The sequence below is a fragment of the Pseudomonas sp. R15(2017) genome (assembly GCF_002112685.1).
Taxonomy (GTDB): domain Bacteria; phylum Pseudomonadota; class Gammaproteobacteria; order Pseudomonadales; family Pseudomonadaceae; genus Aquipseudomonas; species Aquipseudomonas glycinae.
Window position 1 is genome coordinate 53091 of record NZ_NEII01000003.1, and the last position, 113523, is coordinate 166613.

The window sequence follows — 113523 nt, forward strand, 5'->3', positions numbered from 1 at the left end:
TCAGCAGATCGGGCCCATACGCTTTGACATGATCAAGGATGCGCTGCTCCACATCAGCGGCCCATTCCACTTCGGTGGTCACCTCGATCCGCCTGCCGCGCAGATTGACCGCCCGGGCTTCCAGCGTCTGCCGGTGTTCCTCAAGAAATGCTTCGCGTGCCTGTGACCGGTTGCCTGTTTCCAGCAGCGACAAACCGTCGAGCGAGGGAATCAGCGCCAATATGTGCAAGCGCGCGCCACTGGCCTTGGCCAGCGCCGCGGCATGGTTGATCGCAGCGGACTCGCGCAGGAGCGGATTGATGATCAGCAACAACCGTTGATACTGGCTCATAGAGACCTCTCGTCAGATCCAGGACTTTGCACTTCGGTTCGAACGACCGGCCCCACCGCCAGGATGCTGCCGGGTACCGAATACAGCGCCCGCTCGGTATTGCTACCCATCAACCGGTCAATACCTGCGCGGTGCATCGTGCCCATCACGACCACATCCGCCAGGTATTGCTCGACAAACTCGCTGATGACCGGCACTGGCAGCCCCATCACAAAATGGCGTCGCTCGGGCGGGATCCCGTAGCGATCGGCGAGGTTGATGAAAGCCTGGTGCAGGGACTGCCGCAGCTCCTCGACAAAATCCACTCCCCATCCGGTACCGACCAGCGGCGCGTCGCCATTGAAGGCCGGTGACAGGTCATAGGCGTAGAGCAGGTGCATGGGCGCGTCACATTGCGTGGCCAGCGCGTTGGCGGTCTGAATGATGGTGTCATTCAGACCGCTGATCTGGGTCTCGGGATCGAACGGATCCACGGCCGCCACGATCCGATGCGGCAGGCTGTAACGGACCTCGTTGACCAGATGCACGGGCACCGGACATTCGCGCAGCAAATGGCAATCCAGCGGCGTTATGAAAACCCGCTTCAGGAGGGGTTCGAGCGTCACATCCTTGATCAGCAAATCAGGTTTGAGGTCTGCGACAGCCCGCAGGATATCCAGCAGCGCGTGGGTGGTGAACACCACCTCCACCGTGACCTTTAGTCCCTGTTCCGAGAGTTGCTCAAGCTGATCGGCTACCCAGCGACGGTGGTGGCGCAGATAGCGCTGATAGCCGACCTCGTCGATTTTGTCCTCCCACAGGCGAACCACGGGTGCCGGTTCAGCGAAGACCCGAACGTCCAGCGCCGCCCCGCTCGCCTTGGCCAGCGCCACCGCGCGCAGCATGGCGGGCGTCTGATGCAGGGTCTGGTCGGCGACCAGCAGCAAACGTTGATATTGCCCCATCACACACCTCCGCAAGACAACCGCAGGCTTTGAGACTGAGCCTGCGTCACTGGCACGCAGTTGATTTACATCAACTTCGGACCATTCAACATCGCCGGTCTCTGACCCAGATCAGATTCCTGCCCATTGAGCAGCGTAGAAAGAAAGCGACTGCAGGGCGCTGTGTCCCGCACCTGTCTTTAAAACCGCAAGGAGGGTCTCCTCATGCTCACCGTCAAAGACCACAACGAACGAGCCGCCAATGCCTATGCCTCGATCGCCGGGCAACACTGGATCGAAGCACTCAGGGACGGTCGCCATGTGCTGATCCGGCCCCTTTCGGAAAAGGATCGGGAACGCGAGTATGCGTTCATCCAACGCTTGTCTCCCGAGTCGCGACACATGCGTTTTCTGGCGCAGATCAACGAACCGTCGGGCACGATGCTGGATCAATTGATGGATACCGATAATCGCCTGCGCCTGGCCTACGTGGCGCTGGTGCACGACAACGGCCAATTGATCGAGATCGGCGTAAGCCGCTATGCCGCCACGGGTGAACACGAGTGCGAATGCGCCGTTACCGTTGCCGATGAATGGACGCATCTGGGGCTGGGGACCTTGTTGATGGAGCACTTGATCACGGCGGCGCGCAAGAATGGAATGCATCGGATGTATTCGGTCGATGCCGCCAGCAATGCTTCCATGCGCGATCTGGCGCGGGCGCTGGGATTCGAACGGCACAATGACCCCGACGATCCCCGCCAGGTCATTCACAGCCTGTACTTGTAGCCTCTGTCGCCGGCGAACGTCCGTACGGGCGATCGCCGGTGCTCCGACGCTAGAGCCCCCTGCCCGGCTTGATCGCCAACACACTGCAGGGTGCCCGGTGCAAGAGCTGTTCGGCCGTGGTGCCCAAGAGTTTGTTCATCCCTTTGTTCTGCACCGTCCCCGCCACGATCACGTCGACGTTTTGCTCTTCGACAAATCGGCAAATGGCCGGCACCGGCACACCTTCGATGAAATGACGACACTCCTTCGACACGCCATGACGCTCGGCCATCGCGGCAAACGCCTCATGCTGTGCTGTGCCCAGTGCCTCGTAGATACCGGTGGCCAGCGGCAACACACCAAACCCGAAGTCCTGCGCATAGGCGGCGGTCCAATCGTAGACGTGCAATAACTGCAGCCGCGCATTGCACACCCTGGCCAGCTTCGATGCGGCGTCGATAATCTGGTCGTTGAACACCAGATCCTGATCTTCGCTGCGAAGCACGTCGATGATCGCCAGAACATGACGGGGGCGTGGGTTCAAGGCGTTGGTCACGAGGTGTACCGGGATCGGGCAATCGCGCAGCAGTTGCCAGTCCAGCGGGGTAAAAAACACTCGTTTCAGGACCGACTCTTCGTGGGCATCCCTGATGATCATCACCAGCGGCATTTCATTGATGAACTGCAGAATCTCCGCGTAAGGGTCCTGAACCCAGACCACTTCGCTCGTGACAACGATCCCGTGTCCACGCATCCGTGTTGCCTGTTCTTCAAGCCAGTGGCGATGCTTCTCCAGGTAGGCGTCACGGGCCACGGCCACCTGTTCGGGGGCAAACAGCCCGACCACGGCCAGCGCCTGTAAATAATCGAATGCCACGATATGCAGCGGTCTTTGCAGCGCCTGCGCCAATGCCAAGGCACGATCGAATGCCGGCGTGTGGTGCATGGAGGGCGGAGCGATCAGCAGCAGGCGGGGTTCCTGTGACATGGTGCACCTCGACATTGAGCGATGGCAGGGAATGAGTCTCAGGCTGTCCCTTTTACCGACGAGCACTTTGATTTTTGTCAGTGTCCGGTCAAATCGTCGCTCGATCCACCAGCAGACCGGCCCACATGGCAGCGGTCAACAGAATTTGACCGGGTATGACATACGCGGCGAAACGGCGTCCGCCACTGATCCAGGCCACCAGGCATTTGCTCAATGCGTTACTGCTGACCGCCAGCAGCACGGGCGGCGCAATGGCGGCGTAATCCAACAGTCCACCCTTGGCGAGGGTGGCAATCGACGCCGTGGAAGAATGAGCATCGGCGAATCCGCTGAGTACGGCAGTCAGCATCACGCCCGCCTCGCCAAAGTGATCGAGCATCAGCGAAGACAAAAACGTCACGCCGGCCATGGTCAACGTGACCGCCAGCGCGAGCTTGAGATTGAATGCCCCGCCGACCTTGATCGGCTGGTTCGCAGCAACCGCAGGCCTGGGGAACAGCAGGCCCAGGCTGAACAGCAGCGTTACGCCGAATCCGGCCAGCAATGGCCCCCACAGGTGCGGCAACAGCGCGGTGTCGACCGCGCCGAGGATCAGCGCGACCTGCGCAGCGGTGGCCAGGTTCGACAGCAGGGCCGCCGCACTCAATACCTTGAGGTGCTCCGGGTCTTTGCGGGCGATATGCCCCATCGCCGCAATCGTCATGGTGCTGGAGGCGAAACCGGACGCGATGGCGCTGACCGCGTAGCCGTAGCGCACACCCAGCGTGCGCACGGCGATATGCCCAATGGCGTCGACGGCCATCAGCAACACGGTCAATGTACAAAGAGTGCGCAGGTTGAGTGCCGAGTAGGGACCGATGAACCGGTCAGGCGTCAGCGGCAACACCACCAATGCTGAGATCAGCAGCACCAACCCATCGCGCATCTCCGCTTCGCTCAACTGGCTGCGGGCGAAGTGATGGAGTTTCTGCCGGTAAGCCAGCAGCCCCGCCATGACCACGCCAATGGCGATTGCCAGTTCCGGCGCTGTGCCGCATAGCGCACCCAGTACCAGCACCGTGAGCAAGGCCACTTCGCTGGTCAGCCCCGGATCAGTGCTCAGGCTGCGCCAATAAGCCACGCCGATCAGCACCGCCAGACAGCCGCCCACCATGCCCAACAGCAGTGCGCCGCCCACTTGCATCGCGACGTAACCCAGCAGCGCCGTGATCGCGAACGTGCGCAATCCGGCACAGGCACGGCTGTCGCCGCGCCCTTTGTGCCGCTCGCGCTCCAGACCGACCAGCATGCCGATGCCCAACGCCGCGGCGGCCCCCGCCAGACCCAGTGCGTCACTCATAAAGGGATCGGACCATCGGCATACGTGATCCCGGGACGCTTATTGACCGGCGCCTTTTCGGCAATCGCTGGCCACACATGGGCCGCATCGATCCGTGACTTGAGTTGATCGATAACATCATTGAAATACCTCCTCCGGCCGCAACCACCGTTGTTTCTCATCCAGTGCAAACTCGGCAGTACCCCGCATTCACTCGCAGGGCTGCGGCGGTTTGACGATCATCAGACTGCAGGGAGCCTGGTTCAACACGCTTTCGACGGTACTGCCGATGAATCGGTGTGTACCGTCGGGATACAGCATGCCCAGCACCACCATGTCGAAAGCGTGCTGCCGGGCAAACAGGCCGATGACCTTTTGCGGGATGCCGGTCAGCAAGTGTCTGCATGAACTCTGGATGCCATAGCGTTCAGCGAGTGCTTCGAAAGCTTCTTGCTGGGCGTCCTCGATGGCGTCTTTCAGACTGCCATCCAGGCTGCCTGTCGGCACGCTGATGGCCCCGTCGTCGATGACCGCCCAGCAACCGACATTGAGCAGATGCAGCGCCGCGCCGCAACCGGCCGCCAGCGTGCAGGCAAGGTCAAGTATCCGGTCGTTCAAACCTTGCGTCAGTTCTTCCAGATGCGACAGATCGACCGCCGCAAGAATTTTCATTGGCCTGGCATGCCCGGCGCTTGTCACCAGATGCAGGTGTGCCGGACATTCGCGCAGCAAGCGCCAGTCCAGCGGGCGATGGAAAGCCCGGTCGAGTGCAGGGACGTAATGGGTATCCTTGATGACCAGGTCCGGATGAAAGTCTTTCACGTACTCAAGCACGTGCGCCAGGTTCGATCTGGCCCAGACCACTTCAGTGGTCACGTTCAGGCCGATGCATCGTTTGAAGCGGGCCTGCTGCTCCAGCCAGTGCCGATGCACTTGCAGATACCCTTCCCGCGCCTGGGCCATTGCCTCGGGTGCAAACAGCCCGGCCGCTGCCAGCACCGGGACATAATCGAACGCGACGATATGCAACAGTGCTCCGTTTGCAAGAGCCAGCGCACAGGCGCGTTCAAAAGCCGGGGTCTGGGTCATTTCGCCAGGGGCTATCAATAGAATGCGTTTGAGTTTGAGCACCACGTGCCTCTCCCTGAAACGTTTACCTGGATGATTGAAAAGCTGATTTCCTGAAGAGCGACATGAGCGGGGATTTTCCTCTCAGCCTGATCACGATCAGGAATTCTGCTGCTCAAGTATCGGCAGGCATTCTTCTGGCTCACTGATTTTTATCAACTTGATCGCAGTGATGTGCCCCCAGTCACTCACAACTTGTTTCTGATGCGCGAGGACGTTTTGACTGACTCGGATCCATTCGTCGTTTAACGGCGGTCGACAAGGTTTTTTCCGTGTCAATGGCGACCCGAGAACTATGATCAACAATTCATGGTGAGGGCTTTGCGGTGGCAGAAACTCGCTCGTATCGCGATCAATACCTCAAAACGGCGTGCTCCCGGTGCAGCGTGCTGGAGCTGTGTCTACCGCTCGGCTTGAACGGTGGAGAAATCGAGCGTCTGGACACGCTGATCGCCCAGCGACTGAAGGTCAAAAAAGGCGCGGCACTCTACCGTGCCGGTGATCCTTTGCGTTCCCTCTATGCCGTGCGGCTGGGGTCATTCAAGACCAGCGTGCTGTCGATCGATGGTCGCGAGCAAGTCACCGGGTTCCAGATTGCCGGTGAAATGCTCGGTCTGGATGCCATCAGTTCGGATCTGCACACCTGCGACGCGGTCGCGCTGGAGGACAGCGAAGTCTGCCCCATCCCTTTTGGCCAGCTGGAAAAACTGGCCCGGGAGCTGCCGTCACTGCAGCACAACCTGAACAGGATCCTCAGCCGGGAGATCGTTCGCGATCACGACATGCTGATGATGCTGGGCAACATGAGCTCGGATGAACGCCTGGCAGCGTTTCTGTTGAACCTGTCGCAACGCTTGAACGCTCGTGGTTATTCGTCGCGCAGCTTTGTGTTGAAGATGCGTCGGGAGGAAATCGGCTCCTACCTCGGCCTGCGCCTCGAAACCATCTGTCGCGGCATCGCCCACCTGCGCGACCAGGGACTGGTGCAGATTACCGGCCGCGACGTCACCATTGAGAACATGGACGGGCTCAAGCAGTTGATCGTCGGCTGCCATCGTCACCCGCAGTGAGCGTGCCGACGGGCCGGACGCGCCTTCACGGGGTAATCGCCACTTTCATCACACCGTCACGCTGGTGTGCAAACAAATCGTAGGCTGCTTCAATGTCATCCAGTTTGAACCGGTGGGTCACCAACGGTGACAGATCCACCATGCCGCTCTGCACGACCGCCATCAAACGCCGCATACGCTCTTTCCCGCCGGGGCACAGGGTGGTGACGATGCTGTAATCGCCCAACCCGGCCGCAAAGGCGTCGAGCGGAATGTGCAGATTGCTCGAGTAAACGCCCAGGCTCGACAAGCGGCCGCCCGGACGCAGCACGCGCAACGCCGATTCAAAGGTGCCTTGCGTGCCCAGTGCCTCGATCGCGACATCGACACCGCGCCCATCGGTGAGGGCCATGATCTGCTCGACCACATCGCCGTCCCGGAAATTGACAACATGGGTTGCCCCCAGTCGATGTGCCACTGTCATGCGCTCGGCCACCGCATCGACACCGATGATCGTGCTGGCGCCTTTGAGCCGGGCACCGGCGACTGCACACAGACCAATGGGGCCGAGGGCGAATACAGCGACGCTGTCGCCGATGCTCACCTCGCCCCGTTCGGCACCGGAGAAACCGGTGGACATGATGTCCGGACACATCAGCACCTGTTCATCACTGAGGCCATCGGGAATCGGACAAAGATTGGCCAAGGCATCGGGCACCAGTACGTATTCGGCCTGGCAGCCATCGATGGTGTTGCCGAACTTCCACCCGCCGATGGCCCGGAAACCATGACGAGTATCCGGCCCGTCCTGGGAACCACAGCCACACAGGCAAGCATAACTTTGCCCGCTGGGGGTGATGGCGCCGGCAATCACGCGCTGCCCTTCAATGAACCCGCGCACCTGCGACCCCAGACGTTCGATGATCCCCACCGGTTCGTGACCGACCGTCAAACCCTTCGCCACCGGGTACTCACCGCGCAGGATGTGCACATCCGTACCGCATATAGTCGTGGTGGTTATTCGAATCAAAGCGTCCTGCGGGCCGACTTCGGGGATCGGCTTGTCGTCGAGCACGATGCGATTTTTTTCGACGAAAATCGCGGCTTTCATGGTGGCCATGAGCATTCTCCTAGAGGATTCGACTCGTAGTCAGCCTGCGCCGCACTGCCAGACCGGCACTTGATAATGATCAACAATCGACGACATCCGCGACGATTGACCACCCGTCTGACGGCGCTCTGGCGACCACCGGTTGTTTGACAAAGATCAAACGTCCACCGCACGCCGGGCGCAGCCTGTAACCATCGGTTCAACGTTTCTTCCCCAAGGAGAGTCGTCATGTCAGAACAACCGCGTTACATGCTGGTCGCCTCACCCCTGATGGAAAACAACCCTGCCTTCGACCGTGCGGCGGCACTGGCCAAGGCGGCGGGCGCGGCCCTGCACATCGTGGCTTTCGATTACTTGGAAGGTCTGGCGACCGCCAGCATGGTCAACGAGCAAGCACTGGAACAGATGCGAATCGGCTATATCGAGCGTCATCGTCAGTGGCTCGAAGAACGGGCGCATTCGATGCGCAAGCTCGGGGTCACCGTCACCACGGAAGTGGTGTGGGTGGAACGACCCTTACAGGAAATCCTCATTCACCTCAAAGAACAGCCCATGGCGGCGCTGATCAAGGCGCTGGAGCCGGAATCGTTCCTGTCACGCTTGATGTTCACCCCGCTGGATATTCACCTGCTGCGCGAATGCCCGGTGCCGCTGCATTTCGTCAGCCATGTCGGGCATGCCCTGCCGCGCAAGATCCTGGCCGCCGTGGACCCGTTCCACCGTGACGGGCAGTACGCCGGCTTCAACGACCGGATCCTGCGCGAGGCCGCCCGACTGGCCAGCCTGTGCAATGCCGAACTCGATGTGCTGTATGCCCATGATCTGTCATCGATCAGCGCTAATGAATTCGGCTTCGACAATGCCTCGGCGTTCTTCTCCTCCAGCGCCGCCAAGTCCCTGTTCGATGCCCAGGCTGCGGCCTTTCGCGAACTGGCCGAGCGCAACGGGATTGCGGACGAACGTCAGCACATGGTCATGGGCAACCCGGCCAAGGTGCTCTGCAGCTACGCGAGCGGGTATGACATCGACATGATCGTCATGGGCCGCGTCGGCCATCGTGGCGCAGGCCGGCTGGTCGGCAGTACGGTAGAGCACCTGCTGTACAAGATTCCGTGCAGCGTATGGGTGGTGTCGCCGGAACAGCTGGCTGACTGAGCAGGCCTGGTCCTCAGGAGCGATTGCGCCCGCCCAGCATCCGGTCAAGGGTGTCGTCGCCGACCCAGTAATGATGGAACAGTCCGGCAGCGGCGTGCAGGCCGATCAGCCAGTAACCGGCATTGCCGATCAGCTCGTGCCAGTACTTGATCTGCTTGGCCAGGTCCGGATCGACCGCCACCGGCGCTGGCACATGAAAGCCGAAATACGGAAAAGGTTTGTCTCCGGCCGCGAGCATCAGCCAGGCCAGCACCGGGGTGGCGATCATCAGCCCATACAGGGCCAGGTGCATCAGGTGCGCGATTGCCGTCTGCCAGGCTGGCGGTTTCGGGGTGATCGGCGGACGCGGTGTCAGTCGGCCAAACAGGCGCACCCACACCAGGACGAAAATGCTCGCGCCGAACATCCCGTGCAATCCCATTAACAGGCCCCGCGCTTCGCTGCCTCGGGGCATGAAGCCTTTGATTTCAACGCAGGCATACACGCCGACGAACAGCGCCAGCATCAGCCAGTGCAAGGTGATCGACAGTTTTCCATAACGGGGTGCGGCCATGTCGCGGGTCATAGTTGCCTCGTGATTGTTGTGAGCGACGGCCGACTCGTTCGGCTGTCTCGATCCGGTTGCCGGGCGAACCGACGGCGTCACACTGCCGTGACAGTCTTAAGACAATCTGAAGATCCGTCGTTCGTTAACCTTTTTTCACCTTCAGACTTCGTTAAGAAATGGTCCGGATACTCCACTCAAACCTATTGAGGGAGGCGTTCAGCCCATGCCCGATTCTGACTGGAATATTCCCCTGCCCCTGCATTTTGGCCAAGGCGAAACACCGCAGATGCAACTGTCGAGCGCCAAACAGGGCGATGCTCAACGAGCGGCGTTCGAAGCGTTCATTCAACAACGCTTTCGCAAGGCCCACGGCGCCGATATCCGCCATTTCATGCCTGAACTGTTTGGTGTGCACAACGACTCCGGCGACTTGTGCGCAGTGGCCGGGGTACGTCGTGCGCACCTTGAACCGTTGTTCCTTGAACGCTACCTGGACGAGCCGATCGAGCCGTTGATCAGCGCAGCCGCCGAGCGTCCGGTGGAGCGCAGCGCGATTGTCGAAGTCGGCAACCTTGCGGCCAACGACACCGGCAGCGCACGCCTGAGCATCATTGCCATCACTTACCTGTTGGCCATGGGCGGTCTGGAATGGGTGACCTTCACCGGCAATATCGGACTGGTCAACAGCTTCCATCGCCTGGGTCTGAAACCCGTGACGCTGTGCGCCGCCGACCCCGAACGTCTGGGCGATGACCGTCACCACTGGGGCAGTTACTACGAAAGCAAACCCTGGGTGCACGTGGGCAATATCCGCGCCGGTTTCATCCATCTGCGCAACATCGGTCTGTTCAGCCGGCTGGGTTTGCCGACGTCTATCGAAGGAGCCTGCCATGTCGCTTGAACGGCAACGATTCCAGGAAACCCTGCGCAGCCATGCAGGGCGCAATGACAACGCTTTGGCATTGTGGGGCGACACCCTGAAAGTCAGTTACACGACGCTGTACGCCGAGGTGATGTACCGCCAGCAACGCTTGCGCGATGAAAACGTGAAGGTCATTGCCCTGGCACTGGATAACGGTGTCGAGGCCATACTCTGGGATCTGGCGGCGTTGTTTGAAGGCTTGACGTGCGTGACCCTGCCGCCGTTCTTCAGTCCGGCACAACGTGCCCATTGCCTGGAACAAAGCCAGGCCGAACGGGTGATCGCTGAACCGGAGTTGGAGAGCGAACTGCTCGCCGCCGGTTATGAACAACGCGGTGAATTCTGGTGCCGCACCTTTGAAGGCCCGAACCGCCTGCCCGCCGGTACCGCCAAACTGACGTTTACCTCCGGCACCACCGGTACACCGAAGGGCGTGTGCCTGAGCGCCGACAGTCTGCTGCGGGTCGCTCGGGAGCTGGAAGAGGCCAGCAAACCCACCGCTCCCCAGCATCACGTGGCTTTGCTGCCACTGGCGATCCTGCTGGAAAACCTTGGCTGTTACGCGGCGCTGTATGCCGGTGCGACGCTGAGCGTGCCGAGCCAGAGAACCCTGGGCATCCAGGGCGCCAGCGGCGTCGACCTGCCGCGCTTGCTCGGCTGTCTGGCCAGCCGGGCACCCGAGAGCCTGATCCTGGTGCCGCAATTGCTGCTGTTACTGGTCAGCGCTGCCGAACAGAAAGCCTTCGATCCGCAATCGCTGCGTTTTGCCGCCGTTGGTGGCGCACGGGTTTCCGAGGATCTGCTGCACCGCGCGCAACGGGTCGGCCTGCCGGTCTACGAAGGCTACGGCCTGTCCGAGTGCGCCTCGGTGGTTTGTCTCAACCGGCCCGGGGCTCGGCGTCCGGGGAGCGTCGGGCGGCCCCTGCCCCACGTCGACGTGCGCCTGGCCGAGGACGGAGAGGTACTGATCAAGGGATCGACGCTGCTCGGCTACCTTGGCGAACCAGCGTACAGCGATGAGTGGTGGCCCAGCGGCGATCTGGGGGAGTTCGACCCGGAAGGTTTTCTCTACCTCAAGGGCCGCAAGAAGCATCAGTTCGTCACCAGTTTCGGCCGCAACGTCAACCCGGAATGGGTCGAATCCGAACTGACCCAGCGTCAACACATCGCCCAGGCCTTTGTGTATGGCGAGGCCTTGCCGCATAACCACGCGCTGCTCTGGCCGCACCGTCCGGACTGCACCGATGCTCAGTTGGCGGCCGCCGTCGCCGCTGCCAACGAGGCCTTGCCCGATTACGCCCAGGTGCATCACTGGACACGTCTCAAACAACCTTTCACGGCCGCCAACGGCCTGCTCACCGCCAACGGTCGCCCGCGCCGCGAGGCAATCGTCGCGCAATACCGCGCCGTGCTTACCGAATCCGCCCTTTCCGAGGAATCCGCACCATGAGTTTTTTCGACGCCCTGCAAGAAGCCACCCACCAGGAACGCCACGAGCTGTTCAATCTGCCGATCATCCTCGATGCGCTGCAAGGCAAGGTCAGCCTTGAAAGCTATCGCGCGTTTCTCGCCCAGGCCTACTACCACGTGCGTCACACCGTCCCCTTGATGATGGCTTGCGGCGCGCGCCTGCCGACGCACCTTGAATGGCTGCGCAAAGCCGTGTGCGAATACATCGAAGACGAATACGGCCACGAGCAATGGGTGCTCAACGACATCGAGGCCTGTGGCGGTGACCGTAACGCGGTGCGTGATGGCCAGCCGTCGCTGCCGATCGAGCTGATGGTCAGTTTTCTTTACGACCTGATCGCCCGGGGCAATCCGGTGGGTCTGTTTGGCATGGTCAACGTGCTCGAGGGCACCAGCATCGCCCTGGCCACCCATGCGGCGGGCAGCATCCGCGAGCGTCTGGCCCTGCCGGAAACGGCGTTCAGCTACCTCAGTTCCCACGGTTCGCTGGACATCGAGCACATGCAAACCTATCGCCGGCTGATGAATCAGCTGGAAGATCCGGCCGACCAGGCGGCGGTGATCCATGCCTCGAAAGTCGTCTATCGGCTCTACACCGACATGTTCCGCGGCCTGCCCCGTGACGCGGAGGCTCAACATGCAGCTGCATGAAGCCCGTGTGGTGCTGACCGGTGCCAGCGGCGGCATCGGGATAGCGATCACGCGTGCCTTGTGCGCTGCCGGTGCGCAGGTCCTGGCGGTCGCGCGGCATCAGGAATCGCTGCGCCCGTTGCTTGACCTTTACCCGCAGAACCTGTGCTGGGTCGCCGCCGATCTGACGTTCCTCAGCGACCGGCGCAAGGTGTTGGCCGCCGCCGAGGCCATCGGCGGCATCAACCTGCTGATCAACGCCGCCGGGGTCAATCACTTCGCAATGCTGGAACAGCTCGACGACAGCGACATCAACGCCATGCTGGCGGTGAACATCAGTGCGCCAATCTGCCTGACCAAACTGTTGCTGCCGCTGCTCAAGCAGGCCGACAGTGCCATGGTGGTCAACGTTGGCTCGACCTACGGGTCGATTGGCTATCCCGGTTATGCCAGTTATTGCGCCACCAAGTTTGCCTTGCGCGGATTTTCCGAGGCCTTGCGCCGAGAGTTGGCGGATACCCGGGTCGGCGTGCTGTATGTCGCACCGCGGGCCACCCGCACCAGCATGAACAGCCCCGCAGCCCAGGCATTGAACGATGCACTTAAATCCAGCGTCGACGACCCGCAAGCCGTCGCCGCCGCCGTGATCCATGCGATTGCCGGCGATCGCCGCGACCTCTATCTGGGCTGGCCGGAGCGCTTTTTCGTACGCCTCAACAGCCTGCTGCCCAATCTGGTGGATCGCGGTCTGCGCAAGCAATTGCCGTTGATCCGTCGCCTGAGTGAAAAACCTGAAAACGAGACGCCGAAACCATGAAAAAACTTCTCGCCTGTGTGCTGCTGGGCGCCCTCAGTCAAAGTGTCTGGGCGCTGGACGCTGCCGATCAACAACGCCTCAACAGCATCCAGCAGAGCTGGGCGCACATCCAATACGAGACCCCGGAAAAACAGCGGGCCGCTGCGTTTGAACAGTTGGCCGCCCAGGCAACGCACTTCGCCACGGAACGTCCGGCCGTCGCCGAGGCCTGGATCTGGAAAGGCATCGTCACCAGCAGTTGGGCCGGTGCCGAGGGCGGGCTCGGGGCCCTGGGCAAAGCCAAGGACGCCAAAGCCGATCTGGAAAAATCCCTGACCCTCGACCCCAAGGCATTGCAGGGTTCGGCCTACACCAGCCTTGCCGCGCTGTACGACCGGGTACCGGGCTGGCCGATCGGGTTCGGCGACAGCGACAAGGCTGAACAACTGCTCAAACAAGCCCTGCAACTCAACCCCGAGGGAATCGACAGTCTGTACTTCTGGGGCGATCACCTTTACCGTCAAAAACGCTACGCTGAAGCCAAAGCAGCACTGCTCAAGGCCCTGCAAGCCGCTCCTCGCCCAGGCCGGGAAAGTGCCGATGCCGGACGCCGCAAAGAGATCGCAGCGTTGCTGGTGGACGTGAACAAGAAACTCGACTGACGGAGTCCGTGTGCGTTTATTACTGATCGAGGATGACGTGGCCCTCGGCGAGGGCATTCATCAGGCGCTGGGGCGCGAGGGCTACACCGTCGACTGGCTCAAGGACGGCAGCAGCGCCCTGCACGCCCTGCTCAGCGAAACCTTTGATCTGGCGGTGCTCGATCTCGGCCTGCCGCGCATGGATGGGCTCGAAGTCCTGCGTCGTCTGCGTGGCAGCGGTTCGAACCTGCCGGTGCTGATCCTCACCGCCCGCGATGCCACCGAAGACCGCATCGCGGGACTGGACGCCGGCGCCGACGACTACCTGATCAAGCCCTTCGACCTGGCCGAGCTCAAGGCCCGCCTGCGCGCCCTGCTGCGACGCAGTGCCGGTCGCGCGCAGATGCTGATCGAACATGCCGGCATCAGCCTCAACCCCGGCACCCAGCAAGTCAGCTATCTGGGCCAACCGGTGGTGCTCACGCCCAAGGAATATCAGTTGCTGCACGAACTGCTCTCCCCGCCGGGTCGGGTCATGACACGCGACCACCTGACACAACTGCTTTACGGCTGGAACGAAGAAGCCGAAAGCAACACGCTGGAAGTGCACATTCATCACCTGCGCAAGAAATTCTCCACTGACCTGATCCGCACCATTCGCGGCGTGGGTTATCTGGTGGAGGAGCGCCGATGACCTCGATCCGGCGCCGCACCCTGACCCTGATCATCGGCCTGATGCTCGCCGGTCTGACCGTGCTCAGCCTGTTCAATCTGCACGACAGCAACCACGAAATCGCCGAAGTCTACGACGCGCAACTGGCGCAGAACGCACGGTTGCTGCAAGGCGTGATGCGCATGCCGTTGCCGGGGCAGGAACACGCGGATCTTTATCGGGCGTTCAACTCGGCCCTGGCCGAAGCCGTGCCCAAAGGTGACGGCCATCCCTACGAAAGAAAACTCGCCTTTCAGGTCTGGAATGCCAAGGGCGAAATCCTGGTGCATACCGCCAGCGCGCCCTCCTTCAGCACACCGCCAATCCAGCCAGGCTTCAGCGATGTGGTGGATCTGAACAAGCGCCACTGGCGGGCTTTTGTCCTGGAAGACAAACAGAACGGTTTGCGCATCTGGGTGGGTGAACGCGGTGACGTGCGAGCGGACCTGGTTGACCGGATTGTCCGCCATACCCTGTGGCCGAACGTGATCGGCAGCCTGATCCTGGCGGCGATGATCTGGCTGGCCATTGGCTGGGGGCTCAAGCCCCTGGCCAACATGGCGGCGACCCTGCGCGCCCGCCACAGCGGCTCCCTCGAACCGCTGCAACTGACGCCGCTGCCCAGCGAACTGGAACCAATGCAGGCAGCGCTCAACCGCATGCTTGCGCAGATCCAGGAAGTGCTCGGTCGCGAGCGCCGGTTCATCGCCGACGCCGCCCACGAAATGCGCACACCACTGGCGGTACTGCGGGTGCATGCGCAAAACCTGCTGGAGGCCGGCACCGAACAGGAGCGTCGCGAGTCACTCGAATTTCTGATCGCCGGCGTGGATCGCACCAGCCGGCTGGTCAATCAGCTATTGACCATGGCCCGCCTCGAACCCAAGGCCAACGCGCCTGCCAAACAACGCATCGACCTTGGCGAAACCGTGCGCAACAGTCTGGTGCAACTCACGCCATGGTTGCTGAGCAAGCATCTGGAACTGGCCTTCGACGTCAACGACCAACCGTTCCCTGTGCTCGCCGATGCCGCCACCATCGACATTGCCCTGAACAACCTCATCACCAACGCCGCCAACTTCTCCCCGGAGCAAGGCGTGATCAGCGTGCAATTGACCAGGGCCGACGGGTTTTACCATTTGAGCGTTGAAGATCAGGGGCCGGGGATCGATGAAGCGGATCGGGCTCGACTGTTCGAGCGGTTCTACAGCCGGGGCAATCCCCAGGGTGCCGGGCTGGGACTGACCATCGTCAATACCATCGCTACGCGTCTGGGTGGGCGGATCACACTGGAAAACCGGGTCGAGGGCGGCTTGCGGGCGACGTTGTCGATTCCCGCCGGTTGAACAGGTCTTGCGAGCGTTGAGTCATGGCGCAACCATCGGCGGCGCCTTGCCTTGCAGGGCGATCGAGTCGGCATCGGAGCGCTGCACCGTCTCCGGCACTGCCAACCAGAGCAGCACCAGCGCCGCCATTGCCACCGCCGCCAGGGTCAGGAACGCAGCGCTGTAACCGGCCTCCTGAACCACAATCCCCGCCAGGCTGTTGCTCAATGCCGCACCCAGACCGAACACCGTTGAAATCGCCCCGAGGCTGACATTGAAATGTCCGGTGCCCAGCGTCAGGTCTTTCACCACCACCGGAAACAGCGCGCCGAAAATCCCCGCGCCGATGCCATCGAGCAACTGCACCGAAACCAGCCACCACGGATCATTCGACAGCACATACAACACGCCACGCAATGGCAGGATCAGAAACCCCGCCAGCAGCAACGGCTTGCGCCCCCACAGATCGGCCTTCGCACCCACCAGCAGCGCGACCGGCACCATCACCAGTTGTGCCGCGACGATGCAGGCGGACGTGAGTGGCGTGGCCATTTGCAGATTGGCCTGCGCCAGCTTCTGACTCACCAGCGGCAACATCGCCGCGTTCGCCAGATGAAACAGCGCACAACAAATCGCGAACATCAGCAACGGTCGGTTGGTGAGCAATACGGAAAAGCCCGAAGGCTGCTTGCCCTGCCCCGTTTCGCTGGGATTCAGGCCTCGGGCGAGATCGTGGTCAATCGCATCTGCCGACACAAAGGAGACGGCAATCACGCTGGCTAGCGCCATGACCGCCATCAGATAAAACACGGCGACCGGGCCAAACAGGTACGCTGACAAACCGGCCAACAACGCGGCGCAGGCGTTGCCGGCGTGATTGAAAGTTTCGTTGCGCCCGGTTCTTGGCGTGAAGGCACGAGGCCCGGTAATCCCGAGGGTGATCGCGCAAATGGCCGGCGCGAAAATCGAAGCGGCGACGGCACTGATGGCTTGCGTCACCGCCACCAGGCTGAACGACGTCACAAACGGCAGCAGCAGGCAGCTTGCGGTGACCACCAGCGCGGCAATCGCAATCAGCGACCGTTTGAAGCGCGTGCTGTCGACCAGCGCACCTGCCGGGGTCTGGGTGATGAGCGCGGCGATCCCGGCAAGGGTCATGACCAGACCAATACTCGCCGGCTCCCAGTGGTGAACCGCCAGCAGGTAAATCGCCAGATAAGGACCGAGCCCGTCACGCACATCGGCGAGGAAGAAATTCAGGCTGTCAAGGGACAGGTTGTTGCGGCGATCGAGGTGAGTGGCCACGGGTAACGTCTTCGTTGTCGAGGTTCTGCGAGATGACTCAACCTCCGCAAATCGAATGACCTTTTGCCAAGCGTTTTAGTTGCATGAAACAGCCGTCTTTACTGGCCCATCAACAACTCGCGCTCGCCTTCGCACAGCCCCACCACGTAATCCCAGACCACCCGCAACCGCACCGATTTGTGCAACTCGCGCCGCGTGCTGATCCAGTAGCTGCGCTCGATGCTCTCATCGGGCAACAGCGGCACCAGATCCGGGTCCGACGCCGCCATGTAACAAGGCAACACCGCAATCCCCAGCCCCGAGCGCGCGGCTTGTTGCTGGGCAATCACGCTGGTGCTGTGAAACACCACCCGAGGGTTGCGACAGAAGCTGTTGAGGAACATCAGCTCCTGACTGAACAGCAGATCATCGACATAGCCGATCCACGCATGCCGGCCGAGATCTTCGCGACTGCGCAGCGGCGGTGCGTTGTCGAGATAGGCGCGGCTGGCATAAAGCGCGAGTCGGTAGTCGGTGAGTTTGCGGGTGACCAGCATGTCCGCCGCCGGTCGTTCAAGGTGAATGCTGATTTCCGCCTCGCGGTTGAGGATGCTGACGAAGCGCGGCACCGCCACCAGTTCCACTTCCAGTCCCGGGTAGCGTTCGAACAACCCGATCATGCGGCTGGCGAGAAACATGATGCCCAGGCCTTCGGTGACCCCGACGCGGATCTTGCCCAGCGGCGCCGTCGATTGGGTGATTTCTTCCTGAGCCAGCAGCGCGACGTTTTCCATGGCTTCGGCGTGTTTGAGCAGCGCCTCCCCCGCCGGAGTCATTTCGTAGCCTTGGGCGTGCTGGACGAACAGCGCGGTGCCGAGGCTTTTTTCGATGGCCTCGATGTGCCGGGCCACGGTGGCGTGAGTGGTGTTCAGGCGGCGGGCGGCAGTGAGCAAGCGCCCGCTGCGTTGCAACTCGAGAAAGAACCGCAGGTCGTTCCAGTCGAACATGGCTTGTCCTTGTCGGCTATCGTCAGGAAGCGCTGTTTGAAAACGCACAGCGGCTGCGCAAAAACTAACATTCTTTTGACGAAAGCTAACAACTAGGATGACCGACAACAAAAACAATAAGCGAGGTCAGGGAATGCAGACTTCCCTCGATGAATTCGACTACATCGTGGTCGGCGCCGGGCCGGCCGGGTGTTTGCTGGCCAATCGGCTGTCGGCCGATCCACAGCAGCGCGTGCTGTTGCTGGAAGCCGGCGGGCGCGACAACTACCCGTGGATTCACATCCCCGTGGGTTACCTGTTCTGCATCGGCAACCCGCGCACCGACTGGTGCTTCAAGACCGAAGAACAACCGGGTCTCAACGGCCGCGCGCTGAGTTATCCGCGCGGCAAGGTGCTGGGCGGCTGTTCGTCGATCAACGGCATGATCTACATGCGTGGCCAGGCCAACGACTATGACGGCTGGGCTGCCGAGGGCAATCCGGGCTGGGCCTGGAATGACGTGCTGCCGCTGTTCAAGCAGAGCGAAAACCACTTTGCCGGCGCGGCGGACTTTCATGGCGACAAGGGTGAGTGGCGAGTCGAACGCCAGCGCCTGTCGTGGCCGATTCTCGATGCCTTCCGCAGTGCTGCCGAGCAGAGCGGCATCGCCAGCATCGATGACTTCAACCAGGGCGACAACGAGGGTTGCGGCTACTTTCAGGTCAATCAGAAGGCCGGGGTGCGCTGGAATGCGGCGAAGGCGTTTCTGAAGCCGATTCGCGATCGGGCCAATCTCACGGTGTTGACCGACATCGAGGTGGATCGAGTGCTGTTCGAGGACGGTCGCGCCTCGAAAGTCAGTGCCCGGTGGCAGGGTCAGCAAAAGAGCTTCAAGGCGCGCAAGGAGATCGTGTTGTGCGCCGGCTCCGTGGGCTCGCCAAGCATTCTGCAACGCTCCGGAATCGGCCCGCGCCTGCTACTGGAAAAGCTCGGCATCGGCGTGGTGCATGAGCTGCCGGGCGTCGGCGGCAATCTGCAGGATCACCTGCAACTGCGCCTGATCTACAAGCTGGAAAACGCCCGCACCCTCAACCAGATCGCCGGCAGTGTGTGGGGCAAGATGGGCATGGGCCTGCGTTATCTGTATGACCGCAGCGGGCCGTTGTCGATGGCGCCGAGTCAGTTGGGCGCGTTTGCCCGCTCGGGGCCGGAACAGACCTCCGCCAATCTCGAATATCACGTTCAGCCGCTGTCGCTGGAGCGCTTTGGCGAACCGTTGCACAGCTTCCCGGCGTTCACCGCATCGGTGTGTGATTTACGGCCGCAGAGCCGGGGCCGGGTCGAGATCCGTTCCGCCGATCCGCAAGCAGCGCCGCTGATCCAGCCCAATTACCTCAGCCATCCCGAAGACCTGCGCGTGGCCGCCGATGCGATTCGCCTGACCCGGCGCATCGTCAGCGCCCCGGCCCTGCAAGCTTTCAACCCGGTGGAGTACCTGCCAGGCGCCAGCCTGCAGACCGAAGAACAATTGCACGAAGCGGCGGCGAAGATCGGCACAACGATTTTCCATCCGGTCGGCACCTGCCGCATGGGCAACGATGCGGACGCGGTGGTCGACGCACAGTTGCGCGTGCACGGCGTACCGGGGCTGCGGATTGCCGATGCGTCGATCATGCCGCGCATTACCTCGGGCAACACCTGTTCGCCTACGCTGATGATTGCCGAGAAAGCGGCACAGCTGATTCTCAACCCAGCAACTGTAAACACAACCCCTGTGGGAGCTGGCTTGCCAGCGATGACGGAGTGACATTCAACAATCATGTCGGCTGATTAACCGCCATTGCCAGCAGGCTGGCTCCCACAAGGGGCATATTTGATTCAAGGACATCGCGCATCACCCGGACACGCAACACCAGTGGAAACAACAAAAACAATCACTGTGAGGGATACCGATATGTCAGAACACGTTCAGCCACTGGATGCCGTGCGCAGCACGGACGCCAGCCCCGATACCCGAAAGGTCATCTTCGCCTCGTCCCTGGGGACGGTGTTCGAGTGGTATGACTTCTTTCTCTACGGCGCCCTGGCGGCGGTCATCAGCAAGCAGTTCTTCGCCGGGGTCAACGACACCACCGCGTTCATCTTCGCGCTGATGGCATTTGCCGCAGGCTTCATCGTGCGGCCGTTCGGGGCGCTGGTGTTTGGTCGGTTGGGGGACATGATCGGGCGCAAATACACGTTCCTGGCGACCATCATCCTGATGGGTGTAGCGACGTTCGCCGTGGGCCTGCTGCCGACCTACGCCAGCATCGGCATCGCCGCGCCGATCATTCTGGTGATACTGCGCATGCTGCAGGGTCTGGCCCTCGGCGGCGAATACGGCGGCGCCGCGACTTACGTGGCGGAACACGCGCCCATCGGCAAACGTGGTTTCCATACGAGCTGGATTCAATCCACCGCAACCCTCGGTCTGCTGCTGTCATTGCTGGTGGTGCTGGGTTGCCGCTACTTCACCGGCGATCAATTCGAAGTCTGGGGCTGGCGCATTCCGTTCCTGCTGTCGATCGTGCTGCTGGGCATCTCCACCTGGATTCGCCTGAGCCTGCACGAGTCGCCGGCCTATCTGAAGATGAAAGAGGAAGGCAAGGCCAGCAAGGCGCCGATCCGCGAATCCTTCGGCAAATGGGAAAACCTCAAGGTCGTGCTGATCGCCCTGTTCAGTATCAACGCCGGGCAAGCGGTGACCTTCTACGCCGCGCAGTTCTACGTGCTGTTCTTCCTCACCCAGTTCCTGAAAATGGACCCGGCGGTGGCCAACAGTCTGCTGATCATCAGCGTGGTGATCGGCGCGCCGTTCTTCATCATTTTCGGCTGGCTGTCGGACAAGGTAGGGCGCAAACCGGTACTGATGCTCGGCCTGTTGCTGGCCACGGCGCTGTACTTCCCGATCTTCAAATCCCTGGCCCACTACGCCAACCCGGCCATCGACCACGCCAGCCGTCAGGCACCGATCACCGTGGTGGCTGACCCGGCGACCTGCACCTTCCAGTTCGATCCGGTGGGCAAGGCCAAATTCGACAGCCCGTGCGACAAGGTCAAGACCTTCCTGGTCAAGCAAGGCCTGCCCTACTCCAGCGTCGCCGCCCCAGCGGGCAGCACGGTGCAAGTGAGCGTCGGCGATGTGAAACTCGACGGCTTCGACGAAGCAGCCTTACGCGGCGCCATCACCCTCGCCGGTTATCCGCAACAGGCTGACCTGCAGCAGATCAACAAACCGATGATCGTGGCCCTGATCGTCGGCCTGATCATCATCTCGGCCATGTGCTACGGCCCGCTCGCGGCGCTGATGGTCGAACTGTTCCCGACCCGCATCCGCTACACCTCGATGTCCCTGCCGTACCACATCGGCAACGGCTGGTTCGGTGGTTTCCTGCCGACCGTGTCCTTTGCGCTGGTGGTGTACACCGGGGATATCTTCTACGGGCTGTGGTACCCGGTGCTGATTACCGGGGTGAGCCTGGTGGTGGGGATGATCTGTCTGCGTGAGACAAAGAATATCGATCTGGACAAGAACTGATTGATAGACGTGTGGCGGGGGCGCAATGCCCTCGCCACCCTGCGAAATCTCAGACCTCCGCTTCCAGCAACTCAAACTTCACCTGATCGGGATAAAACGCCACATAGTCCTTGATCTGGCTCACCGAAATCTTCGGATTTTCGTACGTCCACACCGCATTCGCCCCTTCATGCCCCGGCACTTGCAGACTGAAATAGTTGGCATCGCCCTTGTACGGGCAGTAAGTGGTGTGATCGGTGCGGGCGAAGTATTTTTCGTCGATATCCTCGCGCGGGATGTAGTAGACCGGCGGGTAATTGGCTTCGAGCAGCACCAGCGCTCGGGCCGAGGCGGCGACCTGTATGCCGTGGAATTTCACAAGCAGGCAGCCTGGTTGCTCGGCGATGGTGATAACGGGACTGGGACCGGACGTTTTCATCGGTTTCTCCTGACGGCGGCGAAGGCACCGGTTCAGGTATAACCCATGCGGGGGACACTCGTCGGGTTCGCAGCCGAACGGTTTTTCTTCGACCAGATATGACCGCCGCTTGCGGAGGCGGCGGTTTCTGGTTTCATATCACGCGCAAAACGGCCAAAACGCTCACCGACAGGAGTCATCATGCGTAAGGATTACCTGGCTTTCTTCATCTCGCTGTTCCTGTCGCGGCTGGCGGATCAGATCCTGTTGTTCATCGTGCCGCTGGTGGTGTTCCAGACCACCAACAGCGCGTCCTGGGCGGGGCTCGCATTTTTCGTCGAGTCGCTGCCGCGTTTTCTCGCGTTTCCACTGTGTGGGGCCCTGTGCGACAAGTTCTCGCCCATCAGGATTCTGCACATCAGTCAGGTCTACCGGGCGCTGCTCTGCGTGTTGGCGGTTGGGCTTTATGCCGTCTTCGGCGGTATCGCGTGGCTTGTGGTGCTGTCTGCGCTGTGCGGCGTGCTGACTACTCAGGGCATCATGGCCCGCGAAGTGCTGATGCCGCATATTTTCCAGCACTACAGCTACACCAAAACCCTTTCCTACTCGCAGATAGCCGACCAGACCGGACTGGTTCTGGGACCCTTGGTGGCGGCATTGCTGCTGGAGGTTTCGGCCTGGCACTGGGTGGTGCTGTGGGTGGCCGGGCTGTTCCTGCTGGCCGACCTGAGCATGCTGGTGTGGCAACGTTTCAGTCGTATCACCCTCGAGGTGTTTGAGCAGCATCAGGACATCTGGCTGCAGCCTCTGCGCATCGCGTTCAGGCATATACGCGAACTGGCGGAGCTGAAAAAGATCATCACCCTGGCGATCGGGGTCAACCTGATTGTCGGGGTCACCCTGGCCACTTCGGCGGCCATGGTGCTCGGTCAATACAGCGCCGGCAAGGACGACTACGCCGTGCTGCAAGCGGCTGGCGCGGTGACCACCATCGTGATTCTGTTTTTCCTCGCCCGGGTGGTATTGCCGTTGCGCGTATTGGGTGGCGTTGCCTGTTCGATGCTCGCCGCCGGCGCCTTCATCAGCGCCCTGAGCCCGAACCTGGCGGGTTATGTGCTGGGTTTCCTGTTGATCGTCGGCTTCGACAAGATGTTCAACGTTTACATGCGCAGCATTCGCCAGCGAGTCATTCCCCCTCAGGACTTCGGCAAGACCGTGGGCGTGATCACCCTGCTCAACAACTTGTCACAACCGCTCGCGGGACTGCTTGTTGCGCTGCTCGCCGCGCCTTTGGGGGCACAACGTGTGATCCTGATCCTGGCTGTGCTGGCGACGCTGCTGGGCGTTGCAGCTCTCTGGTGGTTTGCCAGAGTACGTAATACATCCGCCGCTTCGATCCTCGAAACCGAGCAGTAACCGATTTCAATGTCGTAGAGCGATGTCCGAAAACAAAAAAACCGCAGCCTGCGAAGGACTGCGGTTTTTTCGTTTCAGATTTTCCGTTTTCAGATCAGGCGACGATATCGGTCGCCACAGCCTGCCCCACCACACCCACGGCGAAATCCACCGAACCCTGGCCTGTCAGGTCGATCATCAGGCTGGTCTGGTTGGTCTGTTCGAAGTAAGTGAGGATCGCATCGCCCGCGTGGCCGGTGAAGCCGCTGACGAAGTTCAGCGTGGCTACGCCGGTGGCGAACCCGGCGATGCCCGACAGGTCGATCTTGTCCAGGCCACTGGTGAAATCCATGATCCAGTCCGGCGCAGTCATGGTCGAGTCGCTGGCCGCACCGAACACGAAGGTGTCCGCGCCCTCACCGCCCCACAACGAATCACCGCCGCCACCGCCGTAAATGATGTCGTTGCCGGCACCGCCGATCAGGTCGTTGGCCGCCGCGTTGCCGATCAGCAGGTCATTGCCCGAACCGCCAATGGCGTTTTCCACGGTCACGCCGTGGGCGATGGACACGTTGCCCACCAGACCGCCGACGTCGGAGAACGAACCTTCGTTGAGGTTGATCTTCTGGTTCTGGCTGAAGCCGGAGAAATCCAGGGTGTCGTTACCACCGCCATCCCACACCGAGAACACCACTTTCGAGGTGTTCGAGGTTGCGCTGTAGAAATCGCGATCGGCGTTGGAGTTGAAGCCGTACACGGTGTTGTCGGCACGGGTTTCGAAGTTGGCGCCGTAGAGTTTCTGCACCGCGACGATGTCGTCCATCAACGGTGCCGAGGCGTAGGCACCGCTGCCGTCCTTGCTGAAGTTCTGGTCGGTGTTGGCTTCACTCCAGTAGCTCATCAGGCTGTAGCCACGGGTGTCTTCGGCGTACTTGGCGTCACCGTAGGTCGGGTTGCCATTGCCGGCGTTGTAGGCGCCCGGGTGCGACAGGCCGAGGGTGTGGCCGATTTCGTGGGTCAGGGTCTGACGCCCGTAGTTGTTGGTGTCCGGGGTCTTGTTGACCTGGTACTGATCGTTGATCAGGTACCACGATTGGCCGTCGTAGCTGCTGCCCTGCGGCAGGTAGGCGAACGCCGCGCCGCCGGTGCTGACGTCGTAGTTGCCGAAGGTCATGTGGCCGTCACCGCCCTTGCCTTCGGTGAAAGTCACGTTGGCTACGTCCGACCACGATTGCATCGCCAGCACGGCCTGGGCTTTCTGCTGGGCGCTGAACTCGCTGAAGTTGCCGAGTTTCGGGTTGTAATTCGACGGTTTGTCGGTCAGGAACGTGTAGGTCAGATCAATCTTGCCGTCGGCATTCTTGTCCTGCCACGACATGCCCTTGCGCAGGATTTCGTCGGCGGCCTGGTCGGCGGTGAACGACGGCTTGCCGTTGACTGTCCCGGTGCCACGGTCATACAGGTGGCTGAAGGTGTCGACGGCGGTGAAGGCGCTGCTGGCCTGGGAGGAAGGTTGAGACATGGTGTACGTCCTTGTTTCTGAAGAGTCAGTGTCAGACAGAAAAACGGCGATCTTCTGGCGAGATCGTCCTGTCACTCGCCTTGTCAGGCAGATTGAACCTGCCACAGCCGCCAACGGGGGCGCTAATCAATTTCTCGATAGCGTCCCGGATTGCCCCGACGTGGCTGTCATGACCGGCAATCTTTTTATCTGTATATCCATACAGATAAAAGTTGCCCGAATGCCCGAGTCAGGCCATCCTGTGCGCCTCTTCGGGCAATAATCGACGACGGTGGTTATGCGGCTGTACCTCTGTGAAAAACCCTCCCAGGCCAAAGACATTGCGGCCGTGCTCGGCGCAAAGCGTCGGGGCGACGGCTGCTGGCTGGGAACGGACGTCACGGTGACCTGGTGCATCGGCCACTTGCTGGAAACCGCGCCGCCGGATGCCTACGACGCCAAATACAAGCGCTGGGTACTGGCCGATCTGCCGATCATCCCGGACAAATGGAAGATGACCGTCAAGCCGCGGACCGCCAGCCAGTACAAGGCAGTCAAGCGCCTGCTCGGCGAGGCCAGCGAGTTGATCATCGCCACCGACGCCGACCGTGAGGGCGAGATGATCGCCCGGGAGCTGGTCGAGCACTGTCGCTATCGCGGGCCGATCCGCCGCTTGTGGCTCTCGGCGCTGGACGAGGCGTCGATTCGCAAGGCGTTGGCAGCACTCAAACCGGGCGCCGAAACCTTCAGCCTGTACCACTCGGCATTGGGGCGCTCGCGGGCAGACTGGCTGATCGGGATGAACATGAGTCGTCTGTTCACCCTCCTCGGCCGGCAATCAGGCTATCAAGGCGTGCTGCCGGTGGGCCGGGTGCAGACGCCGACCTTGCGACTGGTGGTGGATCGCGACCGCAGCATCGCCGATTTCGTGCCGGTCGCGTACTGGGCCATCGATGTGCAACTGCTGCAGAACGGCACGCCGTTCACGGCGCAATGGCGTGCGCCAAACGATGCCTGTGACGATCAGGACCGCTGCCTCAATCAGGCCCTCGCCCAGCAAGCGGCCGCCGCAATCAGCAGCGCTGCCAGCGCCCGGGTGATCAAGCTGCGCACCGAACGCATGCGCGAAATGGCGCCCCTGCCCTTCGATCTGGGCACCTTGCAGGAAGTCTGCTCGAAGAAGCTCGGCCTCGGTGCCCAGGAAACCCTCGACATCGCCCAGGCCCTCTACGAAACCTACAAAGTCATCACCTACCCGCGCAGCGATTGCGGCTACCTGCCCCTGAGCCAGCACAGCGAGGCACCGGGAATTCTTGCGGCGCTGCGTCAGGCCGACCCGAGCCTGGAAGCGCTGCGCGAACATCTGGAGCCGCAGCGTCGCTCCCGCGCCTGGAACGACGCCAAGGTCAGCGCTCACCACGGCATCATTCCGACCGCTGCCGCGAAAAATCTGGAGCGCCTGACCGGCAAGCACCGCGCGGTCTACACGCTGATTCGCGCGCGGTATCTGGCGCAGTTCCTGCCCAATCACGAATACGACCGCACCCAGGCCGATTTCGATTGCGCCGGGGAAGCCTTGCGCGCTGTCGGCAAACAGATCATCGAGCTGGGCTGGAAACGCGCGTTGCCCGAAGCGCTGGCCCCGGCCAAGGGCCGTGAAGCCCCCGCGCCACAGACTTTGCCCACGCTGACCCAAGGCGCCGAATGCGCCGTGGCGGACGTGAAGCTCAAGGATCTGTGGACGCAACCGCCCAAACCCTACACCGAAGGTGATCTGATCAAGGCGATGAAGAACGTCGCCAAACTGGTGGAGGATCCGCTGCTCAAGCAGAAACTCAAGGACACCACCGGCATCGGCACCGAAGCTACCCGCGCGTCGATCATTCAAGGGTTGCTGGATCGCGGCTATCTGGTGAAAAACGGCAAGGCGCTGTCCGCCACGCCCGCCGCGTTCAGCCTGATCGACGCCGTTCCGCGCGCGATTGCCGACCCCGGCACCACAGCGATCTGGGAGCAGGCGCTGGACATGGTGCAGAGCGGCGAGATGAGTCTTGAAGAGTTCGTTACCAAACAGGCCGCGTGGATGAGTAAGCAAGTCACCCGATGCGCCGGGCTGAGTCTGACCATCAGCGGCCCGCCACCTGCCGGCAAGGCCGCTGCGCCATGGAAGAACAAACGCAAGTCCACTCGGCGCAAAACCACCGGTACCAGTAAACGCTCAGCGAAACCAGCGGCCAAATAGCCCGTTGCACGCTACTGTTTCAGCAGTGATGGTCAGGAGGCAGCGGCATGTCTGTCATCGAACTGCGTGTCGCACGGCGCGACGAACTGGACACCCTCGAAAACCTGATGCAGTTCTACACCTATGATTTCAGCGAGTGGCTGCCGCTGAAGCTGGGCGGGCATGGGTTCTTCCCGATCCAGTTGAAAGACGATTACTGGCGACAGCCAGCGACCCGGCCATTCCTGATCCACGTCGACGGCGAACTGGCGGGGTTCGTGACCGTGGATGACCACCGCCTCATTGAAGGCGCCGACTACAACATCGGCTATTTCTTCGTCAGCCGGCGCTGGCGTGGCCAAGGCGTCGCGCAGTTTGTCGCCTCTGCCCTCTTGAGCCACCTGCCCGGTCGATGGCAGATTTTCCATGTCGATGCCAACCTGCCTGCACAGCGGTTCTGGGCCCGGCTCATCCCCGAGCTGAGCGGCGGCGACTTTACCCGCCAGACCAGAACCGTGGACGGCTATCCCTGCACGTTCTACTGCCTGCGCAGCCTTTCTCCCGCTGCCTGAAGACCTCTTTTTTCATTCCAGAATGACTTTGTCCGACAATATGTAGTGAGCAAAAATAATCACTACAAAACCGTTGACGGCGTCGTTTGGCTTTTGCATGATGCAGACGTCTCCCCGATCGGGAGCACTGGCAACACGCTTGAGCAAGCTCGTCTGACCGCCGAGCTGTTTTTTCCGGATACACGCTGCCCACAAGGCAGATTGAAGAAGCTGACCTGGCCTGAACGTCCAGTACAAGGACGAGAAGCGCTGGCGAAAATTCTCAAGACGCTTGTGGTCGACCCTGAAAACGTCGTCAAGGAGCCTCCCGGTTTTCGCTGCTTCTCCTCGTTGTGACGCTATTGCGTAGCAGTTATTCAACACGACTACATGCAACAGACGCATGTCCCCGTACTTCACACGGGCGACCGCTGACGTCCTGGTTTCGGTGCCAGGGATCAACTAACCGATGGGCTACCTGTATTAGCGAATCAACTTTGAAAGATCACCAGACTGGTCAAGGGGCAATATCATGAATCTGAACAATCAACCTACTATCGAAGAACTGGCTCGTATGTTCGCTGCGCAAAAAGACAGCCACGACAGCCATATTCTGTGGATCAGCAAGTCGGGTCAGGTCCATATCGACTGCCTGTCGCCCCATGCTGGTGAAGAAGAGTTCGACCGGAACAACCAGAACCTGCTGGCCCGCCTGAAGATGTACCGCCGCGGCCACGGCTATGTCGGCAAGAAAGCCGCGGCCGACAAGGACTTCATCGGTAATGTTCTGCAGACGCTGAAACAGGCGTGGGACTCGATGCAGAACAACAACGAAGTTCGGGTGATTGATCGGTTCTGCTAAGTTAAAACTTCAATAAAAAAAGGGCCTGCTTTGAAAACGAAGCAGGCCCTTTTTATTGCTCGCAAAAAACTCATGAACGAGTTTCCAGCACCAGCTTCATGAACGCTTCAGCCGCCGCACTATGATAGTTGTTCTTGCGCCGCAACAACGCCGCTCCCCGCTGCGGCGCCTCGCTCTCGACACGCAACCGACGCAGTGCCCGGTTCTCGGTCGCAATCGCCTCCGGCAACATGGTCGCAATCGGCGCATGTCGGATCACTTCCAGCAACGTACTCACCGAGTTCACCTCGATCTGCACCTTGGGCGTGATGCCGTGCTGGCGGAAGTACTCATCAATCGACAAGCGCGTGAAGAAGTCTGGCGCCAGCAAGGCGAAATCCAGCTGCGCGATGTCATCCGGGGTCAACACCGATGAGCTGTCGTACAGCGGATGCTCGCGCCCGACCATCACCCCCAACGTCTCGACAAATGCCGGAATGCATTCAATGTCCGGATTGCGCACCGGCGTGAAGGCAATCGCGATATCCAGCGAGTCATCCGCCAGCCCGGCCTCGATGTCGTCCATCGACAACTCGAAAATCTCCAGGTGAATCCCCGGATACCGCGCCACGTAATCGCGCACCAGCGGCCCGACCAGATACGCCATGAACGTCGGGGTCATGGCCAGGCGCAGTGAGCCTCGGGACAGATCCTTCACGTCATGCAACGCACGCTTGCCCGCCTCCAGCTCCACCAGCACCCGTCGCGCGCATTCGATATAGGCCTGGCCGGCATCAGTCGGTTTCACCGAGCGCGAGGTGCGGTCGAACAGATCCACCCCGAGGCTTTCTTCCAGTTGGCGGATCTGTTGCGACAGGGTCGGCTGGGACACGTGCAGCGCCTCGGCCGCCCGGGTGAAGCCCCCGTGATCGGCCACGGCCAGCAGGTATCGCAAATGTCGCAGCAGCATGAGACGCTCCATCTATAGGCAGTGCTTATGCCTGGCATTGTATATCGGTCTTGGACGCTATGGATCAATCGGCAGAAGATGAATCCCACACAGCAAGCCAACCCCGAAAGGAGAAGCACCATGCAATCCCAAGCCTACAACGACAGCCGCATCGCCCTGACCACCCGCACCCTGGATGCCAAGGCACAGAAGAACCTGTCGTGGCAGGATCTGGCCGACGGCACCGGCCTGAGCCTGGCCTACGTCACCGCCGCCCTCCTCGGCCAGCATCCACTGCCGAAAGCCGCGGCCGAAGTGGTCGGCGACAAGCTTGAGCTGAGCGCCGAAGACGTCGCCGCCCTGCAAATAATCCCGCTGCGCGGCAGCCTCGACGGTGTGCCGACCGACCCGACCATCTACCGCTTCCACGAGATGATCCAGATCTACGGCACCACCCTGAAGGCGCTGGTTCACGAGCAGTTCGGCGACGGCATCATCAGCGCGATCAACTTCAAGCTCGACATCAAGAAAGTCGAAGACCCTGAAGGCGGCTCCCGCGCCGTGGTCACCCTCGACGGCAAGTTCCTTCCGCTGCGTCCGTTCTGAACCCTCCGGGCCCGTACACCGCGTACGGGCCCATCCAAACCTGAATTGCCCTGTCGTCACCACACCTGTCTGGAGGCTGCCCCATGCAAAAAATTCTGTTGACCCTGGCCCTGCTCGCCGGTCTGGCCGCCCAGGCCCAGGCTGATGAAGAGGCCGTCGCCTACCGCTACGGCATGTCTTTGGATATCGCTGAAGTCGTGAGCATCACCCCGGTCGCCGACGTCTGCGGCGTAGTACCGGTCGAGATGACTTACCTCGACAGCCACGGCGCAAAACACATTCTTCAATACAGCGAATTCGGCACCGGCTGTTCGAACTGAGAGAACTACACCATGAAAAACCTGATCGAAGGCTTCCTGAAGTTCCAGAACGAGGCGTTTCCGCAACGCACCGAGCTGTTCAAACACCTGGCGACGACTCAAACCCCGGGCACCTTGTTCATCACCTGCTCCGACAGTCGCGTCGTCCCGGAACTGCTGACCCAGCAGGAGCCCGGTGAGCTATTCGTGATCCGCAACGCCGGCAATATCGTGCCGTCCTACAGCCCGCATCCGGGCGGGGTTTCGGCAACGGTGGAATACGCGGTAGCCGTGCTCGGCGTGACCGACATCGTGATCTGCGGGCACTCCGATTGCGGCGCCATGACCGCCATCGCCCAGTGCAAATGCATGGATCACCTGCCCGCCGTCAGCGGCTGGCTGCAACACGCCGAGTCGGCGAAAGTGGTCAACGAATCGCGGCCGCACGCCAATGACGCCGCCAAACTGAGTTCGATGGTGCGGGAAAACGTGATCGCGCAATTGGCGAACATCCAGACTCACCCAAGTGTGCGCCTGGCCCAGGAGAAAGGCCTGCTGAATCTGCACGGCTGGGTCTACGACATCGAGACCGGCTCGATCGACGCGCTGAGTGCCGACCGCCGTACCTTCGTCTCGCTGGCCGAGCAACCGTCGACGTGCGCGGTGTACGGTCAGGCAGTCGATGCGGCTTGAAAACACAACGCCGCGCCCGTCATTGCGACGGGCACGGCGTTGTTCTGTTCAGCGTTTTACGCCCAGATCGATTTGCGTCATACGGCTGCGGACGGTGAACACACCGTCGCCGGAGAGGATCGCGCTGCGGGCAAACAACCGGCCACTTTCCCAGTTCGAAAGCCCCAGTTCCGGCTTGTTCAGCGCGTACTGGCCATCGACCCAACGGGTGATCCCGTTGCCCACAAACGGCGCGTTGACTGCGCTGTAGAAACGCTCCTGAACCGCCGCGTCTTCGCTGATCAGCGACACGGTGAACTGCGGGCTGTAGCGATTGAACAACGCGATGGCCTGATCCAGATCGTCGACGATCATCAGGCTGGTTTCCGGGGTTTCTTCCCATTCCCACTCGCGGCCCAGTTGCGCTTCCGGCAGCGGCTCGGCCAACGCTTCGGTCTGGTAACCCTCGGCGCGATAGACCTCGACCGTCGCGTTCTGCCAGTCGCTCGGCAGATAGCTTTCGCTGCCTTCGACGATGTGCAATTTGCAGCCCTGACCGCGCGCGGTGCCGGCCTGCTGCAAGGCGTCGAGGAACAACGGCACCAGCTCGGCGGCGCGTTCGCGCTGGATCAGGCAGACATTCAAGGTGTTGCAGACTTTGCGGTCCAGCGAGTTGCGTACCACCGCGGCGAAGCGCTTGGCGTCGGCATCGCGATCAGCAATCAGCCACGCGCCACCGGTGCCGTGCAGGCTGACGGCGGTGCCGGCCTGCTGGGCGATGCTGCCCAACTGGCTGACCGCACGGCCCGAACCACGGGCCACCGCCAGCGACAGACGTCGGTCGGCGAACATCGCCCAACCGGCGGCGTGGTTGACGCTCTCCACCAGCGACACCGCACCTGCCGGCAGACCGGCATCGGCCAGCGCCGGGTTCAGGGCGTGAGTGACGATGGCTTGCGCGGTGCCCAGCGCATCGCTGCCAATGCGCAGTACGGCGGTGTTGCCGGTGCGCAGTACACCAGCAGCGTCGGCAAAGACGTTTGGCCGGCCTTCGAACACGAATGCGACGATGCCCAGCGGCGACACCACCTGCTCAACCTTCCAGCCATCATGTTCGACGCTGCTGATGACTTTGCCGCGGGTGGCCGGCGCATCACGCCAGGCGCGCAGGCCGGCGATCATGTCGCGGCGCATGCGCTCGTCGGCGAGCAAACGGGTAGTGGAACGACCGCGCGCCTTGGCCCGCTCGATGTCGGCAAGGTTGGCGGTTTCGATCAGTGCCCAGGCGTCCGGGTTTTCCAGGCGTTGGGCAAACAGATCGAAGAAGCGGCTGATGGCCTCATCCGGCACAGCGGACAACGCCGTAAACGCCGCCGCTGCACGCTCGATCGCTACCGATGCAGCCTGCTGATCCACCACCGGAATCAGCAGCAGCTCGCCGCTCACCTGCTCCACCAACAGGTGGTCGCCGGGTCGGAAACGCTCGGCCAGTTCGGGGCTGACCACGGTGACGCGGTTACCGGCGAAAGGAATAGGCGTGCCAGCGACGAGACGTTCGAGCGCGAGAGACATGGAGCGGATTCACCATATTGAGGGCGGCCGGAAAATGTATAGGTTGGCCTCCCTCAAAGCAACACGGGCTCAGAACACCGACCAGCCAATCCGCGAACTGAGCATTTCCAGCGCCGCCATCCCCGCCAGCGAGTTGCCCGCCGTGTTCAGCTCCGGCGACCACACGCACACCGTGAACTGCCCCGGCACCACTGCAACGATGCCGCCACCGACGCCGCTCTTGCCCGGCAGGCCGACGCGATAGGCGAAGTTGCCGGCCTCATCGTAGAGACCGCTGGTGGCCATGATCGAGTTGACTTGCTGGGTCTGGCGTCGGCTGAGGATCTGCTCGCCGCTGTGTTTGCAGAAACCGTCGTTGGCCAGGAAGCAGAAGGCCCGGGCCAGGTCGATGCAGCTCATGCGCAACGCGCAGTGGCTGAAATAGCTGCGCAACACCGCCTCAACGTCATTGTGGAAATTGCCGAAGGATTGCATCAGGTACGCCATCGCCGCGTTGCGCGCGCGGTGCTGGTATTCGGAGTCAGCGACCTTGCCGTCGACCATCACCTGCGGGTTGCCCGACAGCCGCCGCACGAAGTCGCGCATCGACAAGGCCGGTGCGGCAAAGCGCGACTGGTTGATGTCGCAGATCACCAGCGCCCCGGCATTGATGAACGGATTGCGCGGACGACCGCGTTCGAACTCCAGCTGCACCAGCGAGTTGAACGGCTGGCCGGACGGCTCGTGGCCCAGGCGTTCCCAGATCGCCTCGCCGGAATGTTCGATGGCCTGCACCAGGCTGAACACCTTGGAAATACTCTGCACCGAGAACGGCGTCTCGGCATCGCCGGCGCAATACATCTCGCCGTCATTGCCATATACGGCGATGCCCAATTGATTGGCCGGCACAGTGCCGAGGGCGGGAATGTAGTCAGCCACTTTGCCCTGCCCGATCAGGGGCCGGACCGCGTCAAGGATCTCGTTCAACAGCGCTTGCATGCCGGGTCTCGAAGTCTCGCCCCATGGGATTGCGGGGACACGGTGGCTAGACGCTGCGGGTCGGAGGCAAATCACACATTCGGAATAATTGAAGATCCAGTGTGGGAGGGAGCTTGCTCGCGATCAGGCCAGCACAGCCAGCACCCTCGGCGCCTGACCCACCGCTATCGCGAGCAAGCTCGCTCCCACAGGTTTCTGCGCAGGCTGTGTATCGCACTGTGTACGGCCCGACACCCGACACATCCCGCGCACAAATCCGGCCCTTCGCGACACATCCGCGATACAGCCCGGCGTTCAAATGAACCTGTCGATCGGCAGCCCCGATCAAGCCTTTGAACTCACCTATCGCATCGGAGATACACCATGACCAAGCGCTCGAAAACCTCCCTGACTCTGGGCCTGCTGCTTGCCGGTGGCGTGGCCCTGTCCAACGCGGCTTCGGCTTCAGACGCGTTCAGCGTCAAGCAACTGGATCACGGCTATAGCCAGACCCAGGCCAAGGCCGACTCGGCGGAAAAAACCTCGGAAGGCAAATGCGGCGAAGGCAAGTGCGGCGCCGGCGAGTAACCCTTTTTTACGGGGCACGTCGGTGCCCCGTTTTCTTTTGAATGAATGGAGCCTTGCCATGACCACAGCTCTCTCGTCGGCCGTCAAAGGCCTGCATGTGAACCTTGACCGCGCCGGCCAGTGGCTCGCGCCGCTGACCTTGCGCCTGTTCATCGCCTGGGAATTTTTTGAATCGGGGCTGGAGAAATTCAACGGCCAGAACTGGTTCGAAGACATTCAGGAGCGGTTCCCGTTTCCCTTCGATCATCTTCCGGCGACGCTGAACTGGGAGCTTTCGATGTGGGCCGAGCTGATCTGCGCACTGGCGATCCTGATCGGATTCGGCACGCGGATTTCGGCGATTTCGCTGATTGTCGTGACCGTCGTCGCCACCGCTGCCGTGCACTGGCCAGCGGACTGGTCATCACTGAGTGAGCTGGCCCAGGGTTACGCGATTACCAACAAGGGCTTCGGCAACTTCAAGCTGCCGGCGATCTACCTCGCCGCACTGGTGCCGCTGGTATTCGCCGGTGCCGGCAAGTTGAGTGTGGATGCGTGGCTGGCGCGGTTGTTCTGGAAACGCGCCAGCCGTTGAGGATCAATGCGCCCGGTCCAGCCCCGCCAGCAACGCACTGTCCCGGCTGTAGATGTCCGGCGCGTAAAGCACGCGGCCCTGGCCGTCAACCTGGGCCGTCCAGTACGTCATGAGGATCGGCACGGGATTGCTCAGGCGGAATTCATGGGTGGTGCCGGTGGCGAGCAAGGTGTCGGTGCGCGCCTTTTCCGCCGGGCTGAGCAGCAAATCGCGCAGCTTCATCGGATGCTCGACCCGCACGCAGCCGGAGCTGAACGCCCGCGGTCCCTTGTCGAACAGCGCCTTGCTCGGCGTGTCATGCAGGTACACCGAGAACGGGTTGGGGAACCGAATGACCATCTGCCCCAGCGGGTTGCGCGGCCCGGCGTCCTGACGCAGGAGGATGTTGCCGGGGTTGTCCCAGTCGATGTCGGCGGCGGCCAGTGGCTGACCGTTGGCGTCGAGCACCTGCAGGTTCTGGCGGCTGAGGAAGGTCTGGTCCTTGCGGATTTCCGGCAGTTTGTCTTCCTTCCAGATGGTGGGCGGCACGGTCCAGGTCGGGTTAAGCGTCAGGCGCGTGACCCGGGATTTGAGCAGCGGGGTCTGGCGTTCGGCGCGCCCGACCTGGGTGCGGGTCTGCCACACCGGCAGGCCACCCTGGTAAAGCGTCAGCTCGGCCGCGGCGACGTTGACCAGCAGACCGTCCGCCTCCATGTCCTGGGCCATCCAGCGGAAACGTTCAAGGTTGACCCGCAACTGTTCACGGCGAGTCAGCGGACTGATGTTGAGTTCGGCAATCGTTCCCGGCCCGACCACCCCGTCGGCCTGCAACGAATGGTTGGCCTGAAAGCTCTTCACCGCCTCCACCAACACGCCGTGATAAGCGTTGTCCGGCGTGCCGACCACGCTGCTCAGATAACCTTCGCTGTAGAGCCGGCGGGCCAGTTCCGGCACGCGTTTGTCTTCCATGTCCGGACGCAGCAACGGACCGTTGCCCACCGACGTCCACTGCGGCAAGGCTTTGAGGCGCTGCGCGGCATACAGATGACGCAGGTTCTGGTACTGCGCCAGCTGTGGACGGGCCAGATCGAAGGCGGCCGAAACGTTGTGCACGCCTGGCACGGCGATCGCCAGCAATTCAGCCTGCCGGTCGCGTGGCGTGTCGTCGGAATGCCACAGCGGTTCGAAGTGCGATTGCAGCAGGCGCCCGTAATGCAGATCCTGCAGGGCTTGCAGGTAATAGCGGCTGATCTCGATATCGGCGCACAGTTCGCCGTCCTGCGGGGCAGTGAGCGCTACCGGATAGCGTTTCGGGTTCAAGCCATCGTCGGCTAACAGCTGCAATTGCGCATGCAAGGCCGGCAATTGCCCGCCATCGGCCCACACCGGCAGCCAGTCCTGCTGCTTGTAGAACGCGCGCAACTGATCCAGCGCCGGGCCGTTGAGACTGGTGCCGATCGTCGGGCACGCCTGGGGCAGGCTGATCAGCGCAGCCTGCAACGGGCTCTGCGGTTCGATGGGCATTTCCGTCGGCACGGGCGGCAGCGTCGGGAGTCCCGGCAACGGCTCTTCGGCGCAAGCGACAAACGGCGCAGCGAGCAAACAAATGCTCAAGTAGCATGCGTACTTTTTGAACAACTGCTTTACTCCAATCCATGGCCGTCCTGATTGACGGTCAACCTTACCTCAGGTGCGGTGAACAGTCAGGCCCGATTCGCGGGCCTGCCGGGGACGACTGGACGTCAGGAGCCTAAGTGCCGAACAAGTAGCAAGTGGAGACTCACGTTAAATGTTGACGTTTTTGCGCCGACTTCTGCTGACTGCCACCGCCCTTGGCGTGCTGACCAGTCCAGCCTTTGCCGCCGGTACCTCTTCGCCGGTTCTGTACACCAGCCTCGCCCACGCCGCGCCGGAACTCAATCCCCAGGCGCTGAAAGGTGCCTTGAACGCCATGCAATGTGCGATCAACAACGGCGCGAAGCAGTCCCGTCACCTGGCGATCATCGACTATTCGCAGCCGTCCACCGAGCGCCGGTTGTGGATCTTCGACCTGACCCGGAAAAAACTGGTGCTGCGCGACCTGGTCGCCCACGGCTCGAACTCCGGGGAAAACTTCGCCACCCGGTTCTCCAACCGTGAAGGCAGTTTCCAGTCCAGCCTCGGCCTGTTCCGCACCCAGGAAAGTTACCAGGGCACCCACGGCTACTCGCTGCGCATGGACGGTCTGGAACCGGGCATCAACGACATGGCCCGTGACCGCGCCATCGTGATCCACGCCGCCGACTACGTGAACCCGTTCTGGAGCAAACGTACCGGCCGTCTGGGCCGCAGCCAGGGTTGCCCGGCCGTGCGACCGCAGGTTGCCAAACGGGTGATCGACAGTCTGAAGAATGGCCAATTCATGTTCTCCTGGTACCCGGATCAGCAGTGGCTGAAATCCTCGCCGTACCTCAACTGCCAGCCACAACAGATCGCGAGCATTCTCAGCACTCACGCCAGCTGAATACTCTGTGGGAGTGCGCTGGCTCCCACAGGTTCGGTTTATTACAGATTTGTCATCGAGTTGTCGGTTTGCCGAGCGGATCGCCCGGTAGCTTGAAGTTGTCCCGGCCAGAACGCCGATCAACTTCAACGACTCGAGTGACCCATCATGAAAACCCTGATCCTCGCTTTCACCGCCCTCCTCGCCACCGGTTCCGTGTTCGCCGCACCTGCGCCGGACGCTGCCGTCATTCATGACAAAACCGGCTTCTTCGTGCACCTGGATGTCGACAAAGTCCTCTCCAGCACCGATATTTCCCAGGCCTGCGGCGTGATCCCCGCGCAGCTCGACTACCTCGACCACCAGGGCCGTGAACATGTGCTGGACTACCAAGTGCAAGGCAGCGGCTGCACCAACGACCATTGAGGCGCAGTAGCCATGAATATCCTTGTTGTCGAAGACGAACCCAAGGCCGGCAATTATTTGCTCAACGGCTTGCAGGAACTGGGCTACAGCGTGAGCCTGGCCCGGGACGGCGCCGACGGTCTGCACCTGGCGCTGGAATTCGACTTCGATGTGATCGTGCTGGACGTGATGATGCCGAAAATGGATGGCTGGGAAGTCCTGCGCCGGCTGCGCAAGGAAACCGACACGCCAGTGCTGTTCCTCACCGCCCGCGATGACATCGCCGACCGGGTCAAGGGTCTGGAACTGGGCGCTGACGATTACCTGATCAAGCCGTTTTCCTTCGCCGAACTGGTGGCGCGCCTGCGCACCCTGACCCGGCGTGGGCCGATCCATGAAGAGGAGCAATTGCAGGTGGCCGACCTGCAGATCGACGTGCTCAAGCGTCGGGTCACCCGGGCCGGCAACCGGATCACCCTGACCAACAAGGAATTCGCCCTGCTGCAACTGTTTGCCGCCCACACCGGGCAAGTGCTGTCGCGTTCGCTGATCGCCTCGCGGGTGTGGGACATGAATTTCGACAGTGACACCAATGTGGTCGATGTCGCCGTGCGCCGCCTGCGGGCGAAGATCGACGATCCGTTCCCGCTCAAGCTGATCCACAGCGTGCGCGGCATCGGCTACCGCTTCGATATCCAGCCATGAAAATCGCCGGCACTTATTCCCTGACCTTGCGTCTGGCGCTGGTCTTCGCCGTGCTCGCCTTTGCCGCTCTGGCAGGCCTGGGCGCAGCGCTTTACAACCAGCTGGAAACGCAGTTGATCCGTCGTGACGACATTCAACTGGTCAGCCGTGTCGATCAATTGCGCACCTTCCTCAACGACAGCAACACCCTGGAGCTGATCAAGAACAAACCGGCGTTGTTTCAGAACATGCTCGGTAACCGTGAAGCGTTGCTGACCATCGGCGCACCCGGCCAGCCGCCGCTGTTGGTGGTCAATCCCGGTAATCTAGCCACTCCGACCTTACCGGCCGTACCGGTCGATCACCCGATGGCCCTGAGCGATGTACAGCACTTGCCGAGCGTCAACGGCGTGCCATTTTCGGCGGTGGCGGCGACCATCGACTCGGGCGATCTGGGCAACCTGCAAGTGCTCACCGGACGCCTGATGACCGAGCGCACGGCAATGCTCGCCAATTACCGGCTCAGCGTGTACGGCCTCGCATCATTGGCCGCGATTGTGCTGGCGCTGGTCGGCTGTCTGCTGGTGTATCGCGGCCTGCTGCCGTTGCGGCGGATGGCCCGACATGCCCACGGCATCGGCATCGCCAACCTTGGCGAACGCCTCGACCGCCAAGGCACGCCGAAGGAATTGCAGCCGATGATCGAAGCCTTCAACGCGATGCTGGACCGGCTCGATCGAGGGGTTGCGCAACTGAGCCAGGTCTCCACCGACATGGCCCACGAACTGCGCACGCCGATCAACAACCTGCTCGGCGAGACCCAGGTCGCGTTGCAACAGAACCGCAGCGTCGACGCCTATCAGCAGTTGCTCGCTTCCAACGTGGAAGAACTCGAACGGCTGGCGCGGATGCTCGACAACATGCTGTTTCTCGCCCGCACCGACCCGGCCAGCGCGCTGAGTCAGCGGCAGGAGCTGGACGCCGGCGATGAGATGCAACGCATTGCCGATTACTTCGAAGGATTGGCGGCGGATGTCGGCGTCACCATCGAGGCCAGTGGCAGCGGCGTGATCTGGGCCGAGCCGATGCTGCTGCGGCGGGCCCTGGCCAACCTGTGCGCCAACGCGATCAAGTACGGCGCGGCGGACTCGACGTTGCAGGTCGAAGCCATCGCTGAAGCGGACGGCAGCTACCTGCGGGTACGCAACCAGGGCACGACCATTCCTGCCGAACACCTGTCGCGACTGTTCGAACGCTTCTACCGCGTCGATCCTTCCCGCGAGCGTTCGGCCCAGTCCAACGGACTGGGCCTGTCGATTGTCGCGACCATCATGCAGTTGCATCAGGGTCGCTACAGCGTCAGCAGCGCTGATGGCATCACCTGCTTTGAACTGTTCTTTCCGGCACGGGAGACGCGAGACGCAGGTGCGTGAAGGCGCCGAGCGCAGACGCCGCGAACATCAACGCCGTAGCCACACCGAAGGTCATGTGCAAGCCGCCTGCGATGACCGCGGCCGGCGCCTCAGTCGGATCGTCCGTGGCCAGTGCAAACACCGCGCCCATCGCCGCCGCCCCGGTGATCAAGCCCAGATTGCGCGACAGCCCGAGCATGGCCGAGACCACACCGCGCTGATCCTGAGCAACGCCGGACATCAACCCGGTGTTGTTGGCGGCCTGGAACAGCGCGTAACTCAACGCCACCACCGCGATCGGCAGCACGTATGCAAGCACTCCGAAACTCACCGGAAACAGCGCCAACAGACCACACCCGCAAGCCAGGCCGAACAACGCACCCGGCACCATCCGCCGCGCGCCGAAACGATCCACCAGCCGCCCGGCCGGTACGCCGCTGAACGCCGCCAGCAACGGCCCGATCGACAACACCAGTCCTACCTGCGTGCTGGTGAGACCCAGGCCTCGGCTCAGGTAAAACGGCCCGACCACCAGCGTGGTCATCATCACCGTCGTGACCAGCAAGGTCAGCGCCAGACTGCTGCTGATTCGCGTGTCGGTGAACAATGACAGATGAATCAGCGGCGCCTTGCTCCGCTTCTCGACCAGAATGAACAAACCCACGCCCAACAGGCTGAGCAACAGCAACGTCGGGGTGAATCCATCAACCGTCATCGCCAGTGCATAGGCCGCCAGCGTCAGCATCAATACGGCTGTGCCGGGATAATCAAATGCAACACCCGAGCGAACGCTCCGATCCTTCGGCAGATAGCGATACACCAGCCACGCATTGAGCAATCCCAACGGCACGTTGATCACAAAAATCGACTGCCAGCCGACATGCGCCATCAACAGCCCGCCGAGCGACGGCCCGAGGGTGGTGCCGGTGGCCGACATCGTGGCCAGCAATCCCATCGCACTGCCGGCCCGGGACTTGGGCACCGCATCGGCGACCAGCGCCACCATCAGCGCAAACATGATTGCCGCGCCAAGGCCTTGCACCGCCCGCGCACCGATCAGCCAGGCCAGGCTCGGCGCCAGTGCGCAGACCAGCGAAGCGGCGGTAAAAATGCCGATGCCGATCAACAACAAGCGCCGCCGCCCGAACCCGTCACCTAACCGCCCGACGCTGACAATCAAGGTAGTGACCGCCAGCAGGTAGGCCAGAACGATCCATTGCACCTGTTGAAACGTCGCATCGAATGCCGCCGCCAGCGTGGGCAATCCGGCGTTGGCGATGCTGGTATCCAGCGACGGCATGAGCATCGACAGCGCCAGACTGATCAGCGCCCAGCGGGCTGAAGGGCTCAGGGGTTCTCGGTGCATGGGGGGCTCACAGGGCAAAGGTCATGCGACATAGCCTGAGCCTCGACAATACAAGGCGCAAGACGCATGCTTTGCACTTGATACCTGCATGGAACGCCATGTCATGAATGCACCGGATCTGAACCTGTTGATCACCCTCGACGTGCTCCTGAGCGAAGGCAGCGTCGCCCGCGCCGCCGAACGCCTGCGTCTGAGCCCTTCCGCCATGAGCCGCGCATTGGCCCGGCTGCGGGAAACCACCGGCGATCCGCTGCTGGTGCGCGCCGGCCGAGGACTGGTGCCGACCCCGCGTGCGCTGGAGCTGCGCGACCGGGTCAGTTATCTGGTGCAGGAAGCCGAAGCGGTTTTGCGCCCGGCAGAAGTGCTCGATCCCGGCCAGTTGCGGCGCACCTTCACCCTGCGCAACACCGACGGTTTTGTCGAAACCTTCGCCGCCGCTCTGCTCGCCCGCATCGCCGAAGAGGCCCCCGGCGTGCGCCTGCGCTTTGTGCAAAAAGCCGACAAGGACAGCACGCTGTTGCGCGAAGGCCGGGTGGACCTGGAAACCGGCGTGGTCGACGACAGCACCGACCCGACGCTGCACAGCCGCATCCTATTCCGCGATCAGTGGATCGGAGTGGTGCGTGAAGGACATCCGCTGAGCAGCGGCAAGGTCAGCGCCAAACGCTTTGCTGCAGGCCAGCACATTCTGGTGTCACGGCGCGGGCGCAGCAGCGGACCGGTGGACGAGGCATTGCTCGCCTTCGGGCTGACGCGGGATATCGTCACCTCGTTCGGCGGATTTTCGGCGGCGCTGACGCTGGTCCGTGAATCGGATCTGATCGCCACCGTTCCGGAACGTCACACCAGCAAACTGCGCACGGGCCTGCACAGCTTCGCCCTGCCATTCCGGATGCCGGACATCAGCGTGTCGATGCTCTGGCACCCGCGCATGGACGCCGACCCGGCGCATCGCTGGTTGCGCAATTGCGTGCGGGAAGTCTGCGCCTAACGCGCATCCCCGCCCGCGGGTTTGTAGAACAGGAATTTCCTGGTCTCGGCTGTTTTCCTGTATTCCTTGGCCCAGCTCGGATGTACGTTGCGGTCGTGGAAGTACAGCGCGCCGTGAGTGCGATCGGTGAGTTGACGGTTCAGCGCCTTGCCGGCGATTTCCTTGGCCAGCGCGTATTCGGCATCTTCCTTGACCTGATCCGGACGCCCGTCGCACCACCAGGAAAACTGGCAACTCTTGCTTTCCGAGCCCTGCTTGACCACCTCGCACACCGTGCCTGGAAAGCCGTCATGCCCGAGGCGATTCATCACCACACTGGCCACGCCTTCCATGTCGGCAGTGTCCTTGCCCTTGGCTTCCCAATAGATACTGCGCGCCAGACAGGTGATCGGATCGTCCAGCGGTGCGGCGCCGGCGGGGTCGACCGCCTGTGCTTCGGTCGGGGTGATGGCTTCGGATTTGGGTGCCGGAGGTGCGTCGGGTTTGTCGGCGGCCTTCTCTTCCAGAACCTCGGCTTTCGCCTCGGCCTTTTCCTTGATCGGCGCCTGATCGGTGGCCAGCGCAGCACCGCTCAGCAGGGTCAACGCAAGACAGCAAAGCAACCCGTTCAATCCCATGATCATTCTTCCGGCAGGGCCCGATGCGGGCGAAGTGTTACGTGGTTGAGACGCCCGGTTTCCGGGGTCTTCGCGAAGTGTAGACGGCAAATTGCACGGAATCGTTCGGCAGAAAAATCCGCGTTGTGAAGAAAAAGACATTGCACGAACCGGGGCCCTTTCGCGCATGATGTGCGCACTCAGCCCAAGGGAGATTTCCATGCGCTTCATGCCATCCGTTCTGCGACTCGCCGCGTTGTCCGTGGGCCTGGCGCTGGCCACTTCGGCCATGGCCACCGACGAGTCGCAATTGATCGAGTCGATCAACAGCTACCGCAGCCAGCCGCAGCGTTGTGGCAGCCAGGCGTCCAGCGAATTGCCGCCGCTGTCGGCCGATCCGCGCCTGATTCTGCCGGCCAGCGGCGTGGTGGATTTGCAGCAGGCGATGTCCAGCGCTCGCTACCCGATGGTCAACGTGCAGGCGATCACCCTGAACGGGCCACGGGATGCGGCGTCGGCGATGAAGGCGATTCAGGAAAGCTTCTGTCAGGTGGTGCTGGATCCGCAGTTCGTCGATATCGGCGTCAGCCGCGCTGACCGTGACTGGCACATCACCCTCGCCCGGCCACTGCTGTCCGCCCGCCTCGGCGACGGTCAGGCTGAAGGCCAGAAACTCCTCGAGCAACTCAACGCCGCCCGCGCCCAGCCGCGCCAGTGCGGCGGTCAGGCATTCGCAGCGACTGCGCCGCTGGCATGGAACGCGGTGCTCGGCGGCGTTGCCCAGGAACACAGCCGCGAGATGGCCAACAACAATTATTTCGACCACAAGGACCGCAACGGCGGCACTCCCGGCGACCGCGCGGAACTGGCCGGTTACAGCGGTCAGCAGGTCGGCGAGAACATCGCCGCCGGGCAGGACACGGTGCAGAAAGTCGTTGCCGGCTGGCTCGCCAGCCCCGGCCATTGCGCCAACCTGATGAACCCGCAGTACCGCGAGCTGGGCGCTGCTTACGCAGTCGATCCGAAGAGCAGTGCCGGGATTTACTGGACGGCGATGTTTGGCGGGGAGTAAGTCTTAAAACCACCACCGAGCAATGTGGGAGCTGCGGTGCGACGATTCGACTTGCCAGCGATGGGGCCAGCACAGTCAAACCATCATCGACTGATCCGCCGCCATCGCTGGCAAGCCAGCTCCCACAGGACTCAGTGGTGGACTCAGATTGGGGCAATAAAAAACCGGAGCCAGGCTCCGGTTTTTTTTGGTCAGTGGGTTCTCATCCCCGCCGCATACATCGCCAGTTTCAACAGACTCGCCACCACCGCCAACGAGACCACGCTGCCGGACCAGATCAGCAACAGCCAGCCCAGGCGCTTGTACCAGCGACTTTTCACTTCACGCATTTCAATGGTAGCCATCGCCGATCCTCACTTTGCCGCGGAACACGTAGTAGCTCCAGAAGGTGTACATCAGGATCACCGGCAGGATGAACAGCGCACCGATCAAGGCGAACAGCTGGCTGGTGGCCGGTGAAGCTGCCGCCCACAGGCTGACCGATGGCGGGATGATGTTCGGCCAGATGCTCAGCGCCAGCCCGATGTAGCCGAGGAACATCAGCACCAGCGTGAACACGAACGGCCAGTGGGTGTGCCGCTGACGCAACGAACGCAACAGCCCGAACAGCGCCAGCACCGCCAACACCACCAGCCCGGCGAACACGATCAGATGCGCATGGTTGAACCAACGACTGGCCAGTTCCGGGTGCAGTTGCAACGTCCACGCGCCGATCACCACCACCATCGCCAACAACAGCCACGCCAGTGGACGGCTGTAGTGACGCATCCGCGATTCGAGCATGCCTTCGGTCTTGACCAGCAGCCAGGTACTGCCGAGCAAGGCGTAAGCAATCACCAGACCGACGCCGCAAACCAGCGGAAATGGCGCCAGCCAATCGAGACCGCCACCGGCAAACTGCCGATCCACCACCGGAATCCCCGCCACATACGCGCCGATCACCACGCCCTGGGAGAACGTCGCCAGCAGCGAACCGCCAATGAACGCCCAGTCCCACAGATGACGTTTTTCAGCCGGCGCCTTGAAGCGAAACTCGAACGCCACCCCACGGAAAATCAGACCCGCCAGCATAAAGATCAACGGCAGATACAGCGCCTCCAGAATCACTCCGTAAGCCAGCGGAAACGCGCCGTACAAAGCCGCCCCGCCGAGCACCAGCCAGGTTTCGTTGCCGTCCCACACCGGTGCGACGGTGTTCATCATCACGTCGCGTTCCTGCTCGTCGCTGATCATCGGGAACAGGATCCCGAGGCCCAGATCGAAACCGTCCATGATCACGTACATCATCACCCCGAAGGCAATGATCACGCCCCAGATCAACGAGAGATCGATACCTTGAATACCCATGACTCAACGCTCCTTTATCAGTGGATCCGGGTCGCGGATTCGAGGTTGTCGGTAACCGCCGAAAGTGGCCGGCGCGGGGGTCTGCAGCTGAGTGCCTTCGGGCGGATGTTCGTGGTGCGGCTGCGGGCCCTTGCTCACCAGTTTCATCATGTAGCCGATGCCCACGGTGAACACTGAGCAGTAGATGACGACGAACAGCGCCAGCGAGGTGCTCATCTGCGCCACCGAGTGATGGGACGCCGCGTCATGGGTGCGCATCAGGCCGTACACCACCCACGGCTGACGCCCGACTTCGGTGGTGATCCAACCCGCCAGCAACGCAATCAGTCCGCTCGGCCCCATCAGCAACACCAGTCGCTGGAAGCCGCGATGCCGGTAGACCTTGCCGTTGCGCCGCAACGCCAGACCCAGCACACCGACGAGGATCATCAACATGCCCAGCCCCGCCATCACGCGGAAGCTCCAGAAAATCACGGTCGAGTTCGGCCGGTCTTCTTTCGGGAAGCTCTTGAGCGCCGGGATCTGCTTGTCGAGGCTGTGGGTGAGGATCAGGCTGCCGAGGTAGGGAATCTCGATCGCGTATTTGGTCTTCTCCGCCTGCATGTCCGGAATGCCGAACAGCACCAGCGGGGTCGGCCCGTTGTCGGCGTTTTCCCAGTGGCCCTCGATGGCGGCGATTTTCGCCGGTTGGTGTTTCAGGGTGTTCAAGCCATGGGCGTCACCGACCACCGCTTGAATCGGCGCCACGATCAGCGCCATCCACAGCGCCATGGAAAACATCTTGCGCACCGGTTTGCTGTCGTTGCCGCGCAGCAAATGCCAGGCCGCCGAAGCGCCGACGAAGAACGCCGTGGCGACGAACGCAGCAATCGCCATGTGCGCCAGACGGAACGGGAACGACGGGTTGAACACGATCGCCAGCCAGTCGACCGGCATTACCCGACCGTCGACAATTTCGAAGCCTTGCGGGGTCTGCATCCAGCTGTTGGAGGCGAGAATCCAGAAGGTCGAGATCAGCGTGCCGATGGCGACCATCACCGTGGCGAAGAAATGCAAGCCACGGCCCACGCGGTTCCAGCCGAACAGCATCACCCCGAGGAAACCGGCTTCGAGGAAGAACGCGGTCAGCACTTCATAGGTCAGCAACGGCCCGGTGACGCTGCCGGCGAAGTCGGAAAACCCGCTCCAGTTAGTGCCGAACTGGTACGCCATGACCAGCCCCGACACCACGCCCATGCCGAAGTTGACGGCGAAGATCTTCGACCAGAAATGGTAGAGATCGCGGTAAGTGTCGTTACGGGTTTTCAGCCACAGGCCTTCGAGCACCGCCAGGAAACTCGCGAGACCAATGGTGATCGCCGGGAAAATGATGTGGAACGAAACCGTGAACGCGAATTGAATTCGCGCCAGGTCCAGTGCCTCCAGGTTGAACATGATGATGTCCTCATCAAGGCTGAAAAGCGGCAGCACACGGCCGGGCCACCGCCAGGCGCGAACGCCTGCAGCCAGTCAAAATGCAAAAGGGTTGGATCGCGTGGGTCGGCTACGCCACCGACGACGGGATCAGGTTGCTCGCCTCGGCGGCTTCGAGGCGGATCGCCACGAATTTCGAGGTCGGCGTGTAGGTGCGGTCGCCGTAGCTTTCCAGCGGCACCAGCGGATTGGTTTCCGGGTAGTACGCGGCAGCCTGCCCGGCCGGAATGTCGTAGGCGATCAGGGTGAAACCACTGACCCGACGCTCACGCTCGTCATCCCACAGCGCCACCAGATCAACCTTCTGCCCCGGTTCAAAACCGAGCCGGCGGATGTCCTGTTCGTTGGCGAACACCACGTCGCGCATGCCGTAGACCCCGCGATAACGGTCGTCGAGGCCGTACAGCGTGGTGTTGTACTGATCGTGGGACCGCATGGTTTGCAGGATCAGATGCGGTTTGACCGGCAGGCTGCGCACGCCTTCGCTGATCAAATGCTCCGGCAGCACGCACGGAGTGAACTGGGCTTTACCGGATTCAGTGTTCCAGACCCGGTCGGAGGCGTTGTTGCCGAGGTGGAAACCACCGGGGATCAGCAGCTTCTCGTTGAAATTCTCGAAGCCCGGAATCACGTCGGCGATCAGGTTGCGGATGCGCCCGTAGTCGCCCACCGCCCATTCCCAGTCGATCGGGTGTTTGCCCAGCGTGGCGGCGGCGATCCCGGCAATGATTGCCGGCTCGGATTTCAGGTGCGCCGACTTCGGCTTCAGTTGGCCGAACGACAAATGCACCATGCTGAAGGTGTCTTCCACGGTCACGCCTTGCGGACCTTCGGCCTGCACGTCGATGTCGGTACGGCCCAGGCACGGCAGGATCAGCGCATTACGCCCGGTCACCAGATGGCTGCGGTTGAGCTTGGTCGAGATGTGCACGGTGAGGTCGAGTTTGCGCATCGCGGCGTGGGTGCGCGGGGTGTCCGGCGTAGCTTGAGCGAAGTTGCCGCCGAGCCCGATAAACACCTTGGCTTCGCCACGTTCCATGGCACCAATCGCCATGACCGTGTTGTGGCCGTGCATCCGCGGCACCTTGAAGTTGAAGCGTTTTTCCAGGGCGTCCATCAGCTCGGTCGGGGCCAGTTCGTTGATGCCCATGGTGCGGTCGCCCTGCACGTTACTGTGGCCGCGCACCGGCGACAGCCCGGCGCCAGGACGGCCGACATTGCCGCGCAGCAGTTGCAGGTTGATGACTTCCTGCAGGGTCGGCACCGAGTGCACGTGCTGGGTCAGGCCCATGGCCCAGCACATGATCACGCTCTTGGCGCGGGCGTACATGCGCGCTGCCAGTTCGATGTCATGCAGCGGCACGCCGGACTGCTCGACGATGTGCTCCCAGTTCGTGGCATCGACTTCGGCCAGGTAGCTGTCGAGACCCGACGTGTGCTCGGCAATGAAGGCGTGATCGAACACCGGTTCGCCGCCGGTAGCCTGGGCTTCGCGCTCCCACTCCAGCAGGAACTTGGCCATGCCGCGAATCATCGCCATGTCGCCGCCCAAGGCCGGACGGAAATACGCGGTGTTGGTCGCTTCCCAGCCGTTGCTGAGCATTTCGATCGGGTTCTGCGGATTCTGGAATCGCTCCAGCCCACGCTCTTTCAGCGGGTTGATGCACACCACTTGCGCGCCACGCTTCACCGCCTCTCGCAACGGTTCGAGCATGCGCGGGTGGTTGGTGCCGGGGTTCTGGCCGATGACGAAAATCGCGTCGGCGTGGTGCAGGTCTTCATAGACCACCGTGCCTTTGCCGACGCCGAGGCTCTCGCCCATGCTCACCGCACTGGCTTCGTGGCACATGTTCGAGCAGTCCGGGAAGTTGTTGGTGCCGTAGGCGCGGACGAACAACTGATAGAGAAACGCCGCTTCGTTGCTGGCACGACCCGAGGTGTAGAACTCGGCCTCGTGGGGCGATTTCAAGCCTTTGAGGTGTTTGGCGATCAGCGCGAAGGCATCGTCCCAGGTAGTTTCCACATAGCGGTCGACCCGTGCGTCGTAACGCATCGGATGGGTGATCCGGCCTTGGTATTCGAGCCAGTAATCGCTTTGCTCGGCCAGGGTCGAGACTGTGTACTTGTTGAAGAACGCCGGATCGACCAGGCGGCCGGTGGCTTCCCAGTTCACCGCTTTGGCGCCGTTCTCGCAGAACTTCAACATGCTCGCGCCGGGTGCTTCACCCCAGGCGCAACCGGGGCAGTCGAAGCCGCCGTTCTGGTTGGTCTTGAGCATGGCGCGGATGTTTTTCAGGGCGTTTTCACTGCCCAGCCAGTTCTTGGTGAGGCTGATGACAGCGCCCCAACCCGCAGCGGCGCCCTTGTAGGGTTTGTAACGGTCGACTTGTGACATGGGACTTCTCCATGACGATGCACACAGGCAAAAACCTGATCGGGTTTAAACAGCGGCGACTGACTTTCAAGTTAAAAAAGCGGTCGTTTCGTTTGACGGTGCCAAGGATAGGAACCGCTGCAAAAACTTGTCTAATCGCTATTAATGACTGCGTTATCGAAAGCATCTATCACGGACTTAAAACCTTTAAATACGGGCACTTGCAAAACTAAGAAGGGAAAAACAGCAAATAATTATTTCATCATCGACAGCATCAATCGGCCGGTCATTAAGAGTGATTGGACGCAGTCTCAAGTTGCTCATAACCTGCGCCGACCCAATCCCTTCAATAGCGGATTTCACCCAAGCGAGGCTGTCATGTCAGAGCGCGTCTTGATCGATGGTTACAACCGCCGCGTCGACTATCTGCGCATGTCGGTCACCGACCGCTGCGACTTTCGCTGCGTGTATTGCATGGCTGAAGACATGCAGTTTTTGCCGCGCCAACGGGTGCTGACGCTGGAGGAGATCTATCAACTGGCGCAGAGCTTCGTTGCGCTGGGCACCCGCAAGATCCGCTTGACCGGTGGTGAGCCGCTGATTCGCCCGGGCGTCGTCGGGTTGTGCAAGCAGATCGCCGCCCTGCCCGGCCTGCGCGAACTGTGCCTGACCACCAACGGCTCGCAGCTCGGCAAACTCGCCAGTCCGCTGTTCGACGCCGGGGTCAAACGCCTCAACGTCAGTCTCGACAGTCTTGATGCCGAGCGCTTCAAGCAGATGACCCGCACCGGTGACCTGGCCCAGGTGATCGACGGCATCGACGCCGCGCGCGCCGCCGGATTTACCCGCACTAAACTCAACTGCGTGGTGATGCAGGGCCGCAACGATCACGAGATCAACGATCTGGTGCAGTTCGCCATCGAACGGGATCTGGACATTTCCTTCATCGAGGAAATGCCGCTGGGGATCATTAGCGAACACAGCCGCGCCGAGTCGTTCTTTTCCAGCACCCAGGTGCGCGAAAAGATCGCCGAGCGCTACACCCTGATCGACTCCGCCGAATCGACCCAGGGCCCGTCGCGGTATTGGCGGCTGGCGGAGGCACCGCACATTCGGCTGGGGTTCATCTCGCCCCACAGCCACAACTTCTGCGGCACCTGCAACCGGGTGCGGCTGACCGTCGAGGGGCGTTTGCTACTGTGTCTGGGGAACGAGCATTCGGTGGACTTGAAGGCAGTGCTGCGCGCTCATCCGGGCCAACCGGAACGGCTGGAGAAAGCCATCATCGAAGCGATGAAGCTCAAGCCTTACCGGCACAACTTTGAAGTGAACGACGACGTGCAAGTGGTGCGTTTCATGAACATGACCGGCGGCTGATCCGCCACGTTTGCAAGGCAGAGAGCCGCATGATCATCCGACCCAGGGTCAATCAATTCGCCATTCTCTTCACCCTCAAGGGCTCGATCGCCAAGCGCATCGCCCTGCGCGCCCTGATGGTCACGCTGCTGGCGTCGGCCATCGTGCTGGTGGAAATGCTCCACCCGAGCAACTTCACCAAGGTCAACGCCACGCCGTTCACACTGCTCGGCCTGTCGCTGTCGATCTTCATGAATTTTCGCAACAACGCCTGCTACGACCGCTGGTACGAAGCGCGCAAGGCCTGGGGCGAAGTGATCGTGCATGTGCGTTCGGTGATTCGCGAGACCCATGTGATCCGCGAATCTGCCCAGCGTCGGTTATTGCTGCTTAACCTTTGTGGGTTCGCTCATGCGTTGAATGCGCGACTGCGCCGGGAAGACGAAGCCGCCGCCAGCGCCGAGTGGATCACCCCGCAACACGATGCGCAGGTGCCGGACTACAGCGGGCGAATTCTGCAGACGGTGGGTCAGCAATGCTCCGATCTGCATGAGGCGGGCGTTCTCAGTGAATGGCGCTACATGCTGCTGGCCAATCACCTGACCAGCCTGACCCAGGCGCAGGCGGTGTGCGAGCGGATCAAGAACACGCCGCTGCCCTTCCCCTACACCCTGCTGCTGCATCGCACGATTTACCTGTTCTGCATCCTGCTGCCGTTCGCCATGGCCGAACCGCTGGGGTGGCTGACGCCGCTGTTCACGGCGATTGTCAGCTACACCTTCTTCGGCCTGGATGCGATTGCCGATGAGCTGGAGGACCCGTTCGGCCGGGATGAAAACGATTTGCCGACCGATGCGCTGGTGCGGGGTATCGAGCGGGATATTCTCTCGGAGCTGGGGACTGAGCCGTTGCCGCCGGCGCTGAAACCGGTGGACTACGTCCTCAGTTAATCGACTGCCTCCCCTTCCGGGGAGGGAGACTCATCAATCCAGATGCGCCCAGGTCATGCGGAACGAAGCGCCGCCCCACGGCGAGTCGCCGACCTCGACCTGCCCGCCATGGGATTGCGACACCCGTCGCACCAGTGCCAGGCCAAGTCCGAAACCGCCCGTGCGGCGGTCGCGGCTGGCGTCCAGACGCGAGAACGGTTCGAAGATTTTCTCCCGCCCTGCCAGCGGCACACCCGGCCCGTCGTCGTTGACCTGAACTTCGTATTGATCGCCGATGCGCACCAGCGACACCTCGACCCGCTGCTCGGCATACCGGATGGCATTGCGCAGCAGATTGATCACCGCCCGCGCCATGAAACGCGGTTCGATCCGCACTTCGTCGACCCGGCAATCTACGATCAACAGCTGCACCCCGGCGGCCTCGGCTTCCAGCGCCACGCTACCGACCACGCTGTCGAGCCAGTTGGCAGCCTGAATGTTTTCGCGGGTGATCACCGTCGCGCCGCGTTCAAGGCTGGCGTAGGTCAGCAGTTCGGAGACCATTTCTTCCAGCTCGCCGAGGTCGGCGTACATGTCGGCGATCAGTTCGCGGTTCTGGCTGGCGTCCGGTTGCTGCTTGAGCTGATCGAGCTCGAACGACAACCGGGCAATCGGCGTGCGCAGTTCGTGAGAGACCGCGTTGGTCAGTTCGCGCTGATTGGCGATCAGGCCTTCGATGCGCGCCGCCATCAGGTTGAAGTGGCCGGCCAGGTCGCGGATGTTCGAGCGCTTGGACAGCTGGATACGTACCGAGAGGTCGTTGTCGCCGAAACGCTCGGCGGCCAGCCGCAGTTTTTCCAGATCGCGCCAGTGCGGGCGAACCCAGAAGTACAGGACGATGCCCAGCAGCACCGCCAGCATCAGGTAGGCCCCGGCAATGTAGAACGGCATCAGGCTCGGCTCGGGCGGCAGCTTGATGCTGAGCAACTGCGAACCACCGTCGATGTTGCTGATGAACTGGGTGTAATCGTCGCGGATCACCAACAGATCCTGAGCCAGTTCGGCTTTTTCCTGATCGTTGAGGTTCAGTTGGTCAGCCTCGATCAGGCTCAACGTCAGCCCGTAGTGCGGCCGCAACGCCTCCAGTTGCGCCTCGCGCGCCGCGCCCTGCTGGTCGCGCATGTGTTCGACCAGCGACCAGGCCTGACCGCGCACCGCCTCGCGGTTGTAGGCCTGCATCTGGTTGTCGAGCAACGCGTTGAAGGTGTGTTCGACGGTTTGCAGCGCCGCCACCAGTCCGACGGTCATCACCAGAAACAGCCCGAGAAATAACCGCAGCATCTACAACTCCCACGCGAACGGATTGAACAGGTAACCCTTGCCCCACACGGTCTTGATGCACACCGGTTCGCGAGGGTTGTCCTTGAGTTTGTTGCGCAACTTGCTGATGTACACGTCGACGCTGCGGTTGAGGCCATCGAACGCGATGCCGCGCATGCGGTTGAGAATGTCATCGCGCGACAGGATCTTGCCGGCAGCGCTGGCCAGCAGCCACAGCAGTTCGAATTCCATGGTGGTCAGTTCGATCAGCTCGCCCGCCAGACGCACTTCGCGGCAACTGCGGTCGATGACCAGATTGCCGAATTCCAGCGAGCTGACCACACCGCTGTCCGGCACCTGCCGGCGTTGCAGGGCCCGCAGGCGTGCGAGCAGAACAGGCGGCTTGATCGGTTTGATCACGTAGTCGTCGGCCCCGGACTCGAGGCCCAGAATATGGTCGAGGTCATCTTCCTTGGCCGTCAGAATAACAATCGGCGTGTCCGAAACGCTGCGGATTTCCCGGCACACGTGCAGGCCGCTCTGCCCCGGCAGCATCAGGTCGAGCACCACCACTTTGGGCTTGAATTCGAGAAACGCGGCCACGGCCAGGTCGCCGCGATGCACCGTGCGTACCTCGTAGCCGTGTTGTTCGAGAAAGTGGGCGATCAGTGCGGCCAGCCGCTCATCGTCTTCCACCAGCAGGACTCTGCCAAAACCCAGGTTATCCATAACAACCGCCGCCAACCCTCAGTGAAGTGGGCGACATTATGGCGGCATTCACAGGCGAGACACCTATTGCGGGCAGCAAAAACCGGCCACTTGGGCCGGTTTTCGCTGATGTTTCATACTCTTAAGAGTTTTTAACAATTCAGGCCGCGACAGGTACGCCGCTGTGGAAACGGAATTCCTCGTCCGGCGACTCGATCAGGTCCTGCTCGGCGGCGCGGACTCTCTCGATCACCTGGGCGATGTCCTTGGCGTCACCGTACTGGTAGGCCAGTTTCAGGTAACCCTGGAAATGCCGGGCCTCGCTTTTCAGCAGGCCGAAGTAGAACTTGCCGAGTTCTTCGTCCAGATGCGGCACCAGCGCTTCGAACCGCTCGCAACTGCGCGCTTCGATAAAGGCGCCGACCACCAGGGTGTCGACCAGTTTCACCGGTTCATGGCTGCGCACCACTTTGCGCAGGCTCGAGGCATAACGGCCGGCGTGGAGCTGGCGCAGTTCGATCTTGCGTCGCTTCATGATGCGCATCACCTGCTCGTGGTGCACCAGTTCTTCCCGGGCCAGACGCGACATCATGTTGATCAGATCGACGTGGGAATGGTACTTGGCGATCAGGCTCAACGCGGTGCTGGCGGCCTTGAACTCGCAGTTCTTGTGGTCGATCAGCAGGGTTTCCTGATCGGCCAGCGCGGCCTGGACCCAGGCGTCAGGCGTGCGGCAACCAAGGAATTCGTGGATTTCGGGAAGGATCATGGGGCTCACGGTCAAAAGGTGTTCGAGCGAAGGGCGCCGATTATACCGGCCTGCCCGCAGACCACCAGCCGCGCGCGTTGATATGCATCAAGTCGCAGACGGATGCGCAGCAACTATAGTTGTGCAACGCCGTGCCTTTTCATTGCTGGAGACTCACTCATGCAAGCCATTCGCAGCATTCTGGTGGTCATCGAACCCGAACACGCGGAAAGCCTGGCGCTCAAGCGCGCCAAACTGATCGCCGGGGTGACCCAGGCCCATCTGCACCTGCTGGTCTGCGACAAGAAGCACGATCACGCCGGCATGCTCAGCGTGCTCAAGGCCGCGCTGCTGGCGGACGGCTACAGCGTCACCACCGAACAGGCGTGGAACGAGAGCCTGCACGAAACCATCATCGATGTGCAGCAGGCTGAAGGCTGCGGGCTGGTGATCAAGCAGCACTTCCCCGACAGCCCGTTGAAAAAGGCCCTGCTGACCCCGGCGGACTGGAAACTGCTGCGCCACTGCCCTACTCCGGTGCTGCTGGTGAAGACCGCCGGTTCGTGGAAGGACAAGGTGATTCTGGCAGCGGTCGACGTCGGCAATGCCGATGGCGAACACCGTCATCTGCACACCACGATCATCGACCACGGCTTCGACATCGCCAGCCTGGCCAAGGGGCATTTGCACGTGATTACCGCCCATCCGTCACCGATGCTGTCGGCCGCCGACCCGACGTTCCAGCTTAAGGAAACCATCGAGGCGCGCTATCGCGAGCAATGCCGGGCGTTTCAGGCTGAGTTCGACATCGATGACGAACATTTGCATGTCGAGGAAGGTCCGGCGGACGTGTTGATTCCGTTCATGGCGCACAAGCTGCAGGCGGCGGTGACCGTGATTGGCACCGTGGCGCGCAGTGGCGTATCTGGTGCCTTGATCGGCAACACGGCAGAGCAGGTGCTGGATCAATTGGAGAGTGATGTGCTGGTGCTCAAACCGCAGGAGGTTGAAGACCATTTGGTGGAGTTGGCGGTGAAGCATTAACTATTGGGGCGCCTGCAAGGCCGTCATCGCTGGCAAGCCAGCTCCCACAGGGACTTAGGTGTGCACTCCATGGAGAGCTTTACACCATCATTGTGGGAGCTGGCTTGCCAGCGATAGCAATAGATCAGTCGCCGAGGGCGTCCTTGAGGAAACCGGGCGCGATGTAGCGCTGATAGTGCGCTTCCGATAGCAGGAAAAATTCCCGATCAATGGCATCGCGCAGTTCCGGCAGGTTCCAGTCGCGAAACTCCGGCAGCAATACCATTCCGTAGGCTTCCAGATTAATGATCACCCGCGCGCCCCGGGCGATCAGCTGATACGCCCAGCAATATTCCGACTGATGCGGCACGAAGCGGATCTTGCGCTGTTCCAGTTGCAGACGCAGGCGCGCCGGGTCGAAGACCTCGACCTTGCTCGCCATCACTTGTGACAGCAATTGCTCAAGACGCAGCCACACCGCACGCTTTTCTTCCTCGTTGTAACCGTTCCAATGGATCACTTCGTGGTGGAAACGCTTGCAGCCACGGCACACCAGATCACCGTAAACGGTGGAGCAGAGGCCGACGCAGGGGGTCTTGATGGTCTGATTGGGCATAAATGGGCAGAACACTTGAAACGCGGAACAGGTCGGCATGTTAGCCCTTTGTCCGCCATTCATCACCCCTCAAACGTCAGGGGCAAGCGCTGGATCAAGGTTTGCCCGAGCCGCGCACAACGCAACCAAAGTCCAATAGAGCGCGACTTACCTTTAAATTTTTTTTGCCGTAGAATCAGCCAGCCTTTTTAGGCGCCAATGTCCGTTAGAAGCTGTTTTCAAAGCGTCACGAGCACAGTCGTTCCTTCAGAGCGGTGTTGGCGTAGGGTTTTTCCAGCGGGGAAAAGCCCTACGCCAACCCTCATCAGCTCCCCGTTCTGCAGGCGTAAAACTTTGAAAGCAGCTTCTGTAAGGAATGCCCGGTAATTCTGGCTAAGCGGCCCACAACGCCACGCAGCGCATGAGTACGAGCATTTCGGGATGAGCGTCCCGGACACCCATTTGGGACCACTGATGAGGGTAATAACTGTGCTTGAAGCCTACCGCAAACATATCGAAGAGCGTGCAGCCCTGGGTATCGTTCCCCAGCCGCTTAACGCCGAACAAACTGCAGGCCTGGTCGAGCTGCTGAAGAATCCTCCGGCTGGCGAAGAAGCTTTCCTCGTTGACCTGATCACCAATCGCGTACCACCAGGAGTGGACGAAGCCGCCTACGTCAAGGCCGGTTTCCTCTCCGCACTGGCCAAGGGCGAAGTCTCCTCCCCTCTGCTGGACAAGAAGCGCGCTGTAGAACTGCTCGGCACCATGCAGGGCGGCTACAACATCGTGACCCTGGTTGAACTGCTGGACGACGCCGAGCTGGCGCCAGTGGCAGCCGAAGAACTCAAGCACACCCTGCTGATGTTCGATGCCTTCCACGACGTGGCTGAAAAAGCCAAGAACGGCAACGTTCACGCCAAGGCCGTGCTGCAATCCTGGGCTGACGGCGAGTGGTTCAAGAAGCGCCCTGTACTGGCCGACAAGATCAGCCTGCGCGTCTTCAAGGTCACCGGCGAAACCAACACCGACGACCTGTCCCCTGCCCCGGACGCCTGGTCGCGTCCAGACATCCCGCTGCACGCCCTGGCCATGCTGAAAATGGCCCGTGACGGCATCGTTCCGGACGAGCAAGGCAAGACCGGCCCGATGAAGCAGATCGAAGAAATGCGCGGCCAGGGCTTCCCTATCGCCTACGTCGGTGACGTGGTCGGTACCGGTTCCTCGCGTAAATCGGCGACCAACTCGGTTCTGTGGTTCTTCGGCGACGACATCCCTTATGTGCCGAACAAGCGCGCTGGCGGTTTCTGCTTCGGCAGCAAAATCGCTCCGATCTTCTACAACACCATGGAAGATGCCGGCGCACTGCCAATCGAGTTCGACGTATCGAACATGAACATGGGCGACGTGATCGACCTGTACCCGCACGCTGGCAAAGTCTGCAAGCACGATACCGACGAAGTCATCACCACCTTCGAAATGAAGACCCCGGTCCTGCTGGACGAAGTCCGCGCCGGCGGCCGTATCCCGCTGATCATCGGCCGTGGCCTGACCGAGAAGGCTCGCGCCGAACTGGGTCTGCCAGCGTTCGACCTGTTCAAGAAGCCGGAAGCACCGGCTGAAAGCACCAAGGGCTTCACCCTGGCGCAGAAAATGGTCGGCAAGGCTTGCGGTCTGGCAGAAGGCAAAGGCGTTCGTCCTGGCACCTACTGCGAACCGAAGATGACCACCGTAGGTTCTCAGGACACCACCGGTCCAATGACCCGTGACGAACTGAAAGACCTGGCGTGCCTGGGCTTCTCCGCTGATCTGGTGATGCAGTCCTTCTGCCACACCGCGGCTTATCCAAAGCCGATCGACGTGACCACCCACCACACCCTGCCTGACTTCATCATGACCCGCGGCGGTGTTTCCCTGCGTCCGGGCGACGGCATCATCCACTCGTGGCTGAACCGCATGCTGCTGCCGGACACCGTCGGTACCGGTGGTGACTCGCACACCCGTTTCCCGATGGGCATCTCGTTCCCGGCCGGTTCCGGTCTGGTCGCGTTCGCCGCAGCCACCGGCGTCATGCCGCTGGACATGCCGGAATCGATCCTGGTGCGCTTCAAAGGTAAAATGAAACCTGGCATCACCCTGCGTGACCTGGTTCATGCCATCCCTTACTTCGCCATCCAGAACGGTCTGCTGACCGTTGAGAAGAAAGGCAAGAAAAACGCCTTCTCCGGCCGCATCCTGGAAATCGAAGGCCTGGAAGGTCTGACCCTGGAACAGGCGTTCGAACTGTCCGACGCCTCGGCCGAACGTTCGGCTGCCGGTTGCACCATCAAGCTGTCGAAAGAGTCGATCACCGAGTACCTGCAGTCCAACATCACCCTGCTGCGCTGGATGATCGGCGAAGGCTACGGCGATGCCCGAACCCTGGAACGTCGCGCCCAAGCGATGGAAGCCTGGATCGCCAACCCGCAACTGATGGAAGCCGATGCCGACGCCGAATACGCCGAAGTCATCGAAATCGATCTGGCCGACATCAGCGAGCCTGTACTGTGCGCGCCGAACGACCCGGACGACGCCCGCCTGCTGTCCAGCGTTGCTGGCGAGAAGATCGACGAAGTGTTCATCGGTTCGTGCATGACCAACATCGGTCACTTCCGCGCTGCCGGTAAGCTGCTGGATCAGGTCAAGGGTCAGCTGCCAACCCGTCTGTGGCTGTCGCCGCCGACCAAGATGGACGCTCACCAACTGACCGAAGAAGGCTACTACGGCATCTACGGCAAGGCCGGCGCCCGCATGGAAATGCCAGGCTGCTCGCTGTGCATGGGTAACCAGGCACGCGTTGAGCCGAACAGCACCGTGGTGTCGACGTCGACCCGTAACTTCCCGAACCGTCTGGGCGACGGCGCGAACGTCTACCTGGCCTCGGCTGAGCTGGCGTCCGTTGCTTCGATCCTGGGTCGCCTGCCGACCGTCGAGGAGTACATGGAATACGCTGGCAAGATCGACAGCATGGCGGCCGACGTTTACCGCTACCTGTCCTTCGACCAGATTGCCGAGTTCCGTGAAGCTGCTGCGAACGCCAAGATCCCTGTCGTTCAAGCCTAACGCTGCAACGCAATGATAAACGCCGCCCATCGCGAGATGAGCGGCGTTTTTTTATGCCTGCCGGATGGGGCCTCGCCCCGCGCTGATCGTTCCCACGCTCCGCGTGGGAACGATCATCTTGGGAGCGAACCTGCCCGCGAAGATCGCAGGCACAAAAAAGGCCGACCTGCGAGGCAGATCGGCCTTTCTTTTTCACAAGATCAATTAGAACCTTGTTGCTGAACCTTAAGCAGTCAGCGAGTAGATCAACGCCGAAATCGCCACCAGACCCACTGCGGTGACAAACACGTTCGACATCTGCCCACGATAACGGGCCATCGCCGGCACTTTGCGGATCGCGTACATCGGCATCAGGAACAGGATCGCCGCGATGACCGGGCCACCGATGGTTTCGATCATGCCGAGGATGCTCGGGTTCAGGGTCGCCACGATCCAGCACACCACCAGCATGAACGCCGCCACAATGCGATCCAGCGCCTTGGCGCCCGGACGCTTGCCGCTTTTGACGATCAAGCCTTTCAGGCCTTCGCTGGCACCGATGTAGTGACCAAGGAACGACTTGGAGATCGCCACGAACGCAATCAGCGGCGCCGCGAACGCGATGGTCGGGTTGCTGAAGTGGTTGGCCAGGTACGACAGGATCGACAGGTTCTGCGCCTTGGCTTGCGCCAGTTGCTCCGGCGACAGGGTCAGTACGCAACTGAAGACGAAGAACAGCACCATCACCACCATCAGCAGGTGGGCGCGGGACAGGATCTGCGAGCTACGCTCGTCGGCGTGGACACCGTAACGGCGCTTCTGATCCACCGCAAACGCCGAGATGATCGGCGAGTGGTTGAACGAGAACACCATCACCGGAATCGCCAGCCACAGCGTGTGCAGCAGCGCCGACGGTGCCGGCACTTGCGAAGCCGTGGTCAGGATGCCGCCGTTCCAGTGCGGAATCAGGTACACCGCCAGGAACAGCAGCGCAACGATGAACGGATACACCATCAGGCTCATGGCCTTGACGATCACTTGCTCGCCGCAGCGCACCACGGCCAGCAGGCCGAGGATCAGCACGAACGACAGCAGCGCGCGCGGTGGCGGCGTGATGTGCAGTTGGTGTTCGAGGAAACTGGCGACCGTGTTGGTCAGGCCGACGCTGTAGATCAGCAGGATCGGGAAGATTGCGAAGAAGTACAGCAACGTGATCAGCGCGCCGGCCTTGATGCCGAAATGCTGCTCCACCACGTCAGTGATGTCGGCGCCTTCGCGACCGGAGAGCACGAAGCGGGTCAGACCGCGGTGTGCGTAGAACGTCATCGGGAAGGCCAGCAGCGCGAGGATCACCAGCGGCCAGAAGCCACCCAGACCTGCGTTGATCGGCAAAAACAGGGTACCGGCGCCGATGGCCGTCCCGAACAGTCCCAACATCCAGGTAGTGTCATGGCGATTCCAGCTCGACAGTTCGGCTGGTGCTGCCGCCTCAAAGCGTTGTTCGACGCTATTGGCCTGATCATTCATCCGGTCGGATCTCCGCATTCCGGTCACTTGCCACTCGGTCAGGACGCGTCGGAAAAAACCGACAGACATGCTCCGGCCGAAACAGGGGCGCGATTCTCCGCGATAAATGAGCAGAAGCAAAGACTTAGCTGAGGAATGGTTGTGCGGAGCAGACCGGAGGATTGTCGTTTTTGGGAAAAAGACTGTCGGCGCCAGATACGCGATATGTCGTTTTATGGCATGTACCGGCGCCGAATGTGCCATGGGAAAACCCGATCAGATCGATCGGGCCAATATGAAGCCGAGGAACATGCAAAAGATGCCCAGACCCATCAACGCCCAGATCGGGCGCATTTCTTTCCTGTCTTTGATACGTATTTTTTCGGCCCACTCATCGTGTTCCCGTTCCAGTTGTTCCATTCTGGCTTTGGCGTCATAGGTGCTCATGTTGATTTCCTTTTGAGTCATGTGTCTGAAGATTGCGAAAACGAACGCTCAAAACTTGAAAAAGACGCCTGCCAATGCCGCGCTTGCCGTCAACACGCCGGCCACCACCGCAACTGGATAAAAATACGTCTCCCACTTCAGCTTCTTCTGTTCCGCCATAAGCTTCTGCCGCTCAGCTATCAGTTTTCGCGTTTCGTTATGCAGCCTGTCGAGTTCCAGGTTTTCGCGGTTGTTCTGAAGCATTGGCCTTCCTTGGCTGATGGCAATTTCCGTCCGGATTACTGCTTCGTCATGAAGAACGCATCCCGTCCTGCTCTCTATAATTCCGCGCTTCTCACCCCGCCGTATAGCGGATGAATCCGGCAGCACTCGTAGGCAACATCCGTAAATCCCGCAGGACGGTGCGTCCATTTCCTAACGTTTTTAAACAACCTCACCGTCTGGCATTTTTCGGCTATACCCAATGGCGAATTGACTGACATCCCCGTCCAGTCCCCTCACCTGTGGAGCCATCCCATGCCTCTCGTCCGCGTCGACATCAAGAAAAACCCGGACCCGACGTTCGCCAAACGCATTGGCGAAGTGATCTACGCCGCCCTGCGCAGCGAGATCAATGTGCCGGAACACGACAATTTCCAGGTGCTGGCCGAGCACGACGACCAGCACTTCGTCTATGACCCGCAATACCTGGGAATCCAGCGCAGCGACGGCATCGTGTTCATCCAGTTGACCATCAGCGAAGGCCGCACCGTGGAAATGAAACAACGGCTGTTCCAGACCATCGCGCGCAACCTGAACGAGCAACTGGCCGTGCGTCAGGAGGACGTGTTCATCAATCTGGTGGAGGTGAAAAAAGAGAACTGGTCGTTCGGCAACGGCATCGCCCAGTACGTCACCTGATCCGATGATTGACAGTCCGCAAGCGCCGCCAGCATGATCGGCCACATGAACCTTTGCGCGCTGCACCTCACCCGTACCACCACGACCGCCACCGGCGGGTCGTGGTGTTTGTGCGTGAGGTAAAACCAGCGCAGCAAACCCAGGGCCCCGCCAGCAATGGACGGGGCCTTGTCGTTTCTCCCGTCCGTGCGGCACTTTTGGCACCCAAGGAGAAACACCATGTCCGCAGCACTGTTGATCATCGATATGCAGGTCGGCCTGTTCCAGGGTCAGGAAAAGCCCCACGACGGCGAACGCATACTCGCCAACATCCAGCACTTGATCGCCCGGGCACGCCAACGACAAGTGCCGATCCTTGCCGTTCGGCACACCGGCCCGCAAGGGTCACCCATTGCCGCCGGCAGTGCGTTCTGGCAACTGTTGCCAGAGCTTGAGCTGGACGCCGCAAATGCCACCCTTCTCGAAAAATCCCGCCCCAATGCCTTTCACGACACAGAACTGGCTCGGCAACTCAACGCCGTGGAAGTCGACGACCTGTACATCGTCGGCATGAAAACCCAGTTCTGCATAGACAGCACTTGCCGCGCCGCCGCCGACCTGGGATTCAAACCGCTGCTGGTGTCTGATGCCCATACTTGTATGGACACCCCTGCACTGCCGGCGCAGGCAATCATCGAACACCACAACGCAACCCTCGGCGCGGCGTTCGTGCGGTTGATCAACACTGCCGAAGTGGCGTTCTGACCAGGTTTTCGTAAGCGGCCCGTAGCAATCCTCGCGTCTCCACTTCCCGATTTTAGATAGTATGGACAGCCAATCGGATCCAATTTCAACAGGTACGAAAACATGGGCAAAGGCATCAAAATGCTGACTGCAGTGGACACTTATAATCAGCCGCACACACTGGAGACCCTGCAACACAGACACGATAACCATCAAACGATCCCGGCATTATTGTGTGATGGTGGTGATTGCAAAGTACCAGTGCGTTTCGTGCCAAGGGGATTGCGCAACAACCCTGGCAAAGAGCCCTCTGACAGGGCCGCTTACATCGGTTTGACCGCAGGTGCCGAGTCGGATCACAAGGCGGGCTGCAAGTACGATGCGCTTGGCCAACTGAAAACCATCATTGCCGATCAATCGGACTCAGACTTCATTGGTGCGATTGATGAAGGCCAGTTCGAATTGCGCTTACTGCTTTTGCACAACAGTTTGGGCGGCCAATCACTGGCAGGCACAGAAAATACACCGTCATCCACAAACGGCTCGGCACCTCGTCGCCCCTCTACCTACCAGGCTTCCGGTAACAAACTCGACAGCTACCTGCGCGCCACTTCTGACATCCTCAAGTTGCGTGAGCGATGTGAAGCGGATGACGTTCTGAAGAACAACCTGATCCTGCGTTTCGGCGACAAAAGAATTCGCTGGTCCGAGTTCTACTTCGAACCGGATCGCTATGAAGACGCCTGGAAAATGGCTAATCGGCGCGGCACTCAATGCCACCCGTTCGCAATTGCCGGAACCGTCAAGCTGCTCAGAACACCAAAGGAAGGGGGCAAATATAAGAATCACTTTCTGAATTTGCATTCCGAGTACAACCGGGCCGACGCAGAAGATATTGTCGAGACCTTCGACATCAGCGTGGGCAGCATCGATGCCGACTGGTTGGCAAAATTCCCGAGTGACACGGAAGTCATCATATTTGGGGTGTGGAGTGTGAGCGCGCCCCGCAAGAATCCCTACACCAAAAAGGGCGCTCCGGGAAAAGTGACAAACTTCATCAATCACGGATTGACGCTCTATCCCAAGTTCCATCGGCAGCTGTTGAAAGTAGACTAAGCTCCAGCGAATCCGATATCCCGAGCCCTCAGGAGCCAAGTAATGCCTGCAACCGTTCTGGTACTGGTTGAAACCATCAATGATTATTTGCCGATTCTCGAACGACAGGGTTTTCATCTGATTCTCGCGCCGACCCCTGCCGAACGCGCGCAGGCCATTGCCACCCACGGGGCACGGATCGACGCGGTACTGACCCGTGGCCCGCTGGGCTTATACGCCGAAGAAATGGCAGCATTGCCCGCGCTGAAAATCATCTGCGTGATCGGCGCCGGTTACGAGCAGGTCGACCTGCAAGCCGCCAGCGACCGTGGGCTGACCGTGACCAACGGCGCCGGCGTCAACGCTTCGTCGGTGGCCGACCACGCCATGGCGATGCTGTTGGCGCTGGTGCGCGACATCCCGCGCTGCGATGCGGCGGTGCGTCGGGGCGAGTGGCCGAAGATCATGCGCCCTTCGCTGGCCGGCAAGCGCCTGGGGATTCTCGGTCTGGGCGCGGTGGGGATGGCGATTGCCAAACGCGCGGGGCTGGGCTTCGACATGGAGATCAGCTATCACAATCGCCAGGTGCGCAGTGATGTGCCTTACGCATTTTGTTCAACGCCGACCGAACTGGCGCGGGCCTCGGATTTTCTGGTGGTTGCCACGCCCGGCGGCATCGGCAGCCAGCATCTGGTGACCCGCCCGGTGCTTGATGCCCTGGGGCCCAATGGTTTCATCGTCAACATTGCCCGTGCCAGCGTGATCGCCACTGCCGACTTGATCGCCGCACTGGAACAACGTCGAATCGCCGGCGCAGCGCTGGATGTCTTCGATCACGAGCCGCAAGTGCCCGATGCGCTGAAAAACCTCAGCAACGTGCTTCTTACCCCTCACGTCGCCGGGTTGTCACCGGAAGCCACTCAAGGCACCGTTGAGCTGGTGGGCAAGAATCTGGTGGCGTTCTTCTCAGGGCAACCGGTACTGACGCCGCTCCAGCTACCGCCGAAACTCAACAACCAGCGCGTGCACTGAAGCACGCTGGGCAAAGTCCTCAGACGCCAGGCTGCGCATGGAAGGGCGGCGCTGGCACAGACTTTCGCGCAGCCTGTTTCCAGGCTCGCTTCTGAACAAGGCATACGCGCTAAACCTTAGTCGCGAGCGGCCCGCCGCGCCCATTCCCAAAGTTGATTACCGTCCAACACGCTAACCTATAAGACCGAACCGCGCTTGTGACCGCCCGAGCGCGCCATTAGATTAGCCAATGATGTCTGGCCTCCAAAATAAGCAGAAGGGATAAGCATGGCGCTTACTGACCAGTCCACCCGTATCCGCTCTGGCGAAGAACTCGATGCCAGCCTGATCGATCCGTACCTCAAGGCGCACATTCCGGGCCTGACCGGCACACCGCAGATCAGCCAGTTTCCCGGCGGCGCGTCGAACCTGACCTACCTGCTGGAATACCCGGACCAGGAATTCGTCCTGCGCCGTCCGCCGTTCGGCCACAAAGCCAAGTCCGCCCACGACATGGGCCGCGAATTCCGCATCCTCAACCAGTTGCGCGACGGTTTCCCGTATTGCCCGAAAGCCTATGTGCACTGCACCGATGAGTCAGTGATCGGTGCCGAGTTCTATGTGATGGAACGGGTCAGGGGGATCATCCTGCGCTCGGACCTGCCGCCGGAACTGGGCCTGGACGCGGCCAAAACCGAAGCCCTGTGCAAGAGTTTCATCGACCGTTTCGTCGAGCTGCATCGGGTCGACTACAAAGCCTGCGGCCTCGGCGATCTGGGCAAACCGGAAGGCTACGTCGCCCGCCAGATCAAAGGCTGGAGCGAACGCTACGAGAAAGCCCTGACCCCGGACGCACCGCACTGGGAACAGGTCAAAGCCTGGCTCAACGACAAGATGCCGGCCGATCACCCGACCTCCAGCATCGTCCACAACGACTACCGCTTCGACAACGTCATCCTCGACCCGAGCAACCCGATGCAGATCATCGGCGTGCTCGACTGGGAACTGACTACCCTTGGCGATCCATTGATGGATCTGGGCAACACCCTCGCCTACTGGATCCAGGCCGACGATCCGGCGCCGGTACAACTGATGCGCCGCCAGCCAAGCCACGCCCCGGGCATGCTGACGCGCCGCGAATTCGTCGATTACTACGCCGAGCGTTCGGGCATCCAGATCGACAATTTCGACTTCTACTACACCTACGGCCTGTTCCGCCTGGCCGGCATCGTGCAGCAGATTTACTACCGCTTCTTCCATGGCCAGACCCAGGACAAACGCTTCGCGCAGTTCATTCACATGAACAAACTGCTGGAACAGATGAGCCTGCAGGTCATTGACAAATCCAGCCTCTGATGACGGCGTTATAACAAGGCTTACTACAAGGGAATCCCATGTCCAAGACTCAGTTGTTCGACCTCGACGGCAAAATCGCTTTCGTCTCCGGCGCCAGCCGTGGCATCGGTGAAGCCATCGCCAAACTGCTGGCCCAGCAAGGTGCCCACGTCATCGTTTCGAGCCGCAAACTCGAAGGCTGCCAACATGTGGCCGACGCCATCATCGCCGCCGGCGGCAAGGCCACCGCCATCGCCTGCCACATCGGCGAAATGGAACAGATCAGCCAGGTCTTCGCCGGCATCAAGGAACAGTTCGGGCGCCTGGACATCCTGGTCAACAACGCCGCGACCAACCCGCAATTCTGCAACGTGCTGGACACCGACCTCGGCGCCTTCCAGAAAACCGTCGACGTGAACATCCGCGGCTACTTCTTCATGTCGGTGGAAGCCGGCAAGCTGATGCGCGAAAACGGCGGCGGCAGCATCATCAACGTGGCCTCGATCAACGGCATTTCGCCGGGGATCTTCCAGGGCATCTACTCGGTGACCAAAGCCGCCGTGATCAACATGACCAAGGTCTTCGCCAAGGAATGCGCGCAGTTCGGCATCCGCTGCAACGCCCTGCTGCCAGGCCTGACCGACACCAAATTCGCCTCGGCCCTGGTGAAGAACGACGCGATCCTGAAGCAAGCGCTGACGCAGATCCCGCTCAAACGCGTAGCCGACCCGAGCGAAATGGCCGGCGCCGTGCTGTACCTGGCGAGCGATGCCTCGAGCTACACCACCGGCGTATCGCTGAACGTGGACGGCGGATTCCTGTCCTGATCCGCTTCTGACGCAAAAGAAAAGGCAGCCCAAGGGCTGCCTTTTTCATGCCTCTAGAACCTTCGGCAACTGCCAGCCGAAATGCACCGACAACAACCGCAACAACAAACACGCCGCCCCCGCCAGCAACGCAGCTGCCACCGGCGGAACACCCAGCCTGCGCCCGACAATCAACACCGCCGCCCCGACAAACGCCGAACTGGCATACAAGTCCGCCTGCAACACCACTGGCACCCGCGCCAGCACAATGTCACGCAGCACCCCGCCACCGACCCCGGTAATCGTGCCCATCAGCATGGCCACAAACGGCGAGATGCCGAAATTCAACGCCTTCTGCGCCCCTGCCACGGCAAACAACGCCAACCCCGCCGCATCCAGCACGATCAGCGTCGAACCGGACCAACCCAGCACCAGCTCATGAAAAACAAACGCCACCCCGCCCATGGAAAACGTCAGCGCCGGATAGCGCCAGTCCGCCACAGCCTTGGGCGGCGCCGCACCGATCAACAGATCACGCGTCACCCCGCCACCGAGCGCAACGATGAACGCAATCACCATCACCCCGAGCAGATCGAGCTGACTGCGCATCGCCGCAATCGCGCCTTCAACCGCAAACACCGCCGTGCCGACCAGATCGGCCACCAGCACAATCCACTCGACCCGCGCCTTCAACGGCGCCCGGCTTATTGAGTGACGCAACGGGTCTTGGTGATGTGTCGAGTCACTTGCCCGTCGGCGTAGGCATCGCCGGCGACCTCGGTATTTTCCATGACCTGACAAGTCCGCTCAGGTGGCGGAGGCGGCGCAGCTGGCGGAGGCGGTGGAGGACTGGCGCACCCACTGAGCAGCACCAGACCGACAGCCGACAACAACGAAAAACACACGCGTTTCCCAGGATTGTTCATAGGATGACCCGCGATGAATGGAAGAAAACTCCCGTCGCCGAGCAGGACAACGCCCGGTTATGGAAACCGAACCACTCATTCCTTATAGACCAGTGGACTGCAAGTGCCAGTGAAATGGCTCGAACTGGCAGGATTTGCTGTCGATTTTCGGGATGAGTCGACTAATCCATCGCCACCGCCGACAAGCCATCACCCACAGGTGAACCTCGGATTGGGACGCAGAGCGTCCCGGGCTGCATTCCCACGCGGAGCGTGGGAACGATCAAACTCAAGCTTTGAAGACCACACAAGTCGGCTTCGCGCTCCTCACCACTCAAAACGATGAGCGTTAGCTCAAGTACCGCTTTTGATCGCAGAGCCCGTCGGCAGGCTGAGTGGAGGGATTGATCCGGGGGTGGGAGCGCAGCGACCGTTTGGCGAAGCCAAACACATCGAGAGGAGGTGCAGCGAAGCAAACCGTAGGCGATGCCCCCGGATCAATCCCGGAGCGAAGGAACCCGAGCCACAGCGAGGGCCGTACGTCAGGGTAAAGCCTTTTGGGTTACCTTTTCGGCGTTTGGAAAAGGTGACTCGCCGTAAGGGCGAAACCGCCAGCGGCTGCACCCGAAGAACCGGATATTCACCTAAACCGAACAAGAACCTGGTCGGCCCAAAGGCCGCCAAGCTCAACTGGGCGAACGCAAAGAATTACTCTCAAGCTCATACCGCAACTCACCAATCAAAGCATCCACCGCTTCCGGAGTACGCAAGGCACCAAGACTCAACCCACTGATCACCAGATCCACCCGCCCCGAAACCGGCTCATAAAGCTTCACAGTAAGGGAATGATCCCCATCCACCACACACTCACAAGCCAACGGCGAAAAACTGCGCTCAAGCCGAGCCCGCAACTGCGCCAGATAAATCATAGCGCCAGCTCCGACAATCGACGCAACACGCCAGGTTCAATGACAAACAACACATTCATGGTCAAATCCATTAACAACGACGGAGGGGAGACGATCACGAACAAAACCCGCATCGCACCTCACCAGACTAAGAACAGCCCGCCCCGCCAGACACCCGAATTTGCACCCCATGAACTAGTGCATTTGCACCTTACCGCTGCCCCCGACCGCCCCCCGAAAACAACCCGCGCTCGCGAGCCCAGACAATCGCCTCGCTTCGACTGTGCACATCCAGCTTCGAATACACCGTCGCCACATGATTGCGCACCGTGTTCGGCGCCAGCTTGAGCCGCGCAGCAATCTCCTTGTCCGCCAGCCCCTCACAGATCAGCGCCAGCACATCACGCTCCCGGGCCGTCAGATCGGTGAACGACACGCTCGGCAGCTGCGGCGAGTTGACCTTCTTCACATTGGCCAGCTTTTCGATCAACGTCCGACTGAACCAGGATGCATCCTTCATCACCTCTTCAATCGCGGCCACCAGCTCAAGCTCGGTGCGCTTGCGCTCGGTGATGTCCATCAGCACCAGCAGATAGCACACCGCGTCCTGGATGTTGACGGTGTCGGCGGACATCGCGCACTCCAGCAGCTCGGCGTCTTTCCTGCGGATCCGCATATCGACGCGGTCAACGCGGCCGGTTTTCTCCAGTGCCGCCAGTAACCGGGCGCGTTCCGCCGGTTCATCGATGAAGTCCAGTTGCGCGACGGTCTTGCCGAGCACGTCGTCGCTCTCGTAAGCCAGGGTATCGAGAAAGGCCTGATTGACGTCGATCAGCCGCTGCTCATCGGCGCTGCAAATCAGGATCGGTACCGGCGTCAGGCGAAAGGCCTTGGCGAACCGCTCTTCACTCTGGCGCAGGGCGACTTCGGCCTTATGCCTGAGCTCCATGTCGACGAACGAGAACAGCATGCAATCCTCGTCATTGAGCACCAATGGCTGCCCCGCGACGATCACCTGTTTACTGCCACCGTCCGGCAATCGCAGCTCGGCCTGCATCTGCGGGATCGTCGCGACATCGCGCAAGCGCTGGATCGCCAGGTCCTTGCGCTCGGCCTGTTCGAGAATATCCAGCTCATAGGTCGAAACGCCGATCACCTGATCGCGGGTGTAGCCGGTCATTTCCAGAAAACCCGGATTGACCTTGATGTAACGCAGATCGCTGAGGCGGCAGATCACCGCCGGGGCCGGGTTGGCGTTGAAGGTTTTTTCAAAGCGCTGCTCGGCGTTGGCCCAATCGGTGACGTCGCTCATGATCAGCACCAACGACTCGATGTCGCCGTCCCGATCGGTCAGCACCATGCTGCGCACGCTGTGCACCCAGGTGCGTTCTTCATCGCTGCGCGGGGAAACCTCTACCAGCACATCACTGAACGTTTCCCCGGTCGCCACGCGGCTGATCGGGTATTGCTCCGGCGTCAACGTGTGGTTGTTGCGATACCGCAGGTTGAAGCGCTCGACGTATTCCCCGGCGTTGTTGCCCAGCTCGCCGATCCGGCTGACGCCATGCATCGCCAGCGCCGCCTCGTTGGCCCAGAGAATCGTCTGGTCGAGCTCCAGCAGAATCACCCCGTCGGAAAGCCCGGCAATGATCTGCTGCAACTGACGGCGATTGGTTTCGGTGGTCAGGACGTCCCGGCTCATTGGTTCTCCACAAGTTCGCGCATGTGAAGTTTACGACCGCAGGCCGTTGTGATCGTGCCGACAATCTCGGACATGCCGCCCTCTCTGTGATCCGCACAAGTGTGCGGGTATTCGCGCGCCCACGGTTTCTCGACTAACGTTAGTACCTCATCGGATTGAGCCCCTGCCAGCCACACCGGGCTCTTGATCAAGGAGAGACTGATGACATCCCGCCGCCTCATCGAACAGACCTATCGCAGCTGGTCCAGCCCCATCCTGCTGGAACTGAAAAAGCGCGAACACCAGATGGCGCCAGTCGAGCGTCAGGCGCTAGAGAATGTAATGGTGGAAAGACGATTGCTGGACGTTGGCAACCCGAATGGCGTTGAGCGACGAAAAGCGCAGTGAAAGGAAATACTGCTCGGGGCAGTCCGCCGTAAGCTTTGCGCGTGGTGCGGGCCTGGCGTAGGCGTCAATGTCCAGATACGCCGAGCCTGAGGTGATGACTTTGATGGGCGACATTGCGCGTCCTGACTTCCTTTTCAGGGGCGGCAACGTCGCACATTTTCATGAACGATTAATGAACGTCAGGCAGCGCGTTGCCCCCCGGCCACCGCCGTCGAAGCCGCCAGCATTGCCCGCAGCAAGACCGCACACCCGGCCGCCAGATCGTCCGGCGCGGCGTTTTCGATTTCGTTGTGGCTGATGCCGCCTTCGCACGGCACGAAGATCATCCCGGCCGGACCCAGTTCGGCGAGGAAAATCGCGTCGTGGCCGGCGCCGCTGACGATGTCCATGTGCGACAGGCCCAGGCCTTTGGCGGCGCCGCGCACGGCTTCGACACAGCCTTTTTCGAAGTAAAGCGGCGGGAAGTCGGCGGTCGGGGTCAGTTCATAGGTCAGGCCGTGTTCCTCGCAGGTCGCTTCGATGACTTGCTTGACCTCGGCGATCATCGAGTCGAGGCGTGCCGGTTCCAGGTGGCGGAAGTCGAGGGTCATGCGCACTTCGCCGGGAATGACGTTGCGCGAACCGGGATAGGCTTGCAGGCAACCGACCGTGCCGCAGGCGTGGGGTTGATGACCGAGCGCTGCACGATTGACTGCACCGACAATCACCGAGGCGCCGACCAGGGCGTCCTTGCGCAGGTGCATCGGGGTCGGGCCGGCGTGGGCTTCGACACCGCGCAGTTTCAGGTCGAACCACTTCTGCCCCAGAGCGCCGAGCACTACGCCGATGGTTTTCTGTTCGTCCTCAAGGATCGGTCCTTGTTCGATGTGCGCTTCGAAATAGGCGCCGACCTTGTGCCCGCTGACCTTGCGCGGCCCGGCGTAGCCGATGGCGTTCAGTGCTTCGCCGACGGTTACGCCGTCGGCATCGACCTTGGCCAGGGTTTCTTCGAGGGTGAATTTTTCGGCGAACACGCCGGAGCCCATCATGCATGGGGCGAAGCGCGAGCCTTCTTCGTTGGTCCAGACCACCACTTCCAGCGGTGCCTCGGTTTCCACGCCGAAGTCGTTGAGGGTGCGCAACACTTCGACCCCGGCCAGCACGCCGAAGCAACCGTCGAACTTGCCGCCGGTGGGTTGGGTGTCGATGTGGCTGCCGGTCATCACCGGTGGCAGGTTCGGGTCGCGGCCGGGGCGACGGGCGAAGATGTTGCCGACTTCATCGACCGTGACGCTGCAACCGGCGTCCTTGCACCACTGCACGAACAGGTCGCGGGCCTGGCGGTCGAGGTCGGTCAGGGCCAGGCGACAGACCCCGCCCTTGACCGTGGCGCCGAGCTTCGCCAGTTCCATGAGCGACGCCCACAAGCGGTCGCGGTTGATGTGCTGATGGGTCGATTGCAGAACGTCTACGGCTGCATTCATGGGGATCTCCTCAGGCAGTTAGTTCCCACGCTCTGCGTGGGAATTCATCCATGGACGCTCTGCGTCCGCTGTGGGGACGCGGAGCGTCCCGGGCTGCATTCCCACGCAGAGCGTGGGAACGATCATCTGCTACACCGGTGATTTCACTACCGAAGGCTGCGCACGCATCGCGCACAACCCGTAATAGATCAACCCGCCCAGCGCCGAGCCGGTGAACCAGCCGTAGCTGTAGAACCAGCTGAATGCGCTGCTGCCCAGCGACAGCAGGGTCAGCACCACCGGCACGCCGAAAGCGATGAACCCGGACCAGTTCCACGCCGGGTACACGTCGTCGCGGTACAGGCCGGCCAGGTCCAGTTGCTGTTTCTTGATCAGGAAATAGTCCACCACCATGATCCCGGCAATCGGCCCGAGCAGACTGGAATAGCCCAGCAGCCAGTTCGAATACACGGTTTCCAGGCTGACATCGGAGACGATCAGCCCAAGCTTTTTCAGCAGCTCATGGCCCATCAGCGCCAGGCCGACGAACCCGGTGAGGATTACCGCTTTGGTACGGTTGATCACCTTGGGCGCGATGTTCTGGAAGTCGTTGGTTGGCGAAACAATGTTGGCGGCGGTGTTGGTCGACAGCGTGGCGATGATGATCAGCGCCATGGCCACCGCGACCCACACCGGACTCTGGATATGGCCGATCAACGTCACCGGATCGGAGACGCTGACGCCCACCAGTTTCACCGACGCGGCGGTCATCACCACGCCCAGTGCGGCGAACAGGAACATGGTCAGCGGCAGGCCGAAAATCTGTCCGAGGATCTGATCCTTCTGGCTGCGGGCATACCGGCTGAAGTCAGGAATGTTCAGCGACAACGTGGCCCAGAAACCGACCATCGCCGTCAGCCCGGCGGCGAAGTAGCTGACCACGCTCGCACCTTCGGGACGCTTCGGCGGAATCGCCAGCAACTCGGTCATCGACACATTCGGCATGGCCCATACCAGCAGCCCGATGCCGACCGCCACCAGCAGCGGCGCGGAAAGGGTTTCCAGCCACTTGATCGACTCGGCGCCACGGATTACCACCCACAGGTTCAGCGCCCAGAAGATCATGAAACCGATCACTTCTCCCGTCCCGCCGAGGGATTTCCAGCCCTCGAACACCGAGCCGAGAAACAGGTGAATCGCCAGGCCGCCGAACATGGTCTGGATGCCGAACCAGCCGCACGCCACCAGCGCGCGGATCAGGCACGGCACATTGGAGCCGAGAATGCCGAACGACGAGCGCAGCAACACTGGAAACGGAATCCCGTACTTGGTGCCGGGAAACGCGTTGAGCGTGAGGGGAATCAGGACGATGACGTTGGCAAACAGAATCGCCAGCAGCGCCTCACCGACGGTCAAACCGAAATACGCGGTGAGCACGCCGCCCAGGGTGTAAGTCGGCACGCAGATCGACATGCCGACCCACAGTGCGGTGATGTGCCACTTGTTCCAGGTTCGTTCGCGCACCTTGGTCGGTGCCATGTCGTGGTTGTAACGGGGACTGTCGAGGACGTCGCTGCCGGCTTCGAGTTCGAACAAGCCGTCGCGCTCGGTCACTTGCGATCTGTTCTGTTGCATGGCCGCTCCACTGTTCTTCTGATTATTTTTTGCTCATCAGGCGGCTGCACACGCAGGTGCGAGCCGGACGATGGCCGGAGGAACTGACAACTTTCATGCACCGGCCATGGTGTCAGCGGCGGCATCAATAAACGTGCCGGGGGAACCGCCTGGCGCCAGGTCCGTGCTTTGATCTTTTTGTAACTGACTGATGTTTATCAGTTTTAATTATTCACCTGGTGAGGCCGCGAAAACTTGACTGAACACTCAAGCCAAATGCCAGGCAAGTTGTCCGAACTGTCAGGACTCAATCTGGTGCACTGCATTATTTTTCTTCAGGACGCCTCACTCTCCGCTCAACTTCAAGCGGCTGATTTCACATAGGAAATCTTGCTCATATTTCCATCCTGTCAAGTGCGTCAAAATGGTGAAGCGCCTCACCATTTTGGTGATTTTGTATTTTTATCGTTATTTTTCAATTACTTAAAACAGTCATAAGCTTATAAAAAATAATCTTGATCAATTGCATAACTGCGACTAGCGTCTATTCCTGACAGCGCTGACAAGATTACGTATTCGGCGCTGCAGACAATAAAACACTAGAACCGGCACAAGTCGGTCATGCCTGCGAGGAACTCGGAATGTCTCTGTTGATCCGTGGCGCCACCGTTGTTACCCATGATGAAAGTTACCGCGCCGATGTCTATTGCGCTGACGGCGTGATCAAAGCCATTGGTGAAAACCTGGATATTCCCGCTGGCGCCGAAGTGCTCGACGGCAGCGGCCAATACCTGATGCCCGGCGGCATCGATCCGCACACCCACATGCAACTCCCGTTCATGGGCACCGTGGCCAGCGAAGACTTCTACAGCGGCACCGCTGCAGGGCTGGCCGGCGGCACCACCTCGATCATCGATTTCGTGATTCCCAATCCGCAGCAGTCGCTGCTCGAAGCCTTTCACCAGTGGCGCGGCTGGGCGGAAAAGTCCGCCTCCGACTACGGCTTCCACGTCGCGATTACCTGGTGGAGTGAGCAGGTGCGGGAGGAAATGGCCGAGCTGGTCAGCCATCACGGGATCAACAGCTTCAAGCATTTCATGGCTTACAAGAACGCGATCATGGCCGCCGACGACACGCTGGTGGCGAGCTTCGAGCGCTGCCTGGAACTCGGCGCGGTGCCGACCGTGCACGCAGAAAACGGCGAGCTGGTCTATCACCTGCAACGCAAGTTGATGGCCCAGGGCATCACCGGGCCGGAAGCGCATCCGCTGTCGCGGCCCTCGCAGGTCGAAGGCGAAGCCGCGAGCCGGGCAATCCGGATCGCTGAAACCATCGGCACGCCGCTGTACCTGGTGCACGTCTCGACCAAGGAAGCCCTCGACGAAATCACCTATGCCCGCAGCAAGGGCCAACCGGTTTACGGCGAAGTGCTGGCCGGGCATCTGCTGCTGGACGACAGTGTCTATCAGCATCCGGACTGGCAGACCGCCGCCGGTTATGTGATGAGCCCGCCGTTCCGTCCGCGCGGGCATCAGGATGCGCTGTGGCATGGTTTGCAGAGCGGCAATCTGCACACCACCGCCACCGACCATTGCTGCTTCTGCGCCGAGCAGAAAGCCGCCGGCCGCGACGACTTCAGCAAGATCCCCAACGGCACTGCCGGCATCGAAGACCGCATGGCGGTGTTGTGGGATGAAGGGGTGAACTCGGGACGGTTGTCGATGCAGGACTTCGTCGCCCTCACCTCCACCAACACTGCAAAGATCTTCAACCTCTACCCGCGCAAAGGCGCGATCCGCGTCGGCGCCGATGCCGACCTGGTGCTGTGGGACCCGCAAGGCACCCGCACCATCTCCGCCAAGACCCACCATCAGCAGGTGGACTTCAACATCTTCGAAGGCAAGACCGTGACCGGTGTGCCGAGCCATACCGTCAGCCAGGGCCGGGTGGTCTGGGCCGACGGTGACCTGCGCGCCGAGCGTGGGGCGGGCCGGTATATCGAACGGCCGGCGTATCCGGCGGTGTTTGATTTGCTGAGCAAGCGGGCTGAGTTGCACAGGCCTGTGGCCGTCAAGCGCTGATTCCCTGATTGCCGTTGATCGTTCCCACGCTCTGCGTGGGAATGCCTCAAGGGACGCTCTGCGTCCAGTGACGCGGAGCGTCACGGGCTGCATTCCCACGCGGAGCGTGGGAACGATCAAACACAGCACAAAAAACCACTGCCCGACAGAGGCAGAAAACCTCAATTAACCGTGAGGCAAAAACCGTGATCGAGACCCTGAACCATCTCCCGCACCCGCACGAAAGTGCGGCCGCCCTCGCCGGCCATTTCACCGATCTGGCGCCACCGCTCAACGACCGTCAGGCGCATCTGGAAGCCTCGCGCTGCCTGTATTGCTACGACGCGCCGTGCGTGAATGCATGCCCGAGCGAGATCGACATTCCGTCGTTCATCCGCAATATCCATCAGGACAACGTGCCCGGCGCAGCGCAGAAAATCCTCTCGGCGAACATCCTCGGCGGCAGTTGCGCCCGCGTCTGTCCGACCGAGATCCTCTGCCAGCAAGCCTGCGTGCGCAACAACGCCCACGAATGCGCACCGGTACTGATCGGCCTGCTGCAGCGTTATGCCGTGGACAACGCGAACTTCACCGAACATCCATTCCAGCGCGCCGCCGCGACGGGCAAACGCATCGCCGTGGTCGGTGCCGGCCCGGCGGGTTTGTCCTGCGCGCATCGCAGCGCCATGCACGGTCACGAGGTGGTAATTTTCGAAGCGCGGGAGAAGGCTGGCGGGCTCAACGAATACGGAATCGCCAAGTACAAACTGGTCGACGACTACGCGCAGAAGGAACTGGATTTCCTCCTGCAGATCGGCGGCATCGAAATCCGTCACGGCCAGAAACTCGGTGAGAATCTGACCCTCAGCGAACTGCATCAACAGTTCGACGCGGTGTTCCTCGGCCTCGGCCTGAACGCCAGCAAGCAACTCGGCCTGCCCCACGAAGACGCCCCCGGCCTGCTCGCCGCCACCGACTACATCCGCGAACTGCGCCAGGCCGATGACCTGTCGCAACTGCCGTTGGCCGAACATTGCATCGTCCTCGGTGCCGGCAATACCGCCATCGACATGGCCGTGCAAATGGCCCGCCTCGGCGCCCGCGACGTCAATCTGGTCTATCGCCGTGGCGCGGCAGACATGGGCGCCACCGGCCATGAGCAGGACATCGCCAAAGCCAATCAGGTGCGACTGCTGACCTGGGCCCAACCGGACGAAGTGCTGCTCGACGCTCAAGGCAAGGTGCGCGGCATGCGTTTCGCCCGCACCCATCTGGTGGACGGTCGTCTGCAAACCACTGGCGAAACATTCGAACTGGCCGCCGATGCGATCTTCAAAGCCATCGGTCAGGCCTTCGACGGCAGCGCCCTCGCCGACCCGCTGGCCCGCGAACTCAAGCGTCAGGGCGAACGCATCCAGGTCGATGAAAACCTGCGCACCAGTATCCCCGGCGTGTACGCAGGCGGCGACTGCACCAGCCTCGATCAGGACCTGACCGTGCAAGCGGTGCAACACGGCAAGCGCGCCGCCGAGGCGATCAACGCTCAACTGATGCTCAATGTGGAGGCTGCGTAAATGGCCGATCTCTCGATAGTCTTCGCCGGTATCAAAGCCCCCAATCCGTTCTGGCTGGCCTCCGCGCCACCGACCGACAAAGCCTACAACGTGGTGCGCGCCTTCGAGGCCGGCTGGGGTGGCGTGGTCTGGAAAACCTTGGGTGAAGACCCGGCGGCGGTCAACGTGTCGTCGCGCTACTCGGCGCATTACGGCAACAACCGCGAAGTGCTGGGCATCAACAACATCGAACTGATCACCGACCGCTCGCTGGAAATCAACCTGCGGGAAATCACTCAGGTGAAAAAGGATTGGCCGGATCGCGCGCTGATCGTGTCGCTGATGGTGCCGTGCGTCGAAGAGTCGTGGAAACACATCCTGCCACTGGTGGAGGCCACTGGCGCCGATGGGATCGAGCTGAATTTCGGCTGCCCCCACGGCATGCCCGAGCGCGGCATGGGCGCGGCGGTCGGTCAGGTGCCGGAGTATGTCGAGCAGGTTACGCGCTGGTGCAAGACCTATTGCTCGCTGCCGGTGATCGTCAAACTGACGCCGAACATCACCGACATCCGCGTCGCCGCCCGCGCTGCACACCGGGGCGGCGCCGATGCGGTGTCGCTGATCAACACCATCAACTCGATCACCAGCGTCGACCTCGAACACATGGTCGCCCTGCCCACCGTCGGCAGCAAAAGCACCCACGGCGGTTATTGCGGCTCGGCAGTGAAGCCGATCGCGCTGAACATGGTCGCGGAAATCGCCCGTGATCCACAGACCCAGGGCCTGCCGATCTGCGGCATTGGCGGCATTGGCAGCTGGCGTGACGCGGCGGAGTTCATCGCACTGGGCAGCGGCGCGGTGCAGGTGTGCACGGCGGCGATGCTGCACGGCTTCCGGATCGTCGATGAGATGAAGGATGGCCTGTCGCGGTGGATGGACAGCCAGGGTTACGCCAGCATCGCCGAATTTTCCGGGCGCGCGGTGGGCAATACGACCGACTGGAAGTACCTGGACATCAACTACCAGGTGATCGCGAAGATCGACCAGGCGGCGTGCATCGGTTGCGGGCGTTGCCACATTGCCTGCGAAGACACTTCACACCAGGCGATCAGCAGTCTGAAACAGGCCGATGGCACGCATAAATATGAAGTGATCGATGATGAGTGTGTGGGGTGCAATCTGTGTCAGATCACCTGCCCGGTGGCGGATTGCATCGAGATGGTGCCGATGGAGACGGGCAAGCCGTTCCTGGACTGGAATCATGATCCGCGGAATCCGTATCACGTCAGCCCTTGAATGATCGTTCCCACGCTGAAAGATCGTTCCCACGCTCCGCGTGGGAATGCAGCCATGGACGCTCTGCGTCCGCTTCAGAGCATGACGCAGAGCGTCACCGGAGGCATTCCCACGCGGAGCGTGGGAACGATCAGTTACAAGGCTCAAGGTTCTAATCCGATCCCCCGCAAAATCACGCTGGTCACCGTCTGCACCGCCCGCTCGAACTGCATGTCCGACAACGGCTGGTGCTCATTCAGAATATTTACCTGATGATCAAAGTCCGCATAGTGCTGCGTCGACGCCCAGATCATGTACAACAAACTCGACGGCTCCACCGGCAGAATCCGCTTGTCCTCGACCCACTGCCGGATCTTCGCCTCTTTCATCTTCGCCCAGTCATACAGGCTCACATCCAGGGCCTCGCCGAGGGTTGGCGCGCCGTGGATGATTTCGTTGGCCCAGACTTTCGAACCGTACGGCCGGCTGCGCGAGTGGTTCATCTTGGCGCGGATGTAGCTGCTGAGCACCACACGAGGATCATCGAACATCTCGAAGCACAGCGCGTCCTGCTTCCACACTTCCAGCAGGTCGAACAGCACCGCGCTGTACAGCTCGCTCTTGGTCGAAAAGTAGTAATGCAGGTTGGATCGCGGCAGCTGCACTTCAGCAGCAATGTCCGCCATGGCGGTGCCGCCGAAACCTTTTTCGGCGAAGACTTTTTCCGCCGCCAGCAGGATCTTGTCGACGTTGGTGCGGCGGATTTCGATCTTGTGATTGCCCATGAGGGCTCCCTGAAGACAACGTTGTTGAAGACTAGCATCCGCTCTGGGCACGGGGCGACAGCCGAGAACGATTCTTCACACACTTGGGCTTTTTTCTGGTTTAGGATCGCCCTCCTTCTCCCCGTCAGACACTGAAGGATCTGTCCATGGCCATTCGAAAGCGCGTCGCTGCGGATGATCCGCAGCTCGCCGCACTGTGGGAGCGCTCGGTCCGCGCCACCCACGATTTCCTCCCGGAAGACGACATTCACCGGCTGTTCCCGCTGGTGCGTGACACCTACCTGCCTGCCCTGAATGTGCAGGTTTTCGAGAACCCCGATCACTCCCCGGCAGGCTTCATCGCCACCGACGATGACACTGTGCAGATGCTGTTCATCGACCCGGCTTACCGTGGCCAGGGGATCGGCCGACGTTTGCTCGACCATGTCCGCCGCCCGTTGCTGAAAGTCGACGTCAATGAACAGAACCCGCAAGCCCATGGTTTCTACCGGCACTACGGCTTCGAAGACATCGGCCGCTCGGCACTCGACGGCGAAGGCCGGCCGTTTCCGGTCATTCACATGCGCCTGAAAGCCCTGTGATCCACGTCCTATACTCAGCCCGCCATTTCACTGAAAGGAATCGTTCCATGTCGATGAAAAAACTGTTCACCGCTGGCGCGCTGCTGGCCTCGCTGATCGTCACTTCCCAGGCCTTCGCCCACGCCCATCTGAAAAGTCAGACCCCGGCCGCCGACAGCACCGTCGCCGCACCGGCGGATCTGCGCCTGGTGTTTTCCGAAGGCGTCGAAGCCAGCTTCACCAAAGTCACCGTGACCCACGACGGCAAGCCGGTGGCGGTCAGACCGCTGACCACCGAAGGTGACAAGAAAACCCTGATCGTCACCCCCGAAGCACCGCTGACCGCTGGCGAATACAAGGTCGAATGGCATGCGGTGTCGGTCGACACGCACAAGAGCGAAGGCGCCTATCAGTTCAAGGTTGGCCAGTAATTCATGAGCGAAGCGCTGGTGCTGTGCCGGTTCCTGCATTTCATCGTGGTATTGATGCTGTTCGGGGCCTGGCTGTTCCGGCCGCTGCTGCTCAAGGGTGAAGCGCCGGCGCTGGATCGGCGGCTGGCGCAACTGTCCCGCTGGCTGGTGGCGATTGCCCTGGCCAGCGGCGTCTGTTGGGCGTTGTTGATTACCGCCAGCATGGCCGGTTCGGCGGCTGCGGCGTTTGATCCGGCCACCGTCGAGCTAGTGCTGGGGCACACGTTTTTCGGTCAGGTCTGGCGCTGGCATCTGTTGATCAACGCCTTGTTGCTGGCCTTGCTGTTTACGCCGTGGCGTTCGAACCGGCCATTGCGGTTGGGCCTGAGCGCGCTGCTGCTGATGACGCTGGCACCGGTCGGACACGGCGCGATGCTCGATGGTTTCAGCGGACAGATGCTGATCCTCAATCAATTGATACACCTGACCTGCGTCGGTGCCTGGCTTGGCGGGCTGCTGATGCTGGTGATGATCCTGCGCCAACCTGACAAAAACATTCGCGAAATCCTGCGGCGATTCAGTGGGCTCGGTTACGGGCTGGTCGCCGGCCTGCTGATCACCGGGTTGATCAACGTGCGCGTGCTCACCGGCCAGTGGTGGCCGACACCGCTGTTCTCGGGATTCGCCCTGATCCTGTTGATCAAGGCGCTGCTGGTGTCCGGCATGCTTGCACTGGCGCTGTTCAATCGCCTGCGGATCAACGATTGCGAACAGCGTATGGACACCCTCAAGCGCAGCGTCATGCTCGAATGGCTGCTGGGGATCGGCGCCGTGGCGGCGGTTTCGGTGCTCGGCACCCTGCCGCCGATGATCGCTGCCTGAAGGCTCACCACACATCCCTGTGGGAGCGGGCTTGCCCGCGATCGCGAAATATCAGAAACAGAGATCGTGTAGTGCCGACCCCATCGCGGGCATGCCGGCTCCCACAAATTGATGTGTTGATCAGTGAGGTTGTGTATCACCGGCGGCCGTATCAATGCTGACCACCACCGACATCCCCGGCCGCAAGCGCTCGCTTTCCTGCTGATCCGGATCGATGGTGATGCGCACCGGCACCCGCTGGGCGATTTTCACAAAGTTGCCGGTGGCGTTGTCGGCCTGCAACAACGCGAATTCAGAACCGGTGCCCGGCGAGATGTGCTGCACGTGGCCGGTGAATTTGCGGTGGTTCAAGGCATCGACGGTGAAGCTCGCCGGTTGCCCGACGCGCACGTTGTCCATCTGGGTTTCCTTGAGGTTGGCGATTACCCATTTCTGGTTCGGTACCAGCGCCATCAACTGCGCCCCGGAGTTGACGTAGGCGCCGAGGCGCACGCCGATCTGCCCGAGCTGACCGTCACGCGGGGCGATGATCCGGGTGTTGGACAAGTCGATCCGCGCCAGCTGCACTGCCGCCTCGGCACTTGCCACCGCGGCTTCCAGCGAGCCGCGATTGACGATCACCGTTTGCAGATCCTGCCGGGCGATTTCCAGATTGGCCTTGGCCTGCGCCACCGCCGCAATGCTTTGCGCATTGGCAGCCAGCGCCACGTCCATCTCACGCTTGGACACCGAACCGTCATTGACCAGCGCCTTGTTGCGACGCAGATCCGCCTCGCTTTTACGTAACTGCGCTTCACTGTCGGCCACCACCGCCTGACGTAATTTGATCGTCGCTTCGGCGCTGTTGCGCTGCTGCACGACGTTGGCCAGCGAAGCCTTCTGCACCGCCAGTTGCGCCAGCGATTGGTCGAGGCGTTGCTGATAGATGCGGTCATCAAGACGCACCAGCAAATCCCCTTCCTTCACAAACTGGAAATCCTGCACCGGCACTTCAAACACATAACCGCTGAGCTGCGGACCGATGATCGTCACCTGCCCGCGCACCAAGGCATTTTCAGTGGTCTCGACCGCGCTGCTGAACGGAGGTAGTTGCCAGGCATACAACACGATCAGCACACCGACGATGGCAATCGCGGCAAAGCCCAGCGACGAGATGATCCGCACCCGCAACGAGCGCGGCTCGGTGTTCGGTGATGACGGCGGCGCCACGCCTTCAGGGGTGGCGGCGATGGCATTGGTGGTTGTGGTGGTCGGTTCGGTCATGAAGAGGTGGCACCGCTGGAAGGTACGGAAGATGTCGGGGCGACGGCTCGGGTGGTGCTGATCAGCCACAGCGCACGGATGGAAATCCAGATCATGGTCAGGATCGCGATCACCGCGATCAGCATGAACACATCGTTGTAGGCCAGCACATTGGCTTCGCGGGTGGCGGCGTTGGCCAGGCTGCGGATCCCCGCCAGATGACGCAGGCTCGGATCGGCGATCAGCGAGCCAACCGCCGAGCCCCCGCTTTGCACCCGGGCGGCAACACGCGGGTCGGACATTACCAGTTGCTCGACGATATGGCTGGAATGAAATTTCTCGCGCACGATCTGGAAAGTCCCCAGCAATGCCGCGCCGATCAGGCCGCCGAGGTTGTTGCAGATCCCGAACAACACGGAAAAGCTCACGAGGTTGCGCGGGTTGGTCAGCACGTTGCGCGTGCCCAGCACCATGGTCGGACCGAGGAAGAAGGTACTGCCGAACGCCAGCAGGAACTGGCTGAAATACAGGTTGCCGGGGCGAGTCAGGTTATTTGATGAGCTGTCCAGGATCGAGCCGGTGGCCATCAACGCCAGCGAAATGATCAGGGGCATCAGCAAGTGTTGCGGGTTGATGGTCAGCGCACTGGTGAGCAGCCCGGCAACGCTGCCGATCAGCATGACCACATACAGGCTGTGCAACTGCTGGCTGCTCATGTTCAGGTTTTGCATGAAGCCCACGGCGCCGGTCGATTGCTCCGAGGTCACCATGCGAATCAGGATCACCGCCAGCGCCAGGCGGATCATCACCCCGCTGCCGAGCCAGCGGGTCATCAGCATCGGGTTGCTGCGGTTATGTTCGATAGCCAGCCCCGCGAGAATCAGGGCAATCGATGCGGCCAGGGCGATACCGATCCAGTCGGCCTCCAGCCACCAGTCGATCCTGCCCAGGGACAACACCGCGCACAACAGCGCAACGCCGGTCGCAAGGATCGCGAACGTCAGGAAGTCGAGGGGTTCGAAGGTCTTGAAGCGGTCACCCGGCGGCAGTTTGAGCAACAAGACGCAGCCCAGCGACAGCAGTGCCATGCCCAATTCGAACAGGTACAGGCCGCGCCATTCGGCAATCTGCAGCAAGTCTTCGGAAAACAGCCGCGCCAGCGGCAAGGCCAACTGCGAGGTGCCAAGGCCCAGTACCAATGCCTTCAACCGCCATTTGGCCGGGAACGCCTGCACCATGTAATACAGGCCCAGCGAGCTGAGCGCCGCGCCGACCATGCCGTGGGCCGCGCGCACCGCGACCGCCGAATTCAGGTCATTGACGAACAGATGGCCGAAGGTCACCAGCGCATACAGCACCAGAAACACCTCGGTGAATGCCCGCAGGCCGAACTGCTGGCGAAATTTCACCAGCAGCAGGTTCATCGAGACGTTGGTCATCACGTACGCCGCCGGCAGCCAGGCCATCTCCGCCGTGGTCGCTCCAAGCGCACCTTGCAGGTAAGGCAGGTTGGCGACCACCAGCGCATTGCCCAGACCACCGGTCACCGCGACAAGCACGCCCACCAGCGCATAAGCCAGGCGCTTGGGGTTGGAATGCAGCGGCGTCGAGGGGGAACCGGGCAGACTGGGCTTCTCGTGCGGCTGCCAGTTGCGCGGGGCGTATTGATCCATTGAAAGGCCTTGTCTTGTAGTCGCTTAAGTGTGCCGCAATTCCTGGTCGAACACCTATCCAGTGAGAGAGCAAGCTCACTCCCACAAAAGATTTTGGGTGGATTCGTAAATTCTGTTTAAAAGACATCTCGCCCGCAGCTGATTTTTCCCAAGCGTAGCGGATGCCAACCTTGCCGCACTTCTCAACCTGCAAGGTGCCCGATATGACCACTCCCCGCTGGCAACGCTCCCCGCGTCTGCTGAAAAACCTGCTGGCCGCCACGCTGTTGCTGCCCGCCCTCGCCTTCGCCCAGGAACGCCCATGGCCGGATGGCTCGCAACTGGTGATTTCGGTGTCGATGCAATTCGAAACCGGCGGTCAACCCGAGGGCGCCGAAAGTCCGTTCTCCGGCACACCGCTGCCAAAAGGCTACCCGGATCTACCGGCGCAGACCTGGTTCGATTACGGCTACAAGGAAGGCCTGTGGCGCATGCTCGATCTGTGGGATCGCACCGGCATCAAAGTCACCTCCCACGTGGTCGGCGAAGCGGCGCTCAAGCACCCGGAACTGGCCAAGGCGATCGCCGAGCGCGGTCATGAACTGGCGGCCCACGGCATGCGCTGGGCCGATTCATACAACATGAACTACGCCCAGGAAAAACAGTTCATCGGCGACGGTGTCGCAGCGGTGGAAAAAATCACCGGCCAGCGCTCGGTCGGCTACAACGCCAACTGGCTGCGCCGCAGCCCCAATACGTTGAAGGTGCTGCAGGATCTGAATTTCACCTACCACATTGACGACGTCAGCCGTGACGAGCCGTTCGTGACCATGGTTCGCGGGCGTAAATTCGCCGTGGTGCCATACACCCTGCGCAACAACGACATCGTGCTGGTCGAGGGTCGGCACTTCTCCGCCGAGCAGTTCTACCAGCAACTGGTGCTGGAATTTGATCGCCTCTACGCCGAAGGCGCGAGCAAGCGGCGGATGATGTCGGTGAGTCTGCACGACCGCATCGGCGGCACCCCGGCGATGGTCGAGGCCATGGAGCGCTTCATCCGGTACGCCCAGTCGCATCCGAAGGTGAGTTTCATGCGCAAGGATCAGATCGCGCAGATCGTGCTGACCGAAAAAAATCCCCTGATCGATAACACTGAAGCGCTCTACAACCAATAAACGTGCCGAAAGCAGCCCTCTTCACAGCGCTTTGAGGGCTGCCCGCTCACCCAAAGTCATCGTACGACGCCCTGTTGACATTTCCGGAAAACCTCGCAAATATCCGCAACCATGTTGTACGACGACGTATAACAAATAATAAAAACAACAAATGAAACAGGGAGCGTCACAGTGAGCACACTCGTCTGCAATTCCGTCCGCACGTCCCGTTTTTCTGTCCCCCGCCCGCGTTCCACCTTGAGCCTGATCGGCTGCAGCAGTCTCGCTCTCGTCTTGCCGATGAGTGCCGATGCCGAGGGTTTCCTCGAAGACAGCAAAGCCACCCTGAACCTGCGCAACGCCTACTTCAATCGCAACTTCGTCAACCCCAACTACCCGCAGGGCAAGGCTGAAGAGTGGACACAGAACTTCATCCTCGACGCCAAATCCGGTTTCACTCAGGGCACCGTCGGGTTTGGCCTGGACGTGCTGGGCATGTATTCGCAGAAACTTGATGGCGGCAAAGGCACCGGCGGTACGCAGCTGTTGCCGATCCACGATGACGGGCGCCCGGCGGACAATTTCGGGCGCCTGGGTGTAGCGCTCAAGGCCAAGGTGTCGAAGACCGAATTGAAGGTGGGTGAATGGATGCCGGTGCTGCCCATCCTGCGCTCGGATGATGGTCGATCACTGCCCCAGACCTTTCGCGGCGGCCAGATCACGTCTACCGAAATCAATGGCCTGACCCTTTACGGTGGCCAGTTCCGCGGCAACAGCCCGCGCAACGATGCCAGCATGGAAGACATGTCGATGAACGGCCGAGGCGCCTTCACCTCCGACCGCTTCAACTTCGGCGGCGGCGAATACACCTTCAACGATAAGCGCACGCTCGTCGGTGTGTGGTACGCCGAACTCAGCGACATCTACCAACAGCAGTATTTCAACCTCAGCCACAGTCAGCCACTGGGCGACTGGACACTCGGCGCCAACCTCGGTTTCTTCACCGGCAAGGAGGACGGCAGCGCCCAGGCCGGCGACCTCGACAACAAAACCGCGTTCGCCATGCTTTCGGCCAGGTACGGCGGCAACACGTTCTACATCGGCTTGCAAAAGCTTAGCGGCGACGATGCCTGGATGCGCGTCAATGGCACCAGCGGCGGCACCCTGGCCAACGACAGCTACAACGCCAGTTACGACAACGCGAAGGAGCGCTCCTGGCAGATTCGCCACGACTACAACTTCGTCGTCCTCGGCGTCCCCGGCTTGACGCTGATGAACCGCTACATCAGCGGTGACAACGTGCACATCGGCACCATCACCGATGGCAAGGAATGGGGTCGCGAATCGGAACTGGCCTACACCGTGCAGAGCGGCCCGCTGAAGAACCTCAACGTCAAATGGCGCAACGCGACGATTCGCCGGGACTTCAGCACCAATGAATTCGACGAGAACCGGATCTTCATCAGTTACCCGATTTCCTTGCTGTAAACCCGAACATGGCATGAGCGGAAGGTGAATCAGCCTTCCGTCATTTACACCGAAAGTCGCGTTGACAAGTTCCGGAAACCCTACCGATACTTCAACGCAGTCATACGACAACCTACAACAAACCTAATAACAACGTGTAAGGGATTGCCATGACGTCCACCTCCACCGCCCCAACTCCGTTCAATCGCCTGCTGCTGACCGGCGCCGCCGGTGGCCTGGGCAAAGTCTTGCGCGAACGTCTGCGCCCGTATGCCAACGTGCTGCGCCTGTCGGATATCGCCGCCCTCGCCCCGGCCATCGATGACCGGGAAGAAATCGTGCTCTGCGACCTCGCCGACAAAACCGCCGTGCATCAACTGGTCGAAGGCGTGGATGCGATCCTGCATTTCGGTGGCGTTTCAGTGGAGCGCCCCTTCGAAGAAATCCTCGGCGCCAATATCTGCGGTGTGTTCCATATCTATGAAGCGGCACGCCGCCACGGCGTCAAACGGGTGATCTTCGCCAGTTCCAACCACGTCATCGGTTTCTACAAACAGGATGAGCATCTCGACGCCAGCTCCGCTCGCCGCCCCGATGGCTACTACGGTCTGTCCAAGTCCTACGGCGAAGACATGGCCAGTTTCTACTTCGATCGCTATGGCATCGAAACCGTCAGCATCCGCATCGGCTCGTCGTTTCCCGAACCGCAGAACCGCCGAATGATGCACACCTGGCTCAGCTTCGACGACCTCACCCAATTGCTCGAGCGTTCGCTGTACACCCCCAACGTCGGCCACACCGTGGTTTATGGCATATCCGCCAACAAGGATGTGTGGTGGGACAACCGCTTCGCCAGCCACCTCGGCTTCGAGGCCAAGGACACCTCCGAAGTGTTTCGCGACAAGGTCGAAGCGCAGCCGATGCCCGCCAGCGATGACCCGGCGCGGATCTATCAGGGCGGGGCCTTTGTTGCGGCGGGCCCGTTCGGCGATTGACCGGCGCGTTTCACCTCTCCAACAAAACCAAGGGAATGAGTATGCAAGCCGAATTGATCGTCGACGCCCGCAACGCGGTGGGTGAAAGCCCGGTGTGGGTGCCGCAGGAAAATGCGCTCTACTGGGTCGACATCCCCAACGGTGGCCTGCAACGCTGGGATGCCGACACTGGCCATGTTCACGCCTGGAAGGCTCCCGAGATGCTCGCCTGCCTCGCCCGACACAGCCGGGGCGGCTGGGTGGCCGGCATGGAGAGCGGGTTCTTTCAACTGCGCCCCCACAGCGATGGCAGCCTTGACAGCGACCTGCTCGCGACCGTGGAACACAGCCGCCAGGACATGCGCCTGAACGACGGCCGCTGCGACCGTCAGGGCCGGTTCTGGGCCGGCAGCATGGTGCTGAACATGGGCCTGAATCTGCCCGAGGGCCGGCTCTATCGTTACGGTGCCGGGCAAACAGGCGTGATAGCGGCACAACTTGATGGCTTCATCGTGCCCAATGGTCTGGGCTTCAGCCCGGACGGCAAAACCATGTACCTGTCGGACTCGCACCCGAACGTGCAACTGATCTGGGCTTTCGATTACGACACCGAGACAGGCACACCCTCCAACCGCAGGGTGTTCGTGGACATGAACCATTTTTACGGCCGTCCCGACGGCGCTGCCGTGGATGCCGATGGCTGCTACTGGATCTGCGCCAACGATGTCGGCCTGATCCACCGGTTCACCCCGGAAGGCCGCCTTGACCGCTCGCTGCCGGTACCGGTGAAAAAACCCACCATGTGCGCCTTCGGTGGCAGCCGGATGGACACCTTGTTCGTGACTTCCATCCGCCCCGCCGACGACCAGGACCCGCATTCGCTGGCCGGCGGCGTGTTCGCCCTCAACCCCGGCGTCAAAGGCCTGCCGGAGCCATTGTTCGACGACCTGCTGTAACCCCCTGCTGCATCGCTGTGCCTTGAACACAAAAATAACAAGACTGGAGAACCCCTCATGGACTTCAAACGCACGTTGCTCGCCGCCGCTCTCCCCCTCGCGCTCACCTTCGGCAGCGCCGCCCAGGCGCTGGAAATCAAATTCGCCGACATCCACCCCGCCGGGTATCCGACCGTGGTCGCCGAAGAACAGTTGGGCAAGACCCTGGTTGCCGAAAGTGACGGCAAGCTGACCTTCAAGATGTTCCCTGGCGGCGTACTCGGCTCGGAAAAGGAAGTGGTCGAACAGGCACAGGTCGGCGCCATTCAAATGGCCCGCGTCAGCCTCGGCATCGTCGGCCCGGTGGTGCCGGACGTGAACGTGTTCAACATGCCGTTCGTGTTCCGTGACCAGGCGCACATGCGCAAGATCATCGACGGTGAAATCGGTGACGAGATCCTCGACAAGATCACTCAATCCGAATTCAACCTCGTCGCTCTGGCGTGGATGGACGGCGGCACGCGCAACATCTACACCAAGAAACCGGTGCGCAGCCTTGAAGACCTCAAGGGGATGAAAATCCGCGTGCAGGGCAACCCGATGTTCATCGAAACCATCAACGCCATGGGCGGCAACGGGATCGCCATGGACACCGGCGAAATCTTCAGTGCGCTGCAGACCGGCGTCATCGACGGCGCGGAAAACAACCCACCGACCCTGCTTGAACACAACCACTACCAGAACGCCAAGTTCTACAGCCTGACCGGGCACCTGATCCTGCCCGAACCGATCGTGATGTCGAAAATCACCTGGGAAAAACTCACGCCCGATCAGCAGACGCTGGTGAAAAAAGCCGCCAAGGCTGCACAGGCTCAGGAGCGCACGCTGTGGGACGCCAAGTCCGTCAGCAGCGAGGAAAAACTCAAGGCGGCCGGCGTCGAGTTCATCACCGTCGACAAGAAGCCCTTCTATGAGGCCACCGCCTCGATCCGTGAAAAATACGGCGCGCCCTACGCCGACCTGATCAAGCGCATCGAAGCCGTTCAGTAAACCTCCCAGCCCTTTGCAAAAGGCCCGGCAGCGCTGACGTCGCCTGATGTCCGCGCATGCCCGGTTACGGTGGAACCCGATGAAGAATTTGCTGCTGCGCATCAATGACCGGATCTACATGGCCTGCATCTGGGTCGCCGGTCTGTCGGTGCTGACCATTTCCCTGATCATCCCCTGGGGCGTGTTCGCCCGTTACGTCCTCGGCACAGGTTCGAGCTGGCCGGAGCCCACCGCCATCCTGCTGATGATGGTCTTCACTTTCATCGGCGCCGCCGCCAGCTATCGCGCCGGCGCGCACATGGCAGTGGCGATGGTCACCGACCGCCTGCAACCAAAGATGCGCCGAACCATGAGCATCGTTTCGCAAGTGCTCATGGGCACCATCTGCCTGTTCATGACCATCTGGGGCACCAAGCTGTGCCTGTCGACGTGGAACCAGTTCATGAGCGCCCTGCCGACATTGCGGGTCGGCATCACTTACATGCCGATCCCGATTGGCGGTGCGCTGACGCTGGTTTTCGTACTGGAAAAACTCTTGCTCGGCGATCAAAGCAATCGCCGCGTGGTGCGGTTCGACCTGGTTGAAGAAAACGAAGGGGCTGCCTGATGGACGCATTGATTCTGCTGGGCAGTTTTATCGCACTGATCCTGATCGGCATGCCGGTTGCCTATGCCCTCGGGCTGTCGGCGCTGATCGGCGCGTGGTGGATCGACATCCCATTCCAGGCCTTGATGATTCAGGTGGCGGGCGGGGTGAACAAATTCTCGCTGCTGGCGATTCCGTTCTTTGTGCTGGCCGGCGCGATCATGGCCGAGGGCGGCATGTCTCGGCGGCTAGTGGCGTTCGCCGGGGTCCTGGTGGGCTTCGTGCGTGGCGGGCTGTCGCTGGTCAACATCATGGCCTCGACCTTTTTCGGCGCGATTTCCGGCTCGTCGGTGGCCGACACCGCGTCGGTGGGTTCGGTGCTGATCCCGGAAATGGAGCGCAAGGGCTACCCTCGGGAATTCTCCACAGCGGTCACCGTCAGCGGTTCGGTACAAGCCCTGCTGACCCCGCCGAGTCACAACTCGGTGCTCTACTCGCTGGCGGCCGGCGGCACCGTTTCCATTGCGTCGCTGTTCATGGCCGGCGTGGTGCCGGGCCTGCTGATGAGCGCGTGCCTGATGGTGTTGTGTCTGATTTTTGCGCGCAAACGCGACTACCCCAAGGGCGAAGTGATCCCGCTGCGCGAAGCCCTGAAGATCTGCGGCGAAGCCTTGTGGGGCCTGATGGCGATGGTGATCATTCTCGGCGGGATTCTGTCGGGGATCTTCACGGCCACCGAGTCGGCGGCCATTGCCGTGCTGTGGTCGTTTTTCGTCACCATGTTCATCTACCGCGACTACAAATGGAGTGAGCTGCCGAAATTGATGCATCGCACGGTGCGCACCATTTCCATCGTGATGATTCTGATCGGCTTCGCCGCCAGTTTCGGCTACATCATGACCCTGATGCAGATCCCGGCGAAGATCACCACGCTGTTCCTGACCCTGTCCGACAACCGCTACGTGATCCTGATGTGCATCAACGTCATGCTGCTGTTGCTCGGCACCGTGATGGACATGGCACCGCTGATCCTGATCCTCACACCGATCCTGATGCCGGTGATTCTCGGTATCGGCGTCGACCCGGTGCAGTTCGGCATGATCATGCTGGTCAACCTCGGTATAGGCCTGATAACGCCGCCGGTGGGCGCCGTGCTGTTCGTGGGTTCGGCGGTGGGCAAAGTCAGTATCGAAAGCACGGTGAAGGCGCTGCTGCCGTTCTACGCCGTGCTGTTCCTGGTGCTGATGCTGGTGACCTACGTTCCGGCGCTGTCGCTGTGGTTACCGCACCTGGTGTTGTAACGCGATCACTGTGGCGAGGGCGCTTGCTCCCTCGCCACAGGTGTTGTCTCACGCCCGCAGCAACATGTAAGCCGCAACCACCAGGCACACACTGGCAAACCCCACATGCAACGTCCTCGCCGGCACCCGCGCGCAGAGTTTGCGGCCGATGATCATGCCGACGATGCTCGCTACGATGAACGACGCACCCAGATGATCGATCCGCACCCCGGCATGGAACGCACCGATTACGCCGATGGCGGAAATCAGGCTGATGACCATCAGTGAAGTGGCGACGATGCCGCGCATCTGCACATCGGTCAGTTGCTTGAACGCCGGCACGATCAGAAACCCGCCGCCAACCCCCAGCAACCCGGACACCACACCCGTGACCGCGCCCAGTGCCGCGAGGGTCGCGGTGCATTTGGCGGTCCAGTCGAAACGGCCGGTCTGCTCATTGAGCATGCAGTTCTTCTGGCCCCAACTGGCGTGGCCATGATCGCTTGGCCCCTGCTGCTGGCGTTCGCGGCGCAGCATGCGCCACGCCACCATCACCATCAGCAGGCTGAACAGAATCATCAAAACCTTTTCCGGCAACTGATGGGCGAAGTAGATGCCCACTGGCGAAAACACCGCGCCGAGCGCTGCAATCAGCAGCGCCGCGCGATAGCGCACCAGACCGTGACGCAAACCATCGATCGCGCCGACCGCCGCCGCGCTGCCCACTGCAAACAACGCCACCGGCGCCGCCTGCGTCATCGTCCAGCCCAGCCCGAGCACCAGCGCCGGTACGGCGAGAATCCCGCCGCCGGCCCCGGTCAGACCGAGGATCAATCCCATCACCACGCCAAACAGACTTGCCAGCAACATAGAGTGTTCTCAGTCGACCCTGGACAGACGCGTCAGCCATTCGCGGCCCTTGAGCATGCCGTTCCAGTAGAACCACGGCAGCAGCGTCGCCTTCAGCCACCACGCGGAGCGGCGCGGCACGGTCGGGTCGAGGGGAAAGGTCGGCAACAATTTTCCGCCGTAGCCGAACTCGGCGAGGATCACCTTGCCCTTCTCTACCGTCAGCGGGCAGGAACCATAGCCGTCGTACTTCAGCGGCAGCGCCAGTTCTTTGCGCAGGGCCAGCAGGTTTTCCGCCACCACCACGACCTGCTTGCGCACTGCCGCGGCGGTTTTCGCATTGGTGGTGCCGCAGATATCGCCCAAGGCAAACACTTCCGGATAGCGCGGGTGTTGCAGCGTGTGCGGGTTGACCTCGCACCAGCCGGCGGCGTCGGCCAGCGGACTTTGCGCAATGAAATCCGGTGAAACCTGCGGCGGGACGACGTGCAACAAATCGAAAGTCTTGGCCTGACGGGTAACGTTGCCGTCCGCATCCTTGACGTCGAACCAGGCAGTTTTCGCCGGGCCGTCGACCTTCACCAGATTGGAATTGAATGCCAGCCGCGCGTTGTATTTCTCGATGTACTTCATCAGCGGCGGTACGAAGGTCGGCACGCCGAACAGCGCGGCACCGGCCAGATTGAACTCGACATCGACCTGACTCAGCACGTTGCGCTTGAGCCAGTGATCGCAGGACAAGTACAGCGCCTTTTGCGGCGCGCCGGCACACTTGATCGGGATCGGCGGCTGGGTGAACAGCGCTTTGCCGCCGCCCAGTTTCTGCACCTGATCCCAGGTGTATTGCGCGTGCTGATAGCTGTAGTTGGAGGTGACGCCGTGCTGGCCGAGACTGTCCTGCAGGCCTTCGATCTTCTCCCACGCCAGGCGCAGGCCGGGGCAGACGATCAGGTTCTGATAGGTAATGGTGCGTTGATCGTTGAGGGTGAGACGGCGCTGGTCGGGGTCGATGCCGGTCACGGCGGCCTGAATCCAGGTGGCCTGGCGCGGCATCACTTTGTTCATCGGTCGGGCGGTGTCTTTGGCGTCATAGGCGCCACCGCCGACCAGCGTCCACGCCGGTTGGTAGTAATGCAGGGTGCTCGGCTCGATCACCGTGATTTTCAGGCCGGGATCGCGCTTGAGCAGGCTCGCGACAAAACCGATGCCGGCAGTGCCGCCGCCGATGACCACGATGTCCGCACTGATGGATGGGCCCCAGTGTTGATCGTTCATTGTTTGTTCCTTATGGCTGCACGCAAGGATAGCCGGGTCTATTGCGCCCAGCTTTTGAGCACGGCTCCGCAGTAGAGTCCGGAGAGGGTTTTCATCACCTGGATCACTTCGTGACTGGCGAGACCGTAAAAAATGTACTTGCCTTCACGACGGGTCGCGACCAGCCCTTCATCACGCAGGATGCCCAGTTGCTGGGACAGGGTCGGCTGACGCACGCCGGTCATTTTCTCCAGTTCGCCGACGTTGCGCTCGCCCTGGGTCAACTGGCACAGGATCAACAGCCGATCCTCGTTGGCCAAGGCCTTGAGCAGCGAACAGGCCTTGGAGGCCGAGGCGCGCAGTTGCGCCACTTCACATTCGGTCAGACTGGATTGCATTTGCAGGATGCCTTCAACGTCACTTAAGCTGCGGACATTATGTGTTTACATAAAGTGTTGCAACCCTGACTTCCCACCTTCCCGCACAGGACCGTGTTCATGCCCGCGCTGATTGAAGCTTTCCTCGACCCCGCCTCTTCGACCTACAGCTATGTGGTCTACGAGGCCGACGGCGGGCAGTGCGCGATCGTTGACCCGGTGCTCGATTACGACGGCGCCGCCGGCCGCACCTGCACGGCTCAGGCGGACAGGATCATCGCCTTCGTGCGTGCCCATCACTTGCAAGTGCAATGGCTGCTGGAAACCCATGCCCACGCCGATCACCTGTCCGCCGCGCCCTACCTGCGCCGGGAACTGGGCGGGAAAATCGCCATTGGCGAATCGATCAGCAAAGTGCAGAACGTGTTCAAGGCACTGTTCAACCTGGAACCGGAATTTCGCGTCGACGGCTCGCAGTTCGATCACCTGTTCGCACCGAACGAATCGTTCAGGATCGGCAATCTCAAGGCCACCGCCCTGCATGTCCCCGGCCACACCCCGGCGGACATGGCCTACCTGATCGATGGCGAACAAATCCTGGTCGGCGACACGCTGTTCATGCCCGACGTCGGCACCGCCCGTTGCGACTTCCCAGGTGGCAACGCCCATCAGTTGTTCAATTCAATTCAAAAGCTGCTGGCCTTCCCTGCCAGCGTGAAGCTCTATGTCTGCCACGACTATCCGCCGCAAGGCCGCGACTCGCAGTGCCAGACCACCGTCGGCGAGCAGCGTAAAAGCAATATCCATGTACATGACGGCGTCGACGAAGCCGCGTTCGTCGAGATGCGTACCAAGCGCGATGCAGGACTGGGAATGCCGACGCTGTTGCTGCCGGCGATTCAGGTGAACGTGCGAGCAGGAAATCTGCCGCCGGCTGAAGGCAATGGCGTCGTCTACCTGAAGATCCCTATCAACTCCGTGTAAGAAAAAATCATTGAGGGAACTCAAAACAAGAGTATTCGTACCTGTCACGTCGAATGCCATGAGCTGGGCGTAATCTCCGCGGGCAGGCAGACTTCATTGGGCAATCAACCCATGGAGATTTGGCAATATGGATATTCGCCGTAACCACCGGGATCTGTCCCGGGAAGAGAAATCCGCCTTCATCAACGCAGTCCTCAGGCTGAAAAACAACGTCAACAGCGTGCTGCGTCCCGGTCAGCAAAGCCGTTACGATGACTTCGTTCAGATCCACAAAAACTCAATGGGACGTGGCAATCCGCTCGCACCCAGCCCTCATCAAAGCCCCTTGTTTTATCCGTGGCACCGGGTCCTGATCCGCCAGTTCGAACTGGCGCTGCAGGCCGCCGCCGATGACCCTCGCATCACACTGCCCTACTGGAACTGGCAAATCGGCGGCGCCGACAATCCATTCACCTCGGACTTCATGGGCGGCAACGGTGACAATACCCAGAATCAGCTGGTAACCAGCGGACCCTTTTCCAATAACCAGTCGCCATTCATCGTCTCGGTATGGGACGAGGGTGTCGGTGATGCGGGCTTGCGTCGCAATCTCGGGGCTGCCGGCGCCTTGCCGTCACCAGAAACCGTCATCTCGGCCCTGAACAGAACGTCCTATTGGATGGAGCCGGGCGGTTGGGAAAACTTTTCCGAACGTGAACTGCACAATCCCGTGCATGCCTGGATCGGAGGCAACATGATGGAGGCATCCTCCCCCAATGACCCGATATTCTTCCTGCATCATTGTTATCTGGATCTGCTCTGGGAGCGCTGGAAACACCAGCATCCGAACGTTCCCTCTTTCCCGCAGGAGGAACTGAGCAACTCGACACTGGTCTTTCACCCCGAAAACGAACTCGCTCCGTGGCCTCAAAGCTTCACCATTGAGCAGACTCTTTTTACCGAAGAACTGGGTTATCGATATGAATACCTGTGAACGGCACCGGATTCAGTTGCCCAGCGTCAAACCGTTCGCCGGCAGCGGCAATGCCGTCTTATAGCGCACCTGCTTGAGCGCAAAACTTGACCGAATGTTGGCCACGCCCGGCACCTTGGTCAGAAAGTCCATCATGAAGCGTTCGAGCGACTGAATGGTCGGCACCAGCACCCGGATCAAGTAGTCAGGGTCGCCGGCCATCAGGTAGCACTCCATGACTTCGGGACGATCGGAAATGGCTTCTTCGAAATGCTGCAGCGCTTCCTCTACCTGCTTCTCGAGACTGACGTGGATAAACACGTTGACGTGCAGTCCCAGCAGATCGGCATCGAGCAGGGTCACCTGCTCGCGGATCAGCCCCAGCTCTTCCATCGCCTTGACCCGGTTGAAGCACGGCGTCGGCGACAGATTGACCGAACGGGCCAGGTCGGCGTTGGTGATGCGCGCGTTCTCCTGAAGGCTGTTGAGAATGCCGATGTCGGTACGGTCCAGTTTGCGCATGAGACAAAACCACCTGTTTTTTATGTTTATGCAGAATTTCTATCTGCAAATGATCTTCAGCGCAACGAAACAGAGAGAAATATTCTTCTTGCCCGGGCCTATGATTGTTGTAGGACAAGATTTCTTTTATCGAAGAATGACTGCCAGCTCACTACAAGAAATTCACAAGATCGAGCGTAGAAGCCATGACCCAAGCGTATGAACCGCTGCGTCTGCACGTCCCTGAACCCTCGGGCCGCCCAGGCTGCAAAACCGACTTCTCCTACCTGCATCTGACCGATGCGGGCACGGTGCGTAAACCTTCCATCGACATTGAACCCGCCGACACCGCCGACCTGGCCCGTGGCCTGATTCGCGTGCTCGACGACCAGGGCAACGCCCTCGGCCCATGGGCTGAAAACGTGCCGGTCGAGATCCTGCGCAAAGGCATGCGCGCCATGCTCAAGACCCGGATCTACGACAACCGCATGGTGGTTGCCCAGCGTCAGAAAAAAATGTCGTTCTACATGCAGAGTCTTGGCGAAGAAGCCATTGGCAGTGCCCAGGCCCTGGCCTTGAACATCGACGACATGTGCTTCCCAACCTACCGCCAGCAAAGCATTCTGATGGCTCGCGACGTGCCATTGGTCGACCTGATCTGCCAACTTCTGTCCAACGAGCGCGACCCGCTCAAGGGCCGTCAGCTGCCGATCATGTATTCGGTCAAGGACGCCGGTTTCTTCACTATTTCCGGCAATCTCGCCACCCAGTTCATTCAAGGCGTGGGCTGGGGCATGGCCTCGGCGATCAAGGGCGACACCAAAATCGCCTCGGCCTGGATCGGCGACGGCGCCACCGCCGAATCTGACTTCCACACCGCCCTCACCTTCGCTCACGTCTATCGTGCGCCGGTGATCCTCAACGTGGTCAACAACCAGTGGGCGATCTCGACGTTCCAGGCCATCGCCGGTGGTGAAGCCACCACCTTCGCCGGACGCGGTGTCGGTTGCGGCATCGCCTCGCTGCGGGTGGATGGCAACGATTTCTACGCAGTCTATGCCGCCTCCGCTTGGGCTGCCGAACGCGCCCGCCGCAACCTCGGCCCGACCATGATCGAATGGGTCACCTACCGCGCCGGCCCGCACTCAACCTCCGATGATCCGTCCAAATACCGTCCTGCCGACGACTGGAGCCACTTCCCGCTGGGCGATCCGATTGCCCGCCTGAAACAGCACCTGATCAAGGTTGGCCACTGGTCGGAGGAAGAGCACGCCGCCGTCAGCGCCGAGCTGGAAGCCGAAGTGATCGCCGCACAGAAACAGGCCGAGCAGTACGGCACCCTGGCCGGTGGCCAGATTCCAAGCGCCGCGACCATGTTCGAAGACGTCTACAAAGAGATGCCGGAGCACTTGAAGCGCCAGCGTCAGCAGTTGGGGATCTGACATGAACGATCACAACAACAATATTCAGTTGGAAACCGCCATGACCACGACCACCATGACCATGATCCAGGCCCTGCGCTCGGCCATGGATGTGATGCTTGAGCGTGATGACAACGTGGTGGTGTTCGGCCAGGACGTCGGTTACTTCGGCGGCGTGTTCCGTTGCACCGAAGGCCTGCAGACCAAGTACGGTACTTCGCGGGTGTTCGACGCGCCGATTTCCGAGAGCGGCATCGTCGGTGTCGCCGTGGGCATGGGCGCTTATGGCTTGCGTCCGGTGGCCGAGATTCAGTTCGCCGACTACGTGTACCCGGCGTCCGACCAGATCATTTCCGAAGCCGCCCGCCTGCGTTATCGCTCGGCCGGCGAATTCACCGCGCCGATGACCCTGCGCATGCCCTGCGGCGGCGGCATCTACGGCGGCCAGACCCACAGCCAGAGCATCGAGGCGATGTTCACTCAGGTCTGTGGTCTGCGCACCGTCATGCCTTCCAACCCGTACGACGCCAAAGGCCTGCTGATCGCCTCCATCGAAAACGATGACCCGGTGATCTTCCTCGAGCCAAAACGCCTGTACAACGGCCCGTTCGACGGCCACCACGACCGCCCGGTGACCCCGTGGTCGAAACACCCGCAAGCCCAGGTGCCGGACGGTTACTACACCGTGCCGCTGGACGTTGCCGCGATTACCCGTCCGGGCAAGGACGTAACTGTGCTGACCTACGGCACTACCGTGTACGTGTCGCAAGTCGCTGCTGAAGAAAGCGGCGTTGACGCTGAAGTCATCGACCTGCGCAGCCTGTGGCCGCTGGACCTGGAAACCATCGTCAAATCCGTGAAGAAAACTGGCCGTTGCGTCGTGGTTCACGAAGCCACCCGCACCTGCGGTTTCGGCGCCGAACTGGTGTCGCTGGTGCAAGAGCATTGCTTCCATCACCTGGAAGCGCCGATCGAACGCGTCACCGGTTGGGACACCCCCTACCCGCACGCGCAGGAGTGGGCGTATTTCCCTGGGCCGTCCCGAGTGGGCGCGGCGCTGAAACGGGTCATGGAGGTCTGAATGGGCACGCACGTTATCAAGATGCCGGACATCGGCGAAGGCATCGCAGAAGTAGAACTGTCGCAGTGGCACGTCAAGGTCGGCGATCTGGTCGTTGAAGATCAGGTGCTGGCGGATGTGATGACCGACAAGGCGATGGTCGACATTCCGTCGCCGGTCCACGGCAAGGTCATTGCGCTGGGTGGTCAGCCGGGCGAAGTGATGGCGGTCGGCAGTGTGCTGATCAGCATCGAAGTGGAAGGCGCCGGTAATCTGAAGGAGTCGGACAAACCGGCGCCTGTTGCAGCTAAAGAAACACCTGTCGCACCCAAAGTTGAAGCTGTCGTTGAAAGCAAACCCGTCGCGCCCCGAACGGCTCCGGTTTGCCAAGGCCCGATGGTTGCCCGCGAAGCCAATGAGCGCCCGCTGGCCTCGCCAGCCGTGCGCAAACACGCGCTGGATCTGGGCATTCAATTGCGTCTGGTGCGCGGTTCCGGTCCGGCCGGTCGCGTGTTGCACGAAGACCTCGACGCCTATCTGGCGCAGGGTCAGTCGAATGCTTCGGCGCCGGTCGCCGCTGCGTACACCCAGCGTAACGATGAAGAACAGATTCAAGTGATCGGCATGCGCCGCAAGATTGCCCAGCGCATGCAGGACGCCACCCAGCGTGCTGCGCACTTCAGTTATGTAGAAGAAATCGACGTCACCGCGATTGAAGAACTGCGTGCCCACCTGAACGAAAAACATGGCGCCAGCCGTGGCAAGCTGACCTTGCTGCCGTTCCTGGTGCGCGCACTGGTCGTCGCCCTGCGCGACTTCCCGCAGATGAACGCCCGTTACGACGACGAAGCCCAGGTCATCACCCGCCTCGGCGCGGTGCATGTCGGCGTCGCCACCCAAAGCGACGTCGGCCTGATGGTGCCGGTGGTGCGTCACGCCGAAGCGCGCAGCCTGTGGGACAGCGCGGCGGAAATCTCGCGCCTGGCCAACGCCGCCCGCAATGGCAAGGCCAGCCGCGATGAACTGTCCGGCTCGACCATCACTCTGACCAGCCTCGGCGCCCTTGGCGGCATCGTCAGTACCCCGGTGCTGAACCTGCCGGAAGTGGCCATCGTCGGCGTGAACAAAATCGTCGAACGTCCGATGGTCGTCAAAGGCCAGGTGGTGATCCGCAAGATGATGAACCTCTCCAGCTCCTTCGATCACCGCGTGGTCGACGGTATGGACGCGGCGCTCTTCATCCAGGCCATTCGTGGTCTGCTCGAACAACCCGCGACCCTGTTTGTGGAGTGATGGCATGCAATCTCTGAACACCACGCTGCTGATTATCGGCGGCGGTCCCGGCGGTTACGTGACGGCCATTCGTGCCGGGCAACTGGGCATTTCGACCATTCTGGTCGAGGGTGAATCGCTGGGCGGCACCTGCCTGAACATCGGCTGCATTCCGTCGAAAGCGCTGATCCATGTGGCCGAGCAGTTTCACCAGACTCAACATCACAACCAGCATTCGGCACTGGGCATCAGCGTTTCGGAGCCTACCCTCGACATCACTAAAAGCGTCGAGTGGAAGGACGGCATCGTTGATCGCCTGACCACCGGCGTCGCCGCGCTGCTGAAGAAGAACAAGGTTCAGGTCATCAACGGCTGGGCCAAGGTCATCGACGGCAAGACTGTGGAAGTCGGCGACACCCGCATCCAGTGCGAGCATCTGGTGCTGGCCACCGGTTCGAAAAGCGTCAATTTGCCGATCCTGCCGATTGGCGGGCCGATCATATCGTCCACCGAGGCGCTGGCGCCGAAGTCGGTGCCGAAACGCCTGATCGTGGTGGGCGGTGGTTACATCGGTCTGGAATTGGGCATTGCCTATCGCAAGCTCGGCGCCGAGGTCAGTGTGGTCGAGGCGCAGGATCGGATCCTGCCGGCCTACGACGCCGAACTGACTCAACCGGTGCACGACGCGCTGAAGCAACTGGGCGTGAAGCTCTACCTCAAGCACAGCGTGCTGGGTTTCGACGGTACGTTGCAGGTGCGCGATCCGAACGGCGACACGCTGAATCTGGAAACCGATCAGGTGCTGGTGGCCGTCGGTCGCAAACCCAATACCCAGGGCTGGAACCTCGAAGCGCTGAACCTGGACATGAACGGTTCGGCGATCAAGATCGACAGCCGCTGCCAGACCAGCATGCGCAACGTCTACGCCATCGGCGACCTGAGCGGCGAGCCGATGCTGGCCCACCGCGCCATGGCCCAGGGCGAAATGGTCGCCGAGCTGATCAGCGGCAAGACCCGCGAATTCAACCCGACCGCCATCGCTGCCGTGTGCTTTACCGACCCGGAACTGGTGGTCGTCGGCAAGACGCCGGACGAGGCCAAGGCGGCGGGACTTGATTGCATCGTGTCGAACTTCCCGTTCGCGGCCAATGGCCGGGCGATGACACTGGAATCGAAAACCGGCTTCGTGCGGGTGGTCGCTCGTCGGGACAATCATGTGATTGTCGGCTGGCAGGCGGTCGGTGTCGGGGTCTCGGAATTGTCGACCGCGTTCGCGCAAAGCCTGGAAATGGGCGCGCGACTGGAAGACATCGGCGGCACCATCCATGCGCACCCGACCCTGGGTGAAGCGGTGCAGGAAGCGGCGTTGCGTGCGCTTGGGCACGCTTTGCACCTGTAACTCTCGGTCGCAGATCGTTCCCACGCTCTGCGTGGGAATGCCTCCACGGACGCTCCGCGTTCGGCTGTTGGGACGCGGAGCGTCCCGGGCTGCATTCCCACGCGGAGCATGGGAACGATCAAAGGCAGAGATTTCGGGCTGCGAAACCGCTCAAGAATGAAGTATTGTTGTGCCCATCCAAAAAAACGTCAGAAGCCTTGAACCGCTTCGGCGGTTGTTCAGTGATAGAGGGTGTCATGGGTAACGAAAGCATCAACTGGGACAAGCTGGGTTTTGACTACATCAAGACCGACAAACGCTATCTGTCGTACTTTCGCAACGGCGAGTGGGACAAAGGCACCCTGACCGAAGACAACGTGCTGCACATCAGCGAAGGCTCCACTGCCCTTCACTATGGCCAGCAATGCTTCGAAGGCCTGAAGGCCTATCGTTGCAAGGACGGCTCGATCAACCTGTTCCGTCCCGACCAGAACGCCGCGCGCATGCAACGCAGCTGCGCCCGCCTGCTGATGCCGCATGTGTCTACCGAGCAGTTCATCGAAGCGTGCAAGGAAGTGGTTCGCGCCAACGAGCGTTTCATCCCGCCTTACGGCACCGGCGGCGCGCTGTACCTGCGTCCGTTCGTGATCGGCGTGGGTGACAACATCGGCGTGCGTACCGCGCCTGAGTTCATCTTTTCGGTATTCGCGATCCCGGTTGGCGCCTACTTCAAGGGCGGCCTGACCCCGCACAACTTCCAGATCTCCAGCTACGACCGCGCCGCGCCACAAGGCACCGGTGCCGCCAAGGTCGGTGGCAACTACGCGGCCAGCCTGATGCCAGGCTCCCAGGCCAAGAAAGCGCACTTCGCTGACGCCATCTACCTGGATCCGCTGACCCACAAGAAGATCGAAGAAGTCGGTTCGGCCAACTTCTTCGGGATCACCCACGACAACAAGTTCGTGACCCCGAACTCGCCATCGGTACTGCCGGGTATCACCCGTCTGTCGCTGATCGAACTGGCCAAGTCCCGTCTGGGCCTGGAAGTGGTCGAAGGCGACGTATTCATCGACAAGCTGTCGGACTTCAAAGAGGCCGGCGCCTGCGGTACTGCGGCGGTGATCACCCCGATCGGTGGCATCAGCTACAACGACCACCTGCACGTATTCCACAGCGAAACAGAAGTCGGCCCTGTGACCCAGAAGCTCTACAAAGAGCTGACCGGCGTGCAGACCGGCGACGTCGAAGCGCCAGCAGGCTGGATCGTCAAGGTTTGACCTGACGGCCAGATGCACAAAAGCCCCCATCGAGTGATCGATGGGGGCTTTTTTATTCGTTTGGCTCGGTGGCCTTCATGGCAATCCGCTTGCCCGCGCGACCGGCAATCCCGCTCGCCTGTCCGTTCTGCTGCTTGCCCATTCGCGCCTGGGTAATCAATCCGGGAATCAGCTCTCCTTCCGGCAGGTTCTTCCAGAACCGCGTCGGCAAATGCCCTTGCATGACCTTCTCGTTCAACCGCGCCGGGTTGAAGATGTGGCTGTAGTACGTCAGCCACAAGTCACCGTGGGGGTCGTCGACGTTCTGCGCCAGTTGCTGCCACTCCAGCGGACACTGACGTTCATGGATCAGTTGTTCACCATCGTAATAAACCCCATCGCGGGGCGTGGCGATCAGCCAGCGATGCCGGCCCATGCGTCCGATGAAGTGTTCGCTGGCACTGTGCAGAATGTCGTGGGCCGGCTCGTGCCACGCGACGTATTGCGGGCCCGGCAGCTCTGGCGGGCGCTCGATGAAGCGCACGAACGCATGCAGATGATGGGCTTCGCGCTGCACCTGCTTGATCCGCCGCTGCAACTCGCTGCCCAGCTTGTCGCCGGCCATCATTGCCGTGCGGTCGCCGTGGCTGACTCGCCACAGCACTTCATACAGCAAACTCCAGCGCTGATCGCCACGGTATCGCGACGCTTGTTCCAGGGTGTCGAGCAACGCACGCGGAATCCGCGCCTGAAACGGTCCCTGCCCCTCGGGCACCGACACGTCACTGGCAAACAGATCACTCACGCCTTCCGACGCCCAGCTCACCAGACTCGGGTCGATTTCATGGCTGAGCAGCCAGCGCGCCTGTTGGCGCCAGGTGTCGAACAGGTCGTCGCAGTCGAGGTTGATCATCCCCACAGCCCCATCTGTTGCGGCATTGGTCGGTCGCGCAATTGCTGATAAAGCATCTGGCTGGTGACTTCCGCCTGCTGAGGGTGGTAATCGCTGGTGATGATGAACGGCTTGGCTTTGGCCAGCACACAGCGCATGCGCGCCACGTCTTCGTAGCGAATGCGCCGCTGCCGACGCAGTTCCACCAGACGTTCGGTGGTGCGCAGGCCAATGCCGGGGATGCGTGAAATCAACGCCGGTTCGGCGCGATTGAGATCCAGCGGAAACACCTCACGATTCTGCAGCGCCCAGGCCAGTTTCGGGTCGATGTCCAACGCCAGATTGCCCGGCCCCTGAAGCAATTCACCGGCGGTATAGCCATAACCGCGCAACAGAAAATCCGCCTGATACAAGCGGTGCTCGCGCATCAGTGGCGGTGCGGCCAGCGGTACGCTTTTCGGGCTGTCGGGAATCGGGCTGAAGGCCGAGTAATAGACCCGGCGCAGACGGAAGTTGCCGTAGAGCGCCTGAGCGCTGTGCAGGATGGTGCTGTCGTCAGTGTCATCGGCACCGACGATCATCTGCGTGCTCTGCCCGGCCGGGGCGAACTTCGGGGCACGGGGTTCGTTGAGCACGGTCTGCACGCCGGTGTAGATCGTGTTCATCGCCTGTTTGATCGAGCCGATCTGCTTCTCCGGCGCCAGGGTTTGCAGGCTGGCATCGGTGGGCAATTCGATGTTGACGCTCAGGCGATCGGCGTAACGCCCGGCCTCTTCGATCAGAGCGGGATCGGCGTCAGGAATGGTCTTGAGATGGATGTAGCCACGGAACTCATGATCTTCGCGCAACAGCTTCGCGACACGCACCAGTTGCTCCATGGTGTAGTCCGCCGAACGGATGATCCCCGAGCTGAGGAACAACCCGCTGACGCAATTGCGCCGGTAGAAGTCCAGGGTCAGCGTCACCACTTCCTCGGGCGTGAAACGCGCACGGGGCACATCGCTGGAGCGGCGGTTGACGCAGTATTGGCAATCGTAGAGACAGAAGTTGGTCAGCAGAATCTTGAGCAGCGACACGCAACGCCCGTCCGGCGTGTAGCTGTGGCAGATGCCCATGCCATCGGTCGACCCCAGCCCGGTCTTGCCTTCGGAACTGCGCTTGGGCGCGCCGCTGCTGGCGCAGGAGGCGTCGTACTTGGCGGCGTCGGCGAGGATGCTGAGCTTGTCGATGATTTGCATGGCAGGCACTCGATACTGTTCACATATACAGTATAGAGAGCGGTTGGCTCATACAAGGCGCAACGCCGCTCTTCGTCGGAATGTCATGCCACAGCAGTCAGGTCAATTTGACTCAAGCGCAGTCAGATTGACTCGATGTAACAAAGGTCATAATGACTATCAAACCTGCGCAGCCCTTGATATTAAAGGCTCTCCGGCATGGCCCGAAAATTGACCGGTTCCCCGTAGCCATTTGGCTGAAGACCAAAAACGGGAGTCGAACATGGATCATATTTTTCAGGGCAAGATTGCCGTCATCACCGGCGCCAGTTCGGGCATAGGCCTGGCCGCTACCGAGCGTCTGCTGGATCAAGGCGCACGCGTGTTGGCCATGTCGCGAAAGCTCGGCCCACTGGCCGAACTGCTTGAGCGGTATCCGCAGCAACTGGTCTGGCATCCCGGCGATGTCACTCAAGCCTCTGACCTTGCCTCCTTGGCCGAGCAAGCTGCACACATCGGTCCGGTAAGCTTCGTGGTGCCCAACGCCGGTATCGCAGAACTGGCCGACGGACTCGACAGTTCGGCGTTCGATCGCCAATGGGCAGTAAACGGCGCCGGCGCCCTGAACACCTTGGCCGCCCTGCGCCCGCACCTTGCAGGCAAGGCGTCAGTGGTGTTCATCGGTACTTTTCTGGCCCAAATCAGTTTCGCGGGACTGGCCGCCTACATCGCGTCAAAAGCGGCGTTGATCGCCCATGCCCGAACCCTTGCGGTCGAGCTGGCACCCCATGGCGTGCGCATCAATTGTGTCTCCCCCGGCCCGACCGCAACGCCGATCTGGTCAACGCTGGGCCTGAGTGACGAAGCGCTCGGCGACGTCGCCCAAGGCGTCAACAAACGACTGTTGGGCGGACAATTCCTGGAACCTGCGGCGGTGGCCGACGTCATTCTTTTCCAGCTGGGCAATGGTGCTCGCGGCGTCATCGGTCAGGATTGGGTGGTCGATAGCGGATACACCTTGAGCTAACGCGCATGCAGCGATCCGGGCGTGGAATCCGTCAGCTGGCGGCCTGACGATTCCCGCCCGGCCCCAGGCAAAACCAGTCCCCAGCGCGACGCCAGTTCCCGACGCCCCTGCACCGTCAACGTCAGTGCCCGACTGTCCAGATCCTGCGTCACCCATTTGCGCTTCAACGCGGTCTGCAACAGCGACGCTCCAAGTGATCCACCCAGATGAGGCCGACGCATGCTCCAGTCCAGGCACGGGCAGGCAAAGCGTCGGCGCAAGGTCGACAGATCCCTGACCTCAACCCCCAAGCCTTCGAACAGCGCTTCTCCACTCTCGCTCAAGCGGTACGCCTGCTCATCGGTTTCCACCAGCCAACCACCCTCCAGCAACCGGTCATGCAGCAGCACTGCCAGCGTGCCGGCCATGTGGTCGTAGCAAGTACGGGCGAATTGCAGGCGATCCGGTGTGTGGGGTTTGAAGGCCGGCGCGGGGTTCTGTCCGATCACCATCAGCGCTTCGAGGGCCTGGGCCACACGCTTGTCGGCGAGGCTGTAATAACGATGGCGGCCCTGCACATGCAGGCGCACCAGCGCCAGGTCCTTGAGCTTGGCCAGGTGTGCGCTGGCGGTCGAGGCGCTGACGTCGGCGAGGCTCGCCAGCTCCGTGGCGGTGCGGGCGTGGCCGTCCATCAGCGAACACAGCATTTTGGTCCGCGCCGGTTCCGCGATGGCGGCGGCCACTTGCGAGACGCCGATGTCTTGATGTGCTGCGTGCATATTTCGCTCCCGGACGAATCATCGCTCTCAAGGACTGGAGATAGTAGCAACACTTCCCCCACCGACAAGGTTGCGATCCATGGACCCGATCATCGCTGCGACTCACGCCGATCCCTACCCCTACTACGCCGAACTGCGCGCGGCGGGCGGGCTGACCTTTCATCACGGACTGAAACTGTGGGTTGCCAGCAGCGCCCGCGCGGTGTGCGCGGTGCTGGCGCATCCGGATTGCCGGGTGCGTCCGGTGCAGGAACCGGTGCCCAAAGCCATCGTCGATGGCATGGCGGGCAAGGTGTTTGGCCTTTTGATGCGTATGAATGACGGCGAAGCTCAGCGCTGCCCGCGTTCGGCCATCGAGCCGCCGCTGGGATTGATTGATCGGGAAGAAGTCAGCGATCTGGTGTCCGCGCGGTTGATCACGAACGATGCCGACGGCCTCTATAAAGCCATGTTTCGCGGCCCGGTGTGCGTGGTTGCATCGCTGCTCGGGTTCACCCCGGCGCAGGCGCGGGTCATCAGTGAACTGACGGCGGATTTCGCGGCGTGTCTGTCGCCGTTGAGCAATGACCTGCAACTGGCGGCAGCCCATCGGGCGGCGGAGCAATTGCGCGGATACTTCATCGAATTGCTGGCGGATCCGAATCCGTTTCTCGCCGACATTCGCCAGCGTTTTGTCGGCAATGAGGACGTGCTGCTCGCCAACCTGATCGGCCTCTGTTCGCAGACGTTGGAGGCTACCGCCGGGTTGATTGGCAATGCGCTGGTGGCGCTACAGCGGCAGCCTGAATTACACAATGCGTCCTTAGATTCGCTGCTCGCCGAAGTCCAGCGTTTCGATCCCTCGGTACAGAACACCCGTCGATTTGTGGCGAAAAGCTGCGAAATCGACGGCGTGCGGCTGGAAGCCGGCGACGTGATTCTGGTGCTGCTGGCCTCGGCCAATCGAGACCCGGCACTGAATGAAAACCCGGATTGCTTTATGGTGGATCGCCCGAACCGACGCAGCTTCACGTTCGGCAGCGGTCGGCATCAATGTCCCGGACAGACGCTGGCAATGACGATCGCCAGCGCCACGCTCACCGAAATCCTCGCCCACAACATTGATCCGGGAAGATTCGCGTGGCACTACCGGCCTTCGCTGAATGGACGAATTCCGATGTTCAGCGAGGTGCAGCCTTAAGCGTTGCGCAATTCGATGGTCAGGTGCGAAAGTTCATGCACAGGCGCCAGGCGCTCACGGATCGCGTCGGCAGTCACGCCCGCCACCGCGACCACACTGACAATCGCCGCCCGCGCCTGTGGGCCGACCTGCCAGACATGCAAATCGCTGATGCGCACATCATCGGAGGTTTCCAGCAGTTCGCGGATCTCCTCGGCCACGGGTTCATCGGTGGTGTCGAGCAACACGGCGGCGCTGTCGCGCATCAGGTTCCAGGCCCATTTGGCGATGACGATGGAACCGACGATGCCCATCACCGGGTCCATCCACACCCAGCCCAGATAGCGCCCGGCCAGCAGCGCGGCAATCGCCAGTACCGATGTCAACGCGTCCGCCAATACGTGCACGTAGGCTGAACGCAGGTTGTTGTCGTGATGGTGGTGATGACGATGATCGTGGCTGTGGTCGTGACTATGGCCGTGGTCGTGATGGCTGTGGTGACCGGCCAGCAGAAAAGCGCTGAGCAGGTTGACGCCCAGGCCGACCACGGCAATCAAGGTTGCTTCGCCGAACGCCACACTGGTTGGCTGGAACAGACGGAAAACCGATTCCCCGGCAATCCCCAGCGACACCAGCCCCAACACCATCGCCGAGGCAAAACCCGCCAGATCACCGACCTTGCCGGTGCCGAAACTGTAGCGTCGGTTGTTGGCGTTACGCCGGGCAAAACCATAGGCTGCCGCCGCGATGCCCAAGGCGCCGGCGTGGGTCGCCATATGGAAACCGTCGGCCAGCAATGCCATGGAACCGGTGAGATAACCGGCGGCAATTTCGCCGATCATCATCACGAAAGTCAGCACCACCACCCACAGGGTGCGGCGGGCGTTTTCATCGTGCGAAGCACCGAGAAACTGATGGTTGTGGGAAAAGTCATCAACCTTGAGGGTCATGATGTCGGCGCTCACTTGGAATATCGGCGGATGGCCAGCAGCAACTCTTCCACGCCCTGGGCGCGGGCTTCGTCGCTGAGGTCGGGACGGGCGACATGCTCGCGGGCGTGGGCCTCGATGAACTGCTCCATCAAGCCATTGACCGCGCCGCGAATCGCCGCCATCAGGTGCAACGTCTTGGCACAATCGGCCTCGGATTCCAGCGCTTTTTCAACAGCCTGAACCTGCCCGGCAATGCGCCGAACCCGGTTGAGCAACTCGCCTTTGTGTTCATGCGTGTGCGACATACCTATACCCCCTACCCCTATATAACGAGCATGGTCGCTGTTCCGATCGGAAGGGGCAAGGCCTGTTTGGGATTGGAGGACAAACGGATGACTTCAGCCTACGCATACCCCTGTGGGAGCGAGCTTGCTCGCGATGGCGGACTGAAAAATGACGCATCATTTTGCCCCCATCCGAGAGGCTACATCGCCTTGCGCCTTTGCCTACAACTACGCCAGAATCCGCCGGCTTGTGCGGTTTTGAGGGCGTCGGTAACTTGGTTCGCGTCACTGAATGGTCAGTGATCGGGTTTAGTCGCTCGATGATTTCTCAAAACTTTACATGTGCTCCAGACAGTCAGGTGACCTTCATCTGCACTCTATGGCGGCTGTGTGCAGGGCACCCTCGGGTGCGCCGGTTTTGGGAAGTCGCCGGTCGACTAACCTGCGTACAGCTGCCACCTTTTCGTTTAGTCGCGAGGTGGTGTCGGCATCACTTTGAGGCTTTCCCGAATGTTCAAATACGTCCCCGATCCACCCGAAACAGACAAACCCAACGAATCCGATCCGGCCTCGCCCTACGCCTCCGCCGATTCCAGAAAACTCCACGAAGCCGCCGAGCGCGCCCTCGACCATTACCTGAAACCCACCGCCCCGAAACAACACTGCCCCGGCCGCATGTTCCTGGTCGCCCCCGACCTGGATCAGCATGCCCTGCTGGCCCACGCCTGCGAATCGATGACTTCGGCCAGCGTGATGCTCAGCGACTTCGCCGCGCTGCTGGACCCGCCCTACCGCAACACTGTGCTGGGCATCGCCCAAGTTGTGATGTGTGGCGAACTGGCTGTGAACCGGGCGCTGGACACTCTCGATGCCACGACCTGAGGAACACCCATGGAAAGCAAATCCGATGCACACATCATCGCCGCCCTGATCTCCATCGGCCTCAACGAGAAAGACAGCCAATGGGCCCAGAAAGCCTGTCTGCTACTGCTCGAGAGCGAACGGAAATCCATTGTCAGCGCCGCCCTCACCGCCCTCGTCCAGATTGCCCGCGACCATGGCGAACTGGACCGCAACCGCCTGCTGCCGGCACTCACCAGCGTAAAGCGCCGATTCCCAAGCCTGACCGGCACGATTGCCGCGACGCTGGATGAGATCGCGATGGCTGCGTAACACCTGGGGTACAAGGCAAGAAAAAACCCGCTGTCTCCGTGAAGGGAGGCAGCGGGTTTTTATGACTTCAGCAATGAAACGGTCATCAATCCTCCCGCGTCAAAACCTCAAGCAACTCAATCTCGAACACCAGATTCGAATTCGGCGGAATCTTGCCCATCGTCCGCTCGCCATAACCCAGATGCGCCGGCACCAGCAGTTTGCGCTTGCCGCCAACCTGCATCCCCATGATGCCCTGATCCCAACCCTTGATCACCCGACCGGTGCCGATCACGCACTGAAACGGTTTGCCCCGGCTCCAGGACGAATCGAACTCGGTGCCGTCTTCCAGCCAACCGGTGTATTGGGTGGTGATCAACGCGCCTTTGACGGCGGCTTTTCCGTCTCCGGTCTGAAGATCGATTATCTGCAGTTCATCATTCATAACATTCACTCTATTGTTCCGCTGGCCGCCGTTTTCCCAGAAATACCGGCCATTGGCAACCGTTTGACCCTACGTCGGCCGTGATGGATGATGGCCACCCGCTACCAATCCTGATCGATACGCCATGACAGCGACGCTTGAATGACTCAACTCTGGATCAGCTTCGCCATTGTCATTGTGCTGTTGGTCGTGATCGCCGTTCTGATCCGGCGAGTGCGCGCGCTTCGTCAGCAACTCGCCGAGTATCGCGAACTGCTCACCCGCGCCGCCGAGGGCCAGAACATCCGTCAGGATGGCGACGCCGACCGCTTCAAGCGCAGCCAGTATTTTGCGCGGATCGGCACTTGGGATTGGGAAGTCGACACGGATCGACTCTATTGGTCCGACGCAATATTCGGCATGTTCGGCTTCAAGATCGGCGAAGTGACGCCCTCCTACGCGCTGTTCTGTTCCTGCGTACACCCCGATGACCGCGCCAGGGTGCGCGCGGGGGAATTGCGATGCCTGGAGACCGGCGAAAACCACGACGAGGAGTACCGCGTGGTCTGGCCCGACGGCACGATTCGCTGGCTGCGGGAAACCGGCAATGTGGTGCGCAACGATCACGACGCGGTGATCAAGATGATGGGCGTGGTGCGCGACATCACCGAAGAAAAGGCCTCGGCCAGCTACCTCCAGCACCTCGCTCATTTCGACCCGCTGACCGGCCTGCCGAATCGGCTGGTACTGGAAGAGCGGCTATCGGAAGCACTGGAACATGCGCGCATGACCGAAACGCGGGTAGCGTTGGTGTTTATCGATCTCAACGGCTTCAAAGCGATCAACGACCGCTACGGTCACGCCGCCGGCGACCGCGTTCTCATCACCACCGCCACGCGCCTGAAACGCATCCTGCGGGTCAGCGACACCGTCGCGCGCATCGGCGGCGATGAATTCGTGGTCATTCTGCAAGGCCTCGCCCCCGGCCTGAACCTGCAGGACGAAGCGCGCAGCATCTGCCAGAAGATCTTCATCGAACTGTCCCCGCCCATTCCCATCGGCAACGACCAACGCCACATCGGCACCAGCCTCGGCGTCGCCGTCTTCCCCGACCACGCACCGACCATGGACCGGTTGCTGCACATTGCGGATCTGGCGATGTATGAGGCCAAGCGCAGTGGGAACAATCAGTATCGATTGGGTGGCGGGCAGACGCTGAGTCATGGCCGGGCTGATTGAGCCCGACGCTATTTCTCCACCGGCTGAATCGCCACAATCGTCCCGTTGGTGATCATCACCATCACATATTTATCGTTGATCTGTACCCACTGCGCCTGCGGTTCCGGCTGCTTGAGGCCTTTCTGTTTCCAGTTTTTGATGGCTTTTTCGCTGCGCTGGTAAATGTCCGGGGCGCGGTCGTTGACGTTCAGTTCGCGGTTGCCGGTCGGTGATTGTTCGACAGTGTCGTTCGAGGTTTGCGCCGCTTGAACGAGGGGGCTGATCCCGGCGATGCTGGCGACGAGGGCCAGGCTGGCGATTAGGGTCTTGTTGTTCATCGGTGAACCTCCTTCAGATGTGTGATACCTGAACTCCGACTGCGAGGTTCGGGAATCATTCCTTGTTTATTGATGGACGTTGAGATTGTAGCCACGCTCCGGAACGCGATCCGGGCTAACCCGCCACCGGGCCAATACAGTCAACAGCATCCATTTGCGATAAGATCGCGCCCGCCCTCGCCGAGTGAACAAGGACATCACTGTGAAAATCTACCTCATCGTCAATCTGGTATTGCTTGCGCTTCTGGGGCTCTACGCTGTCAATCTTTTCAATAAGCTCGTTGCCCGGCGCAACGAGATCAAAAACGCATTTGCCCAGGTCGAAGTGCAGCTCAAACGCCGCTATGACCTGATCCCCAATCTGGTCAGCATCGCCAAGGGTTATCTGGCCCATGAGCGCGAAACCCTTGAAGCCGTAATCGCCGCACGCAATGCCGCCGTGGCCGGACTTGAGGCTGCACAGGCGAAACCGGGCAGCGCCCAGAACATCGCGCAATTGGGGCTGGCGGACAGCGCACTCAGCAGCGCGGTGGATCGCTTGAACCTGACGCTGGAGGCTTATCCGGAACTCAAGGCCTCGCAGAACATGCAACAGCTGAGCGAAGAGCTGAGCAGCACCGAAAACAAAGTGAGTTTCGCGCGCCAGGCGTTCAACGATGCGGTGATGGCCTACAACACGCTCAAGCAGAGCTTTCCGGCAGTGCTGCTGGCGGCCAGTTTTGGCCATCGCGAGGATGCGGTTCCGTTGAAGTTTGCCGATACGCTGGCCATCAAGACCGCGCCCAACGTTTCTTTCTGATTGCTGCTCTCCATGGATGGCCCGATGAATTTTTTTGAACGACAAACCCAGGCCCGAAACCAAACGTCACGGCTGGTTTACCTGATGATTCTGGCGATTGTCATGCTGATCGGGATGACCAGCCTGCCCTTCGTCTTCAATGGTTTTGAGGATTACCTGAGCGGGACCGGCACGCTGGCGGATGCGCTACTGGCAATGGCCGTTATCGCATTGTTCATCAGCAGCATCGTGGTGATTGGCGGTCTGCTGAAATATCGACAGCTGCGCGCGGGCGGCAAGGTCGTCGCGGAGAAACTGGGTGGCCGCCTGCTCAACGGCAATGCGCACACCCTGGACGAGCAACGGTTGATGAACGTCGTCGAAGAAATGGCAATTGCCTCCGGCACCCGCGTGCCATCGGTATATCTGCTACAAGACGAAAGCATCAACGCCTTCGCGGCCGGATTTACACCGGAAGACGCGGCCATTGGTGTGACCCGTGGCGCAGTGAAACTACTGACTCGAGAAGAACTGCAAGGGGTGATCGCCCACGAATTCAGTCACATTTTCAACGGGGACATGCGCCTCAACACGCAACTGGTGGCGGTGGTGCACGGCCTGTTGGTGCTGGGGCTGGCTGGCACTTACATACTGGCCAGCCTGCTCAAGCGC

General features: G+C 61.1%; 112 protein-coding genes and 1 pseudogene (2 of these 113 running past the window's edge). 65 read left to right on the forward strand and 48 right to left on the reverse strand.

Annotation, left to right across the window (positions count from 1 at the left end; all coding sequences use genetic code 11):
* On the reverse strand, window positions 1–331 hold the start of the coding sequence (locus CAF77_RS07100; RefSeq protein WP_064379466.1) for a universal stress protein. It extends 554 nt beyond the left edge of the window; only the first 331 of its 885 coding nucleotides appear in the window; its start codon is at window positions 329–331; its stop codon lies off the left edge, out of view.
* Window positions 328–1275: a universal stress protein gene (locus tag CAF77_RS07105; protein ID WP_064379468.1), complete on the reverse strand. Its 948-nt coding sequence runs from the start codon at window positions 1273–1275 to the stop codon at window positions 328–330. The genes CAF77_RS07100 and CAF77_RS07105 overlap by 4 nt, the downstream gene beginning before the upstream one ends.
* A gap of 204 nt (window positions 1276–1479) precedes the next feature.
* Between CAF77_RS07105 and CAF77_RS07110 the strand changes: the two genes are divergently transcribed.
* Complete coding sequence (locus CAF77_RS07110) at window positions 1480–2043, forward strand: GNAT family N-acetyltransferase (protein ID WP_011334713.1); 564 nt, start codon at window positions 1480–1482, stop codon at window positions 2041–2043.
* Window positions 2044–2092: 49 nt separating this feature from the next.
* Here CAF77_RS07110 and CAF77_RS07115 read toward each other — a convergent pair whose 3' ends face one another.
* From CAF77_RS07115 to CAF77_RS07125, 3 genes are all read right to left on the reverse strand, one after another.
* A complete protein-coding gene (locus CAF77_RS07115; RefSeq protein ID WP_085654228.1) occupies window positions 2093–3010 on the reverse strand; it encodes a universal stress protein in 918 nt (305 codons plus the stop codon).
* 88 nt (window positions 3011–3098) lie between these two features.
* On the reverse strand, window positions 3099–4349 hold the full coding sequence (locus tag CAF77_RS07120; protein ID WP_085654229.1) for a DUF4010 domain-containing protein: 1251 nt from the start codon (window positions 4347–4349) through the stop codon (window positions 3099–3101).
* A 189-nt stretch (window positions 4350–4538) separates the two neighbouring features.
* On the reverse strand, window positions 4539–5459 hold the full coding sequence (locus tag CAF77_RS07125; RefSeq protein ID WP_085654386.1) for a universal stress protein: 921 nt from the start codon (window positions 5457–5459) through the stop codon (window positions 4539–4541).
* Window positions 5460–5782: 323 nt separating this feature from the next.
* Here CAF77_RS07125 and fnr point away from each other — a divergent pair, with 323 nt between their 5' ends.
* Complete coding sequence (gene fnr, locus CAF77_RS07130; RefSeq protein WP_085654230.1) at window positions 5783–6526, forward strand: fumarate/nitrate reduction transcriptional regulator Fnr; 744 nt, start codon at window positions 5783–5785, stop codon at window positions 6524–6526.
* Window positions 6527–6551: 25 nt separating this feature from the next.
* On the opposite strand, the gene CAF77_RS07135 is transcribed toward fnr, so the two are convergent.
* Window positions 6552–7625 carry an NAD(P)-dependent alcohol dehydrogenase gene (locus tag CAF77_RS07135; protein ID WP_085654231.1) on the reverse strand — a complete coding sequence of 358 codons (1074 nt, stop codon included), beginning with the start codon at window positions 7623–7625 and terminating at the stop codon, window positions 6552–6554.
* Window positions 7626–7844: 219 nt separating this feature from the next.
* On the opposite strand from CAF77_RS07135, the gene CAF77_RS07140 reads away from it, so the two are divergent.
* Window positions 7845–8771 carry a universal stress protein gene (locus CAF77_RS07140; protein WP_085654232.1) on the forward strand — a complete coding sequence of 309 codons (927 nt, stop codon included), beginning with the start codon at window positions 7845–7847 and terminating at the stop codon, window positions 8769–8771.
* A gap of 13 nt (window positions 8772–8784) precedes the next feature.
* Here CAF77_RS07140 and CAF77_RS07145 read toward each other — a convergent pair whose 3' ends face one another.
* The gene (locus tag CAF77_RS07145; RefSeq protein WP_064379480.1) at window positions 8785–9336 is read right to left on the reverse strand and encodes a cytochrome b; all 552 of its coding nucleotides are present in this window, start codon (window positions 9334–9336) and stop codon (window positions 8785–8787) included.
* Between the two features lie 205 nt (window positions 9337–9541).
* Here CAF77_RS07145 and CAF77_RS07150 point away from each other — a divergent pair, with 205 nt between their 5' ends.
* The 7 genes from CAF77_RS07150 to CAF77_RS07180 are packed head-to-tail and all read left to right on the forward strand — an operon-like array spanning window position 9542 to window position 15835.
* A complete protein-coding gene (locus CAF77_RS07150) occupies window positions 9542–10219 on the forward strand; it encodes a thermostable hemolysin (protein WP_085654233.1) in 678 nt (225 codons plus the stop codon).
* Entirely contained in the window at window positions 10209–11690 is a 1482-nt protein-coding gene (locus CAF77_RS07155; RefSeq protein WP_085654234.1) for an AMP-binding protein, read from the forward strand. Before CAF77_RS07150 ends, CAF77_RS07155 begins: the two co-directional genes overlap by 11 nt.
* Window positions 11687–12361: a TenA family transcriptional regulator gene (locus CAF77_RS07160; RefSeq protein ID WP_064379485.1), complete on the forward strand. Its 675-nt coding sequence runs from the start codon at window positions 11687–11689 to the stop codon at window positions 12359–12361. Before CAF77_RS07155 ends, CAF77_RS07160 begins: the two co-directional genes overlap by 4 nt.
* Window positions 12348–13157, forward strand: coding sequence for an SDR family oxidoreductase (locus CAF77_RS07165; RefSeq protein WP_064379487.1), 810 nt, complete (start codon window positions 12348–12350; stop codon window positions 13155–13157). Before CAF77_RS07160 ends, CAF77_RS07165 begins: the two co-directional genes overlap by 14 nt.
* On the forward strand, window positions 13154–13798 hold the full coding sequence (locus tag CAF77_RS07170; RefSeq protein WP_011334725.1) for a tetratricopeptide repeat protein: 645 nt from the start codon (window positions 13154–13156) through the stop codon (window positions 13796–13798). Before CAF77_RS07165 ends, CAF77_RS07170 begins: the two co-directional genes overlap by 4 nt.
* A gap of 10 nt (window positions 13799–13808) precedes the next feature.
* Complete coding sequence (locus CAF77_RS07175) at window positions 13809–14471, forward strand: response regulator (protein WP_064379489.1); 663 nt, start codon at window positions 13809–13811, stop codon at window positions 14469–14471.
* Window positions 14468–15835 (forward strand): ATP-binding protein, encoded by a 1368-nt coding sequence (locus CAF77_RS07180; RefSeq protein WP_085654235.1) that lies wholly within the window; start codon window positions 14468–14470, stop codon window positions 15833–15835. Before CAF77_RS07175 ends, CAF77_RS07180 begins: the two co-directional genes overlap by 4 nt.
* Before the next feature lie 21 nt (window positions 15836–15856).
* On the opposite strand, the gene CAF77_RS07185 is transcribed toward CAF77_RS07180, so the two are convergent.
* Complete coding sequence (locus tag CAF77_RS07185; RefSeq protein WP_085654236.1) at window positions 15857–17119, reverse strand: MFS transporter; 1263 nt, start codon at window positions 17117–17119, stop codon at window positions 15857–15859.
* A gap of 98 nt (window positions 17120–17217) precedes the next feature.
* Window positions 17218–18105 carry a LysR family transcriptional regulator gene (locus CAF77_RS07190; RefSeq protein WP_064379494.1) on the reverse strand — a complete coding sequence of 296 codons (888 nt, stop codon included), beginning with the start codon at window positions 18103–18105 and terminating at the stop codon, window positions 17218–17220.
* Between the two features lie 133 nt (window positions 18106–18238).
* On the opposite strand from CAF77_RS07190, the gene CAF77_RS07195 reads away from it, so the two are divergent.
* Together CAF77_RS07195 and CAF77_RS07200 are read left to right on the forward strand one after the other, a co-directional pair.
* Window positions 18239–19891, forward strand: coding sequence for a GMC family oxidoreductase (locus CAF77_RS07195; RefSeq protein ID WP_085654237.1), 1653 nt, complete (start codon window positions 18239–18241; stop codon window positions 19889–19891).
* 147 nt (window positions 19892–20038) lie between these two features.
* Window positions 20039–21661 (forward strand): MFS transporter, encoded by a 1623-nt coding sequence (locus CAF77_RS07200; RefSeq protein ID WP_085654238.1) that lies wholly within the window; start codon window positions 20039–20041, stop codon window positions 21659–21661.
* Between the two features lie 49 nt (window positions 21662–21710).
* Here the strand turns inward: CAF77_RS07200 and CAF77_RS07205 are convergent, their stop codons facing one another.
* A complete protein-coding gene (locus CAF77_RS07205) occupies window positions 21711–22079 on the reverse strand; it encodes a DUF427 domain-containing protein (RefSeq protein ID WP_064379499.1) in 369 nt (122 codons plus the stop codon).
* A gap of 180 nt (window positions 22080–22259) precedes the next feature.
* Here CAF77_RS07205 and CAF77_RS07210 point away from each other — a divergent pair, with 180 nt between their 5' ends.
* Complete coding sequence (locus CAF77_RS07210; protein WP_064379501.1) at window positions 22260–23474, forward strand: MFS transporter; 1215 nt, start codon at window positions 22260–22262, stop codon at window positions 23472–23474.
* A gap of 94 nt (window positions 23475–23568) precedes the next feature.
* Here the strand turns inward: CAF77_RS07210 and CAF77_RS07215 are convergent, their stop codons facing one another.
* Complete coding sequence (locus tag CAF77_RS07215; RefSeq protein WP_064379503.1) at window positions 23569–24975, reverse strand: serralysin family metalloprotease; 1407 nt, start codon at window positions 24973–24975, stop codon at window positions 23569–23571.
* 277 nt (window positions 24976–25252) lie between these two features.
* On the opposite strand from CAF77_RS07215, the gene CAF77_RS07225 reads away from it, so the two are divergent.
* Together CAF77_RS07225 and CAF77_RS07230 are read left to right on the forward strand one after the other, a co-directional pair.
* Entirely contained in the window at window positions 25253–27196 is a 1944-nt protein-coding gene (locus CAF77_RS07225) for a DNA topoisomerase III (RefSeq protein WP_085654239.1), read from the forward strand.
* A gap of 47 nt (window positions 27197–27243) precedes the next feature.
* The gene (locus CAF77_RS07230; RefSeq protein WP_085654240.1) at window positions 27244–27747 is read left to right on the forward strand and encodes a GNAT family N-acetyltransferase; all 504 of its coding nucleotides are present in this window, start codon (window positions 27244–27246) and stop codon (window positions 27745–27747) included.
* Window positions 27748–27759: 12 nt separating this feature from the next.
* Here CAF77_RS07230 and CAF77_RS07235 read toward each other — a convergent pair whose 3' ends face one another.
* Window positions 27760–28131 carry a hypothetical protein gene (locus CAF77_RS07235; protein WP_085654241.1) on the reverse strand — a complete coding sequence of 124 codons (372 nt, stop codon included), beginning with the start codon at window positions 28129–28131 and terminating at the stop codon, window positions 27760–27762.
* Window positions 28132–28258: 127 nt separating this feature from the next.
* Here CAF77_RS07235 and CAF77_RS07240 point away from each other — a divergent pair, with 127 nt between their 5' ends.
* Window positions 28259–28588, forward strand: a complete 330-nt coding sequence (locus CAF77_RS07240) for a hypothetical protein (protein ID WP_011334739.1) — start codon at window positions 28259–28261, stop codon at window positions 28586–28588.
* A gap of 70 nt (window positions 28589–28658) precedes the next feature.
* Here the strand turns inward: CAF77_RS07240 and cynR are convergent, their stop codons facing one another.
* Complete coding sequence (cynR, locus tag CAF77_RS07245; protein WP_064379513.1) at window positions 28659–29537, reverse strand: transcriptional regulator CynR; 879 nt, start codon at window positions 29535–29537, stop codon at window positions 28659–28661.
* 120 nt (window positions 29538–29657) lie between these two features.
* Between cynR and cynS the strand changes: the two genes are divergently transcribed.
* The 3 genes from cynS to CAF77_RS07260 all read left to right on the forward strand — a co-directional run bounded on the left by cynS (window position 29658) and on the right by CAF77_RS07260 (window position 31114).
* On the forward strand, window positions 29658–30122 hold the full coding sequence (gene cynS, locus CAF77_RS07250; protein ID WP_085654242.1) for a cyanase: 465 nt from the start codon (window positions 29658–29660) through the stop codon (window positions 30120–30122).
* An 83-nt stretch (window positions 30123–30205) separates the two neighbouring features.
* On the forward strand, window positions 30206–30442 hold the full coding sequence (locus tag CAF77_RS07255) for a DUF2790 domain-containing protein (RefSeq protein ID WP_085654243.1): 237 nt from the start codon (window positions 30206–30208) through the stop codon (window positions 30440–30442).
* A 12-nt stretch (window positions 30443–30454) separates the two neighbouring features.
* Window positions 30455–31114: a carbonic anhydrase gene (locus tag CAF77_RS07260; protein WP_007950573.1), complete on the forward strand. Its 660-nt coding sequence runs from the start codon at window positions 30455–30457 to the stop codon at window positions 31112–31114.
* Between the two features lie 48 nt (window positions 31115–31162).
* Here CAF77_RS07260 and CAF77_RS07265 read toward each other — a convergent pair whose 3' ends face one another.
* Window positions 31163–32665, reverse strand: coding sequence for an aldehyde dehydrogenase family protein (locus tag CAF77_RS07265; RefSeq protein WP_085654244.1), 1503 nt, complete (start codon window positions 32663–32665; stop codon window positions 31163–31165).
* Between the two features lie 69 nt (window positions 32666–32734).
* Entirely contained in the window at window positions 32735–33643 is a 909-nt protein-coding gene (glsB, locus tag CAF77_RS07270; protein WP_064379522.1) for a glutaminase B, read from the reverse strand.
* A 363-nt stretch (window positions 33644–34006) separates the two neighbouring features.
* Between glsB and CAF77_RS07275 the strand changes: the two genes are divergently transcribed.
* Together CAF77_RS07275 and CAF77_RS07280 are read left to right on the forward strand one after the other, a co-directional pair.
* The gene (locus CAF77_RS07275; protein WP_085654245.1) at window positions 34007–34210 is read left to right on the forward strand and encodes a hypothetical protein; all 204 of its coding nucleotides are present in this window, start codon (window positions 34007–34009) and stop codon (window positions 34208–34210) included.
* 58 nt (window positions 34211–34268) lie between these two features.
* Window positions 34269–34784, forward strand: coding sequence for a DoxX family protein (locus tag CAF77_RS07280; RefSeq protein WP_064379525.1), 516 nt, complete (start codon window positions 34269–34271; stop codon window positions 34782–34784).
* Between the two features lie 3 nt (window positions 34785–34787).
* On the opposite strand, the gene CAF77_RS07285 is transcribed toward CAF77_RS07280, so the two are convergent.
* Complete coding sequence (locus CAF77_RS07285; protein WP_085654246.1) at window positions 34788–36401, reverse strand: murein L,D-transpeptidase; 1614 nt, start codon at window positions 36399–36401, stop codon at window positions 34788–34790.
* Window positions 36402–36552: 151 nt separating this feature from the next.
* Between CAF77_RS07285 and CAF77_RS07290 the strand changes: the two genes are divergently transcribed.
* The 4 genes from CAF77_RS07290 (at window position 36553) to CAF77_RS07305 (ending at window position 39767) form a co-directional block, all read left to right on the forward strand.
* Window positions 36553–37266: a murein L,D-transpeptidase catalytic domain family protein gene (locus CAF77_RS07290; RefSeq protein ID WP_011334749.1), complete on the forward strand. Its 714-nt coding sequence runs from the start codon at window positions 36553–36555 to the stop codon at window positions 37264–37266.
* A 147-nt stretch (window positions 37267–37413) separates the two neighbouring features.
* Window positions 37414–37671, forward strand: coding sequence for a DUF2790 domain-containing protein (locus CAF77_RS07295; protein WP_064597487.1), 258 nt, complete (start codon window positions 37414–37416; stop codon window positions 37669–37671).
* Between the two features lie 12 nt (window positions 37672–37683).
* Complete coding sequence (locus tag CAF77_RS07300; protein ID WP_085654247.1) at window positions 37684–38355, forward strand: heavy metal response regulator transcription factor; 672 nt, start codon at window positions 37684–37686, stop codon at window positions 38353–38355.
* Window positions 38352–39767, forward strand: a complete 1416-nt coding sequence (locus tag CAF77_RS07305) for a heavy metal sensor histidine kinase (RefSeq protein WP_085654248.1) — start codon at window positions 38352–38354, stop codon at window positions 39765–39767. Before CAF77_RS07300 ends, CAF77_RS07305 begins: the two co-directional genes overlap by 4 nt.
* On the opposite strand, the gene CAF77_RS07310 is transcribed toward CAF77_RS07305, so the two are convergent.
* Window positions 39712–41112: an MFS transporter gene (locus CAF77_RS07310; protein ID WP_085654249.1), complete on the reverse strand. Its 1401-nt coding sequence runs from the start codon at window positions 41110–41112 to the stop codon at window positions 39712–39714. The genes CAF77_RS07305 and CAF77_RS07310 overlap by 56 nt on opposite strands.
* A 103-nt stretch (window positions 41113–41215) precedes the next feature.
* Here CAF77_RS07310 and CAF77_RS07315 point away from each other — a divergent pair, with 103 nt between their 5' ends.
* Window positions 41216–42103, forward strand: coding sequence for a LysR family transcriptional regulator (locus CAF77_RS07315; RefSeq protein ID WP_085654250.1), 888 nt, complete (start codon window positions 41216–41218; stop codon window positions 42101–42103).
* Here the strand turns inward: CAF77_RS07315 and CAF77_RS07320 are convergent.
* Window positions 42100–42720: a cell wall hydrolase gene (locus CAF77_RS07320; protein ID WP_064379532.1), complete on the reverse strand. Its 621-nt coding sequence runs from the start codon at window positions 42718–42720 to the stop codon at window positions 42100–42102. The two genes, CAF77_RS07315 and CAF77_RS07320, sit on opposite strands and share 4 nt — an antisense overlap.
* A gap of 199 nt (window positions 42721–42919) precedes the next feature.
* Here CAF77_RS07320 and CAF77_RS07325 point away from each other — a divergent pair, with 199 nt between their 5' ends.
* Complete coding sequence (locus CAF77_RS07325; protein WP_085654251.1) at window positions 42920–43771, forward strand: CAP domain-containing protein; 852 nt, start codon at window positions 42920–42922, stop codon at window positions 43769–43771.
* A gap of 191 nt (window positions 43772–43962) precedes the next feature.
* On the opposite strand, the gene CAF77_RS07330 is transcribed toward CAF77_RS07325, so the two are convergent.
* The 4 genes and pseudogenes from CAF77_RS07330 to CAF77_RS07345 all read right to left on the reverse strand — a co-directional run bounded on the left by CAF77_RS07330 (window position 43963) and on the right by CAF77_RS07345 (window position 48986).
* On the reverse strand, window positions 43963–44115 hold the full coding sequence (locus tag CAF77_RS07330) for a DUF2474 domain-containing protein (RefSeq protein WP_074688757.1): 153 nt from the start codon (window positions 44113–44115) through the stop codon (window positions 43963–43965).
* On the reverse strand, window positions 44102–45118 hold the full coding sequence (gene cydB, locus CAF77_RS07335; RefSeq protein WP_085654252.1) for a cytochrome d ubiquinol oxidase subunit II: 1017 nt from the start codon (window positions 45116–45118) through the stop codon (window positions 44102–44104). The genes CAF77_RS07330 and cydB overlap by 14 nt, the downstream gene beginning before the upstream one ends.
* A 17-nt stretch (window positions 45119–45135) precedes the next feature.
* Window positions 45136–46552: pseudogene (locus tag CAF77_RS07340) on the reverse strand (cytochrome ubiquinol oxidase subunit I).
* A gap of 109 nt (window positions 46553–46661) precedes the next feature.
* On the reverse strand, window positions 46662–48986 hold the full coding sequence (locus CAF77_RS07345; RefSeq protein ID WP_085654253.1) for an FdhF/YdeP family oxidoreductase: 2325 nt from the start codon (window positions 48984–48986) through the stop codon (window positions 46662–46664).
* A gap of 357 nt (window positions 48987–49343) precedes the next feature.
* Between CAF77_RS07345 and moaA the strand changes: the two genes are divergently transcribed.
* Together moaA and CAF77_RS07355 are read left to right on the forward strand one after the other, a co-directional pair.
* On the forward strand, window positions 49344–50342 hold the full coding sequence (gene moaA / locus CAF77_RS07350) for a GTP 3',8-cyclase MoaA (protein ID WP_064600882.1): 999 nt from the start codon (window positions 49344–49346) through the stop codon (window positions 50340–50342).
* A gap of 29 nt (window positions 50343–50371) precedes the next feature.
* Window positions 50372–51271, forward strand: a complete 900-nt coding sequence (locus CAF77_RS07355; protein WP_085654254.1) for a bestrophin family protein — start codon at window positions 50372–50374, stop codon at window positions 51269–51271.
* A gap of 33 nt (window positions 51272–51304) precedes the next feature.
* Here the strand turns inward: CAF77_RS07355 and CAF77_RS07360 are convergent, their stop codons facing one another.
* The 3 genes from CAF77_RS07360 to CAF77_RS07370 all read right to left on the reverse strand — a co-directional run bounded on the left by CAF77_RS07360 (window position 51305) and on the right by CAF77_RS07370 (window position 54047).
* Complete coding sequence (locus CAF77_RS07360) at window positions 51305–52591, reverse strand: ATP-binding protein (protein WP_064380495.1); 1287 nt, start codon at window positions 52589–52591, stop codon at window positions 51305–51307.
* Window positions 52592–53299: a response regulator gene (locus CAF77_RS07365; RefSeq protein ID WP_064380497.1), complete on the reverse strand. Its 708-nt coding sequence runs from the start codon at window positions 53297–53299 to the stop codon at window positions 52592–52594.
* A gap of 139 nt (window positions 53300–53438) precedes the next feature.
* Complete coding sequence (locus CAF77_RS07370) at window positions 53439–54047, reverse strand: tRNA-(ms[2]io[6]A)-hydroxylase (RefSeq protein ID WP_011334764.1); 609 nt, start codon at window positions 54045–54047, stop codon at window positions 53439–53441.
* 159 nt (window positions 54048–54206) lie between these two features.
* Between CAF77_RS07370 and CAF77_RS07375 the strand changes: the two genes are divergently transcribed.
* A complete protein-coding gene (locus CAF77_RS07375; RefSeq protein WP_011334765.1) occupies window positions 54207–55070 on the forward strand; it encodes a universal stress protein in 864 nt (287 codons plus the stop codon).
* 124 nt (window positions 55071–55194) lie between these two features.
* On the opposite strand, the gene CAF77_RS07380 is transcribed toward CAF77_RS07375, so the two are convergent.
* Window positions 55195–55665: a DUF1289 domain-containing protein gene (locus CAF77_RS07380; protein ID WP_039767141.1), complete on the reverse strand. Its 471-nt coding sequence runs from the start codon at window positions 55663–55665 to the stop codon at window positions 55195–55197.
* A gap of 468 nt (window positions 55666–56133) precedes the next feature.
* Between CAF77_RS07380 and acnB the strand changes: the two genes are divergently transcribed.
* Window positions 56134–58743 (forward strand): bifunctional aconitate hydratase 2/2-methylisocitrate dehydratase, encoded by a 2610-nt coding sequence (acnB, locus tag CAF77_RS07385; protein WP_064380498.1) that lies wholly within the window; start codon window positions 56134–56136, stop codon window positions 58741–58743.
* Window positions 58744–58968: 225 nt separating this feature from the next.
* Here acnB and CAF77_RS07390 read toward each other — a convergent pair whose 3' ends face one another.
* The 3 genes from CAF77_RS07390 to CAF77_RS07395 all read right to left on the reverse strand — a co-directional run bounded on the left by CAF77_RS07390 (window position 58969) and on the right by CAF77_RS07395 (window position 60918).
* The gene (locus tag CAF77_RS07390; protein ID WP_064380500.1) at window positions 58969–60249 is read right to left on the reverse strand and encodes an HAAAP family serine/threonine permease; all 1281 of its coding nucleotides are present in this window, start codon (window positions 60247–60249) and stop codon (window positions 58969–58971) included.
* Between the two features lie 255 nt (window positions 60250–60504).
* Window positions 60505–60675 carry a hypothetical protein gene (locus CAF77_RS29320; RefSeq protein ID WP_170928938.1) on the reverse strand — a complete coding sequence of 57 codons (171 nt, stop codon included), beginning with the start codon at window positions 60673–60675 and terminating at the stop codon, window positions 60505–60507.
* 48 nt (window positions 60676–60723) lie between these two features.
* Complete coding sequence (locus tag CAF77_RS07395; RefSeq protein WP_007958836.1) at window positions 60724–60918, reverse strand: hypothetical protein; 195 nt, start codon at window positions 60916–60918, stop codon at window positions 60724–60726.
* Window positions 60919–61191: 273 nt separating this feature from the next.
* Here CAF77_RS07395 and CAF77_RS07400 point away from each other — a divergent pair, with 273 nt between their 5' ends.
* The 6 genes from CAF77_RS07400 to CAF77_RS07425 all read left to right on the forward strand — a co-directional run bounded on the left by CAF77_RS07400 (window position 61192) and on the right by CAF77_RS07425 (window position 66566).
* Window positions 61192–61575 carry a tautomerase family protein gene (locus tag CAF77_RS07400; RefSeq protein ID WP_085654255.1) on the forward strand — a complete coding sequence of 128 codons (384 nt, stop codon included), beginning with the start codon at window positions 61192–61194 and terminating at the stop codon, window positions 61573–61575.
* 219 nt (window positions 61576–61794) lie between these two features.
* On the forward strand, window positions 61795–62319 hold the full coding sequence (locus CAF77_RS07405) for a cysteine hydrolase family protein (protein WP_085654256.1): 525 nt from the start codon (window positions 61795–61797) through the stop codon (window positions 62317–62319).
* A 102-nt stretch (window positions 62320–62421) separates the two neighbouring features.
* A complete protein-coding gene (locus tag CAF77_RS07410) occupies window positions 62422–63414 on the forward strand; it encodes a hypothetical protein (protein ID WP_085654257.1) in 993 nt (330 codons plus the stop codon).
* Window positions 63415–63456: 42 nt separating this feature from the next.
* Complete coding sequence (locus CAF77_RS07415; protein ID WP_064380503.1) at window positions 63457–64425, forward strand: 2-hydroxyacid dehydrogenase; 969 nt, start codon at window positions 63457–63459, stop codon at window positions 64423–64425.
* Window positions 64426–64692: 267 nt separating this feature from the next.
* Window positions 64693–65760 (forward strand): phosphotransferase family protein, encoded by a 1068-nt coding sequence (locus tag CAF77_RS07420; RefSeq protein ID WP_064380505.1) that lies wholly within the window; start codon window positions 64693–64695, stop codon window positions 65758–65760.
* A 38-nt stretch (window positions 65761–65798) separates the two neighbouring features.
* Entirely contained in the window at window positions 65799–66566 is a 768-nt protein-coding gene (locus CAF77_RS07425; protein WP_064380507.1) for an SDR family oxidoreductase, read from the forward strand.
* 45 nt (window positions 66567–66611) lie between these two features.
* On the opposite strand, the gene CAF77_RS07430 is transcribed toward CAF77_RS07425, so the two are convergent.
* The 3 genes from CAF77_RS07430 to CAF77_RS07440 form a co-directional block, all read right to left on the reverse strand.
* Window positions 66612–67265, reverse strand: a complete 654-nt coding sequence (locus CAF77_RS07430) for a trimeric intracellular cation channel family protein (RefSeq protein WP_256576141.1) — start codon at window positions 67263–67265, stop codon at window positions 66612–66614.
* Between the two features lie 871 nt (window positions 67266–68136).
* Entirely contained in the window at window positions 68137–68379 is a 243-nt protein-coding gene (locus tag CAF77_RS07435) for a DUF1652 domain-containing protein (protein WP_084776931.1), read from the reverse strand.
* A 190-nt stretch (window positions 68380–68569) separates the two neighbouring features.
* The gene (locus CAF77_RS07440; RefSeq protein WP_085654258.1) at window positions 68570–70060 is read right to left on the reverse strand and encodes a helix-turn-helix transcriptional regulator; all 1491 of its coding nucleotides are present in this window, start codon (window positions 70058–70060) and stop codon (window positions 68570–68572) included.
* A 201-nt stretch (window positions 70061–70261) separates the two neighbouring features.
* Here CAF77_RS07440 and CAF77_RS07445 point away from each other — a divergent pair, with 201 nt between their 5' ends.
* Window positions 70262–70447: a hypothetical protein gene (locus CAF77_RS07445; RefSeq protein WP_084776932.1), complete on the forward strand. Its 186-nt coding sequence runs from the start codon at window positions 70262–70264 to the stop codon at window positions 70445–70447.
* 179 nt (window positions 70448–70626) lie between these two features.
* Here CAF77_RS07445 and CAF77_RS07450 read toward each other — a convergent pair whose 3' ends face one another.
* Together CAF77_RS07450 and CAF77_RS07455 are read right to left on the reverse strand one after the other, a co-directional pair.
* The gene (locus tag CAF77_RS07450) at window positions 70627–71910 is read right to left on the reverse strand and encodes a Zn-dependent hydrolase (protein WP_085654259.1); all 1284 of its coding nucleotides are present in this window, start codon (window positions 71908–71910) and stop codon (window positions 70627–70629) included.
* Between the two features lie 129 nt (window positions 71911–72039).
* Window positions 72040–73524, reverse strand: coding sequence for an NCS1 family nucleobase:cation symporter-1 (locus tag CAF77_RS07455; protein ID WP_085654260.1), 1485 nt, complete (start codon window positions 73522–73524; stop codon window positions 72040–72042).
* A gap of 620 nt (window positions 73525–74144) precedes the next feature.
* On the opposite strand from CAF77_RS07455, the gene hydA reads away from it, so the two are divergent.
* The 3 genes from hydA (at window position 74145) to preA (ending at window position 78412) form a co-directional block, all read left to right on the forward strand.
* Entirely contained in the window at window positions 74145–75584 is a 1440-nt protein-coding gene (gene hydA / locus CAF77_RS07460; RefSeq protein ID WP_085654261.1) for a dihydropyrimidinase, read from the forward strand.
* A 185-nt stretch (window positions 75585–75769) separates the two neighbouring features.
* Entirely contained in the window at window positions 75770–77137 is a 1368-nt protein-coding gene (locus tag CAF77_RS07465; RefSeq protein ID WP_085654262.1) for an NAD(P)-dependent oxidoreductase, read from the forward strand.
* Window positions 77138–78412, forward strand: coding sequence for an NAD-dependent dihydropyrimidine dehydrogenase subunit PreA (gene preA, locus CAF77_RS07470; RefSeq protein ID WP_064380523.1), 1275 nt, complete (start codon window positions 77138–77140; stop codon window positions 78410–78412).
* 143 nt (window positions 78413–78555) lie between these two features.
* On the opposite strand, the gene CAF77_RS07475 is transcribed toward preA, so the two are convergent.
* On the reverse strand, window positions 78556–79176 hold the full coding sequence (locus CAF77_RS07475) for a TetR/AcrR family transcriptional regulator (RefSeq protein WP_007952885.1): 621 nt from the start codon (window positions 79174–79176) through the stop codon (window positions 78556–78558).
* A 146-nt stretch (window positions 79177–79322) separates the two neighbouring features.
* Between CAF77_RS07475 and CAF77_RS07480 the strand changes: the two genes are divergently transcribed.
* Genes CAF77_RS07480 through copD form a run of 3 tightly spaced genes read left to right on the forward strand, consistent with a single transcriptional unit; the run spans window position 79323 to window position 81028 of the window.
* Window positions 79323–79757: a GNAT family N-acetyltransferase gene (locus tag CAF77_RS07480; protein ID WP_085654263.1), complete on the forward strand. Its 435-nt coding sequence runs from the start codon at window positions 79323–79325 to the stop codon at window positions 79755–79757.
* 47 nt (window positions 79758–79804) lie between these two features.
* Complete coding sequence (copC, locus tag CAF77_RS07485; RefSeq protein WP_085654264.1) at window positions 79805–80167, forward strand: copper homeostasis periplasmic binding protein CopC; 363 nt, start codon at window positions 79805–79807, stop codon at window positions 80165–80167.
* A 3-nt stretch (window positions 80168–80170) separates the two neighbouring features.
* Window positions 80171–81028: a copper homeostasis membrane protein CopD gene (copD, locus tag CAF77_RS07490; RefSeq protein ID WP_085654265.1), complete on the forward strand. Its 858-nt coding sequence runs from the start codon at window positions 80171–80173 to the stop codon at window positions 81026–81028.
* 120 nt (window positions 81029–81148) lie between these two features.
* On the opposite strand, the gene CAF77_RS07495 is transcribed toward copD, so the two are convergent.
* Complete coding sequence (locus CAF77_RS07495; protein WP_064380532.1) at window positions 81149–82291, reverse strand: HlyD family secretion protein; 1143 nt, start codon at window positions 82289–82291, stop codon at window positions 81149–81151.
* On the reverse strand, window positions 82288–83943 hold the full coding sequence (locus CAF77_RS07500; protein WP_085654266.1) for an MFS transporter: 1656 nt from the start codon (window positions 83941–83943) through the stop codon (window positions 82288–82290). Before CAF77_RS07500 ends, CAF77_RS07495 begins: the two co-directional genes overlap by 4 nt.
* A 203-nt stretch (window positions 83944–84146) precedes the next feature.
* Between CAF77_RS07500 and CAF77_RS07505 the strand changes: the two genes are divergently transcribed.
* The 7 genes from CAF77_RS07505 (at window position 84147) to CAF77_RS07535 (ending at window position 91389) form a co-directional block, all read left to right on the forward strand.
* Window positions 84147–85097: a polysaccharide deacetylase family protein gene (locus CAF77_RS07505; RefSeq protein ID WP_064380537.1), complete on the forward strand. Its 951-nt coding sequence runs from the start codon at window positions 84147–84149 to the stop codon at window positions 85095–85097.
* A gap of 171 nt (window positions 85098–85268) precedes the next feature.
* Window positions 85269–86564: an OprD family porin gene (locus tag CAF77_RS07510; RefSeq protein WP_064380538.1), complete on the forward strand. Its 1296-nt coding sequence runs from the start codon at window positions 85269–85271 to the stop codon at window positions 86562–86564.
* Window positions 86565–86713: 149 nt separating this feature from the next.
* Window positions 86714–87538: an NAD(P)-dependent oxidoreductase gene (locus CAF77_RS07515; RefSeq protein ID WP_064380539.1), complete on the forward strand. Its 825-nt coding sequence runs from the start codon at window positions 86714–86716 to the stop codon at window positions 87536–87538.
* A 41-nt stretch (window positions 87539–87579) separates the two neighbouring features.
* Window positions 87580–88473: an SMP-30/gluconolactonase/LRE family protein gene (locus CAF77_RS07520; protein WP_064380541.1), complete on the forward strand. Its 894-nt coding sequence runs from the start codon at window positions 87580–87582 to the stop codon at window positions 88471–88473.
* A gap of 57 nt (window positions 88474–88530) precedes the next feature.
* Window positions 88531–89502: a TRAP transporter substrate-binding protein gene (locus CAF77_RS07525; RefSeq protein ID WP_064380543.1), complete on the forward strand. Its 972-nt coding sequence runs from the start codon at window positions 88531–88533 to the stop codon at window positions 89500–89502.
* Window positions 89503–89581: 79 nt separating this feature from the next.
* Window positions 89582–90109 (forward strand): TRAP transporter small permease, encoded by a 528-nt coding sequence (locus CAF77_RS07530; RefSeq protein ID WP_064380544.1) that lies wholly within the window; start codon window positions 89582–89584, stop codon window positions 90107–90109.
* Entirely contained in the window at window positions 90109–91389 is a 1281-nt protein-coding gene (locus tag CAF77_RS07535; protein WP_011334824.1) for a TRAP transporter large permease, read from the forward strand. The genes CAF77_RS07530 and CAF77_RS07535 overlap by 1 nt, the downstream gene beginning before the upstream one ends.
* Window positions 91390–91437: 48 nt before the next feature.
* Here the strand turns inward: CAF77_RS07535 and CAF77_RS07540 are convergent, their stop codons facing one another.
* The 3 genes from CAF77_RS07540 to CAF77_RS07550 are packed head-to-tail and all read right to left on the reverse strand — an operon-like array spanning window position 91438 to window position 93869.
* Entirely contained in the window at window positions 91438–92238 is an 801-nt protein-coding gene (locus CAF77_RS07540) for a sulfite exporter TauE/SafE family protein (protein WP_064380546.1), read from the reverse strand.
* A gap of 9 nt (window positions 92239–92247) precedes the next feature.
* Window positions 92248–93492 carry an FAD/NAD(P)-binding oxidoreductase gene (locus CAF77_RS07545; RefSeq protein ID WP_064380549.1) on the reverse strand — a complete coding sequence of 415 codons (1245 nt, stop codon included), beginning with the start codon at window positions 93490–93492 and terminating at the stop codon, window positions 92248–92250.
* A gap of 38 nt (window positions 93493–93530) precedes the next feature.
* Window positions 93531–93869 (reverse strand): helix-turn-helix transcriptional regulator, encoded by a 339-nt coding sequence (locus CAF77_RS07550; protein ID WP_007952897.1) that lies wholly within the window; start codon window positions 93867–93869, stop codon window positions 93531–93533.
* Window positions 93870–93968: 99 nt separating this feature from the next.
* Here CAF77_RS07550 and CAF77_RS07555 point away from each other — a divergent pair, with 99 nt between their 5' ends.
* Both CAF77_RS07555 and CAF77_RS07560 read left to right on the forward strand, forming a co-directional pair.
* Window positions 93969–94832, forward strand: coding sequence for an MBL fold metallo-hydrolase (locus tag CAF77_RS07555; RefSeq protein WP_064380551.1), 864 nt, complete (start codon window positions 93969–93971; stop codon window positions 94830–94832).
* A gap of 127 nt (window positions 94833–94959) precedes the next feature.
* Window positions 94960–95805 carry a tyrosinase family protein gene (locus CAF77_RS07560; RefSeq protein ID WP_064380553.1) on the forward strand — a complete coding sequence of 282 codons (846 nt, stop codon included), beginning with the start codon at window positions 94960–94962 and terminating at the stop codon, window positions 95803–95805.
* A gap of 12 nt (window positions 95806–95817) precedes the next feature.
* Here CAF77_RS07560 and bkdR read toward each other — a convergent pair whose 3' ends face one another.
* A complete protein-coding gene (gene bkdR / locus CAF77_RS07565) occupies window positions 95818–96306 on the reverse strand; it encodes a Bkd operon transcriptional regulator BkdR (RefSeq protein ID WP_007915088.1) in 489 nt (162 codons plus the stop codon).
* 185 nt (window positions 96307–96491) lie between these two features.
* On the opposite strand from bkdR, the gene CAF77_RS07570 reads away from it, so the two are divergent.
* From CAF77_RS07570 to CAF77_RS07590, 5 genes are all read left to right on the forward strand, one after another.
* Complete coding sequence (locus tag CAF77_RS07570) at window positions 96492–97727, forward strand: 3-methyl-2-oxobutanoate dehydrogenase (2-methylpropanoyl-transferring) subunit alpha (protein WP_064380555.1); 1236 nt, start codon at window positions 96492–96494, stop codon at window positions 97725–97727.
* A gap of 1 nt (window position 97728) precedes the next feature.
* Window positions 97729–98787, forward strand: coding sequence for an alpha-ketoacid dehydrogenase subunit beta (locus tag CAF77_RS07575; protein ID WP_003224000.1), 1059 nt, complete (start codon window positions 97729–97731; stop codon window positions 98785–98787).
* On the forward strand, window positions 98788–100059 hold the full coding sequence (locus CAF77_RS07580; protein WP_064380558.1) for a dihydrolipoamide acetyltransferase family protein: 1272 nt from the start codon (window positions 98788–98790) through the stop codon (window positions 100057–100059).
* A gap of 4 nt (window positions 100060–100063) precedes the next feature.
* On the forward strand, window positions 100064–101437 hold the full coding sequence (gene lpdA, locus CAF77_RS07585; protein ID WP_064380560.1) for a dihydrolipoyl dehydrogenase: 1374 nt from the start codon (window positions 100064–100066) through the stop codon (window positions 101435–101437).
* Between the two features lie 236 nt (window positions 101438–101673).
* Complete coding sequence (locus CAF77_RS07590) at window positions 101674–102693, forward strand: branched-chain amino acid aminotransferase (protein ID WP_064380561.1); 1020 nt, start codon at window positions 101674–101676, stop codon at window positions 102691–102693.
* 52 nt (window positions 102694–102745) lie between these two features.
* Here CAF77_RS07590 and CAF77_RS07595 read toward each other — a convergent pair whose 3' ends face one another.
* Both CAF77_RS07595 and CAF77_RS07600 read right to left on the reverse strand, forming a co-directional pair.
* Complete coding sequence (locus CAF77_RS07595; RefSeq protein WP_064380563.1) at window positions 102746–103585, reverse strand: TIGR03915 family putative DNA repair protein; 840 nt, start codon at window positions 103583–103585, stop codon at window positions 102746–102748.
* The gene (locus CAF77_RS07600) at window positions 103582–104802 is read right to left on the reverse strand and encodes a putative DNA modification/repair radical SAM protein (RefSeq protein WP_064380565.1); all 1221 of its coding nucleotides are present in this window, start codon (window positions 104800–104802) and stop codon (window positions 103582–103584) included. The genes CAF77_RS07595 and CAF77_RS07600 overlap by 4 nt, the downstream gene beginning before the upstream one ends.
* Before the next feature lie 262 nt (window positions 104803–105064).
* Between CAF77_RS07600 and CAF77_RS07605 the strand changes: the two genes are divergently transcribed.
* Window positions 105065–105808, forward strand: a complete 744-nt coding sequence (locus CAF77_RS07605; RefSeq protein WP_064380566.1) for an SDR family NAD(P)-dependent oxidoreductase — start codon at window positions 105065–105067, stop codon at window positions 105806–105808.
* Here CAF77_RS07605 and CAF77_RS07610 read toward each other — a convergent pair.
* Window positions 105805–106566 (reverse strand): helix-turn-helix transcriptional regulator, encoded by a 762-nt coding sequence (locus CAF77_RS07610; protein WP_064380569.1) that lies wholly within the window; start codon window positions 106564–106566, stop codon window positions 105805–105807. The genes CAF77_RS07605 and CAF77_RS07610 overlap by 4 nt on opposite strands.
* Window positions 106567–106645: 79 nt before the next feature.
* On the opposite strand from CAF77_RS07610, the gene CAF77_RS07615 reads away from it, so the two are divergent.
* Window positions 106646–107746, forward strand: a complete 1101-nt coding sequence (locus CAF77_RS07615; RefSeq protein ID WP_064380571.1) for a cytochrome P450 — start codon at window positions 106646–106648, stop codon at window positions 107744–107746.
* On the opposite strand, the gene dmeF is transcribed toward CAF77_RS07615, so the two are convergent.
* Together dmeF and CAF77_RS07625 are read right to left on the reverse strand one after the other, a co-directional pair.
* Complete coding sequence (dmeF, locus tag CAF77_RS07620; protein ID WP_064384069.1) at window positions 107743–108675, reverse strand: CDF family Co(II)/Ni(II) efflux transporter DmeF; 933 nt, start codon at window positions 108673–108675, stop codon at window positions 107743–107745. The genes CAF77_RS07615 and dmeF overlap by 4 nt on opposite strands.
* An 11-nt stretch (window positions 108676–108686) precedes the next feature.
* Window positions 108687–108962: a metal/formaldehyde-sensitive transcriptional repressor gene (locus tag CAF77_RS07625; protein WP_011334838.1), complete on the reverse strand. Its 276-nt coding sequence runs from the start codon at window positions 108960–108962 to the stop codon at window positions 108687–108689.
* Between the two features lie 489 nt (window positions 108963–109451).
* Between CAF77_RS07625 and CAF77_RS07630 the strand changes: the two genes are divergently transcribed.
* Both CAF77_RS07630 and CAF77_RS07635 read left to right on the forward strand, forming a co-directional pair.
* On the forward strand, window positions 109452–109823 hold the full coding sequence (locus CAF77_RS07630) for a DUF6124 family protein (protein ID WP_064380573.1): 372 nt from the start codon (window positions 109452–109454) through the stop codon (window positions 109821–109823).
* Window positions 109824–109832: 9 nt separating this feature from the next.
* A complete protein-coding gene (locus CAF77_RS07635) occupies window positions 109833–110114 on the forward strand; it encodes a hypothetical protein (protein WP_064380575.1) in 282 nt (93 codons plus the stop codon).
* A gap of 85 nt (window positions 110115–110199) precedes the next feature.
* On the opposite strand, the gene CAF77_RS07640 is transcribed toward CAF77_RS07635, so the two are convergent.
* The gene (locus CAF77_RS07640) at window positions 110200–110538 is read right to left on the reverse strand and encodes an FKBP-type peptidyl-prolyl cis-trans isomerase (protein WP_064380576.1); all 339 of its coding nucleotides are present in this window, start codon (window positions 110536–110538) and stop codon (window positions 110200–110202) included.
* Window positions 110539–110679: 141 nt separating this feature from the next.
* Between CAF77_RS07640 and CAF77_RS07645 the strand changes: the two genes are divergently transcribed.
* Window positions 110680–111756, forward strand: a complete 1077-nt coding sequence (locus CAF77_RS07645; RefSeq protein WP_085654267.1) for a sensor domain-containing diguanylate cyclase — start codon at window positions 110680–110682, stop codon at window positions 111754–111756.
* Window positions 111757–111764: 8 nt separating this feature from the next.
* On the opposite strand, the gene CAF77_RS07650 is transcribed toward CAF77_RS07645, so the two are convergent.
* Window positions 111765–112073 (reverse strand): RcnB family protein, encoded by a 309-nt coding sequence (locus CAF77_RS07650; RefSeq protein ID WP_064380580.1) that lies wholly within the window; start codon window positions 112071–112073, stop codon window positions 111765–111767.
* A 202-nt stretch (window positions 112074–112275) separates the two neighbouring features.
* On the opposite strand from CAF77_RS07650, the gene CAF77_RS07655 reads away from it, so the two are divergent.
* Together CAF77_RS07655 and CAF77_RS07660 are read left to right on the forward strand one after the other, a co-directional pair.
* Complete coding sequence (locus CAF77_RS07655; RefSeq protein WP_064380582.1) at window positions 112276–112872, forward strand: LemA family protein; 597 nt, start codon at window positions 112276–112278, stop codon at window positions 112870–112872.
* Between the two features lie 24 nt (window positions 112873–112896).
* Window positions 112897–113523, forward strand: partial view of a M48 family metallopeptidase gene (locus CAF77_RS07660; RefSeq protein ID WP_064380583.1) — the 5' portion only. The gene runs 420 nt beyond the window's last position; the window shows 627 of its 1047 coding nt (coding positions 1–627); it begins with the start codon at window positions 112897–112899; the stop codon falls past the right edge of the window.

Coding starts and splice junctions, on each gene's coding strand:
- cydB (WP_085654252.1), bottom strand. CDS start 45,118: ATGGGTATTCAAGGTATCGATCTCTCGTTGATCTGGGGCGTGATCATT.
- CAF77_RS07255 (WP_085654243.1), top strand. CDS start 30,206: ATGCAAAAAATTCTGTTGACCCTGGCCCTGCTCGCCGGTCTGGCCGCC.
- CAF77_RS07445 (WP_084776932.1), top strand. CDS start 70,262: ATGACATCCCGCCGCCTCATCGAACAGACCTATCGCAGCTGGTCCAGC.
- CAF77_RS07480 (WP_085654263.1), top strand. CDS start 79,323: ATGGCCATTCGAAAGCGCGTCGCTGCGGATGATCCGCAGCTCGCCGCA.
- copD (WP_085654265.1), top strand. CDS start 80,171: ATGAGCGAAGCGCTGGTGCTGTGCCGGTTCCTGCATTTCATCGTGGTA.
- CAF77_RS07360 (WP_064380495.1), bottom strand. CDS start 52,591: ATGCTGCGGTTATTTCTCGGGCTGTTTCTGGTGATGACCGTCGGACTG.
- CAF77_RS07645 (WP_085654267.1), top strand. CDS start 110,680: ATGACTCAACTCTGGATCAGCTTCGCCATTGTCATTGTGCTGTTGGTC.
- CAF77_RS07500 (WP_085654266.1), bottom strand. CDS start 83,943: ATGGATCAATACGCCCCGCGCAACTGGCAGCCGCACGAGAAGCCCAGT.
- CAF77_RS07595 (WP_064380563.1), bottom strand. CDS start 103,585: ATGATCAACCTCGACTGCGACGACCTGTTCGACACCTGGCGCCAACAG.
- CAF77_RS07400 (WP_085654255.1), top strand. CDS start 61,192: ATGCCTCTCGTCCGCGTCGACATCAAGAAAAACCCGGACCCGACGTTC.
- CAF77_RS07330 (WP_074688757.1), bottom strand. CDS start 44,115: ATGGCTACCATTGAAATGCGTGAAGTGAAAAGTCGCTGGTACAAGCGC.
- cynS (WP_085654242.1), top strand. CDS start 29,658: ATGCAATCCCAAGCCTACAACGACAGCCGCATCGCCCTGACCACCCGC.
- CAF77_RS07505 (WP_064380537.1), top strand. CDS start 84,147: ATGACCACTCCCCGCTGGCAACGCTCCCCGCGTCTGCTGAAAAACCTG.
- CAF77_RS07455 (WP_085654260.1), bottom strand. CDS start 73,524: ATGCAACAGAACAGATCGCAAGTGACCGAGCGCGACGGCTTGTTCGAA.
- CAF77_RS07295 (WP_064597487.1), top strand. CDS start 37,414: ATGAAAACCCTGATCCTCGCTTTCACCGCCCTCCTCGCCACCGGTTCC.
- cynR (WP_064379513.1), bottom strand. CDS start 29,537: ATGCTGCTGCGACATTTGCGATACCTGCTGGCCGTGGCCGATCACGGG.
- CAF77_RS07300 (WP_085654247.1), top strand. CDS start 37,684: ATGAATATCCTTGTTGTCGAAGACGAACCCAAGGCCGGCAATTATTTG.
- CAF77_RS07165 (WP_064379487.1), top strand. CDS start 12,348: ATGCAGCTGCATGAAGCCCGTGTGGTGCTGACCGGTGCCAGCGGCGGC.
- CAF77_RS07240 (WP_011334739.1), top strand. CDS start 28,259: ATGAATCTGAACAATCAACCTACTATCGAAGAACTGGCTCGTATGTTC.
- CAF77_RS07115 (WP_085654228.1), bottom strand. CDS start 3,010: ATGTCACAGGAACCCCGCCTGCTGCTGATCGCTCCGCCCTCCATGCAC.
- CAF77_RS07545 (WP_064380549.1), bottom strand. CDS start 93,492: ATGAACGATCAACACTGGGGCCCATCCATCAGTGCGGACATCGTGGTC.
- CAF77_RS07275 (WP_085654245.1), top strand. CDS start 34,007: ATGACCAAGCGCTCGAAAACCTCCCTGACTCTGGGCCTGCTGCTTGCC.
- CAF77_RS07230 (WP_085654240.1), top strand. CDS start 27,244: ATGTCTGTCATCGAACTGCGTGTCGCACGGCGCGACGAACTGGACACC.
- CAF77_RS07190 (WP_064379494.1), bottom strand. CDS start 18,105: ATGTTCGACTGGAACGACCTGCGGTTCTTTCTCGAGTTGCAACGCAGC.
- CAF77_RS07110 (WP_011334713.1), top strand. CDS start 1,480: ATGCTCACCGTCAAAGACCACAACGAACGAGCCGCCAATGCCTATGCC.
- CAF77_RS07180 (WP_085654235.1), top strand. CDS start 14,468: ATGACCTCGATCCGGCGCCGCACCCTGACCCTGATCATCGGCCTGATG.
- CAF77_RS07495 (WP_064380532.1), bottom strand. CDS start 82,291: ATGACCGAACCGACCACCACAACCACCAATGCCATCGCCGCCACCCCT.
- CAF77_RS07630 (WP_064380573.1), top strand. CDS start 109,452: ATGTTCAAATACGTCCCCGATCCACCCGAAACAGACAAACCCAACGAA.
- CAF77_RS07355 (WP_085654254.1), top strand. CDS start 50,372: ATGATCATCCGACCCAGGGTCAATCAATTCGCCATTCTCTTCACCCTC.
- CAF77_RS07370 (WP_011334764.1), bottom strand. CDS start 54,047: ATGATCCTTCCCGAAATCCACGAATTCCTTGGTTGCCGCACGCCTGAC.
- CAF77_RS07590 (WP_064380561.1), top strand. CDS start 101,674: ATGGGTAACGAAAGCATCAACTGGGACAAGCTGGGTTTTGACTACATC.
- CAF77_RS07260 (WP_007950573.1), top strand. CDS start 30,455: ATGAAAAACCTGATCGAAGGCTTCCTGAAGTTCCAGAACGAGGCGTTT.
- CAF77_RS07515 (WP_064380539.1), top strand. CDS start 86,714: ATGACGTCCACCTCCACCGCCCCAACTCCGTTCAATCGCCTGCTGCTG.
- CAF77_RS07605 (WP_064380566.1), top strand. CDS start 105,065: ATGGATCATATTTTTCAGGGCAAGATTGCCGTCATCACCGGCGCCAGT.
- CAF77_RS07405 (WP_085654256.1), top strand. CDS start 61,795: ATGTCCGCAGCACTGTTGATCATCGATATGCAGGTCGGCCTGTTCCAG.
- CAF77_RS07200 (WP_085654238.1), top strand. CDS start 20,039: ATGTCAGAACACGTTCAGCCACTGGATGCCGTGCGCAGCACGGACGCC.
- CAF77_RS07120 (WP_085654229.1), bottom strand. CDS start 4,349: ATGAGTGACGCACTGGGTCTGGCGGGGGCCGCCGCGGCGTTGGGCATC.
- CAF77_RS07265 (WP_085654244.1), bottom strand. CDS start 32,665: ATGTCTCTCGCGCTCGAACGTCTCGTCGCTGGCACGCCTATTCCTTTC.
- CAF77_RS07320 (WP_064379532.1), bottom strand. CDS start 42,720: ATGGGATTGAACGGGTTGCTTTGCTGTCTTGCGTTGACCCTGCTGAGC.
- CAF77_RS07610 (WP_064380569.1), bottom strand. CDS start 106,566: ATGCACGCAGCACATCAAGACATCGGCGTCTCGCAAGTGGCCGCCGCC.
- CAF77_RS07450 (WP_085654259.1), bottom strand. CDS start 71,910: ATGAATGCAGCCGTAGACGTTCTGCAATCGACCCATCAGCACATCAAC.
- CAF77_RS07625 (WP_011334838.1), bottom strand. CDS start 108,962: ATGTCGCACACGCATGAACACAAAGGCGAGTTGCTCAACCGGGTTCGG.
- CAF77_RS07145 (WP_064379480.1), bottom strand. CDS start 9,336: ATGACCCGCGACATGGCCGCACCCCGTTATGGAAAACTGTCGATCACC.
- CAF77_RS07160 (WP_064379485.1), top strand. CDS start 11,687: ATGAGTTTTTTCGACGCCCTGCAAGAAGCCACCCACCAGGAACGCCAC.
- CAF77_RS07235 (WP_085654241.1), bottom strand. CDS start 28,131: ATGCGTCTGTTGCATGTAGTCGTGTTGAATAACTGCTACGCAATAGCG.
- CAF77_RS07640 (WP_064380576.1), bottom strand. CDS start 110,538: ATGAATGATGAACTGCAGATAATCGATCTTCAGACCGGAGACGGAAAA.
- CAF77_RS07635 (WP_064380575.1), top strand. CDS start 109,833: ATGGAAAGCAAATCCGATGCACACATCATCGCCGCCCTGATCTCCATC.
- dmeF (WP_064384069.1), bottom strand. CDS start 108,675: ATGACCCTCAAGGTTGATGACTTTTCCCACAACCATCAGTTTCTCGGT.
- CAF77_RS07550 (WP_007952897.1), bottom strand. CDS start 93,869: ATGCAATCCAGTCTGACCGAATGTGAAGTGGCGCAACTGCGCGCCTCG.
- CAF77_RS07560 (WP_064380553.1), top strand. CDS start 94,960: ATGGATATTCGCCGTAACCACCGGGATCTGTCCCGGGAAGAGAAATCC.
- CAF77_RS07575 (WP_003224000.1), top strand. CDS start 97,729: ATGAACGATCACAACAACAATATTCAGTTGGAAACCGCCATGACCACG.
- CAF77_RS07155 (WP_085654234.1), top strand. CDS start 10,209: ATGTCGCTTGAACGGCAACGATTCCAGGAAACCCTGCGCAGCCATGCA.
- CAF77_RS07615 (WP_064380571.1), top strand. CDS start 106,646: ATGGACCCGATCATCGCTGCGACTCACGCCGATCCCTACCCCTACTAC.
- lpdA (WP_064380560.1), top strand. CDS start 100,064: ATGCAATCTCTGAACACCACGCTGCTGATTATCGGCGGCGGTCCCGGC.
- CAF77_RS07315 (WP_085654250.1), top strand. CDS start 41,216: ATGAATGCACCGGATCTGAACCTGTTGATCACCCTCGACGTGCTCCTG.
- CAF77_RS07520 (WP_064380541.1), top strand. CDS start 87,580: ATGCAAGCCGAATTGATCGTCGACGCCCGCAACGCGGTGGGTGAAAGC.
- CAF77_RS07525 (WP_064380543.1), top strand. CDS start 88,531: ATGGACTTCAAACGCACGTTGCTCGCCGCCGCTCTCCCCCTCGCGCTC.
- CAF77_RS07135 (WP_085654231.1), bottom strand. CDS start 7,625: ATGGCCACCATGAAAGCCGCGATTTTCGTCGAAAAAAATCGCATCGTG.
- CAF77_RS07150 (WP_085654233.1), top strand. CDS start 9,542: ATGCCCGATTCTGACTGGAATATTCCCCTGCCCCTGCATTTTGGCCAA.
- CAF77_RS07420 (WP_064380505.1), top strand. CDS start 64,693: ATGGCGCTTACTGACCAGTCCACCCGTATCCGCTCTGGCGAAGAACTC.
- CAF77_RS07215 (WP_064379503.1), bottom strand. CDS start 24,975: ATGTCTCAACCTTCCTCCCAGGCCAGCAGCGCCTTCACCGCCGTCGAC.
- CAF77_RS07580 (WP_064380558.1), top strand. CDS start 98,788: ATGGGCACGCACGTTATCAAGATGCCGGACATCGGCGAAGGCATCGCA.
- CAF77_RS07410 (WP_085654257.1), top strand. CDS start 62,422: ATGGGCAAAGGCATCAAAATGCTGACTGCAGTGGACACTTATAATCAG.
- hydA (WP_085654261.1), top strand. CDS start 74,145: ATGTCTCTGTTGATCCGTGGCGCCACCGTTGTTACCCATGATGAAAGT.
- CAF77_RS07310 (WP_085654249.1), bottom strand. CDS start 41,112: ATGCACCGAGAACCCCTGAGCCCTTCAGCCCGCTGGGCGCTGATCAGT.
- CAF77_RS07105 (WP_064379468.1), bottom strand. CDS start 1,275: ATGGGGCAATATCAACGTTTGCTGCTGGTCGCCGACCAGACCCTGCAT.
- CAF77_RS29320 (WP_170928938.1), bottom strand. CDS start 60,675: ATGAGCACCTATGACGCCAAAGCCAGAATGGAACAACTGGAACGGGAA.
- CAF77_RS07395 (WP_007958836.1), bottom strand. CDS start 60,918: ATGCTTCAGAACAACCGCGAAAACCTGGAACTCGACAGGCTGCATAAC.
- CAF77_RS07205 (WP_064379499.1), bottom strand. CDS start 22,079: ATGAAAACGTCCGGTCCCAGTCCCGTTATCACCATCGCCGAGCAACCA.
- CAF77_RS07440 (WP_085654258.1), bottom strand. CDS start 70,060: ATGAGCCGGGACGTCCTGACCACCGAAACCAATCGCCGTCAGTTGCAG.
- CAF77_RS07535 (WP_011334824.1), top strand. CDS start 90,109: ATGGACGCATTGATTCTGCTGGGCAGTTTTATCGCACTGATCCTGATC.
- CAF77_RS07425 (WP_064380507.1), top strand. CDS start 65,799: ATGTCCAAGACTCAGTTGTTCGACCTCGACGGCAAAATCGCTTTCGTC.
- CAF77_RS07325 (WP_085654251.1), top strand. CDS start 42,920: ATGCGCTTCATGCCATCCGTTCTGCGACTCGCCGCGTTGTCCGTGGGC.
- CAF77_RS07210 (WP_064379501.1), top strand. CDS start 22,260: ATGCGTAAGGATTACCTGGCTTTCTTCATCTCGCTGTTCCTGTCGCGG.
- CAF77_RS07600 (WP_064380565.1), bottom strand. CDS start 104,802: ATGCAAATCATCGACAAGCTCAGCATCCTCGCCGACGCCGCCAAGTAC.
- CAF77_RS07365 (WP_064380497.1), bottom strand. CDS start 53,299: ATGGATAACCTGGGTTTTGGCAGAGTCCTGCTGGTGGAAGACGATGAG.
- bkdR (WP_007915088.1), bottom strand. CDS start 96,306: ATGCGCAAACTGGACCGTACCGACATCGGCATTCTCAACAGCCTTCAG.
- CAF77_RS07650 (WP_064380580.1), bottom strand. CDS start 112,073: ATGAACAACAAGACCCTAATCGCCAGCCTGGCCCTCGTCGCCAGCATC.
- CAF77_RS07225 (WP_085654239.1), top strand. CDS start 25,253: ATGCGGCTGTACCTCTGTGAAAAACCCTCCCAGGCCAAAGACATTGCG.
- CAF77_RS07170 (WP_011334725.1), top strand. CDS start 13,154: ATGAAAAAACTTCTCGCCTGTGTGCTGCTGGGCGCCCTCAGTCAAAGT.
- CAF77_RS07540 (WP_064380546.1), bottom strand. CDS start 92,238: ATGTTGCTGGCAAGTCTGTTTGGCGTGGTGATGGGATTGATCCTCGGT.
- preA (WP_064380523.1), top strand. CDS start 77,138: ATGGCCGATCTCTCGATAGTCTTCGCCGGTATCAAAGCCCCCAATCCG.
- CAF77_RS07375 (WP_011334765.1), top strand. CDS start 54,207: ATGCAAGCCATTCGCAGCATTCTGGTGGTCATCGAACCCGAACACGCG.
- CAF77_RS07475 (WP_007952885.1), bottom strand. CDS start 79,176: ATGGGCAATCACAAGATCGAAATCCGCCGCACCAACGTCGACAAGATC.
- CAF77_RS07280 (WP_064379525.1), top strand. CDS start 34,269: ATGACCACAGCTCTCTCGTCGGCCGTCAAAGGCCTGCATGTGAACCTT.
- CAF77_RS07290 (WP_011334749.1), top strand. CDS start 36,553: ATGTTGACGTTTTTGCGCCGACTTCTGCTGACTGCCACCGCCCTTGGC.
- CAF77_RS07390 (WP_064380500.1), bottom strand. CDS start 60,249: ATGAATGATCAGGCCAATAGCGTCGAACAACGCTTTGAGGCGGCAGCA.
- CAF77_RS07555 (WP_064380551.1), top strand. CDS start 93,969: ATGCCCGCGCTGATTGAAGCTTTCCTCGACCCCGCCTCTTCGACCTAC.
- moaA (WP_064600882.1), top strand. CDS start 49,344: ATGTCAGAGCGCGTCTTGATCGATGGTTACAACCGCCGCGTCGACTAT.
- CAF77_RS07140 (WP_085654232.1), top strand. CDS start 7,845: ATGTCAGAACAACCGCGTTACATGCTGGTCGCCTCACCCCTGATGGAA.
- copC (WP_085654264.1), top strand. CDS start 79,805: ATGTCGATGAAAAAACTGTTCACCGCTGGCGCGCTGCTGGCCTCGCTG.
- CAF77_RS07195 (WP_085654237.1), top strand. CDS start 18,239: ATGCAGACTTCCCTCGATGAATTCGACTACATCGTGGTCGGCGCCGGG.
- CAF77_RS07435 (WP_084776931.1), bottom strand. CDS start 68,379: ATGATTTATCTGGCGCAGTTGCGGGCTCGGCTTGAGCGCAGTTTTTCG.
- CAF77_RS07415 (WP_064380503.1), top strand. CDS start 63,457: ATGCCTGCAACCGTTCTGGTACTGGTTGAAACCATCAATGATTATTTG.
- CAF77_RS07305 (WP_085654248.1), top strand. CDS start 38,352: ATGAAAATCGCCGGCACTTATTCCCTGACCTTGCGTCTGGCGCTGGTC.
- CAF77_RS07530 (WP_064380544.1), top strand. CDS start 89,582: ATGAAGAATTTGCTGCTGCGCATCAATGACCGGATCTACATGGCCTGC.
- CAF77_RS07380 (WP_039767141.1), bottom strand. CDS start 55,665: ATGCCCAATCAGACCATCAAGACCCCCTGCGTCGGCCTCTGCTCCACC.
- CAF77_RS07345 (WP_085654253.1), bottom strand. CDS start 48,986: ATGTCACAAGTCGACCGTTACAAACCCTACAAGGGCGCCGCTGCGGGT.
- CAF77_RS07570 (WP_064380555.1), top strand. CDS start 96,492: ATGACCCAAGCGTATGAACCGCTGCGTCTGCACGTCCCTGAACCCTCG.
- glsB (WP_064379522.1), bottom strand. CDS start 33,643: ATGCAAGCGCTGTTGAACGAGATCCTTGACGCGGTCCGGCCCCTGATC.